The sequence below is a fragment of the Cutibacterium sp. LaCa_89 genome (genome assembly GCF_058177555.1).
The window spans coordinates 1,379,356-1,494,698 of the sequence record NZ_CP190889.1; the positions used below are offsets into that span (position 1 = coordinate 1,379,356).

Genomic DNA, 115,343 nt, shown 5'->3' on the forward strand with positions numbered 1-115,343 from the left:
GCGAAGGCCGCCACCCCGGCGCCGGTGACAATCGTCAGGGCTCCGGCCACCAGACACACCCATGGCCATAGGGTGACCGTCATCTGCGGCGCTCCGGCGTCGACCCCCTTGGCAGCCCACTGATGTGGCGACGCACTGCGGTGGGTGAGGACGACAGCCGCGATCCCGACGCCGACCAAGGCCTGCACGATTCCGGTGACGCGACGACCGACCGTCTTGACGACGAGGAGGAGGGCCACCGTGATGACGAGCATGAGGACGGTCGCCGTGATCAATCCTCCCGTGACGTCAGCACCCGTCAGTCCAATTCCGGCACGCTCCATCCAGGTTCGCCTGGATGCGACGCTGACGAGGATGGCAGCCAGGATCGGGTAGGCGGCAAGAACCACTCGCCACACGACTGGGATCGGAGTCCTCACTGTGCGTCCTCCCGCAGGGGATGCAGGGTTCCCGCATCTTGAATCGCCTGGATGACGGCCGCCGCCTTGTTCTGGCACTCAGCGTTCTCCTTGGCTCCGACCGAGTCCAACACGATTCCGGCTCCGGCCTGCACATGGGCAACCTGATCCTTGAGGACGGCAGTCCGGATGGCAATGGCACAGTCCGAATTGCCGTGCAGATCGAAGTACCCGACGACGCCACCGTAGACGCCACGTCGGGTGGTCTCGAGCTCCTCGATGATCCGCATGGCGGAAATCTTCGGTGCCCCGGACAGGGTGCCAGCCGGGAAACACGACATCGTCACGTCGACGGCGTCCAGGCCGTCAACGATCTGTCCGGTCACCGCCGCCTCCAGGTGCATGACGTGGGAATATCGCCCCACGTGCATGAACTCGGTGACGTTGACAGTTCCGGGCACGCAGACCCGACCCAGGTCGTTGCGTCCCAGATCGACGAGCATGGTGTGCTCGGAGCGCTCCTTGGGGTCGGCCAGCAGCTCGTCCTCCATGGCCCGGTCCTCGACCGCAGTGCGTCCGCGCGGGCGGGTACCGGCAATCGGGTGAGTCGTCGCGACACCGTCTGCCACCGTCACCAGAGCCTCCGGGGAGGATCCGATGACGTCGAATCCAGGTAACCGCAGCAGGTAGAGGTAGGGACTGGGATTGGTGCGACGCAGCTGACGGTAGATGTCGAGGGCATCGGCCTCGGTCTCGACGTCAAAGCGCTGGCTGGGGACGACTTGGAAGATGTCACCGTCGCGAATGCGCTCGATGGCGGTGTCGACCATCTCGCCGAACTTTTTGGGCGTGCGTTGACGATGTACCTGACTCGCGGCGCGGTCCACGGCACGGGCCGTCAGCACCTCCCGCGGCTCGGCCAACCTCGTCACCATCGCCTCGAGGGCGTCAACCGCGTCGTCGTAAGCCTCATCGAGATCGGTTCCGTCCACCACCTGGTTGGAGATGAGCCACAGCTCACCGCGTTGGTGGTCGAGGACCGCCATCTCCCCGGCGAGCATGAGGCATGCCACCGGGAGGTCCAGATCATCGACGAGATCGTCGCCGATATCCTCCAGACGACGAACCATGTCGTATCCGATATATCCAACAAAACCGCTCGTCAAGGGTGGAAGGTCAGACTCTGCCGGGGTGTTCAGGGCGGCCAGGGCCTCCTTGAGGGCGCCGAGTGGGTCATCACTGACCGTCAAACCCGCAGGCGGTTCGCCGATCCACTCCACCGAACGCCCGTCGGACGTCAGGGCGCAGCGAGTAATGACCCCGATGAAGGACCACCGCGACCAGATGCCCGACTCCGCGGACTCCAGCAGGAAGGTCAGTCGTCGGTCCCCGCAGAGATGCTGGTAGAGACCAATCGGGGTGTCGTCATCGCAGATCAGTTTGGTCCGCACCGAGACGACAGTATTCTCCTCCGCCAGGGCAGCGAACTCCTCACGTGATGGGGTGACGTCGATCATCACTCGGCCACCTCGTCCAGGAGCACATCGGCGTCGAAACAGGTGTGGTCACCGGTGTGGCATGCCCCTCCGACCTGGTCGACGCGAAGTAGCAGGGTGTCGCCGTCACAGTCGAGTTGAACCGAACGAACGTGCTGGGTGTGGCCGGAGGTCTCCCCCTTGACCCAGTACTCCTGACGCGACCGGGACCAGTAGGTCGCACGACGGGTGGTCAGGGTGCGGGCCAGGGCAACATCGTCCATCCAAGCCATCATGAGGACGTCCCCGGTCGTGGCGTCCTGGACCACGGCAGGTACCAGACCGGCGTCATTGCGTCGCAGGCGCGCTGCGACGTCGGGGGGGAGAGTGGGTTCTTCGGTCAGCACGGGCCCATTGAACACCGAACCACCGACATCTGGAGTCCGCGCCGCGTTTCGGACCGGTGCTGGCAAGATGGGCTCATAGTTCGAAGGAGGACCTGAATGTCCATTGCACGAGACGAACGAGCCGGACTGGCTGCAGACCTGTCACGACTTGGCCCCGATGCCCCGACTCTGTGCGAGGGATGGACCGCCCGAGATCTGCTGACCCACGTCCTGCTCCGGGAGAATGATCCATTGGCCATCCCCGGCATGGCCGTCAGCGTCTTCGACGCCGTCACACAGGCCCGTGCGGACAAAATGGAGGCATCGGGATCCTTCGAGGATCTGGTGGCACGCTTCGCTCAGGGGCCAGACCGCTTCTCGATCTTCCGCGTTCCGGGGATGGACGCCGCCGCCAACTCGATGGAGTACTTCATCCACCACGAGGATCTGCTTCGAGCCCAGCCCGGCTGGCGACCCCGACAACTGGGCCACCGCGCCGAGCTTCAACTGGCAGGGATCATCCGTAAGTACGGACGTGCTCTGACTCGTCGCTCCCCGGTAGGCGTGCACGCGGAGATGACCGGACTGGGGAACCCCGTCACCCTTCATCCCGGTGACCGCATCGTTACCATCGTCGGCAAGCCCTCGGAAATCCTCCTACTGCTCACCGGACGCACCTCGGTCGCCCAGGTCGACGTCCTCGGTGAGCCGGACACCCTCTCCGAGTTCATGCGCTCCGACCACTCGTTGTGAGAGCCGGGGCGCAGGAACTCAACCGCGTGGGTCAGGAGAGCTTCTCGAGGATGAGCTCCCTGACCCGCTTGGCGTCTGCCTGACCCCTCATGGCCTTCATGACCTGACCAATGAGGGCACCGGCCGCCTGGACCTTGCCACCACGGATCTTCTCGGCAATCTGCGGGTTGGCAGCGATGACGTCGTCAACAGCAGCACCAAGGGCGGCGTCGTCGGAGACGACGGCGAGACCGCGTCCGTCGACCACCTGCTGAGGATCCCCCTCGCCAGCGATGACACCGTCGATGACCTGACGGGCCAGCTTGTCGGTGAGGGTGCCGTCGTCAACGAGCTTCTGCAGTTGGGCGACCTGGGCCGGGGACATACCGACCTCGGACAGGTCCACCCCGGCCTCGTTGGCACGACGAGACAGCTCGGTGAGCCACCACTTGCGCGCGGCAGCGGGTTGGCAGCCAGCGTTGACGGTCTCCTCAAGGAGGTCGAGGGCGCCGGCATTGACGACCGCAGTCATCTCCAGCTCGGAGAACTGCCACTGGGAGGCCAGACGCGCTCTCTTGGCAGCTGGAAGCTCCGGCAGGCCAGCACGCAACTCCTCCACCCATCCCCGGGACGGCGCGATCGGAACCAGGTCCGGCTCGGGGAAGTAGCGGTAGTCCTCGGCGTCGGACTTGTCGCGTCCGGCGATGGTGTATTCGCCGCTCTCCTGCCACATCCGGGTCTGCTGACGAACCTTGCGTCCCTCGGCCAACACGAATCCCTGACGCTGGATCTCGTAGGTCAGGGCTCCTTCGACCGAGCGCAGCGAGTTGACGTTCTTGGTCTCGGTACGGGTGCCCAAGGTGCTGCTACCGCGCGGCATGAGGGAGACGTTGGCATCACAACGCAGGTTGCCTCGTTCCATCTTGGCCTCGGAGACTCCCAGAGCGATCATGATGTCGCGCAGCTGAGCCATGTAGGCCCGTGCCACCTGCGGCGCCTTGGCTCCCAGTCCACGGATCGGCCTGGTGACGATCTCGATGAGCGGGACGCCGGCGCGGTTGTAGTCCATGAGGGAGTGGCTGGCACCGGAAATACGTCCGTCGGATCCGCCGACGTGCAGGGACTTTCCGGCGTCCTCCTCCATGTGGGCACGCTCGATCTCGACACGGAAGACCTCGCCGTCGACCTCGACGTCGAGGCAGCCGTCGTAGCAGATCGGCTCGTCGTACTGCGAGGTCTGGTAATTCTTCGTCATGTCCGGGTAGAAGTAGTTCTTCCGGGCCATGCGGCACCACTCGGCGATCTTGCAGTTGAGGGCCAGACCGATGCGGATGGCCGACTCGACGGCGTGGCCGTTGATGGCCGGCATCGATCCGGGAAGACCCAGGCAGACCGGGCAGACGTTGGTGTTGGGATCCTTCTCGGTGTCCGTGGAACATCCGCAGAACATCTTGGTCGCCGTCGACAGCTCGACGTGGACCTCGAGTCCGATGACCGGCTCGTAGTCAGCCATCACCTCGTCATAGGGCAGCAGCTCGTCCGTCATCATGCCTTTCCCCTCAGCTCGGGAGCCTTCGCAAGCAGCGGGGCACCCCACTTCTCGTTCAGCAGCCGTTCCAGGGCCGCACCGACCCGGTAGACGCGGTCATCCGCCATGATCGGGGCCATCACCTGCATACCGACGGGCATCCCGTCGGTCTCGGACAGGCCGATCGGGAAGGACCCAGCAGGGCTGCCGGCCATGTTGGCCGGAATGGTGCACAGGTCGGAGCGATACATCGCCATCGGGTCGGCCGTGCGCTCCCCCAGTCGGAATGCCGTCGTCGGGGTGGCCGGGGAGACGAGCACGTCACAGGTCTTCCAGGCCTTCTCGAAGTCACGTTGGATGAGGGTGCGGACCTTCTGGGCCGAGCCGTAGTAAGCGTCGTAGTAGCCGGCCGACAAGGCATACGTACCCAGGATGATGCGACGCTTGGCCTCGGCACCGAATCCGGCGCCACGGGTGGCACGCATGACCTGCTCGGCGGAGTGCTCGCCGTCATCATCGACGCGCAGGCCGTAGCGCATGGCGTCGTAGCGGGCCAGGTTGCTGGAGACCTCAGCGGGTTGGATGAGGTAGTAGGCAGGCAGGGCCAGGTCGAATTTGGGGCAGGAGACCTCGACGACCTCGGCTCCCGCACTCGTCAGGATCTCGACGGCCTCGTCGAAGCGTGCCTCGACCTGCGGGTCGTACCCCTCACCGGCGAATTCGGTGACGACACCGATCCGCATTCCGGCGACATCCGGCTGGTTCGCAGCCTCGACGATGGCCGGGGTGGGCTGGTCGATGGTCGTCTGGTCCATCAAGTCATGACCGGCGATCACCTGGTGCAGCAAGGCCGCATCCAGGACGGTACGAGCGCAGGGTCCGGGGGTGTCCAGGGAAGACGCCATCGCGATGACGCCGTACCGGGACGTCGACCCGTAGGTCGGCTTAATGCCGACGGTGCCGGTCACCGCACCGGGCTGACGAATGGACCCTCCGGTGTCGGTACCGAGAGCCAACGGGGACTGGAAAGCAGCCAGGCTGGCGGCAGATCCGCCGCCCGAGCCACCAGGAACTCGGTCGAGGTCCCACGGGTTGTGAGTGGGGCCAAAGGCAGAGGTCTCGGTCGAGGATCCCATGGCGAACTCGTCCAGGTTCGTCTTGCCCAGGATCACCATGCCGGCGTCCTTGCATCGGGTGACGATGGTCGAGTCATAGGGCGGGATCCATCCCTCCAACATCCGGGACGAGGCCGTGGTGGCCAGTCCCTTGGTGCAGAAGAGATCCTTCACGGCCAGCGGCACACCGGCCAGCGGACCAAGCTTCTCACCGTCGGCGATCCGAGAGTCAATCCGTCGGGCAGTTTCCAAGGCGCCGTCGTGATCAACCAGAAGGAAGGCACGCACGTCGCCGTCGACCTCGCCGATCCGGTCCAAGTGTGCCTGGGTGACCTCCTCGCTGGAGACCTCGCGGGACGCAATGCGTGCGCCGAGTTCGGCAGCGGTCAGGGTCACGAGCTCGTTCACTGTGCCTCCTCGTCCAGGATGCGGGGCACACGGAAGCGCTGATCCTCACTGCGGGGGGCCATGGCCAGGGCGTCATCAGCCGACATCGACTCCTTGATGACGTCCTCGCGGAAGACGTTGGACAGCGGCAGAGCGTGCGAGGTAGGTGGCACGTCGTCGGTGGCGACGGCTGACACTGCGGCCACGGCGTCGAGGATCGCGTCAAGCTGAGGAGCCAGATACGCGGTCTCGTCGTCAGTGAGGTCGATGCGTGCCAGGCCGGCCAGGCGGACGACGTCATCCGGCGTGAGGGCCACGATGAATCTCCTGGTTGGCGGCATGGGGGCGGGAATGCCCTCAGACTATCCTAGGACCACTGGCCGACACGACTGCCAGATGAGCACCTCCGTCCTTGATGATGACCCGCCGGAACACGAATTCAGTTTGGGATCGTCGGATCCACCCGCAACAATGAGTGAGTGCTCATGATTCGTATTCAGCTGCCAGACACGCCGGGTTCCCTGGGGTCGGTGGCGACCGCCATGGGCACCGCCGATGCCGACATATCCGCGATTGAGATTGTCGAAAAGGGCGATCACTACGTCGTCGACGACTTCATGCTGACCCTTCCTCCGACCACGATGCCTGACACCTTGGTATCGGCCTGCGACATGCTTGACGGAGTTCATGTGCTGTGGCTGAGCAGGTATCCGGAGAATTGGAGTATTGAGTCCGACATCGCAGCCCTGAATCGGATGTCCGAGGACCCGAAGCATTCCGCCGAGATTCTCTGTGGCGCCGTCCCGGTCGTCTTCCACACTCATTGGTCGGCACTCTTCGATGCCGATGAGCAGGTCATCATCTCGACTGCCCTGTCTCCGGAATTCACTCCTGAGGGCATCGCACGTCTGACACCGATGGATCGCTCCCATGTCGCTGAGCTCGAGGCTGGCTGGATGCCAGGTTGGGGTGACACCGTCATCGCCGCTGTCCCACTATCGAGGGGGCGCTGTCTGGTTGCCGGACGTCAGGGAGGCCCAGGGTTCCTGGCTTCCGAGCTCAATCGTCTGCAGCACATGGCCGCTCTGGCCAACTGAGGCCACATGGAGGTCTACCTCACCTGGCAGTTCTGGTACCAGGTTCTATCAGCCTTCGCCTTCGGCGTGGCTTCCAGTTTGGTGCCGGTGCTCAATTCGGAGTTGTTCATCGTCGGCGCCCTAGGATCAAAACTCCTGGGTCCGCTGGAAGTCGCCCTGGGGCTGGCTCTTGGCCACGGCGTTGGCAAACAGATCATGTTCATCGGTATCCGACGCGGATCGAATTCGCAATGGATCAAGCACAAGGAGCCCAAACCGGTTCCGGAGGGATCCTGGCGGTGGCGTCTACGGAGATGGAATGACAAGGCTGCTCACGTGGTCGAGACCCCGCGATGGGGCATGCCTCTGCTGTTCTTCTCGGCCATTACCGGTGTCCCGCCGGTCTACCTCGTCGTCATCTACGCGGCGACGACCAAGATGCACTTCTGGTGGTTCTCGCTGTGGGTCACCGTCGGATTCTTCATCCGGTGTTACCTCCTGGCCCTGGCGACCCAGTATGGGTTCCACATCATCATCTGACACCAGCGCGATGCCGTGAAGACCCTTGTCACCCGCGCATGACGAGGATGCGGAAGAAGTAGTACCCCACTCCGACCAACACCGCGAGAGCGACGACGAAGGCGATGGGTGCGAGAACTCGTTGCACCTTCTTGCGCTTCGTGGTCGGGACCCCAGTCGGAGCCCACTGTTTCTCACCGACACGCGGCCGAGTGCGCTCCGGAGTCTGGCCGTCAAGGTCGAGATTGGTGAAGAAACCCACGATCGGAACCCTACCTGCTCAGCCTGCCCGGTCCAGCTGCTCATCGACGAGGTCAGCTGCCCGTCTCACCGTCCGGCAGACCTCGGCAGCCGATTGACGGGACCAGCCGGCGAGCCCGCAGGCAGGGCTCAGCACCCCTGCCCTCAGCAGGGTGGGATCCACCTGGGTGCGTCGCGCCAACCACAGCACACGGTCGATGAGGCGATCCACTGGTGGCACCTGATCGACCGTCATGGTGTCGACGACCCCCATGCCCAGCCGTCCACCTGACTCCACCCATTGCGCGGCGGAGTCCAGTGACACCGCGTCTGTGATCTCGCACCACATCGTGGTGAATCCGGCCTTGCCGGCCGGCGCCCACGGGATGGGATGGCCACAACAGTGCAGTCCCGCCGAGACCTCCTCACAGCCACTGACGATCGTCTGCCAGAGCCGCGTCGCCGTGGTGGCCTCCATGGCCGGATGCCGATAGAGCCCCGACTGGGTCGGAATGGATCCCGCGAGAACGGCAGGAGCAGCAGGTTCGTCGATCTGCATCGTCCAGGTCACGCGTGGCATCCGGCGTCGCAGTTCGGTCAGAAGCTGGCTGATCCCTTCCGCCAGGCTGGCTGTGACGTCGTTCAGGGCCGAGGAATCCGCGAGGATCGACTCCCCGGCGCGCATGTGCAGGCCCGTGGCAAGGGTGAGAGGACCGGCCACAGTGATCTTGACGGTGGCCTCCTCGTTGGCCAGCACCTCCTCGAGGTCATCGAGGTCGTTGCGCAGAAGGGATCGTGCCGAGCGAGCGGCATGGTCGGTGGCGTCCGCGAGCCGCCATCCGCCCGGGCCATGATCAACCGGCAGATCGATGAGGAGGGCCGTCGCCCTCCCGACCATTTGACCACTGACTCCGCGGGCCGGTAATTCTGGCAACGGGATGAGCTCGTCGAAGATCTCGGCCATCGCAGCCACGCTGCCGCGCATGTCGGTGCCGGGCAGCGACCCAATACCTGTGGCGATCATGCTGCCTGCTCCACTGTCATTCCGGCTCGATCCGTCCCGCATATGGTTGCTGATCCGACGACGAGGTCCCCGTCGTAGAAGACCGCCGCCTGACCGGGAGCGACTCCGCGCAGGGTCTGCTCGAGGTCCATCATCACCCCACCGGCGACCGTGGTGATCGTGGCGTCAACCGGATCCCCATGGGCTCTCACCTGAACCTGACCATGCCAGGTCGCGGCAGACTCGCCAGAACACCACACCGGCCGGATGGCCTCGACGTGGCGCACGGTCAGCCCTTCGGCTCCTCCGACGACCACGGTGTTGTTGACCGGTTCGATGTCGAGGACGTATCGCGGCTTGCCATCCGGGGCCGGAACTCCGAGCCGAAGACCTCTCCGCTGGCCAATGGTGAAATGGTGATACCCGTCGTGATGACCGACAACAGCCCCGAACTCATCGCGGATCTCTCCGGCGGCCGAACCGATCTTCTCCGAGAGCCAACCTGGCGTGTCCCCGTCAGGGATGAAACAAATGTCGTTGGAATCAGGTTTGTCAGCCACCGACAAACCAAGATCCGCCGCTTCCCGTCGCACATCAGTCTTGAAGGAATTCCCCAGCGGGAACAACGAATGGGACAGCTGATCCTGGTTGAGGACAGCCAGCACGTAGGACTGGTCTTTGCCCGGGTCGACCGAGCGGTACAGCTTCGTCATTCCATCGTCGACCTCAGTCCGGGCGTAATGGCCGGTGGCGACGGCGTCATATCCCAGGTCGAGACCGCGTTCCAGCAGGGCCGCGAACTTGATCCTCTCATTGCATCTCAGGCAGGGATTGGGCGTGCGACCGGCCTGATACTCAGCGATGAAGGGGTCAATGACCTCCTCGGCGAAGCGGTCGGAGAAATCCCACACGTAGAACGGGATCCCCAGCTTGTCCGCGGCCCGCCGGGCGTCGAAGGAATCCTCCAGGGAGCAGCATCCTCGTGACCCTTCCCGATGGGAACGCGGGTTGCGTGACAGCGCCAGATGCACACCGGTGACGTCGTGGCCTGCCGCGACGAGACGGGCAGCGGCGACGGCAGAGTCGACTCCCCCCGACATAGCAGCGAGAACCTTCACAGTGCTTCCTCTCCGTGAACGTGCAGGGATACGGATTAATAGTGGGAACGTGATCCCGGCGGGAATGTCGATGATAGGGGTTGACGCCGACTCATCGCGCCCCGCTGGCCTGAGTGATGACCGCAGGCAGGACGGTAAGCAGACGATTGACCTCGGCCTCGGTGGTGCTGTAGCCCATCGAGATCCTCACTCCCGACGATGCTGCCTCGTCGTCACGACCCATGGCCAGCATCGTCGGTGAGGGACGGGATACCCCGGCATGGCACGCCGATCCGGCCGATAGGTCGACCCCGTCCCGGTCCGCGAGCATGACGACGTCGGTCCCTCGTGCTCCGGCCACGCTGAGGTGGATGATCGTGGGGCTCGTCGTGCCGGCATCATCCACGCTGGCCCCAGGGATCTGTCGGCACGACTCAACGATCCGTTCCCGCCATGCCTGCCATTGAGCCGTCTTCTCGTCGAACTCATTGAGGCAGGCCCGCAGAGCAGCCGCGAAACCTCGAGCCAGCGCGACCGGCTGGGTGCCGGAGCGAATCCCGTACTGCTGCCCACCTCCCGGGGAGACTGGATGCACCTCGACTCCCCTGCGGACCCAGAGTGCCCCGATCCCGACGGGTCCACCGATCTTGTGTGCGGAGAAGGACGCCAGGTCCACTCCCCACTCGTCGAGGTTCACCGGGACATGGCCAAGGGCCTGAACGGCGTCGGTGTGCATGAGGGCTCCGACCCGATGGGCCTGTTCGGTGATCTGGTCAACGGGTTGGCGTGCGCCGGTCTCGTTGTTGACGGCCATCACCGAGACGACGTCGAGGTCGCTGCTCAGTGGGCTCGCAGCAATCGAATCAGGGTCCACGACTCCCGCGTCGTCGACCGGGAGCACCCCCACCCGCTCGCCGAGCAGCCATGGCAACGTCACCGTACCGACGGCGGGATGCTCCACTGCCGAGATCAGTGCGTGGCCATGACGGGCCGCTCCCATAACGCCCAACATGTCGGCCTCTGTTCCTCCGCTGGTGAACACGATCTCCAACGGACCCGCTCCGAGCAGGCTGGCGACCTCCTCTCGCGCATCCTCCAGCAAAGCCCTCGCCGCGCGGCCTGAACCGTGAATGGCACCAGGGTTCCCGGGCACCGGTTCGGCCATCGCGGCCAAGGCTTCCGGGCGCAGCGGGGAGGTCGCCGCGTGGTCGAAATAGGCACGAGCGTGATGTACTGAGTCGGGCTGCGATTGCGACATACCTGTCCTTCCTGGCGACTCCTTGACGCTACTGCCGATCGGCAGGGTATGGAATTGCGCGTTCTCGCTCCTGCGGACGCCGCGGCCGACTCAGACTAAAATGATTCGTCGGTCCGCCGATGTTCCGGCCACCATCCCCGACGAAAGGCCCTTATTGTGACCGACACCAACACGGCGTCATTCGACACCAGTGCGCTTGGCTCCACCCTCATTGACGACGGTTGCCGTTTCGGGTTGTGGGCACCACGCGCAGAGCGTGTCGAGCTGGCACTCGTGGCAGATGACAGGTCACAGGTCAACCACGACATGACCATGGACGAGCATGGTGTCTGGACGATCGAGGTCCCTGACGTCACGGCCGGTCAGCGCTACGGCTACCGAGTTCACGGTCCGTGGGATCCCGATCGCGGTATGAGGTTCAACCCGGCCAAGCTGCTGCTCGACCCATATGCCAAGGCCATCACGGCAGGGGTCGACTACCACGGACCGATCATGGATCACACCCCGGAGTCCAACTACGAGCCGGATCCGACCGACGACGCGACCTCGGTCCCGCTCGCCGTGGTGATCGAGGATTCCGAGCCTCCCAAGCCCATCGAGCACCGCCGAGACATCAGTGAGTCGGTCATCTACGAGACCCACGTCAAGGGCTACACCCGGCTCCATCCCCTCGTCCCCGAGCATCTGCGCGGCACCTATGCCGGTCTGGCCTACCCGGCCGTCATCGAGCACCTCAAGTCCATCGGCGTCACTGCCATTGAGTTGCTGCCCATCCAGCAGTTCGTCTCCGAACCCTTCGTCGTGGGCCGGGGACTGTCGAACTACTGGGGATACAACACCCTGGGGTTCTTCGCTCCTCACGCCGCCTACTGCTCGGTGGGTTCCACGGGTGCCCAGGTGCGTGAGTTCAAGGAGATGGTGACGGCCTTCCACGAGGCCGGCATCGAGGTCATCCTCGACGTCGTCTACAACCACACCGGCGAAGGTGGCCACGAAGGACCGACGCTGTCCTTCCGCGGTATCGACCACGAGTCCTACTACCGACTCACCAATGATCACCGCAACGACTACGACGTCACCGGCTGCGGCAACTCAGTAGACACCTCCCATCCGGAAGTCCTCGGCCTGGTCCTCGACTCGCTGCGGTACTGGGTCACCGAGATGGGTGTTGACGGTTTCCGCTACGACCTGGCGACCACCCTCATCCGTGACAAGTCCCACGGGGTTGACCAGAACCATCCCTTCAAGCAAGCCCTCGTCGATGATCCGGTCCTCAACAAGGTCAAGCACATCGCCGAGCCGTGGGATCTGGGCCCCTACGGTTACCAGGTAGGCGCTTGGGGCCCTCATTGGAGCGAGTGGAACGACCGCTTCCGCAACTACATCCGCGATTTCTGGCGCGGTGCCGTCTGCGGGGTTGAGGAACTCGCCACCCGGCTGTGCGGATCCCCGGACCTCTACGGTCAGCCGATCTCGAGCGTCAACTTCATCACTGCCCATGACGGCTTCACCATGCGTGATCTCGTCACCTATGACATGAAGCACAACCAGGACAACGGTGAGGACAACCACGATGGGTCCAATGACAACCGCTCCTGGAACTGTGGCTGGGAGGGTGAGACGACCGACCAGTCCATCGTCATGCTGCGTCATCGTCAGGTCCGCAACCTCGTTTCCACCTTGCTGCTGGCCACCGGTGTGCCGATGATCACCGCCGGCGACGAGATGGGTCGTACCCAGCAGGGCAACAACAACGCCTACTGCCAGGACTCCCCCATCTCCTGGATGGACTGGGACGAGGCCGAGGGCTGGTCAGACGTCACCGACCTCGTCCGCACCCTCACCGCACTGCGTCGCGAGCATCCCACCCTTCGCCCACCGATCTACCGTCACCATGACCCGGTGGGTCGCTCGACCGATGAGCGACCGCGACGGGCGGACTTGGCCTGGTTCTCCGGTCACGGTGGCGAGATGGTCACCGACGACTGGCACGACGAAGGCCGTCGCACCCTGGGCATGTACACCAGCGACGACAACGAGGCCTTCCTCGTTTGGTTTCACGCCGCAGATCACCCGACCGAGATCATCCTGCCCAGCGCCCGATGGGGCGAGTCCTGGCAGGTGGTTGCCTCGACGACCGTTCCTGGCGAAATCCCTGACGAGACGGTTCCTGCCGGGATGTCAATGACCCTGCCGAGCAGGTGCGTCGTCGTCATGCAGGCCTCACTGGGAGACGACGAGGCCTGATCCCAAGCACCAGTTACGCCCCAAGCGCACAGGCGGCGGATGAGTCGAAAGGCTCATCCGCCGTCTTCGCGAACCCGTCTGGACGCCAGGAACTGGCGCTTTTCGGGGCCAACAACTGAGTTTCAGTGGTCAGTGCGCACTGTGCCGAGCCTCACTCCGACGATTCGGTGTCAAATTGCCGCTGCGGTGCTGGTCCAAATCATGAGGCCCGGGAACCAGCCACGGTAGCCTGTGGTCCGTGTGGAGGATCAACAGGCGAGACCGCCGTCAAGACGAGAATGGCCCCGATGACGAGGACGTGCAGGTGACAGCCCCTGCCCCGGAACCCTCACCCGAGCCGCCGGCCCCCGTCGTCCCCGCTGGCTCACCGACGTCAGCCCCCTCTACCGAGTCATCTCCGTCGCCTGAGTCCCCGGTCAGGCCGGACTCTGCCGACGAGGCCGACCAGACACTCGATGCACCCGACGACTCGCCTTCCGACGCCGAGGATGCCTCGGGCTCCCTACCGATGAGCGCCCTGGTGGGTGACACGCGCCAGCAGGATGCCGACACCACTTCACCGCGTCACGCCGCTGACCACGCCTCCGGCGACGAGGCCCTCGTGGCGGCCACCTCGGACCTTGACGCCCCTGGCCGTCCACCGCTGCGTGGTTTCGGGCGCATCCCTGTCCACAACGTGCATCCCGAGGTCGAGGGAGGTCAGCTGCCGATCTACTCCGTCGTCGACGAGGAGTTCGAGGTCACGGCCAACGTCTTCCGTGAGGGTCATGACGCAGTCGGCGCCAGCGTCGTCCTCACCGATCCACAGGGTAATCGTCACGTCACTGACATGCACCAGGTCGATCCATGGGGTTTGGACATCTGGAAGGCCCGCGTCTCGGCCGACGCTGAGGGCGACTGGACGATGCACGTCGAGGGCTGGTCGGACACCTGGGGCACCTGGCACCACAACGCCGACGCCAAGCTGGCCGCTGCCGTCGACGTCGAGCTGGTCTGCGCCGAAGGTCACGCCCTCATCGAACAGGCCATCGCGCATGCCGAGCAAGCTGGCGACACCGACGCCGTCGCAGTTCTGCGCGAGGCCGATGCCAGTCTCACCCCGGATCGCGCTCCGGGGTCGCTGCGCCAGGTCATCAACACCTTCCTCTTCTCCGATGCGATGCGCGTCCATGCCCCGCGCCCGCTGACTTCTCCCACCACCCCGTCCCCGCTGCGGGTCGAGAGACGTCGCGCCCTCTACGGCTCCTGGTACGAATTCTTTCCGCGCTCCCAGGGAGCCCACATCGACGAGGACGGCCACTGGGTCTCCGGCACCTTCGACTCCTCCTGGGAGCGACTGGACGCCGCTGCTGCGATGGGATTCGACGTCGTCTACCTGCCACCGATCCACCCCATCGGAACTGCTTTCCGCAAGGGCAAGGACAACACCCTGACCCCTGGGCCGGACGATCCCGGTTCGCCATGGGCCATCGGTTCTTCGGCCGGGGGCCATGACGCCATTCACCCGGATCTGGGTACCTTCGAGGACTTCGACCGCTTCGTCGCCCACGCCCACGACCTGGGCATGGAAGTGGCGCTGGACTTCGCCCTGCAAGCCTCCCCGGACCATCCGTGGGTGCAGGAGCACCCGGAGTGGTTCACCACCCGCGTCGACGGAACCATCGCCTACGCCGAGAACCCCCCGAAGAAGTACCAGGACATCTATCCGATCAACTTCGACAACGACCCGGAGGGGATTTACAACGAGTGCCTGCGGCTGCTCGAGCTGTGGATCTCCCATGGGGTGACGATCTTCCGCGTCGACAACCCGCACACCAAGCCGATCAATTTCTGGGCCTGGCTCATGGAGCAGGTGCATCGCCGCCATCCGGAGGTCATCTTCCTGGCCGAGGCGTTCACCCGCCCCGAGATGATGGGTGCCTTGGGCAAGGTCGGCTTCCAGCAGGGATACTCCTATTTCACCTGGCGCACCGCCAAGTGGGAGTTGGAGGAGTACCTCAACGAGGTCTCCCACCAGACCTCGCACTTTTACCGCCCGAATTTCTTCACCAACACCCCGGACATCAACCCGATCTACCTCAATGACGGCAACCCGGCCGGATTCGCCATCCGCGCAATCCTGGCTGCAACCATGAGCCCGTCGTGGGGCATGTACTCGGGCTTCGAGATCTGCGAGCACGAGCCGCTGCCGGGACGCGAGGAGTACGCCCACTCCGAGAAGTATGAGTACCGTCCCCGTGACTTCGGCTCCGAGCCGAACATCAAACTGCTCGTGACTCGTCTCAACGAGATTCGGCGCGCTCATCCGGCCTTGCAGCAGCTGCGTGACACCACCGTTCACCATGCCCCCCATGACAATGTTCTTGCCTTCTCCAAGAAGGCCGGGGACGACGTCGTCATCGTCGTCATCTCGTTGGATCCGGTGTGGGGTGTGGAGTCGCAGGTCATGTTGGACATGGCCGCTCTTGGTCTTGGCAACGACGACACCTTCGAGGTCCACGACGAACTCACCGGTGCTGACTTCACCTGGGGACAGCAGGCCTTCGTCAGGCTCCACCCAGCCCAGCCGGCCCACATCCTGCACGTGCGAAAGACCACCTCATGACCCATTCCTCCTACACGCCTGCCGAGGAGACGCCCGAGACCCTCGCACCCACCGGGGTTCTTGGGCTGACCTCGGCCCAGTTGCAGGCCAAGCTCGACGCGATCCACCCGGTCGGGTCGATCGACCGCACGGAGACCGAATGGTTCCGCACCGCCGTCTTCTACGAGGTCTTGGTGCGCTCCTTCAAGGACTCCAACGGTGACGGCATCGGCGACTTCAAGGGGCTGACCGAGAAGCTCGACTACCTGCAGTGGCTGGGAGTGGACTGTTTGTGGCTTCCCCCCTTCTACGACTCACCGCTGCACGACGGCGGTTACGACATCCGCGACTATCGCTGGATCCGCGAGGAGTTGGGGACGATCGAGGACTTCAAGGTCTTCCTCGACGCCGCTCACGACCGTGGTCTGCGCGTCATCATCGACTTCGTGATGAACCACACCTCTGATTCCCACCCGTGGTTTCAGTCCTCCCGTGCCGATCCTAACGGCCCCTACGGCAACTACTACGTCTGGGCCGACACCGACGAGGCATATTCGGACGCTCGCATCATCTTCTGTGACACCGAGGACTCCAACTGGTCGTGGGACTCCGAGCGCAAGCAATTCTACTGGCACCGCTTCTTCCACCACCAGCCCGACCTCAACTTCGAGGAGCCCCGGGTCATGGAGGAGATGCTCGACGCCGTCCGATTCTGGATGGACCTGGGCATCGACGGTTTCCGTCTCGACGCCGTCCCCTACCTCATCGAGGCCGAGGGGACGAGCTGCGAGAACCTGCCGGGAACCCACAAGATCCTCAAACAGCTGCGCGCGATGGTCGACGAGGAGTACCCGGGACGCATCCTGCTGTGCGAGGCTAATCAGTGGCCTGACGACGTCGTCGAGTACTTCGGTGACGGTGACGAGTGCCAGATGGCCTTCCACTTCCCCGTCATGCCACGCCTGTACATGGGGCTGCGCCGCGGATCACGGGAGTGCATCAGCGAGATCCTCGCCTCCACACCGGACATCCCGGCGGGTTGTCAGTGGGGAACCTTCCTCCGCAACCATGACGAACTCACCCTCGAGATGGTGACCGAGGAAGACCGTCAGTACATGTGGGAGGAATATGCTCCCGAGCCGCGCTGGCGGTGCAACCTGGGCATTCGTCGCCGGTTGAGCCCCCTGGTCGACAACGACGAGGCCAGGGTTCGTCTGCTCAACGCCATGCTGCTGTCCCTGCCCGGCTCCCCGGTTCTCTATTACGGCGACGAGATCGGCATGGGCGACGATCCATGGCTTCCTGACCGCGACGGCGTGCGCACCCCGATGCAGTGGGATGATTCCGAGACGGCCGGATTCTCGACCGCGCTGCCGGAGGACTTCCATCTCCCACTCATCCACACCTTCGGTCACGGTCCGGAACATGTCAACGTCGCACGTCAGATGGATGACCCGTCCTCCCTGTTGGTGTGGACCCGCGCCATGTTGGGCATCCGTCGTCGTCACCCCGTTTTCGGTACCGGAGAGTTCACCGATCTGGGCGCGGAGGACATGGCCGTGATGTCCTTCCTACGCCACGACGAGGACGAGACGATTCTGTGCCTGGCCAATCTGTCGGACACCGACAGGACCGTCACCCTCACCCTGCCGCAATTCGCAGGTGTGACCGGAGCGTCCCTCATTCACGGCCAGGATGCCCAGCCGGTGGAGGCCGACGGAACCCTGACGGTTCCGATGCCGCCCTACGGCTACCGATGGCTGCAGATGACCGGAGAGGAGAAGCCATGACCGATTGGGATGACGCAGACGTCCGGGACCGCATCTGGGACCACATCAGTACCGCTCGGTGGTTCTCCGGCAAGGGCCGAGATGGCACCCTGGCCAGGTTACTGCCGCTGGCTCCAGTCGTTGACGAGCACGATCTCAAGGTGGTGCCCGTCATTGCCCTGGTCTGTTACCCGCAAGCCCCGGAGGAGTACTACCAGCTCCTATTGGCCCTGCGCCCCGGCAGTTCTGCGGGACTGACGCAGATTCACGTCGATGGTGATCCCATCACGGTCAGCGACGCCACCACCGACCAGGAGGCCCTGACAGTGTGGGCCAGGACGATCCTCGAGGCTGATCCTCAGGCCGCGGATGACTCATGGCAGCTCCATCGCCGCTTGGAGGCACCTGAACCGGTTCGGACCGCCGAGCGCTTTGGCGGTGAGCAGTCGAACACCTCGATCATGGTTGGCGACGCCATCATCGTCAAGATGTTCCGCCGCCTCGAACCCGGCGACAATCTCGACATCACCATTCACGGCGCCCTCAATGACGCCGGCGTCTCCTCGGTGGCCAAGCTCTACGGTCACATCTCCGGGCAGATCCCGGCTGACGAGGACATCCAGACCGATCTGGCCATGATCATCGAGCGGCTTCCACATCCCCAGGATGGCTGGGAACTCATCACCGACAAGGCTGCCGATCTGGAGGACGTCGCCGATCTCGTCGCCGACCTGGGCCGATGCCTGCGAACCATCCACTCTGCGTTGGAGCAGACCCTTGGGACGGCCGAGTTGGACGGGGGCCAGATTGCCGACGACATGGTGCGTCGTCTCGACGCTGCAGTGGCGGCAGCCCCGGCGCTGGAACCACACCGCGACCTCCTCGCCGCACGTTTCGAGAAGCTGCGCGGTCGCCGCCTGGCCGCTCAAAGGGTGCACGGTGACTTCCACCTCGGACAAACCCTGCTGACCCCCGACGGCTGGCGGATCATCGACTTCGAGGGCGAACCCCTCAAGACCCTGGCCGAGCGTCGCCTGCCGGACTCCCGCTGGCGTGACGTGGCAGGAATGGTGCGCTCACTGTCCTATGCCACCTCGGCCCATGCCGAACCCACCGCACCGGAGACATTGGCCTGGGCACAACGAGCTCGCGATGCCTTCCTGGACGGCTATGGTCGCCCGAACGACGCCGAACGCGACGTCTTGGCCGCCTACGAGGCCGACAAGGCCGGATACGAAACCGTCTATGAAACCCTCAACCGGCCGGCCTGGGTTGACATCCCGTTGTCGGCCATTCGGGCGATGGTGCAGGATTGATGATGTCCCCGCCCCACGAACCTCCGTCGAGTCACCGACCCGACGGCGACATCCACACCAACGACATGCCAGGAGGACGACATGGCTCACGATGAGTTCGGAGGACTCACCGGTTGGGACCTCGAGGGGTTCCATTCCGGTGGGGACACGGAGGTGTGGAAGCGACTCGGCTCCCACGTCGTCACCATTACCGACGACGAGCGCGGCCCCATCACCGGGACCCGCTTTGCCCTCTGGGCCCCCAACGCCCAGGCCGTCGAGGTGATCGCGGACTTCAACTGGTGGACCGGTGACCCGATGCGTCTCATCCCGGGATCTGGCGTCTGGGGCGCCTTCATCGAAGGGGTGGGCGAAGGTACCCTCTACAAGTTCCGCATCCAGGACCAGTGGGGCAACTGGCACGAGAAGGTTGACCCGATGGCCCGCTACTCCGAGCAGGCCCCGCAGAACGCGTCCATCGTCACCGAGACCCACTACGAGTGGAATGACGACGAGTGGATCGCCCACCGTGAGGCCTCACACGCCCATGCCGAGCCGATGAGCGTCTACGAGGTCCACCTGGGCGGATGGCGTCACGGGCTGAGCTACCGTCAGCTGGCTGACGAACTGGTCGACTACGTGCTGTGGCAGGGCTACACCCACGTGGAGTTCATGCCGCTGGCCGAGCATCCCTTCGCCCCGTCCTGGGGTTACCAGGTCACCGGATACTTCTCACCGACCAGCCGTTACGGCTCTCCCGACGACCTGCGTTACCTCATCGACAAGCTCCACCAGGCCGGCATCGGCGTCATCATGGACTGGGTTCCGGGGCACTTCCCCAAGGACGACTGGGCTCTAGGACGCTTCGACGGCACCGCCCTCTACGAGCACGCCGATCCGCGCCAGGGCGAGCACGTGGACTGGGGCACCTACATCTTCAACTACGGCCGCAACGAGGTGAAGTCCTTCCTCGTCTCCAACGCGCTGTACTGGATCAGCGAGTTCCACGTCGACGGTCTGCGCGTCGACGCCGTCGCCTCGATGCTCTACCTGGACTACTCCCGCGAGGAGGGTCAGTGGGTGCCCAACAAGTACGGCGGACGAGAGAACCTGGAGGCCATCGACTTCCTGCGCTACGTCAACTCACACCTGTACTCGCGCCACCCCGGCATCCTCATGATTGCCGAGGAGTCGACCAGCTTCCCCGGCATCACCAAGCCGGTCGATCACGGCGGCCTGGGATTCGGGTTCAAGTGGAACATGGGTTGGATGAACGACTCCTTGCGCTACATGGAGCTCAATCCGTTCCATCGTCAGTATCACCACGGCGAGATGACCTTCGCCATGGTGTACCAGTACTCGGAGAACTTCATCCTGCCGATCAGCCATGACGAGGTCGTGCACGGCAAGGGATCCATGATCAACAAGATCCCCGGTGACGACTGGCAGCAGTTCGCGTCCCTGCGAGCCTTCTACTCCTACATGTGGTCCTTCCCGGGCAAGCAGCTCATCTTCATGGGTCAGGAGTTCGGCCAGCGTCACGAGTTCGACGAGTCCGCCAGCCTCGAGTGGTTCGTCGCCGATCTGTGGGGTCACGGTGGTCTCAAGCGCCTCTTCCGCGATCTCAACATGATCTACAAGGAGAACCCCGCCCTGTGGCAGCTCGACAGCGATCCGCGCGGATTCGAATGGATCAACGCCGACGACGCCGGCAACAATCTGTTCTCCTGGCTGCGCCGCAGCGAGGACGGCTCGACGATCGCCTGCTTCACGAACTTCTCCCCCAACCCGCAGACCGACTACCGCGTCGGACTACCCGAGGAAGGCGTGTGGACCGAGATCCTCAACACCGATTCCTTGGAGTACGACGGAACGGGAGAGTTCGGAAACCTCGGCCAGGTCGTGGCCACCCCGCTTCCAGTTCCCGATCGCTTCCCGGCCGTCGCCACCGTGTGCGTCCCGCCGATGGGCTCGGTGTGGCTGCGCCACGATCCCTCGGCAACCGCTGCTCTGCCCGGCGATCCGGGAATGCAGTGACTCTGGCAAGGAGGATTGTTCGTGGTCGATGACGAGTCCGATCCCGAGGACTTTCGGATTCAGGTCGAGGTGGTAGGCGACTGTGGTCGCCTGCTGCTCGACGATCCGCCATATCCGGAGGGTCTGACGCGGGCCATCTCATTGGCCTCCGACGACGCCATCCTCGGTCACGAGGTGCGTCGTCTGGAGGCCCGGGTGACCGTCGACGACGGAGACGTCATCCATGCCCTGCACCGGGCCGGATACCGCCGTGAGGGACGGCTACGCCAAGCCGGCAGCCGAGGGGATAGTTGGGTGGACGAATTCGTCTACTCCCGACTGGCCACCGACGAGATCTACACCCGGACCGGTCACACCGGCATGCTCGACTCGGTGCTGCCCACCAAACGGGTCATCTCCCACGTCCTGGTCCACGACGAAGTCGGGCGGGTTCTCATGTGCGAGACGACGTACAAGCCTGACTGGGAACTCCCCGGCGGTGTCGTCGAGCCGGTGGAATCTCCCCATGCCGGAGCAGTTCGGGAGTGCCGGGAGGAATTGGGCGTGACCATCGACATCCCTGCCACCCCCGTCCTCATCGATTGGATGCCACCTGCCCTCGGGTGGTCTGACGCCATCGAGTTCATCTATGCCGCCGGTGTGGTCGAACCGTCCCTCGCCGCCATCATGAATCCTGCTGACGGCGAGATCGGCCATCTGCACTGGGTGGATCCTGCTGACGTCCCTGCACACGTCACCGAGCTGTCGGCCCGACGTATCGCGGCCATACTGGCAGATCCCACCCCGCGTGCCACTGAGAACGGGTTTTCGTTGTAACCCTGGGGTGGTGAACGAACGTTCGGCCCTGGTGGTTATGCTTCTTCGTCGTTGTCCTGGAAGAAGGATGACTGAACACACAGGAGGACCACCTACATGTCATCAACTGCGTCCCAGATCGTGGACGTGGTGGGCGGCCGCGACAACATCGTCGGCCTGACCCACTGCGCAACCCGCCTGCGGTTCCAGCTTCGTGATTCCTCGTCCATCGACAAGGCCGAGGTGGAGAAGATCCCCGGCGTCATGGGCGCTGTGCCCCAGTCGGGCAACCGTTATCAGGTCGTCATCGGTGGCGCTGTCAACAGCGTCTACAACGACATCATGAACCTGCCGGACATGCAGAACCTCGGCTCCGGGGACGGCAAGCAGTCCGATGCGGACGTCAAGGCCGCACATCGTTCCAAGGGCCCGCGCGGCAAGTTCTCGTGGCTTGACAACCTGTTCGAGTACCTGTCGGACTCCTTCCGTCCGATCATGGGCGCCCTGCTCGGCGCCTCGCTGTTCATCACCTTCATGGCCCTCATGGGTTCCATGGGAGTCATCGGCAACTGGGCCGACTCCCGTGTCTCCCTACCTCCGAGCTGGCAGTTCGTGAACCTGGCCTGGCAGTGTGTTTTCTACTTCTTGCCGCTGTTGGTCGCCTACAACGCCACGAAGCGCCTCAACGCCGACCCCTGGGTCGGGTTCTCGGTCATGGCCGTCGTCATGCTTCCGGGATTCACCGAGCTCGGTAAGGCGGCACATCCGCTGTCCCTGGGCGGATTCAAGGTCGACGTCGTTGACATCTTCGGCCTGCCACTGACGATCTTCAACTACGGCTCCCAGGTCTTCCCTCCCCTCATCATGGCGGCCATCCTGGCTCCGTTGTACAAGTGGCTGAAGAAGGTCATCTCCCCCAATGTTCAGATGATCTTCGTGCCCTTCCTGACCATGCTCATCATGATTCCGTTGACGGCCTTCCTCATCGGCCCCATCGGTGTCTACGCCGGCGCCGGCCTGGCCAACGGGCTCAAGGCGGTCAACGACGTCTCCCCGTTCATCTTCGCCGTCCTCATCCCTCTGCTCTACCCGTTCATGGTCCCGCTGGGCCTGCACTGGCCGCTCAACGCCGTCATGCTGCTCAACATCCAGACGCTGGGCTACGACTACATCCAGGGCCCGATGGGTGCCTGGAACTTCGCCTGCTTCGGCGCCACCGCTGGCGTCCTCTTCCTGTCGGTCCGTGACAAGGACGTGACGATGCGTCAGACGGCGACCGGCGCCCTCGCCGCCGGCCTGCTCGGCGGTATCTCCGAGCCGAGCCTCTACGGCATCCACCTGCGCTACAAGAAGATCTACCCGTCCATGCTGGTCGGCTGCCTCGTCGGTGGCGTCATCATCGGTGCCGGCGGCGGCCTGCACACCCCGGCCTTCGTCTTCACCTCCTTGCTGACGATCCCGGCCTTCGACAAGATCGGTCTGTACGCTGTCGCCATCGCGGCCTCCTTCTTCACCGCCATGGCCCTGGTCATCGTGCGCGACTACCGTGACGACGATGAGAAAGCTGCTGCCAAGGCTCGTCGTGATGAAGCTGAGGCCACCAACACCGAGTCGTCGGCTCTCGCCCCCGCCCCAGCTGCCGCTGCGCCCGTTGGGGCTGCCACCGCGGTTGCCACCAAACCCGAGACGGAAACTGCCACGGTTGAGGGAGTCGAAGCCCCCACGGCCGGGGATGTCGCATCCGAGGCCATCACCATCACCTCCCCTCTCAAGGGGCGTGCGGTTCCGATCTCCCAGATTCCCGACCCGGTCTTCTCCACCGGCGTCGTCGGCGATGGTATCGCCATCGAGCCCAGTGACAACACGGTCGTCTGCCCTGCCGACGCCACCGTCGTCACTGCTCCGGATTCCGGTCACGCCTTCGGGCTCAAGCTGGATTCGGGCGTCGAACTGCTCATCCACGTCGGTGTCGACACCGTCGAGCTGGGCGGCAAGGGATTCGACGTCAAGGTCAAGGCCGGCGATCACGTCAGCGCCGGTCAGCCCCTGGTCGTCTTTGATCCCGCCGTCATCGACGAGGCGGGCTACTCGAAGATTACCCCGGTCCTGGTGACCAACGGGTTCGACTACTCCAACGTCACCGGCATTCCGGCCGACGACGTCACCACCAGCACCCCGGTCATCACCGTGGTGAAGTGAGTCGAGGGCGGCCGGGGCATCTCGGCCGCCCCCTACCCCCACGAACAGGAGGCCGGCACCGTGACGGTGCCGGCCTCCTGTTCGTTGTTCTCGTTTGTCAATCCCGCGAGGGCAGTATTGGGGAGGAGACGATCGTCTCGGCGATGCTTCCGGGAACCTCCGCCGTGATGAGGGAACCGTCTGCACGTCGCAATCCCGAGATCGGGTGCGTTCCGCGCAGACTGGGACGCAGCGGGCCCTGGTCGCTCAGCGGGATCCGAACCGGCTCGACGCCGATGTGATGGAGCTCCCCACGTACCGTCACCTCGCGGTCATGACCTGACAAGATCTGGAAGGTGATCGCGTCACGTTCCAGCTTCACCAGCATGTGCGAGTCGCCAATGAGCATGTGGTGCTTGATGGATGTCCACTGGGCCGGCAGCCGAGGATCGAAACGTAGGTTCTCTCGGTCATTGCGCATGCCCACGAATCCATGGACCAGACAACCCCACACACCACCGGTCGAGGCAACATGCACACCATCCGAGGCGTTGTGGTGGGTGTCGGCCAGGTCGCAGTAGAGGGCGTCCAGGAAGTACTCCATGGCCATCTCCTGATGGCCCACCTCGGCTGCCATCACTGACTGCACCACTGCTGAGAGGCTCGAGTCACCGGTCGTGATGGGGTCGTAGTACTCGAAGTCGGCGAGCTTGACCGCCTGGGTGAATTGGTCCCCCTGCAGGAACAGGGCCAGCACGACATCGGCCTGTTTGAGTACCTGGAACCGGTAGATCACCAGCGGGTGGTAATGCAGCAGCAGCGGACGTCTGTCGGCGGGGGTGTTCGTGAGGTCCCACAATTCTCGCGAGAGGAATTGGTCGTCCTGAGGATGGATGCCGAAGGTGTCGTCGAAGGGGATGACCATTCCAGCGGCACATTCCTCCCAACCACCGACCTCGTCCTCGGTGAGGTCCAGTTCGGAGCACAGATGCTCAAACCACAGCGGGTCCTCATCCTTCATCCGCCTCATGACGCTGGCTGCGTCAATGAGGTTCGCCCGCGCCATGACATTGGTGTAGAGGTTGTTGTTGACGACCGTGGTGTACTCGTCGGGCCCGGTCACGCCATGAATGTGGAATTCCCGGCCTCCGTTGATCCGCCAGAAGCCCAGATCTGCCCACATCCGCGCCGTCTCGACGAGGACCGGAGCGGCATCGCGGAAGAGGAAGGTCTTGTCCCCCGTCGCACGAGCGTGGTTCATGATCGCGTGAGCGATGTCAGCATTGATGTGATACTGAGCCGTACCTGCGGCGTAGTAGGCGGAGGCCTCCTCACCGGTGATCGTCCGCCACGGGAAGAGAGCTCCCCGCTCGGACAGTTCTTCGGCTCGTCGTCGGGCTTGTGGAAGAGTGTTGACCCGGAACCGCAGGGCGTTCTCAGCGATTCGCGGATGGGTGTAGGTCAGCATCGGGATGACGTAGACCTCGGTGTCCCAGAAGTAGTGGCCTTCATAGCCAGATCCGGTCACACCCTTGGCAGAGATACCCAGCTGGTCAGCGCGGGCCGAGGCCTGAGCAATCTGGAAGAGGTTCCACCGCACCGCCTGTTGGATGCCGGCCGGCGCGCCTTCAACCTCGATGTCGGCCGTCGCCCAATAGTCGTCGAGCCACTCTCGCTGCTCGTCGTAGTAAACCCGATGGCCCTGCTCGCGGACTCGGTCGAGGCTGCGACGAACACGGTCGAACAGTTCGTGCACCGGCACCCCTCGCGAGGAGTGATAGGCCACGGCCTTGTCCACTCGGATGGGGCGACCCTGGGTGGCCTCGATGCGGTAAACCCGTTTGCCACACCCAGGCTCGGTGTCGATGAGGGAGACGCACTCGTTGTCGGTGGTGATCTCGTGATCAGCGCCCACCGCCAGGGTCATCGCGGACCTGGCCGTGTGGAACCCCAGGATCATCCGCCGGTCCGAGTGCCAGTCCTTCTCCGCGACGAGCACCTCGTCGGCAAACTTGCGGGCCTGACGAGGATCGTCGGCATTCCCCGAGTCCTCAGGACAAACGTGATACTCGTCCATGCCGTCCTCACGATTGAGGATCTGAGAGCTGATGACGATGGGGGCATCCCCCTCGAGCATCGTCACCTCGATGCTCATGAGAGCCATGTGACGGTGGGTGAAGGACACCATCCGTGACGTCGCCACCCGCAACAGCTTGCCCGCCGGGGTCCGCCACACCAATTCGCGACGCAGCACTCCTTCGCGAAAGTCGATCCAGCGCTTGTACGACTGAATCTCGTTGACGCTGAGCAGCAACGGCTCGTCGTCAACATAGAGCTTCATGAGCTTGGCATCGGGGACGTTGACGATCGTCTGACCGGTGCGCGCAAAGCCGTAAGCGTTCTCGGCATGATGGATGTCCCAGATCTCATGGAATCCGTTGATGTAGGTGCCATGACTGAAGGAGTCACGCCCCTCGGACGGGTTACCGCGCATGCCGAGATAACCGTTACCGACCGAGAACAGGGTCTCGGTCGTCCCCAGATCATCGGTACTCGGTGCCGTCTCGACGATCGCCCACGGATCATCAGGAAAACGCCATCGATCCATCGGGTCGGTGCCCGTTCGCGTCATGCCATCTCCTCAGCCATCTCGTCCAGGTCATCGACCACTCGGTCAGCACCCACCTCACGCAGCCGGTCAGCACCCACGCCGCGATTGACGCCGAGGACCATTCCAAATCCACCAGCCGCACCTGCGCGCACTCCCGAGACCGCATCCTCGACGACAACGCATTGCTCCGCAGACACACCAAGCAGATCAGCTCCACGGAGGTAGGTGTCAGGGGCGGGCTTTCCAGGCAGGTTCTCCGCCTTCGACCGGTTGCCATCGACCAGCACCGGGAAATCCTCGCTCATACCGGCTGCCTCGAGCACCACAGCGGCATTGCGCGACGAGGACACCACAGCCATCGCCACACCGCGTTCGTGAAGCAGATCCACCCAACGGCGAGACCCCGGGTAAGGCTGGATGCCGTCTCGGGCCAGCACCGTGTTGAACAGATCATTCTTTCGATTTCCCAACCCGCAGATCGTCTCGGCATCAGGAGCATCGGAGGGATCCCCCTCCGGGAGAGTGATGCCGCGGCTGGCAAGGAAGTCACGTACCCCGTCGTATCGAGGTTTGCCGTCCACGTAGGCGAAGTAGTCCTCGTCGGTGTAAGGATCCTGGCCCTCGCGATGGGCCAACTCCTCGTTGAACATCTCCTCCCAGGCACGCATGTGAATCAGCGCGGTAGGGGTGAGGACCCCGTCAAGGTCGAACAGAACGGCATGGAACTTCTCGTCGAATCGGGTCGAGTCCATGGTCCCCATGCTATTGGTCGACGCCGACACGTCCAGCCGAGACAGATCAGACTCGCACCCGCATGGCCACGGCCCGGGAGCGCATTCCCGGGCCGCCAACACGTCTGGGGCGAAGATCAGAACAATGCCGCTGCCAGCGAACGTCGCGCGGCTGCCACATCAGGATCGGACTGTCCCACCATGGCGAAGAGCTCCAGCAGGCGAGTGCGAGCGGCTTCGCGCTCCTCGTCGTGGGTGGTGCGCACCACCTGGATGATCCGGTTGAACGCGTCAGCGGTCCGTCCTCCCATGAGCTCGACGTCGGCAGCGGCCAGCTGGGCTTCGACGTCGTGAGGATTCTGCTGGGCAGCGGTGAGCAGTGCCGCAGCGTCCTTGCCGTCCAGCCGTGCCAGCAGCGCTGCCCCGTTACGTCCCGCGATGAGGACGGGGTCGTTGGGCTCCTTGGCCAGCAGCGCGTCATAGGCGGCGACCGCATCGTCGAACCTCTTGGCGTCCATGAGCTTCTCGGCCTCGACCGTGCGCGGGTCAGGGCCAACGGCTTCCTCGCTGCTCGCCTGGACCGTCACCGGCTCCGCGCGACCGACCATGCCACCGGCCGTCGCCGCCTGAGTCACCTGGTTGGTGATCTGACGGAACTGCTGCTCGTCGATCGTGCCCTGGGCCAGCGGTGCCAGCTGTCCTCCGATGACGGCGACGAGCATCGGAACGGCCTGAACGCCCAGGCTCTTGGCCAATTGAGGCTGGGCGTCGATGTCGACGTGCACCAGCAGCCACTTGCCGGCAGCCTCGTCGGTAACTCGACTCAGCACCTGCGACATCTGTTGAGCACCATGGGCCTTCGGTGTCGTGAACTCCACCAGCACCGGGTGCTGCACCGACTTCTGGAGCAGCGAGTTGAAATTCTCCTCGGTACCCTCGATCACCCAGGTCCTGGTGGTTCCCGAGCCAGCTGGGGCGGGTCCGGCAGGAGAGTCGGAGGAACCGGCTGCGGCTGCCAGCCCCGACAGATCGACGGCATCATGACGATGAATCGAGTCAGAAGACATGTCGTCCATTCAACCAGACCTCTCGTAATCCGCTCCAGCATCGGTGACGATCGATGGTCCGAACGCCCTGATTCCTCACGGTGCCCTGCCGCAGTGCTCCGCTCGGTGAGAGAATGGCCCCATGGCTCATGAACGTGCTGGGAAACCTGCCCAGGAATCCGATCTCATCGATGTCGATGCCGTCCTGTCGGCCTACCATGACATCACTCCCGATCCCTCCAACCCGGACCAGATGGTTGTCTTCGGCACCTCGGGTCACCGCGGCTCCTCCTTGGACGGCGCCTTCAATGACGCCCACATCGCCGCCACGACCCAGGCAATCGTCGAGTACCGTGCCTCCCAGGGCATCGACGGTCCGTTGTTCATCGGCAAGGACACCCACGCCCTGTCCATGCCCGCGTGGACCACTGCCATCGAGGTACTGCGTGCCAACGACGTCGAGGTCGTTGCCGAGCATGACGACGAGTGGACCCCGACCCCGGCGGTCTCGCGAGCCATCATCGTCCACAATCGCCTGAGCGAGGGACGCCAGGCTGACGGCATCGTCGTCACCCCCTCGCACAACCCGCCGCGCGACGGCGGCTTCAAGTACAACCCGCCGCACGGTGGTCCGGCCGACACCGATGCCACCGGTTGGATCGCCGACCGCGCCAACGAGCTACTCGCCGATCCGTCGGCTATTCGTCGCAAGCCGTACGCGCAGGTGCGCGACGAGGTCTCCCGTTACGATTACCGCAGCGCCTACTGCGACGACCTGCGCAATGTCATCGACCTCGACGCCATTGACGAGGCCGGGGTACACATCGGCGCTGACCCGCTGGGCGGCGCCTCGGTGCAGTACTGGGAGTACATCGCCGATCATCTCGGCATCGATCTGACGGTCGTCAACCCCGAGGTCGATCCGACCTGGCGGTTCATGACCCTCGACACCGACGGCAAGATCCGGATGGACTGCTCCTCCCCGTCCGCGATGGCCTCCCTCATCGCCAACAAGGACGCCTATGACATTGCCACCGGTAACGACGCCGACTCCGACCGCCACGGCATCGTCACCCCTGATGCCGGTCTCATGAATCCCAATGCCTACCTGGCGGTGGCGATCGGTTACCTCTTCGCCCATCGTCCCGGGTGGGGCCTCGGCGCCGGTATCGGCAAGACCCTGGTGAGCTCCTCCCTCATCGACAAGGTGGCCGCTGATCTCGGTCGTCGCCTCGTCGAGGTGCCGGTTGGCTTCAAGTGGTTCGTGCCCGGCCTGACGCGTGGCAATCTTGGATTCGGTGGCGAGGAATCCGCTGGTGCCTCCTTCCTAGACCTCGACGGCCACACCTGGACCACCGACAAGGACGGCATCCTCCTGGCCCTGCTCGCCAGCGAGATCAGAGCCGTCACCGGACGTTCTCCCTCCGAGCACTACGCCGATCTGGAGAACCGCTTCGGCAAGTCCTACTACGCCCGTATCGACGCCGACGCCAACCGTGAGCAGAAGGCCCGCCTCAAGGCCCTCTCCCCCGACGACGTCTCCGCCGACGCCATCGCTGGCGAGAGGATCGAGCAGATTCTCACCACGGCGCCGGGCAATGGTGCTCCCATCGGTGGCATCAAGGTCATCACCGAGAATGCCTGGTTCGCCGCCCGTCCGTCCGGCACCGAGAACAAGTACAAGATCTACGCCGAGTCCCTGCGCGACGCCGCCCACCTGGCTGCCGTGCAGACGGAGGCCCGCGAGATCGTCGACAAGGCCCTGCAAGGCTGACACAGTGCATCATGAGCGCTGCATCGCCCCGACCGCTAGAATGCGGTCGGGGCGATGTCATGTCCATCACGATGTCACGTGCAACATGGTCACTTGGGATGGGCCAGGTTTGTCCGCAAGCCGGCCATCTGAATGACACGCTGGATCGTCAGGTCGCGATCCTCCGGGCGCCCGACGTAGTCGATCTCACGCAGGCCTTGGTCCTGAGCCGCCGACTCGAAGATGAAATGGCCATAACCGAGCAGACGTCCGAGGAAGGGCTGCTCGACCGAGATGTCGAGAATACGAGTCATGGGCATCGTCGCCAGGTGCTGATCGAAGATGCCATGTACGCGGAAAACCCGCATGTTAGTGATGACGAAACGGTCCATGTGATCCAGGTGAAAGCGCAGTGCTCCCCAGGTCGCCAAGGAGATTCCCATCACGAGGGGGAGGCCCCACCACCGCTGCGCAAAAACCATTGAGATGAACAGCAGTGTTGCCAACACCATGGCGATCGTTGGGGCCACCAGGACGATCCAGTGCTTGGAAACCTCGTCAATGACGTACTCCCCCTCGCCGACCAGCAGGTGTCGGTCAACATCGGGGTCTATGAAACGACGGATGACGTCGGGCAAGGTCAGGACTGCCCGCCCAGTGCCCTGATGAACCCGAAGAGGCCACTGAAGAAGCCACGAATCACGCGAGCAGTGCCAGCCGGATCCGTGAAGGCGTAGTACAAGCAGAACACGACGAGGAACACGACGATAATCGTGTGGATGGTCTTCTTCACGTTCACTAAGGCTCCTTGCTCGGCACGTGGCCCGGGGAAGGGCTCGGGGACACTGCAAAGCCATTCTTGACCGAACGATCTCTTCCGCACCACTCGCAACGCCGAGCAGAACGCACATCGTCACAAGGCCCACTGGTGTGGACAGCAGATCGCACCGCATCGCATAGATGCTCCGGACAAGGTCGGTCAATGTCGTGTCGAATACCCACCCCGACTGACTCCGGCTTGGCTGGCAGTGCAAGGATTGACGCATGGAGAACTTCAACAATGATCCCTTTGCGTGCATCGACCACGTTGGTTTCGCCGTCAAGGACATGGACGAGGCCATCAAGTACCACTGCGACGTCCTCGGCTTCCACGTCCTCCTTCGCGAGAAGAACGAGGGCCACGGCGTCGAGGAGGCGATGATCGCCACCGGCAAGCGCGGCGAGGAGAGCACCGTCGTCCAGCTGCTGGCTCCTCTCGGCGAGGACAGCACCATCGGAAAGTACATTTCCAAGAACAAGAACATGATCCAGCAGGTGTGCTACCGCACCTACGACCTGGACAAGACCATCGCCACCCTGAAGGAGCGCGGCGCCGTCTTCATCGGTGAGCCCTCCATCGGAACTGCTGGCTCCCGCGTCATCTTCCTTCACCCGAAGCACACCGGTGGCATTCTCGTCGAGATCACCGAGCCCCCGGCCGGTGGCATGCCCTACAAGGACTGATGTCACACCGTTGAGGTGAGAGGTTTTCGGGCCCCGGGGACAGTGTCCCCGGGGCCCGCCTCGTCCCGGTGAGTTGCGCCGTTGTAATTCGGTACCGATTGGTACCGTTGGAGTCACCTAATGAAAGGGGATCATCGGTGAGCACGAAAGACGTCTCTGACGGCCAGTTCGACGAGGAGACCGGACTCAACCTCTTCGACGACACCGCCAGCGCGGCCGGTAGTTTCACCCATTCGATGTGGGGTTATGACCGCACCAGCGTCGACAACTACGTCCGGGAGATCGAGCAGCAGGTTTCGACCCTGAAGCAACTCACCCGGCACCTACGCGGACAGGTCTCCCAGGCCCAGGCTGAGGCCACCCAGACCGATTTCAAGCGTCTGGGAGTTCACGCCACCGAAATCCTCACCGCCGCGGAGGCCCAGGCCAAGGACATCGTCGCCATGGCTGGCAACGAGGCGGAGCGCATCAAGGAGGAAGGCCGTCGGGTCGTTGCTGACATGCGCGCCGCCGCACAGACCGAGTCCGACGATATCCGCGTCGCCGGGCTGGCGAACCAGCGCGAGCTGCGTGACCAGGCTGCCAAGGATTCCCGTACCGCCGTCGAGCAGGCCCGCGTGCAGGCCCGAACCATCGTCGAGCAGGCCGAAACTCATGCCGAGGCCATCGTCACCGAGGCACGTACCAAGGCGTCGGTCATCGACCAGAACGCCCGAGCTCAGGTCTCACAGATCATCGAGAAGGCTCGTTCCGAGGCCGCCGAGATCACTGAGTCCGCTCGTCACGAAGCTGCCGAGATCACCCAGAAGGCACGAGAGGAGACCGCTGCCGTCACTGCAGAGGCTCGCGCCAGCCACGACCAGGCCATGGCCAAGATCAATGAGTTGCTCGAACAGGCCAAGGCCCATCAGCAGGCCAGCAGCGACACTGTCGCCAAGCGCACAGAAGAGGCCGACACCATCCGTCAGAGCGCACTCGAGGAGGCCGAATCCACGCGTAACCAAGCTGCTCGTGACGCGGAGAACCGTATTGCCACGGCTCACCGTCAAGCAGCCATGATGAAGGAACGCCTCGAGGAGCAATACGCCTGGCGCAAGGAACAGTTGGAACGCGAGACCGCTGCCCTGCTGCAGCGCAAGAAGGCCGTCCTCGCCCAGCTCAGCAACCTCAAGGCTCTGGCAGGGGAAGCCGAGAGCGCCTACCCCGATGCTGATCCGTTCGCCGAGCAGTCGGAGGCTGACAGCTCCGAGGACGCCACCATCGTCATCGACCCGAAGCCCAGGATTGACGGTATGCCGTCTGTGGCAAAGGCTCCCCAGGAAGATCAGGCCACCCAGGTGCTCCCAGCAACCAAGAATGACAAGGCCAGGGATGGCGAGCATGGAGGCGCAACCACCGCTCAGCAGTCAGAGTCCCGGGACTCCGAGGACGATGAGTCGGACAATGAGAAGACCCAGGTCCTCCCTCAGGGCAGAAAGCCCGAGAAGTGAGAACTGGCCCTGAAATGTGACCCTGAAATGTGAGTGGCCCCGACCTGAAGGTCGGGGCCACTCACATTTCAGTAGGGATCCAGGAATGACCTCGGGGTCAGAACAAGCGATCCTCCGGATGATCCATGCCACGTAGGGCGTCATAGTCGACGGTGACGCATTCTATGCCACGGTCCGTGGCCAGGGTGCGCGCCTGTGGCTTGATCTTCTGGGCCGCGAAGACCCCTCTGACCCGATCACCCAACAGGTGGTCACGGTTCATGAGTTCCAGATAGCGGGTGAGCTGCTCCACCCCGTCGATCTCACCGCGTCTCTTGACCTCGACAGCGACATAGACACCCTCGGCATCACGGCACAGCAGGTCCACCGGACCAATCGGCGTCATGTACTCACGGCGGACCAGCGACCAGCCTGCCCCGAAGGTGTCCGGATTCTCGGCGAGCAACTCCTGAAGATGAGCCTCCACCCCGTCCTTCTGCAGACCAGGGTCAGCTCCCAGCTCCTCGGTGACGTCGAGGAGTTTCGGGCCCAGCAGGATTTGCAGATGATCTCCGGTCGGGGCATCAACCTCCCAGACCTCTTCGACCTCGGCGTCCACGGCGGCCGTGGCGGCCGGCTCGTCGGGCAGACAAGGACGGGTCGACAAGGTGCACGGGGAACTCATCCAGTTCAGTGGCTTGTATGCACGGTCGTCGGCATGGACACTCACCGAGTTGTCCGACTTGACGACGATGAGCCGCTTCGCCCATGGCAGATGGGCCGTGAGACGACCTGTGTAGTCAACCTGGCAGGGAGCAATGACGAGACGCACGGAGTCGGACTTTACCTGCACCTCAGCCTCGACCTCGAACGCCATTCTGGTGCGCCGGCATGGGCCCATCCCCTCAGCATTGTCCTCCCCGGTACCAGGTGCGGCACAATGGGCCGCATGGGTCGTCATCATGGTTCGCGCAAGTGGCAGCGTCGAGCCCGCCCTCTCAGTGCGACCAGCCATCCCCATTCTGAGTACAAGAGGGACGGTCAGCACGTCGTACGCATGGTGCCTGCTGACCGAGCGCTCAAGGTCTACACCTGCCCCGGGTGTCTTCATCCCATCCAGCCGGGAACCCCGCACGTCGTCGCCTGGCCGCATGAACCATCGATGTTTTCCACGTCCCCGGTCGAGGAGCGTCGTCACTGGCACACCGGGTGTTGGAGGTCGCGTCCATGAATGAGCTTCACCTGACCACCCTCGGTGACGGTCGTCAGGACGTCTACTGGTGTCACGGGGTCTTCGGGCAGGGAAAGAACTTCACCAGGGTCGCCAAGGACCTCCTCGCCACCGGTCCGGACGACTATCGCTGCATCCTCGTGGACCTGCCGAACCATGGCCGTTCCCCCTGGACACAGGATTTCTCCTACCCAGCCATGGCCAAGGCCCTCTCCGAGACGATCAGGACGACCAGCGGGGACCGCCCGGTTCATCTCCTGGGCCACTCCATGGGCGGCAAGGTCGTCATGCGGACAGTTCTGGACAATTTTGATCTTGCGCGCAGCCTCACCGTCGTCGATATGGCACCGGTGGATTCACGTCTCACCCGCCTGGATCCCCTCGTCCAGGCCATGAAATCAGTGAATCTGTGTGCCTTGACCACGCGACGCGAGGCCGAGGAGCAGATGTCCGATGTGATCCCTTCCGCGACGATCCGTCAGTTCTTGCTGCAGAACCTGCGGCATGACACCGGTGAGAACAACCGCTGGTACTGGCAGATGAATCTTGACCTGCTGGGTAGTGGCTTGTCAGACATTGGTTCGTGGCCGTCGGTCAATACGACCTGGGACGGACCGGTGCTGTGGATCACCGCCGAGGAGTCGGATTACGTCGGCCCAGATCACTCCCAGGCCATGCACGAGCTCTTCCCCCAGGTGCGCCGAATTCGAGTGAAGAACTCGGGTCATTGGGTGCACTCGGACCAGCCCGCAGTTTTCGTGCAGGTTCTGGCAGCTTTCCTGTCGCGCTGTCAGGGAGATCCCTCCTGACGCCGAGGCTCAGCCCATCACCACCGAGCCGATACGGGTGTCGACCTTGGGGGAGCTCCCGTCCTCGGCCAACCCCTTGTCAGCGATTTCGGAGATGCTGTCGACACCTTCCCGATCAATGCTCCCGATGACTACGAATGAGTCTGGCAGCTTGGAGTCCCCGTACACCAAGGCGAATTGCGATCCCAGACGGTGCTGGGAATCTGTCACCAGAGCAAGGGTGCCCGCACCTACTGATCCGCCGGTCTTGGCTCCCTTCTCAACCGGGTACGAGTACCCGGGTCCGCTATTACCAGTGCCGGACGGGTCGCTGCACTGAAGGTACTTCGCGTCTCCGGTCGACAGCTTGTGGCACGACGTGTCGTTGTAAAAACCTTGTTCGGCCAAGGACATGAACGAGTTGACGGCGCACGGAGCCGTGGCACGATCCACCGTCAGCACCACGGGCGCGTCGTTGATCGTCAAGGTGACGGTTGCCGATCCCGTCCTCTCAATCTCGTCGGAACGAGGCATGTCGACAGGACGAGCCGCTTTGCCCGTCACGGCGTAACCGCACGGACCGCTGGCCGCCACTGGCGTCGGTGTCGTCGCTGCCGGGGCATGGGCGGGACTCTGCTGGGCTTCATGGGTGCTGACGGGCTGGCTCGTCGTCGAGGGGGAAGCCGTCCACCAACGATCAGGGGAATCGCTGACCCCGGGCACCTCTCCGCGAGTCTGTGAACATCCGGCGAGCAGGGAGAACCCTGCAACGGCGACCGCGGTTGCTGCTCGGCACGTCATCCTCATGTAGTCCGTCCTTCTGTCATCTGGCAACGCGGTCAGGCTACCCACCGCTCCGACGGAATAGAGTGAGGACTCACGGGGTTGTATCAACCTGGACCTATTCGAAGGAGGACACCCATGGATCAGCAGAGTGACCGCTTCCGCTGGCATCCCGGAATCGTGGGTCCCGATCAGGAGGTGTCCGCCCTCATCACCCTGGTGCAGTCCTTCAACGACACCGGACGGGTACAGGCACGGGTCCGTGACGCGATCTTCACCGAACTCCCCCACCACGAGCTCGGTGAATTCGACATCGACTTCCTGCTGGACCACCGCGATTCCCGTCAGCCCATCATCTTCGACACTGACCATTTCGAGGGCTATGAACGCCCACGTCTGGTCCTTCACGAGGTCACGGATCAACTCGGACAGGCCTTCCTCGTCCTCGACGGCCCTGAACCTGCTCTGGGCTGGGAAACCTTGGTGTCGTCGTTGACAAACCTCGTGGACTCCATGGGTATCCGTCTGACGGTCATCACTGATTCGATTCCCGTACCGACCCCTCATACTCGCCCCGCCATGGTCACCCGATGGGCGTCGCGTCCCGAACTCATCCTGGGATCTACCTCACCGTTTAGCCGCATCCAAGTGCCGGCGTCCTTCCCGGTCGTCCTCGGGCAGCGGTTGGGGGAAACCAACCACGCCGTCATCGGCCTGGCGTCCCACGTGCCGCACTACCTGGCTGACCTGGACTACCCGGAGTCGGCCCGCGCCCTCGTCGAGGCACTGCGCGGCGCAACCGGCCTGGCCCTGCCCATCAACGCTCTGGCAATGGCCGCCAAGACCGTTCGTGCCGAGATCGACACCCAGGTCAATGGCTCTGAGGAGCTCAAGACCATGCTCCATGCCCTCGAGGAGCAGTACGACTCGCGAGTTGCCCAGCGCGAGCTCGGCACCACCGAGGTCACGGTCCCTGACGCCGAGGACATTGGTGCCGAGGTCGAGGACTTCCTGCGTTCCATCGACGACGGGGACGATTCCCGCAGTGACGACAATCCTTCCGGTCCGCGGCGTGGCAACGACGGTGACGCCGACGACGACACCCCTGATTACCGTCCCCGTCGCGGAGGCGATTCGGACGGATAAGGGCATTGTCTGTACCCAGTCATAGACTGCCCAGCATGGATCTGGGAATCGACTTGGGAACCACCTACACCGCGGTTGCTGCTGTTGACAACGGAAACCACCCCCTGCTGCCCTTCCTCGACACGGAAGGAGACTCACACGACCAGCTGCCCAGCGTGAGCGCGGTCGTCGGCGGGTCCCTCGTCCACGGCTTTGAGGCCCGCCAGGCGATGGCCGGTGGAGCCCCTGGCGTCCGCTCGGTGAAGCGCCTCCTGGCGGCCCCCGGAGCCGGCCCGTCGACCCTGGTCCACATCGGGGAGATGGAGATCCCGCTGGTCGATCTGTGGGCCGACTTTCTGCGTGATGTCATCTCGTGCATCGACGTCCCCGGACCTCATCGTGCCGTCCTCGGTGTACCCGCCCACGCTCACACCGGACAGCGCCTCGTGACGATGGATGCTGCACGTCAGGCCGGTATTGAGGTGCTCGGCCTCGTCAACGAGCCGTCTGCGGCCGGGCTGGAATTCGCCCTCCGTCAGGCCCGGAACCTCAATTCCAAGCGCACCAGGGTCATCATCTATGACCTCGGTGGTGGCACCTTCGACGCATCCCTGGTCAACATGTCCGGCCAGAGCCCGGAAGTCCTCGACTCCGTCGGTCTCAATGACCTCGGTGGCGACGACTTCGACGAGGTGCTGGCTGATCTGGCCGCACGTCATCTCAGCGACATCTCTGTCGATCGTGACGAACTCGTCGAGGCGTGCCGAATCGCCAAGGAAGCCCTGCGTCCCCAGTCTCGGTACCTTCTCGTGGACCTCGACTCGACGACTCTTCGCATTCCGGTCGCCGAGGTGGCCGAAGCGTGCCAGCCGCTGGTCGATCGCACCATCGAGACCATGGATCCGTTGTCCTCCCTGCTCAACAGCGCTGACTCCGACGTCGCCGGTATCCATCTCGTCGGTGGCGCCACGTCCCTGCCGATCGTTCCCCGCCGGCTGCGCGAACTCTTCGGGCGACGAGTGCACCGTTCTCCCAACCCGACCTCGGCCACCGCGATCGGTCTGGCCGTCGCCGCTGACGCGGACACCCTGGGAGTCCGTGACCGCCTTTCCCGCGGTTTCGGTGTGTTCCGCGAGACTGAGTCCGGACGAGGCATCGGCTTCGACGTCCTCACCGACCAGAGCACCCGGCTCTCCGGGACGACGACGATCACGCGAACCTACCGTTGCCGTCACAACATCGGCGTCTTTCGCTTCGTGGAGTTCTCGCGGACTGACGCCAACGGCGAACCGGTGGGTGACCTCATTCCCTTTGCCACTGTCGCCTTCCCCTTCGACGAGACTCTGCAGAACACGGGTAACGACCTCGACGCTGACCAGGTCGACGTCCACGAGGTCAACAACGGTCACCTCATCGAGGAGACCTACACCATCCTCGAGACCGGTATGGTCACCGCGACGATCACCGACGTCGACACTGGATGGTCCACCACCGTCACCATGGGACGTCCAACAACGACGAGCACCGGTACGGTGCATCGATGAGCCCGACTGACAAACCATCCTCACTGCGCCACCTGCTGCACAGACTGATCACCATTCGCCCAGCTCCGGGACGCAACAAGCAGGCAGTCATCCTCATCATCCCGATGGCAGTGTCCTTGGTGACGATGGGGCTCATCACCGACCCAAGCCATGCCGCCATGGGAATGATGGGTGCCATGGGCGCACTGGCGGGCAACAGCAATGCCCCGCTGTCGCGCGCTCGAATCCTCATCGGCGTCGGTGTCGCGACGGTCCTTTCCCAGTGTCTCGGCCTGTTGTCCATGCGGGTGGAGTGGATCATGCCGCTCATCCTGGCCGCGTGGAGCCTCGTCATCATCTGGACCTGGCACGCTCTGCAGTTGGGTCCGCCGGGACCTCTCAACATTCTCTTCGCCGGGGCTTTCGGCGCCTACATGGCCAGCCATGGGTGGACGATCGCAACGGTCTTCACCTCGACCGGCCCTTCCTTCCTCATCGCCGCCATGGTGTCGATGGTCATCGGCTTCATCTCGCCGCACCGACCGGTGCGGCTCGCCGTCGAGAAGGCCGAGACAGCGGTCAACAATTATTGTGAGCCCGACGAGGATGCCGACAGCCACGAGGTTGCCCGGCTGCGCTCGGCAGCCCACGCTGCCATCCATCAGGCGTGGTGGGCCTACAACGACGGTCACGCCTCCGGGGCCGACAACCCGTCGGAGATGTCCGAGCTCTCCGAGCTGAGAGCCCGACTCGTCACCGCCCACATGCGCCTGGAGCACGAGCTGAGGCTGGAAGCCTTCCCATCCGCCGACGTGTCCCTTCCAGACCATCTGGACTGGACCCCGCTGGGGCGACCCAAGGCAAGTTATCTGCTCCGGACAGCACTGGAGCGTGGCTCCCGACCGACAATGCTGGCACTTCGAGCAGCCACCGGCGTCTTCTTCGCCGCCTTGCTCATGATCCTGCTGCCCTTCGGCCATCCTTACTGGGCCATCCTCAGCGTGCTGATCCTCATGCACATGGACGCCACCCGCTCCGACATGACCATCCGGGCCATCCACCGCGTGCTCGGGACGGTCATCGGTCTGGGGCTCTACCTGGCCGTGGCAGCCTTCGGACCGTCAGGTTGGGTCCAGATCGGCCTCATCATCGTCTTCCTGTGGATCATGCAGGCCATGGTGACGCGCAATTACGGCATCGCCTGCATCTTCATCACCTGTTTCGCACTGCTCATGACACCACTCACCCAGCCCGGTGAGATGTACCAGCTGGCCCAGGACAGGATCCTTGAGACGGTCGTCGGTCTGGCCGTCGGCATCATCACGATCCACGTCGTCGGTCGGCGGGCTCCCGTGCTTCTGGTGCGCAGTCAGTACCGCCGCACCTTGCGCTCGATGATGCCTGTGCTGCGGTCGCTGGCAGATGGCCACACCAGTACCTCACAGGCCCAGGTGGAACGCAACCAGATGGTCCATGAATTGATCCGCGGATCTGCCCTGCTCTCTGCTACTCGCCCCGACGCTCCACAAGCTCTGCAGGACTGGTCCAAGGTCGATCGCACCGTCACCGAGACCGGCTACGACCTGCTATCGGTGTGTTGGCACACCATCGACAAGCCCGTGCCGTGGGCACGCCGGTTGTTGGCCGACATCGCGGTCTTCATCACCGGTCTGCCTCCGATCTCCAGTCAGAACCTCGATGCCCACATCGTCGTCGATGAGATGGAGAAGATCCGCCTCGACATGGTCACCTCCCTACCGGGGGTCAGGTGAACGAGTACATCGTCCTGACGGACCCGGTCGAGGCTGAACTGGAGATCAAACGCTCGATCTTCCGAACCAAACTGGTCCGCGTCGAGACCGAGGAAGAAGCTCGTGACGTCATCGCCCAAGCGAGACGAGATGGCCACGATGCCCGTCACCACGTCTCCGCCTTCGTCATCGGACCTGATCGCCATGCCCAGCGCTGCAGCGACGACGGCGAGCCTGCTGGAACAGCCGGAATGCCGACCCTGAACGCCCTCACGGCCTCGAATTCTGACGACCAGCCACATCTGTCGGACGTCGTAGCTGTCACGAGCCGGTGGTTCGGTGGCATCAAGCTGGGAGCTGGCGGCCTGACCCGCGCCTATGGCAACGCGACCACCAAGGCCTTGGACTCGGCCTCGCTGCATCGTCGAGTCCTCGTGGACACCTTCACGACCCTACTCGACCTACGACAAGCTGGTCATGAAGAAGGAGTCATCCGAGCTGCCGGACACGAGGTCGTTACTGTCGACTACACCGCAGACGGGGCCCTCCTCACCTTGGCTTGCCGAGCGGGGCAGGCCGACCATCTGGCTGTTGAACTGGCCGAGCTCCTGGGCCGTGACGTCGATCTGACGCCGAGGGCGCAGCGTTGGGTCGACCTCACGCACTGAGACGGAGCGGCCACATAATTGGTCTGATGCCCTAGGCTCACGACGTGCACACATCTCAGCCGCGCACCGTGGCAGTCATCCATAATTCGGTGAAGACTGCCACCAACCCCCAGTGGCGCACTCTCATCGAGGACAAATGCCAGGAGCACTTGGGGGTCAACCCGTCCTTCCTTCCCACCACCGACGATGACTTCGGTCATGGCCTGGCCAGGAGCGCTGTCAATGATGGCGCCGACCTCGTCCTGGCCTTGGGCGGCGACGGAACGATCCGTCAGGTCGCAGCCGGTCTAGCAGGTACCGGAGTCCCGATGGGGATTCTCGGCATGGGGACGGGCAATCTTCTGGCCCGCAATCTCAATCTGCCCCACACTGATCTGGCGGCCTCCCTCGACGCCGTACTGACCCGCCCAGTGCGAGCCATCGATCTTGGTTACGTCCGTTTCGACGAGTCCGAGGAGATCTGCTTCACCGTCATCATTGGCATGGGCATGGATGCTCAGATGATGGCCGGCACCCAGGACCGTCTCAAGGACAGACTCGGATGGCTGGCCTATGTGGCATCAGGTGCCCAGACCCTCATCCAACCCGGGTTCCAGGCCCGCACCAGCGTCGATGGTCGCAAACCGGTCGTCACGCGGGCTCGGACGGTGCTGGTGTGCAACTGCTCCGTCCTGCCTGGTGGGGTCGATCTCGTCCCGGACGGCCGTATTGACGACGGAACCCTGGACGTCCTGACCCTGTCTCCCCACGGGATCGTCGGCTGGGTCGCCGTCCTCAACCATTTCGTCACCCGGCATCGTCACGGACACCGACTGGTGCGTCACGCCTCCTCACGAACAGCGCTCGTGAGGTCTGGTTCCGGGCCGATCCTCGCCGAGGTTGATGGTGATCTGGTGGGCAAGGTGACGACGATGAGAACACGGGTGGCCCCCGGAGCCCTGCTGGTGCGGGCCTGAGGGCCCCGGATGGATTCGGACCTGACCTCTCAGGCCTGAGCCAAGGCGTGGGCCAGGTCACGTCCGCGACGGGCGGCGTCGTTGAGGAAGGCGGGGAAATCGGAGGTGGCGTCACCATCGGCGGAGTCCGACAGGATTCGCACGACGGCGAAGGGCACCCCGAGGTGGCTGGCAGCCTGTGCCAGAGCCGCACCCTCCATTTCGACCGCACTGGCGTCAAAGGTGGTGCGCAACCACGCGACCTTCTCGGCCTGAGCGATGAACTGGTCGCCACTGACGATGGTTCCGGCGACGACGTGGTGACCGCGCGGCCCCTCGAGAGCCCGCAGCGCCCCCAGTACCCTGGTGGAAAGATCCGGATCCGGCTCCCAGAATGCTGGCTCCCCGGGGATGATGCCGATGGGGTTGCCAAAGGCAGTGTCGTCAGCGTCGTGCTGTCGGAACTTGTCCCCGACGACGACGTCACCGATACCCAGACCGGGGGCTACGGCACCAGCGACACCGGTGAAGACGATGCTCGTAGCGCCGGCCTGAACCATGGCTGAGGCCGCCAGGGCCGCATTCACCTTGCCGATGCCACACTTCGCCAGCACCACCGGTGTTCCGTCCAACCGGCCGCGCAGCAATTCGCACGGACCGTCCAACTCCACGACCTCGTCAAGGTCCTCGCGGATGAGACGGACCTCATCCTCCATTGCACCCATCAGGCCAAGCACGTCGTCAACATCCTTCGTCAGTCGCCGTCACGATTCGAGGGACAGATGATCTCACTCGAAGGGGGACGGATCACCGGCACCGCGGCGTGTGATCACTGCTTCCCCAGAGGTGAAGTCAACCACCGTCGTCGGTTCGATGCCACAGTCTCCAGAATCGATGACGGCGTCCAGATGATCACCGATCTCGTCCTGGACCTGCCAACCGTCGACCATCGGGGTATCATGCCCGGGCATGATGAGGGTCGAGGAGACGATCGGCTCGTCGAGGGTCTCCAGCAGAGACAGAGCTGTCACGTGCTGAGGCACCCTGACACCCACGGTCTTCTTGCGCGGATGGAGCATGACCTTCGGTACGTCACGAGTCGCCTTGAGGATGAACGTGTATCGCCCGGGGACGGCCGCCTTGACCGCCCGGAAGACCCAGTTGTCCATCTGGACGTACTGTCCGACCTGGGCGAACTCGCTCATCACCAAGGTGAAGTGATGCTTGTCGGACAGCTCACGGAACTTGCGAATCCGATCCAGGGCGTCCTTGTTCCCCAGCCGTGCCCCGAACGCGTAACCTGAATCGGTCGGGTAGCCGATCAGGCCACCGTCGCGCAGGATGTCGACGACCTGGTTGAGGGAACGCTGCTGCGGGTTCTCCGGGTGCACCGGGAAGTACTTGGACACCCTGTCATCGTATCGCCGCAGCGGACTCCCATGGCGGTCAGCGAGCCATCAACGTGCACATTTCGCGCGCCTGACCATGGACCTCCAGCACGCCGATGAGCGAGAGCAGATGAGTTGGTCTGGTGACCTGCACAGCGACGCTGACGGCGTCTCCCTCGACGTCAATGGCCAGCTGACTCATTCCCTTGATCTCGGCTCCACGAGCCGACTTCTCCGCGGCCTTGCGAGCTGATCCGGAGCCGTCCTGTCCTACCAGCTGAGCAGCTGATCCCTCCTCGCATCCAGCCCGAACAGCCTCCGCAGCGACGGTGTGGGCAAGTCGAGCAGCCCTCGCCTGTTCTGCCCCATCCACGGCCACCCCAGCGGCAAGGAGAAGGACCGGAAGCAACACTGTGACGACGACGGAAAGACTGACGCCACGATCGCCATGGCGCTGGGATGGATCCATCCTCCTCGCACTGGCCACACGTCGGTGCATTATCGCATTACTCGTCATACCATCACACCAACACGAACCCCAGTGCCCTGGAAAGGGTTGACATTTGCTCCCCCGGTGTGACGTTTCGACTCGTGCCATAGGCTTAATAGCGTCATCGCACGACGAACGAAAGGTTTCCCATGGCCGTCAAGAAGGTCGCTCTCCTCACCGCCGGTGGATTCGCGCCCTGCCTGTCCACGGCGATCAGTGGTCTGATCCAGCGCTACACCGAGGTTGCCCCCGAGGTCGAGATCATCGCCTACAAACACGGCTACGAGGGCCTGCTCAAGGGAGACTTCATCGAGGTCACCGACACTGTGCGCAAGAACGCCGAGGTCCTCAAGCGTTTCGGTGGTTCCCCGATCGGCAACTCCCGCGTCAAGCTCACCAATGCCGCCGACCTCGTCAAGCGTGGTCTGGTCGCCGAGGGCGACGATCCCCTCAAGGTTGCTGCTGACCGTCTGGTCTCCGACGGGGTCGACGTCCTGCACACCATCGGTGGCGACGACACCAACACCACCGCCGCTGACCTCGCCGCGTACCTGGCAGAGCACGACTACGGCCTCACCGTCGTCGGTCTGCCCAAGACCATCGACAACGACGTCATCCCGATCCGTCAGTCACTGGGCGCCTGGACCGCTGCTGAGCAGGGTTCCCGCTTCGCCCAGAACATCGTCGGTGAGCACAACTCCGGATCCCGCATGCTCATCGTCCACGAGGTCATGGGACGTAACTGTGGCTGGCTGACCGCAGCCACCGCCGCCAAGTACCGCGAGTGGCTGGACACCCAGGAGTGGGTCCCCGAGATCGGTCTGTCCAAGGAGGCCTGGGACGTCCACGCCGTGTACGTCCCGGAGGCTCACCTCGACCTCGAGGCCGAGGCCGAGCGCCTCAACAAGGTCATGGACGAGATCGGCAACGTCACCATCTTCCTGTCCGAGGGCGCTGGCCTCGACGCCATCATCGAGGAGATGGAGAAGGCCGGACAGGAGGTCCCGCGCGACCCCTTCGGCCACGTCAAGCTCGACAAGGTCAACCCTGGCGCCTGGTTCGGCAAGCAGTTCGCCGAGAAGCTGGGAGCCGAGAAGGTCATGGTCCAGAAGTCGGGTTACTTCTCCCGTTCGGCTGCCTCCAACGAGGCCGATCTCGAGCTCATCGGCCGCTGCACCGATCTGGCCGTCGACTGCGCCCTCGCCGGCAGGGCTGGCGTCATCGGTCAGGACGAGGAGAACGGCGACGAGCTGACCAACATCGCCTTCGACCGCATCAAGGGTGGCAAGCCCTTCGATGTCACGCAGCCGTGGTTCACCGACATGCTCAGCGAGATCGGGCAGGCCTGACAGTTCTGACTCGCCAATGGCCCTTCCGCACGAATCGGTCCCGGTGGACTGATTGAGAGCGGAAGGGCCATTGTGGTACGTGGAACCCTGTTAAACCCAATGCGCTGTCATTCGCCGTCTTGAGGGATTGACGGCGAGTACAGACAAGAAAGCCCAGACCATCAACACGGCAAGATAGATGAATACCAGGGCATATCCCAGTTGCTGAGCCAGATATGAGCTAAGCATAGGGCCAGCAAAAGCACCAAAAACACCGTAGGCAGTGAAGGCCAGCCCAAAGATGGGCCCAAAGTGTTTGAGACCGAAGAGGGGTGTCAGTAACAAGGGCGAGATCGTGAAGATTGTCCCCAAAGCGACTCCTGCCAGGAAGGCCACCACGATGAGTGCCCAACCACTGGTGACGAAACCCAACAACACGTACCCCATGGCAAGGGTCAAGGAAGTCACGGCTCCGATGACCGTCGGTCCGACACGATCGAGCACCATCGCGTTGATCACTCGTGTCAGCCCATTTCCGGAGACGAACGCGGTAACCGCCGCCACCGCGCTGACTCGCACCCCAATATCATTGAGATGCGCGGAATAAGTGGCAGCGAAAGTCATCATCGTGATGGCTGCCCCACCACCAGCGAACCAGATCGCCCAAACCTGCCAGAACGCGGGCGTCCGCACGGCTTGCGCGGTGGTTGCAGACGGTGCTGAAATTTCTTCCCGCGATGCCGCTAACCCTGCCCTACGCTCCTTCTCGAGCCAGTGCGGGGTGGAAAGAAAAATCACCAGGACCTGTGTGACGGCAACGCCGATCATCAGCGTCACGACCGTGTCTGTGAACCCCCCAATGTTTCAGCATTGCCGCGACGACAGGGGCAGCCGCGGCAGCGGGAAGGGCGAAACTGGCGTTGACCAATCCGGTAACCAGCCCCAACTGTCGCGGAAACCATTCTTGGACCGCAGTCAATGAGGGGGAATACGTGAAGGCCGAGGATGCTCCGGACAACAGCGCCCACATGTAAGCAACCGGTAGCGACCGTGAGTCCACCACGACGACCGCCAGAGACACCATCATGAGGACCGTCGCCACGACATACATCCAGCGAGTGCCCAACTGTTGACGAACGATCCCGGCGACGTATGTCAACAGCCCCGACGCAAGAGCCGCACACGTCGTCACCCAGCCCAGTGATGCATCTGAAGCTCTGGTAGAGCTCCTCCACCATGAGGTGAACAGCGGAGGCAACGTGAACATGACGACTCCGGGGAACAACGTGCCCAGAAGACTGGCAGCCAAAGCACAATGAGCAGCTGTCCGCGACGACGACCCTTGCAAAATTGCGATTCCCTTTCTGGGTCCGCCAGGGCCCAACGACCTCGGGGTCAATCACATATGGGGCAAACGCCAGCCCGCAGCTGAATCACGCCATAACGAACTGACCTGTCACCACGCACGCAGCATCATCAGTGGGTCATTGGTCTTCGCGACGTCGACCGAGTATGGCGCCAACTGCCATGCCCCCGACAGCACTGACGATACTCGCTCCGACAACCGACCAACGACGAGGCTCGGCGTGCGCGGGAGGCAAGGCACGAGAAGCAGCAGGTGCGTCGGCCGATGCGTCTTCCGTCTCCTGCTGGCTGGCGTCTTCCTCTCCCCCATTGGCCTGTGAGGCGACACCGACGACTTCCGCTCCATCCTCGTCCGAGTGCTTGCGGGCGCGATCCGCTAACGCGGCCTCCCAGTGCCCGTCAACGGTACGGCAGTCGTCACGACCAAGCAGGGGCTCGTCGCAGTCGTTCCACTCCTTGTCGACAGCCGGCTGGTTCGCCGTCGCGATCCACGAGGCGATAAAGAGACTCAATCGAGCGATGAGATCGAAGACCAGCATGATGATGATGACAGATCCAAAGGCCTGCACAGCTTTGTTAGAGCTGAAGGCCTGCACAAGATAGCCAGCACCCACCTGTAGGAGGGCCAGGGCAAAACCTGCGGCCAGCGATCCCTTGAGGATCGGACGCCACACTGGCTTGCCACGCGGCATGACGGTGTACAAGAAGATGAAGAGCAACCAACCGGCAATCGCCGAGGCCAGCAGGCCGGCCAGGGCCAGCAGCAGGCCATGGCCAGGAACGGTCTCGAGGCCAGTCCACCTGGCCAACAGCCCGGCCATCGAGGAGCCGACCTGGGAGGTGACGATCGTCAGCAGGCTCACCAGCAGCAATCCCAGGAATGCCAACATGTCGGAAAGCTTGGCGCGCACGAATCCGCGGTCGTCGGCCACCATGTCAAAGTCCGGGGCCCATTCCGCCTGGATTCCCTTGCGGATGTTTCCGACCCAGCCGATTCCGGCCCAAAAAGCGGTGAGGATGGAGACGATGAACGCCCAGACCGATCCGCCGACCTTCATCGCATTCTCGATAATGCCGCGAATTTGTTCCTTGTCATCCTGCTGAGTGGCCAGACTCACGACCGAATCCACCACCTGATTGAGCAGGTACGGGCTCAACCGACTCAGAATCAATCCCAGCACGGCAAAGGCGAATGCGATGACCGGGACGATCGCCAGCACCGTGAAATAGGTGATGGATGCGGCGAAATGATTGCCGAGACGTCGGGTGAATCGGGTGTGGGCTCGCAGCAGATGGGCGATACCGGGCCGCTTCATGATGGCGGCAATCGTGTCCTTCACAGGGGCCTCCTCATCCTGAATCATTGCATGGAGAACACCCCAGGCGCACGCTCAACGAGCATACGCATCAGGAATGACGGGGACGATTTCCCGTCAATTCACCGCCAGTTCAGGAGGCGTGCTTGGCAATTCTTCTGGCAGTGAACTCGTCGAGCTCTTCCTCGTCAATCGGATTGAGACGCTCACTCGGCAGTTCCGCAAGGCTTCCCTGGACGTCTCGCCACACTCCTCCCAAAGCGATGGCAAACATTCCCTGACCACCGCGCAGCAGGTCGATGACCTCGTTGTCGTTGGTGCACTCGTAGACGGAGACCCCGTCACTCATGAGGGTGACCCGGGAAAGATCCTCGACGCCATTGCTGCGCAAGTGGTCGATGGCAACCCGGATCTGCTGCAGGGAGACGCCAGCGTTGAGCAGGCGCTTGACGACCTTGAGCATGAGGATGTCGCGGAAGGAGTAAAGACGCTGGCTACCTGAGCCGCGAGCAGCTCGGATCTCCGGACGGACCAACCCGGTTCGCGCCCAGTAGTCGAGCTGGCGGTAGGTGATACCGGCTGCGCCGGACGCGACAGGCCCCCGGAATCCAATGTCCTCGGGCATCGGAGCGAAGTCACCCTCGAAGAGGGCATCCTGGCCACGACGCGCGGGGCCGTCGAGGGGAGTTTCAACACTCGGCTGCTCACCGGTCGTTGCCATCTCGTCACCCTTCACCAGTTCTGTTCATCGTCTCAACGGCGGAGCACGGTTACCCCGTCGAACGCCCTCGACGCTACGGCGCCAGTCCAGATCACCGTCGAAGCCACGCCGATGGCTTCACACCGTCCTCACATCCCAGTTGCGAATTTAGGTTTGACAAGGTGTTTTGCTGTTGACTCAAGGTCAACCAGAGGTCGAGGGTCCAGGTCCGAAGTCGTCCGGACTGACCTGGTCCAGAAACTGCCGGAACTCTTCCACCGCGTCCTCCGGTCCGGCATCGAGGAGTATCCCGGCCGAGGAGATGACCTCCTCGGTACACCAGATCGGTACCGGAAGACGCAGTGCCAGGGCGACCAGGTCCGAGGGCCGAGCATCGATCCTCATGGCCCCCAGGACCAACTCGCCGAACCAGACGCCGTCCTCAACCTTGGTGATGACGCATTGCGGCTCCTCCTCGCACAGCACCGCGACGACGCGTGCGAGCAGGTCATGAGTGTAAGGCCGGATCGGCTCCTCCTCATTGATGGCGTCGGTGATGGCCAATCTCTCCGGCTCTGCGATCCACAAAGCAAGATGGCGACGACCATCAACCTCGCGCAACAGCAGCACCGCTGCCCCGGACACCGGCTCGGTCCGAATCTCGGCAACCTCGAGCAAGACCATGCTGCCAGCCTAGCGCGGCCTTGGAGTCGATCCTTCGGCGTGACAGCGTTCACCTGGCAAGGCAGGCCTAGTTGGCCGAACTCAGTTGGCCGACCAGTGTTCCAGCATGTCGTAGACCATCGCCGTATGGGCGTGCATCATCACCTTGGTCGTCTCGGCGGCAATCTTGGACGCCTGCTCGGGATGACGAGCGTGCGGAATGAGAGTCTGCTCAATAAGGCCGGCCTCGTGCTCAGCAGCCTGACGGATGGCGCGCATGTGACGCGAGTCCATCCCGTAGGCAGAGAGCCGTCGAGCCGCGACGCAGATGACGAGAGCCTCCTGCCCGAAGTAGGAAACTCCTCTCTTGGGACGCACCAGCTGGTGACGCTCGAGTTCCATGAGCAGAGCCTCAGTGATACCCGAGGCCCTGATGAGCTCACGCCGATTCATCCTGATGGGACCACGGGTCTGGACGATTCCCTGACCTGCCGAATCCTTCGGGGCCGGAGTCCCCTCACTCTCGGACGGCAGCGGCGGTGCCTCAGCCACCGGAGGCTCTTCGCCCCGGTCCATCATCTCCAGATGATCTCGGATGACACGCAGCGGCTGAAAGTGATCACGCTGGCACGTCAGAATGTACCGCAATCTCTCGACGTCGGAGTCGGAGTACTTGCGGTATCCCGATGGTGCCCTCTCAGGGGACAGCAGGCCCTCAGACTCTAGAAATCGGATCTTGGAAATACTCAGATCGGGGAAATCCGGTTTGAGAGTCTTCATCACCTGCCCGATGGTGCGGACAGATCCTGGCATCAGACGCGACCAGCCCCGCTGGCACCAGATGCCGTCCCACCGGTGTGATAGGTCATCCGGAACTTGCCGATCTGCACCTCATCACCATCCCGCAGCACGGCTGAACCGTCAACCAGGGTGCGGTTGACGTAGGTGCCGTTGAGGCTGCCCTGGTCCTCGATGATCATGCGACCGTCGGGCTGACGGATGAACTTCACATGGTGACGAGAGACCGTGATGTCGTCGAGGAAGATGTCAGATCGGGTGGAACGTCCAGCCGTCGTCTCATCCTGATCGAGCAGGAACTGCGCACCGAGGTTCGGTCCGCGTCGCACCACCAGCATGGCGTTCTCGGCAGGCAAGTCGGCGATGTCCTGCAACACGTCGGCGGGAAGGTCAAGATTGGGCGAGGTCTCCTCGGCCACCGTCGGTTCGACGATGGTCGGGATGACGCCGGTGTTGTCCCCGGGAGTGTCGATGGGCACACCGAGACGGGTCCCGCATCGGGAGCAGAAGTTTGCGCCATCTTCATTGACGTGGCCGCACATGGTGCACTTGTTCATGTTCGCGTCCTCGCTCTCGGGGGTCTCCGAAACAGTCATCTTAGGGGTCACTCCCCCATGCTCGCGAGGTATTCGTCCGGGTCGAGCAGTTCGTTGAGCTCTTCGGGGTCAGACAGTCTCACGTCAAAGAGCCATCCGTCACCCCATGGGTCTGCCTCGAGCAGGTCAGTGTCAACCGACTGGTTGACCGAGACGACTTCCCCGGCAACCGGGGAAACGAACTCCCAGCTGCGAGACGAGAACTCTAGATCGCCGCAGGTGTCTCCCGCAACGATCTCCTCCCCGTCATCAGCAAGGGACAACGACTCCACCGGCCCGAACTGGTGAAGGAGGGCCGGCGTGACTCCGACGCGCACCCTGTCACCATTACCGGGCCTGATCCACAGGTGATCCGAGGTGCACAACACATCATCGGGAATCTCGGTCATCGCCACCTCCATGACACGGCCGACGGAAAAATCCTCGTACCCGCAGACTACCGCGCTCAGCGCCTCGATGCCCGCGTCATCTCACCGGTGTGGCGTGAGTCATCGGACGCGGATGGGCAACCGCGGAAATGATGAGGTCCTGAGAAGTCGTGATCTCGACGGAGGCCCCCACCTTGTCGGACTCCATCTGGGAGACCAGGCCGCCACGGAACCGTGCCCCCTCCCGGAGGGCATGGGGGTCACCAATGACAGCCAGGGTGTAGGGACGGCTGATCGTCGATCCGCTGACCTCGAGGCCATCAGGGCTGGCGGCAAACCAGGTGTCGGCAACGATTCGGACCTTGTTGTTGAGAACCATGGCCTCAGCCCCGGCATCACGCATCTCCTCGACGGCGTCGAGCATCATGTCGGAGGTCACCTTTTCGTCCGGGTCGTCGATAGTGATCTTGATTCCCGGTCCATGGACCGGAACGGTGCCGGCCAACACCTTCATCCGGGTCAGTCGGTCCTCGGCCTCCTGCTGAGCGACCTTGCGCGAATTGGCCCCCGATTGCAGCTCCCTCGTCGTAGCACGCAGGTCAGCGATCTCGGAATCCAGCTGACGGGAGGATTCCGAGAGAGTGTCCAGCATCGTCACCAAATCTGCCCTGCTCATCGTCGAATAGGCGTCCTGATTGTGCTGGGAATGCACCTGAGTCACGATCATGAAGGAGCACAGGCACAAGATGATGGCGACGAGGATCTGCCCGGTCGACACTGAGGTCAGGTCCTTGCCGATCTTGCGCCAGTGGTTTCCGGCCCACTCCCGCGGATCGTGATGCTCAGGCATGCAGCACCTCTCGCCGAATGGCGGCAGCGTTGGTGAAGATTCGGATGCCGAGCACGACGACGACGGCAGTCGACAACTGCGAACCCACACCGATCTGATCACCCACCCAGACGATAAGGGCGGCGATGGCGACGTTGGAGAGGAAGGAGACGACGAAGACGCGGTCGGAGAAGGTGTGCGCCAGATAAGCACGCACCGCTCCGAAAATGGCGTCAAGGGCAGCGACAATCATGATCGGCAGGTAGGGCTGAAGGCCAGGTGGCAGCGTTGGGTTGACCACGATGCCGATGATGATCCCGACCACCAGGCCGATGAGCGCAATCATGGGTGTCCTTCCTGTGCTCCGATGCCGTTCATCGTCTCATTGTCATCGGTGAGGACTCGCGTGACTCACCGACGCCCTCGATCCTGGCACCGAGACCCGGTCCCTCGTCGCCACCGTATAGGTGATCGATGAATTGTCGCTCAGATAGGTCATCCAGCGACCTCCAGGTGTGTCAGTCAGTTTCGCCGGGATCGTCTGCGGGGAGCCGATCGCCTCGATGACATAGGGTCGAGACAGCGAGACGTAGTCAACGGTGATCGCCGATCCGGCCGAGCGGATCGCCGTACGGGGCCCGATTCGATGACCATTGACGGCCACGGCCTCCGCTCCGGACTGCCACAGGGCGTTGACGAGTTTGCGCAGGTCGGCGTCACCAAGTTCATCGTCCGGCGCCGCATTGGCGTCATCGAGGAAGATCCGCACCCCTGGGCCCGTCAATGGGATCACTGCTGAGTCCTGCCCTGCCTCGTCACCAATGGGTGATGCGGAGGCACCTTTCATGGCATCCATGGAAGCGCGCAACCTGGCCAATTCTGCATGCTGAGCTGATTCATGAGCTTGGGCCGACTGCACGTGGGCGACCAGGTTCCTGCGTTCTCGTGCGTCCAGCGGCGCGCGTGCAGCCGTTGAGCGCCACGCGATACCGATGAGCACCCCGGTGACGAGCAGGATGACAACGGCAGCAACCCCAACGGGACGTCGCTTCGTGCTGCCGGGGCTGCGGTCGTGGTACTCCTGGTACCCCTGGTCCAAGGCCTGCGAGCGAACCTCCCGAAGCAGGTCCATCGATGCATCAGGGCGCTGCTTCACGACTGCTCACCCCGGGGATCGACCCGCGGCAGGGTGTGAACGATCTGAACGGTCTGGACGAGGTAGAGGAAGTAGGCCCACCAGTACAGCGCCGTTCCCCAGATGGCGAAGGACCACCCGAGGACCCGGCAGACCGTCCAGCCCCCTGTTCCGAGATGCCCCAGCAGGACCAACGGGAAGGAGTACAGCAGGCAGAAGGTGGCCGCCTTGCCGACGAAGTGCACCGGCAACGAGGTGAACCCGCGAGTTCTCAGAGCCGGAACCAGACATGCCATGCAAACGTCTCGGGCAATGAGCAGAATGACCAGCCACAGTGGTATGACGTCGCGCAGGGTCAACGCGATGACCGTGGCGAAGATGTAGAGACGATCGGCGATGGGGTCAAGCATCTGGCCGATGCGCGAGATCTGGTGCCAGCGACGGGCAATTTTGCCGTCGAGCCAGTCGGTGATACCGGCAACAGCAAGCACCGCAACGGCCCAGCCATCCTCATGCGGGCCCAGAGCGAGCCACAGGAAGACAGGTACGCCGATGAGACGGATCACTGACAGGATGTTGGGAACCGTCCAGAATCGATCGGTGTCCCACGGATTAGCCTCGGGCACTTCCTCAGGCGGCAGGGTGCGCGTCACAACCTCCACCCTAACCATTCATCCCGTTCAGCCGAGAGCCTGCCCACGCCGTGCCCCGACCCGTCACGACTGACATGCCCGACGCACTGCCACCATCCGCTGCACCACGGTGATGGCTCCGGCCACCGTCAGGTAACACAGCGCAATCGGTAGGACGGCCAGGCACCAGTAGGGGAAGACCCCGGCCTTGGCCAGACCCGTGATCTCGACGGCCAGCAAGCTGACGAGCAGACGATCCGCACGGGTGGCGATGCCGACCTTGGCCTCCAGTCCCAAGGACTCAGCCTTGGCACGTACATAGGAGGTGGCCATCCCGAAGACCAGCGCTGCGAGGGACATCGAGGTCCACAGCAGGTTGTTTCCCGGGCCGGCGTAGTACAACGCCACCCCCGCGAAGATGGCGGCGTCACCAAATCGATCCAAGGTGGAGTCGAGGAAGGATCCCCACTGGGAGTGACGCCCGATCTTGCGGGCCATGTTGCCGTCGAGCGAATCGGAGAAGATGAACAGGGCGACCAGCCACGGCCCCTGCCACAGCCACCCTTGTGGGAAGCAGATGAGTGCCATGGCGACGGCACCGACGGTGCCGACCCAGGTGACCATGTCGGGGGTGACGTGCGCCCGCAACAGGGCGTCGGCGATGGGGTTCATGACCTTGGCCCAGGCGGCCCGGAAATGCTCAAGCATGAGCCACCCACGCATCGGCCAACATCTGACGGCCATCTCCCAGCAGCTGTGGAACAGCACGGACACCTGCCACGATGGGAAGGAAATTCGTGTCTCCCGTCCAGCGTGGAATGACGTGCTGGTGCAGATGGGCGGCCACTCCGGCTCCGCCAGAGGCTCCCTGGTTCATCCCGACGTTGAATCCCTGCGGGTGGGACACCTCCTGAAGGGTCCGGATCGCGGCCTGGGTGAGGTGGGCCATCTCGACGACCTCCACCTCGGTGGCGTCGACGTAGCCGGCAACGTGACGGTAGGGGCACACCAGCATGTGCCCCGGTCCGTAGGGATAGAGGTTCATGATGACGTAGCAGGTCTCGCCACGGTGGACGATGAGGGCATCCTCGTCGCTGCGCTGCGGAGCGACACAGAACGGGCACCCGTCTTCCGGGCGGTCGCCCCGGGGCTTGTTCTCACCGCCGATGTACGCCATCCGGTGCGGGGTCCAGAACCTTCGGAAGGGATCCGGGACCCCGACCAAATCCTCGGCGAACTCGAGGTGGTAGTCCTCAGTCATCGACAGCTCCACGCAAGGTCTCAGCAGTCGGGTCGTCGTTGCAACGGGCCCTGTTCCAGCCTGCGATGATGCGCGCGGCCTCGTCCTGGGCGATGCCGTTGACCTGGGAACCATCACGCAGTCGGAAGGAGATCGCACCGGCCTCGGCGTCCTCCCCACCCGCAATGAGGGTGAAGGGAACCTTCTCCTTGGAGGCATTGCGGATCTTCTTGCCGAAGCGGTCGGACGACAGGTCGATCTCGACCCGGATGCCCTGGGAACGCAGCACCTCGGCAAAGGTCGTGACGTACTCGTCAAAGGCCTCAGCAACCGGGACCAGGCGCACCTGAACGGGGGCCAACCAGACCGGGAAGGCACCGGCATAGTGCTCGGTGAGCACGCCGATGAACCTCTCGACACTGCCCAGCTTGGCCGAGTGCAGCATGATCGGGCGCTGGTGGGTGCCGTCAGCAGCCGCATATTCGAGGTCGAAGCGCTCAGGCTGGTTGAAGTCATACTGAATCGTCGACATCTGCCAGGTACGACCAATGGCGTCCTTGACCTGGACCGAGACCTTCGGACCGTAGAAGGCGGCGCCGCCCGGATCGGGGACCAACTGCAGACCAGTGCTGCGGCACACCTGGTCGAGGGTATCGGTGGCAGCCTGCCAGTCCTCGTCAGAGCCGATGAACTTCTCCTTCTTCGCACCGTCCTCCTCGCGGGTGGACAGCTCGAGGTAGAAGTCGTTCAGACCGAAGTCGGCCAGGATCGACAGGAAGAACTCGATCTGCTTCTCGATCTCGCCAGGGGCCTGCTCGCGGGTGCAGTAGGTGTGCGAGTCATCCTGGGCGAACCCGCGCATACGAGTCAGCCCGTGCACGACGCCCGACTTCTCGTAGCGGTAGTCATGGCCCATCTCGAAGAACCGCAACGGCAGTTCGCGGTAGGACCGACCACGCGAGCGGAAGATGAGGTTGTGCATCGGGCAGTTCATGGCCTTGAGGTAGTACTCCTGGCCGGCCCGGGTGACGTTGCCCTCCTCGTCACGCTCCTCGTCGACGAGCATCGGCGGGAACATGGTGTCGGCGTAGTAGGGCAGGTGACCCGAGGTGTGGAACAGCCCACCCTTGGTGATCTCCGGGGTATGCACGAAGGAGAATCCCGCCTCCATGTGGCGCGCGATGACGTGTTCCTCGATGAGGTGACGCAGCATCGCACCCCTGGGATGGAAGACCACCAGGCCCGGACCGATCTCCTCGGGGAAGGAGAACAGATCGAGCTCAGCTCCCAACTTGCGATGGTCCCGACGCTCGGCCTCCTTGATCCGCTCCCGGTAGGCAACGAGATCCTCACGGCTGGCCCACGCGGTGCCGTAGATGCGCTGCAACTGGTCGTTGGCCTGGTCACCCTTCCAGTAGGCAGCCGAGAACTTCGTCAGAGCGAAGGCATTGGCCAGATACTTGGTTGACGGCACGTGCGGGCCACGGCAGAGGTCCTTCCAGGCAACCTCGCCATTGCGGCGCACATTGTCGTAGATCGTCAACTCGGCGCCACCGATCTCGACCGAAGCCCCATCGGCGCCCTTGCCCTTGGTGCCGATGAGTTCCAGCTTGTACGGCTGGTCAGCCAGCTCCTCACGGGCGGATTCCTCGCTGGTGACCCGACGCACGAAGCGTTGGTTCTCTTTGACGATCCGCTTCATCCGCTTCTCGAGCTCGGTGAGCACCTCGGGGGTGACGGGCTCGATGTTGCCGAAGTCGTAGTAGAAACCGTCGGTGATGAACGGGCCGATACCCAGGTTCACCTCGGGGTACAGCTGCTGGACGGCCTGTGCCATGACGTGGGTGCACGAGTGCCGAATGATGTTGAGCCCGTCCTCGCTCGTCGCCTCGACGGGCTCCACCTCGGCGCCGTCGTGGAGTTCGCGCTGCAGATCGACGAGGTTGCCGTCGACCCGCATGGCGACGACGTCACGCTCGGAGCCGAAGAGATCCAGACCGGTCGTGGTGGTGTCCACCTGCTCGGTCCTGGAGGTACCGGAACGGTGCAGGATGATGCTGATGGACACGATTGACTTCCTCACTCGATTGCAACCCGGCGGATGCCGGACATGGTCCAATAATGCCGTACCGGGTCGGGTCGCTTCGAGTTGCGGGTCAGCGAATGAGACCAATGTCTCGGGCGCGAGCCACTGCCGCGCTGCGAGAGGTCACTCCGAGCTTGGTGTAGATGTGCGACAGATGGGTCTTGACGGTGGCCTCGGAGACGTACAGGGAATCCGCGATCTGTGTGTTGGAGAGCCCCTCCGCCGAGGCTTCCAGGACGTCGAGTTCCCGGGCCGTCAAGGAGGTCTGTGGGGAGCGCATCCGAGCCATGAGACGAGTGGCGACGGCCGGCGCCAGGGCTCCCTCACCGCGAGCGGCACGATGGATCGCCGACAGCAGTTCCTCGGCGGGAGCGTCCTTGAGGAGGTAACCGGTGGCACCCGCCTCGACCGCTGCCAGGATGTCGGCGTCGGTGTCGTAGTTGGTGAGGATGAGGACTTCCGGGGGATTCGGTTGTGACCGGACCTTGCGGGTGACGTCCACCCCGGACGGTGCATTGGCATCGCTGCTGAACTGCAGGTCGAGCAGCATGAGATCGAGGTCCGTCGTCGCTGCGGCGGCGAGGGCCTGGGCGGGGGTCGATGCGGTGGCGACGATCTCGATGTCCGGATCGGTACCGAGCAGGGCCGTCACTCCGGCTCGAACCACCGGATGATCGTCGGCGATGAGGACGCGCACAGTCATGACGGTTCTCCTTGGTGAACGAGGCGTGGTTGCTCGGCGGTGGAATGCACCGGGAGATCGACGTCGATGATCGTCCCCTCCCCCGGCTCTGAGGTCAGCGAGACCTCCCCGGACAGCTCGTCGACCCGCTGTCTGATGGCGTGCAGCCCGAAAGCTCCCTCTCGCACTGGCGCGTCGAGGTCCATCCCGACGCCGTCATCGGTCACCCTCAGATGGACGTGGGATTCATCGGTACGCGAGATCCGGATCGTTGCGTGCCGGGCACGGGCATGACGGACCACGTTGGACATGGCTCCCTGGCACAGTCTGAGCAGGACTGTCTGGATCTCCATCGACAGGTCTGAGGTGTCAGGACAGTCGACGTCGACGTCGAGTCCGCCGAGTGACCACGTCGTCGCACCCAGTCGCTTGAGAACTGCCGGCAAACCCTGATCGGCCACGGTGGGAGGAGCCAGTTCCGCGATGAGGACGCGGGTCTCGCACAACGCCTCGGACGAGGTGCGGTGGGCCAGCTGGATCTGCTCGATCGCCGGATGGTCAGGGGCCGTGCGCTCAACCGCCGACAGCAGCAGACCGATGCTCGACAAGGATTGCGCGACGGTGTCGTGGATCTCCCGTGCTAACCTGGCACGTTCCTCCAGCACCCCAGCTTCCCGCTGGGAGGCTGCCAACCTCTCCTGCACGGCGAGCAGGTCGACATTGAGGCGTTCCAACTCGGCCGCCTGAGCCTGCATCGCCTTGAGGGACAGACCGGCGACGACGGCCACTGCGGCACCGGCTACCGGCCCGACGACTCCCCCGACGCTCCAGCCACTCGTCAGTCCGACGCCGAGGACGATGGCCACGGCCCCGACGACGACGGAGATGCAGGCATGGAGAGGGGCCAGGTGATCCAGGTAGACGAAGGAGAGCGGGATCGTCAGGTAGGCGGCATAGGGGAAGTCGACGGCCAACAAGATCGAGATGGCGACCATCACTGTCACCAGGATGGGCCGCCACCTGTCACGCCGAGTGCGATCCATGACGTGGGTCGTCATGAGGGCGGTGTGGACGAGGATGAGCAGGATCTCCCAGGTGAGGATTCGCCACAAGTGGGGTGGGGACAGCACCAGGGCCATCACGACGGTGAAGATGACCAGACCGGCAAAGAGCACCTGGATGCCGATCTGCATGCCCACCTCAATGACCACCGCGCGTCCGCGGTGACCGGCGTCCATGTCGCGCCACCGGTGCAACCCATCACGAGCAAGTGCGGTCGTTCTCATCGGCCCCAAGTGTAGGTGCGCAACCCACAGGTCCGTGCCACCAGGCACCCTCCCCCGCGTCATCCAAAAGGTTGATGTCCGCCTCCGCCTGGAGTCGCCCCACAACCACACCACGCGCTGATTCCGACAAGGGTTTTCACCAGGAAGGTGGTTACGACGACAACGACAAGGAGTTCCCATGTTCCTCGCCCGGCGTGATCTGGCCTTCGCCAAGGGCCGGTTTGCCCTTATGACCGTGGTAGTGGCTCTCATCTGCGTACTGGTCGGTTTCCTCACCGGTCTGGCAGGCGGCCTCGCCCAGCGCAGCGTCGCCGCGGTGGTACAGGTACCGGCTGATCGGGTCGTGCTGGCCAAGACGGGATCGACGACGACGTGGACCGATTCCAGGGTGCATGAGAACCAGCTCAAGACCTGGCAGTCAGCTGACGGGGTCTCAGGGGTCACTCCCCTGGGCGTCACCCAGACCCGCGCCAGCAAGGACGGCACCGGATCCGCAGTGGCCATCTTCGGGTCCGACGTCGCGGCGACCTCCCTCGGCGCCCCGGCGAGGGGGAAGGTCATCATCTCCCGGACCATCGCCGATGACCTCGGACTAGCAGCCGGGGACACGATGGAAATCGGGTCCCAGAAGTTCGCCGTCGGGTCCGTCAGTGACGACACCTGGTATTGCCATTCGGCCGTCGTCGCCATGGGCTACGCGGACTGGCAGGCGACCGTGGCGCGCATGGGCCAGCCCAAGGCCGAGCCAACCGCCCTGCTGGTGCATGGCGAGCCCGATTGGAAAGCGGTCGACAAGGCCGCCGGAACCGAGTCGGCTTCTCCTTGGAAGTCAGTGCGGATGCTGCCGACCTTCGGACCTGAGATTGGCTCCCTGGCTCTCATCATCGGCCTCCTTCTGGGCATCTCGGCCCTCGTCGTCGGAGCATTCTTCACCGTCTGGACAATCCAGCGTCAGCACGACATCGGTGTGCTGCGTGCGCTGGGAGCGACGACCCAGGCCTTGCGTCGTGACGCCCTGGGACAGGCAGGTGTGGTGCTGGCCATCGGTATCGGTGCCGGCCTGGTCCTCGTGACGATCACCGGATTCGCCATCCGCTCGACCATGCCCTTCGCCATGACGTGGTGGACGGTACTCGGTCCAGGAACCCTGCTCGGTCTACTGGGCCTTGCCGGAGCTGCTGTGGCCATCCGCTCCCTGTCGAGGGCAGAACCCGAGCAGGCCCTCGGCTCGACCCGCTGACCTGTCCGTCCCCACAGTTTTCAGGAGCTTCGCATGATCACCCTCGACAACGTCACCTTCACCCGTCCAGACGGCAACCGTCGCGTCACCGCCTTGCAGGACGTCAGCATGCACGTCGACAACGGGCACGTCGCCGTCATCACCGGACCGTCCGGGTCGGGAAAATCGAGCCTCTTGGCCGTCGCTTCCACCTTGGCCCGGCCCGACACCGGCACCATCCTCATTGACGGCATCGACGTCACCGGACTCGACGACGCCGGCACCACCGAACTACGCCGGGAGAAGATCGGCATCGTCTTTCAGCAGTCGAACCTCATCCCCAGCCTCGACGCCGTCGACCAGCTCGTCATGATGGGAGAACTCGACGGTGCGCATCGCTCCACCCGTGACGAGCGCCGCGAGCAGGCCAAGGAACTCCTCGACGCCGTCGACCTGGCCAACCACATGCACAAGAGGCCGGCGCAGATGTCAGGTGGACAGCGCCAGCGAGTCAACATCGCCCGGGCCCTCATGAACGACCCCAGCGTACTGGTCGTCGACGAGCCGACCAGTGCCCTGGATTCCCAGGCTGGCACCCGCATCATCGAACTCGTGGCCAAACTGACCCATGAGCATGACACCGCCACGATGCTCGTGACCCACGACGAGGAGCTCATCGATCACGGCTCCCAGCATCTGGAGATGCTCGATGGACATCTCGCCCAGGCGCGTGGAGTCCGCGACGAGAAGTCGTCGCGGAACGACTCGGACTCAGCTCGTGGTCGTATCGGCGCGTGGCTCATTCGGCTGGGGCTGCATCCTCAAAGGTCGCTGTGTCGATGACGAAGCGGAACCTCACGTCTCCGGCGACGACACGGTCATAGGCCGCATCGACCTCGTCAACGCCGATCTTCTCCACCCAGGCGCCGAGATGATGCTCCGCACAGAAATCGAGCATCTCCTGGGTCTGCGGGATACCGCCGATGTTGGATCCGGCGAGCACCTTGGAACCGTTGATGAGGGAACCAATCGGCAGGCCCAGCTCCTCCGGGGGCAGTCCGACACAGGCCATCACGCCGCGCGGCTTGAGCAACTTGAGATAGGACTTCAGGTCGATCGGGGCGCTGATGGTGTTGAGGATGAAGTCGTACTCACCGCGATGGTCACGGAAGAAATTCTCGTCGCTGGTCGCCAGGGTACGCGTGGCTCCGAGCTTCTCGGCAAGGTCAGCCTTACGCAGGCTGCGAGACAGAACGGTGACCTCAGCCCCCTTCGCCGCCGCGATCTGAACGCCCATGTGTCCCAGGCCACCAAGACCCAGAACGGCGACCTCGTCACCAGGGCCCACGTTCCAAGTGGCAATGGGCGAATAGGTGGTGATCCCGGCGCACAACAGCGGAGCTGCCGCCATGAAGCCCAAGGAGTCGGGGATGCGACAGACGAACCTCTCGTTGACGACGACCTTCTGGCTGTACCCGCCCTGGGTGATGGTGCCGTCGACGTCACGGGTGTCATATGTTCCCACGGACCCGTTGAGACAGGCCTGCTCCTCTCCTGCCGCGCACTGCTCACAGTGGCCGCAGGAATTGACCAAACACCCGACACCCACCCGGTCGCCGGGCTGGTACTTCGTCACCTCGGAACCGACGGCCTCGACGACACCGGCGATCTCGTGACCGACGGTGAGCGGGAAATGCGCGTGACCCCACTCGTTGCGGATCGTGTGGATGTCGGAGTGACAGATACCTGCAGCCTTGATGGCAATGACGACGTCGTCCGGGCGAGGATCTCGCCTCTCGATCTCTACGACCTTGAACGGCTTGTCCGGGCCTTCCTTCTGAAGGGCCTTGACGGTGATGGGCATGAGTGTGCCTCCTCGGTGATCCCCAGTGCCGATCCCTGGCACTGACGTTGTCAGAGTATTGCAAATCAGCCTGTGAGGCGGCCCCAGAAGCACAATCAGATGCTTCAGCAAAGGAGACGACAATGGCTGCACAGTCTTCTGTGGACTCCTGTGCAGCCATGCCTGGTGGTGGGCGATGCGGGGTTCGAACCCGCGACCCCTTCGGTGTGAACGAAGTGCGCTACCACTGCGCCAACCGCCCGCGCTGGAGAAACTATGCCAGAAGCGGGGGTGCTTGTCCAAGTCGACGGGCCACTATCCGCAGACACCAATGCCGGGGATCGCGAAGACCATCCAACCACCTGATGACGTCTGACACGCCCGTGTGTGGTGACCGCGGTCCTGACACCTCATCGTGCAACGCACGGTGGCAGCGAACCCGATCAGCAACCCGGTCACCGCCATACCCATCAACCGCTTTCCCCCGGTCGCACGCCCCTCCCAGCCTGATTCCCCCGCACCGTGACCTGGATCAGCATCCATCCGGGCTCGATGTGGAGCACGCCCAACCGATCCCGAATCGCGACACACCAATGGACCACATCAATGAAACTCCACTCTGACTAGGGGAATCACAAGTTTTGGTGCGAGCATCCCGCCCCGATTTGCATCGTCACCGAAACATCCTCTAAAGTTCTTTCTCGTCGCCCGGCAGGAACGACAAGGAGCGAAAGCCCCTCAGAGAACTGCTGGAAAACATGCGGACGTGGCTCAGTTGGTAGAGCATCACCTTGCCAAGGTGAGGGTCGCGGGTTCGAGTCCCGTCGTCCGCTCGGAGAGGTCTTTCGGACCTATCCACATGGTGGAGTGGCCGAGAGGCGAGGCAACGGACTGCAAATCCGTGTACACGGGTTCAAATCCCGTCTCCACCTCGGGCGGTTGGCGCAGTGGTAGCGCGCTTCCCTGACACGGAAGAGGTCGCCAGTTCAAACCTGGCATCGCCCACCAAAAAGGTCGGTCGACATGAGTCGGTCGACCTTTTGCTACACCGACCGTTTCTCCCTTTCCTCAAAGATTCTGTCCTGTTGAATCCGTAACGCTCACAGTCGCCGCTCATTCGCCCCACATCTTGACGGACTGCATGCACACCGGTTCACAGAGACAATTCCGCCAATTCGACGGACCTACTTCGATAGGGTGAACGCGACGTGTCGGACTTGTTGTCCTGATGGCTGGGGAAGGGAGTGCTCAGATGGCTGCGCCGATACTCGACCTCGTCCTCCCTGCGATGTCCGAAGCCTCCGCGAATCTCATCGGCCAGAGATTGCGGCAGCGAATGTCTCACCTCCACCCGCACATCGAGTCAACGGTCAGCTTCGTGCCGGAGAAAGGCCGTTGCAAAGCTCCTCGCATCAAACCGTCGTGGAGTGAGCTGGTCCTGGTCCCCATCAATGCCACTCACCTTCATTCCAGCCCGCCGCAGCTGACTCGCCATGCCGAGGACATCCGTCGGAATCATCCGGACCTGGCCATCCGCGTAGCCCGGCCCACCGGCCCGGCCCCGGCTCTACTCAACCTCGTCGATGCACGTCTGCGACTGGCAGCCCATCGCGTGCACGCCCAGGAATTGGATGCACTCATCCTCTCGACCCCCGACAGCGGAGACCAGCGGGGCGCGGCCATGCTCTCCAAAATGACGCGCCTGTGGTCCCAGCACCACCACCTACCGGTTCACATTGCCACCAACAGCGGCGGCACCACCAACGTCGAGGAGGTCGTCACCCACCTACGTCGAGAGGGTCGTCGTCACATTGCGGTGGGAAGCCTGTGGATCTGCGACGACGAGACCTTCCGCGCCCACACTCATATGGCGCTTCACGCTGGCGCCGAGGTTGTCTCCGCGCCTTTGGGGGACGATCCGGTCCTCGCAGCCCTCACCTTTCAGCGGTACTGCTCGGCCGCCATGGGTTTGGTCTCCGGGCGGACCGACGACGAGGTCGTCCCCGAGTAGTACCCCCATCAACTCAGCACCGGCCCGGACAAGGGTCCGGGCCGGTCTCTCATTCGTCACGCGTTGCCGAGGCGTTCCTTCTCCTTCTCCACGTCGAAATCGGCGGGAGGCCAGGTGAGCTTCATCGAGCGCATCGTCTCCAGCAAGATGCGTCCCACCGCCCAGTTGCGGTACCACTTGCGATCCGAGGGGATGATGTACCAGGGAGCCACGTCCGGATTGCACTTGCTGAGCAGGTCGCGGTAGGCGTCCATGTAATCAGGCCACTTCGAACGGGTGTCGAGATCCCCGGGGTTGTACTTCCAGTACTTGGCGGGGTCATCAAGACGAGCCTGCAGCCTCTCCTTCTGGGCGTCCGGGGAAATGTGCAGGAAGCACTTGATGACCTTGCAGCCGTCAGCCGCTAGTCCGAGCTCGAACTCGTTGATGAGGTCGTAACGCTCCTTCCATACCTTCTCCTCGACGAGGTTGTCGACCCTGGCCACGAGGACGTCCTCATAGTGGGAGCGATCGAAGACGCCCAGCATTCCGGGCTCGGGCAAGGCCTTCCTCACTCGCCACAGGAAGTCGTGCTTAAGCTCCTCGTCGGTCGGAGCCTTGAAGCTGTGGTGGTGAATCCCCTGCGGGTCAACCAGTCCGAAGACGTGGCGGACCACTCCACCCTTACCAGCGGTGTCGAGCCCCTGGAGAACGACGAGCACGCGTCGAGCCTCGTCAGGGTTACTGCGACCGCGGGCGAACAGCGTCTCCTGCAACTCCGAGAGCTCCTCGGCCATCGGCTCGAGCTCCTTGAGGGTCCTTTCCTTGTCCCCAGGTGCCTCCGGAGTCGCGCCGGTATCAATCTTGCTGATGTCAACCGGGGGCTGCGGGCAGCGCAGCACATCGGACAGCTGAAGGGAGTCTTTGGCCATGTGAGTTCGTCCTTCCTCGGTTCTTGCTCCTCCATCCTGCCGCGACCCGGCAGACTCGGCGCGGGAATGACAACATCCGAATTACCGTTTCACTCAACATGGAACCGGCGAGATGCGCCGGGCTGGAGGAGATCATGACCAACGAGAACACCACCCCACCAGACCTGCAACCGGGTCTCGTGCTGACACCCGATCAGTGGCGTCAGCGTCTCAGCGACGAGGAATACCACGTGCTGCGGGAGGCAGGCACCGAGGCTCCCTTCGTGGGGAAATACACCGACGCCACTACCGAGGGCGTCTATCGCTGTCGCGCCTGCGGGGCGGAGCTGTTTCGCTCCACCCAAAAATTCCAGTCCAGCTGCGGTTGGCCTTCCTTTTACGCGCCACTGGCCGAGGACCGGGTTCGTTACCTCACTGATGAGTCCCTTCCGGGGCGCCCACGGACGGAGGTCAGATGTGCCCGATGTGACTCCCACCTCGGACACGTTTTCGCCGGTGAAGGCTTCGACACCCCGACCGACCTGAGGTACTGCATCAATTCGATCTGCCTCGATCTCGATCCGGCAGAAACCGACAAGTGACGACCTCCTCACGGTGAAAACCCTCAACCTGAACCATGAGGACCGCATCTATCCGCGGTGCGCGGCGCGTCGGAGAGCACCAGGGCATGGCAATCCCCATAGCCTGAAGGGGTGATTCGGCAGATGTATCCGGTGGATTTCGAGGAGTTGCGTTCCCGAATCCTCAAGTATTCGTGGTCAAGCAAGCTCGAGGTTCGCGAGATACCCGCTCCTACCCGCATCTCGCCGTTCTCGGTGGCGATCGAAGGATCCGTCATCATCAAGGGTGACGAACTCGGAAGCGGACGTCTCATCCTGCTCCACAACCCCTCGGGATCCGAGGCCTGGCAGGGAACGAGCCGATTCGTTGCCATGATCCGTGCCGAGGTCGATCCGTCGATGGCTTCTGACCCCCTGGTCGGCAACGTCGCATGGTCCTGGTTGACCGATTCTCTCGACACCCATCACGCGCTCCGTCACGCAGAGGCCGGCACCGTCACCTCAGTCGTCAGCCGGCCATTCGGGCAGCTCGCTGCCGACCCAGAGTCGAATCACATCGAGGTGCGCGCTTCATGGACGCCGACCTTCTCGACTGCCGAGGACGTCGATTCACACGCGGAATCATGGAGCGACCTCTGCCTGCTCTCGTGCGGGGTCTCCCCGATTCCTGACGAGATCACCGCGATCTCACCACGACGGGCCAAACTCGCGTGAGCGATTTCCCCGTCCTTGCAGAGCCTCGGGAAGGAGTGCCGCCAGTCGTCGCTTCTCCCGAGGCTCTTCGCCGCACGTGCCAGGCACTTCAGAACGGCTACGGTCCCGTCGCGATTGACACCGAGCGGGCCCATGGTTTCCGTTACAACCCGCGCGCCTACCTCATCCAGTTGCGCCGTGAGGGGGCTGGCACTCACCTCGTCGATCCCGTCGCTCTCGGCGAGACGGAGGGTTTGAAGCCGCTTGCCGATGCCCTCGCCGGGACACAGTGGATCCTCCATGCCGCCGCCCAGGACATGCCATGCCTGGCGATGGACGGTCTTCGTCCTGACGACCTGTTCGACACCGAGTTGGCTGGACGCCTTCTCAGCCTTCCTCGCGTCGGCCTGGGATCGATGGTCGAGCACTACTGCGGGGTGACCCTTCTCAAGGAGCACTCCGCCTCGGACTGGTCTCGACGTCCCCTCCCCCATGACTGGCTCGTCTACGCAGCTCTGGATGTCGAGCTCCTCAACGACGTGCGAGAAAAGGTCATCGCCGACCTCCGAGAGGCTGGAAAGGACGAATGGGCTCGTCAGGAGTTCGCCCACCTCGTCACGGTGGCCGCTGGACTCCCCAGCGAAGAACCGGGTGTCGACGCATCCCGTTGGCGCCGGATCAGCCACATCGGTGACATTCGCAGCAGAGCTGGGCTGCAACTGGCGCATGACCTGTGGCTGGCGCGCGAGAACCTCGCCCACGACCTCGACATTGCTCCGGGCAGGCTGTTGCGTGACGAGGCCCTCGTCGCAGCCGCAAAGCACTGCGACCGCACCGTCAACGTCGATGTCGAGAAAATCCTGTCCGTCAAGGGGTTCCATCGCGGCCAGGCCATGAAATATCACCAGACTTGGGTCGACGCCATCGACCACGCCCGTGGCGTCTCGCCGAAGAAGTACCCGCCATTTCGCGAATACTCCTCAGCGATCCCCCACCCCCGCTCCTGGGAGCGTCACCATCCGGAGGAGGCTGCCCGCTGGGCGGCCGTCAGACCGGCCGTCAATGAGATGGCTGCTGACCATGACGTCCCACCGGAAAACCTCTGTACCCCGGCATGGTTGCGGCAATTCGCATGGCAGCCACCGCACGACCTCTCCGTCGCGGGGGTCGATGCGTTCTTCGCAGATTTGGGCGCCCGTCCGTGGCAGCGAGGGATCCTCGCGAGTCTGCTCAGCGAGGTCATGGCCCAGCTGTGATCGCGACCTCAGGCTCTCCGGTCGGGGAGTCAGCTCACTGGGTGTCGAGCTGGGAGGCCAGCTGAGCGACTGCTTCAGCGATCCCCTCGGCATTCAGGCCCAGCTCAGCCATGATGGCCGACCGCGAGTCATGGTCGAGGTAGCGCTGCGGGATGCCGAGGTTGCGGGTCGGACGCCAGACACCTCGTTCTGACAAGGCGTCAGCCAGATGGGATCCGAGTCCGGAGACGACCAACCCGTCCTCCACACTGATGATGGCATGAGCCCTTGAGGCCTCCTCGAGAAGACCCTCGCAGACCGGGAGGGACCAGCGGGGGCTGACCACTCGCACCGGGACGTCGAGACTGTCTGCTGCCTTCAAGGCATCAGTGCACAACTGCCCATGGGCAACGACGAGGATGCCGTCCTCCGGTCCTTCGCGCAGGACGTCCAGGCCCTCGTGGGAGGACACCACTGGGATGTCGTCAGGCATGGGAGCCTTCGAGTACCGGATGACGGTGGGGCGGTCATCAGTGTCGACGGCCTCGTCAAGTAGCGAGATCAGATGCTGACGATCACGAGGTGCCGAGAGCATGAGGCCGGGCACGATCCCACAGATCGCCATGTCCCACATGCCGTTGTGAGAGGCGCCGTCGGAGCCGGTGATTCCAGCCCGATCCAGCACGATCGTCACGCCGGCATGGTGCAGACCAGCATCCATGAGGAGCTGGTCGAAGGCCCGGTTGAGGAAGGTCGAGTACAAGGCGACGACCGGATGAAGACCGGCAGCGGCCATGCCAGCCGCCGCGGTGACCGCATGCTGCTCGGCAATTCCGACGTCGAGAACCCGCTCCGGGTGACGGGCGGCAAACGGGGCCAGTCCGACTGGGTGGAGCATGGCAGCAGTCACGCCGACGACGTCGGGACGCCTCTCCCCCAGCTCGACCATGGCACCGGCAAAGGCATGGGTCCACGAGGCACCACCGGCAACCTTGAGGGACTTTCCCGTCTTGGGGTCGATCTGACCGACGGCGTGGAAGTGGTCCTCCTCGTTGGCCTCAGCGGCAGCGAATCCCTTGCCCTTCGTCGTCATGACGTGGACGATGACGGGATGCTCGTAGCGCTTGGCCAGTTCGAGGGCGCGCTCGACGGACGAGACGTCATGACCGTCAACCGGACCGAGGTACTTGATTCCCAGGTCCGAGAAGATCCCGTTGCCGATGAGGGCGTCCTTGACGCCGGCCTTCGCCGCGTGCATGAGACCGAAGACCTGTTTGCCCAGCGGCTTCTCGGTGACATGCCGCTTCATACGATCAAGGGCTTCCTCATAGTGAGGATCGGTGCGAATGATGGCGAGCTGGTTGGCCAGACCTCCCACCGTCGGGGTGTAGGAGCGTCCGTTGTCATTGACGACGATGACCAGACGCAGATCCTGCTGATCCGCGATCGAGTCCAGGGCTTCCCAGGCCATACCACCGGTGAGTGCACCATCACCGATGACGGCGACGACCGTGCGGTCCTCGCCACGCGAGAGAAATCCCTCGGCAAGGCCCTCGGCCCAGGACAAGGAGGTGGAGGCGTGCGAGTTCTCCACCCAGTCATGAGCCGACTCGGACCGGCTCGGGTATCCGGACAAACCGCCGCGCTGACGCAGCTTGTCGAAGCCAGCGGCACGTCCGGTCAGGATCTTGTGGACATAGCTCTGGTGACCGGTGTCAAAGATGATGGGGTCATGAGGTGAGTCGAAGACCCGGTGGAGCGCGATCGTCAGCTCGACGACGCCGAGGTTCGGACCCAAATGGCCACCAGTACGCGAAACATTGTCGATGAGAAAGGTACGAATCTCTTCGGCGAGGTCGTCGGCCTGCTGAGTGGTGAGTTTCCTCACGTCGTCGGGGCAGCCGATGTCGTCGAGAAGAGCCATACGTGCCATCTTAGGACCTGCCACCAGAGTGCCGGGTCCACTTTGCGTCCCGTTTCGCCTCACGCTCACAATCCGGCTACCTTCTTCACAACTGGTAAGCCCCGGAAGAAAAGGATGGGCCCGGCAGATCATGGGGGGAGTCAGGCACGCACGGCCTTGAGGATGAGGGGCAGGTCCTGGCTCAGATCAGCGTTCCAGCAGCCCCAGTCGTGGCCGCCATCACACTTGAAACCGCCGTAAGTGCGGGTCGTGTAACGGATGTAGGTATGGGGAACCTGGCGAGCAGCGAGCCGCACGTGCAGAGCGGTCGTATTGGCTCCAACAGCCGTTTCGATGGCCATGGCACCTGGATTGCCGCTACCCAGCCCAGTGCCCGCGTACAAAGCCAGACGGGTGCCGTCGCGCTGAATGCTGGCGAGGTTGTCGGCTCCCTCTCCACTGGACGGGTTCGCCTCGACGAGTGTCCTGTTGGTTCGCACCATCGGGCCCCAGACCGAGTCAGGCTGATATCCACTCTTGACGAGCTGTTCGGCCACGGTGGCCCGCACCGAGGCGCTCTCGATGTCGACGGCACCAGAGTAGGCCGAGACCGAGGAGAACATCCCCGGATGTTCCATCGCGTAGTGATAGGCCCCGTAGCCGCCCATGGAGAGACCGGCAATGGCGCGATGCTTGCCTGACGCCACAGTGCGGAAGTTGGAGTCGACGAAGGGAATTACCTCGTCGAGGTGGTGGTGCGACCAGTCGGCGTCACCGCGAGACTGGTTCGCCCAGTCGGAGTACCAGCTGACCTTGCCACCCTCCAATGTCACCGTGATGAGATCGGCATCGGCGGTGATCTGTTCTGCCTTGCCCTGCTTGCCCGACTCGTCGGTCCAGTCACGGACCCGACCGCTTCCACCGCCGGGAAGCAGGTAGAGGACCGGGTAATGCTTGTCGGGATGGGAGGCGTACCCAGCTGGCAGAGTGACGCGGATGGCCATCTGACCATCAAAGGTCTGTGCGGGATCGATCGACGGGGTCGAGTAATTGATCTGCCAAGTGCGCTGCTGCCCCGAGACCTTCGTCACGGAGGTGACGGTGATGCCCTTGGTGTCATGGATCTGCGTGTCATGGATCTGTCCGAGGATTCCCGGAACGGCCGCCGTGACGTCACTGGTCGGGGCATCGGAGGTGGCCGGTGCGGCGTGGGCTGCCATGGGCGTCAGTGTCAAGGCTCCGCCTGCCAGTGCGGTGACCACGATTCGGGTGAGTCGTCCCATCGGTGTTTCCCCTCGTCTACGATTCTCAGTGCTGTGTGTCGTCACTGTAGTGACCAGAGGGTCACGGGATGTGAGGGTTGTCACACGGATTTCAGGACTTCTCGAGGGCACCCACCATTTCGTCGTCGCCACTGCCCTGGTGCGATTTCTCAGAAGACGATGACCGGGGGCGGGAACCACGTGGTTTCCGCCCCCGGTTGAACGCATGCGTCAGTTACGAGCCATGTTCCTCAACACGTACTGAAGGATGCCTCCGTTGAGGTAGTAGGAGCGCTCTCCTGGGGTGTCGATGCGGACGACGGCGTCGAACTCAACGACCTTGTCACCGTTGACGGCCTTGACGTGGACCGTCTCCGGGATCGTCTCGTTGATCTTGTCGACGCCAGTGATCTCGAAGGTCTCCTCGCCGGTCAGGCCGAGGGAATCAGCCGACTCACCCTCCGGGAACTGCAACGGCAGGACACCCATGCCGATGAGGTTGGATCGGTGGATACGCTCGTAACTCTCGGTGATGACGGCCTTGACCCCCAGCAACTGGGTACCCTTGGCGGCCCAGTCACGGGAAGATCCGGAACCGTACTCCTTGCCACCCAGGACAACCAGCGGGATGCCCTGCTCGCGGTAGCTCACCGAGGCGTCGTAGACCGTGGTGACGGGGCCGTCGACCTTGGTGAAGTCGCGGGTGAAGCCACCCTCGGTTCCCGGGGCGAGCTGGTTGCGCAGGCGGATGTTGGCGAAGGTGCCACGCATCATGACCTCGTGGTTTCCACGGCGGGAGCCGTAGGAGTTGAAGTCGCGACGCTCGACGCCGTTGCCAGCAAGCCACTGGCCCGCCGGGGAGTCGGTCTTGATATTGCCGGCCGGGGAGATGTGATCGGTGGTGACCGAGTCGCCGAGCTTGAGCAGGACGCGGGCGTCGGTGATGTCACCGACTGGGTCGGGTTCAGCTTTCATGCCGTCGAAGATCGGCAGCTTGCGGACATAGGTGGAGGCAGGATCCCAGGAGAAGGTTTCACCCTCGGGGGTCTCCAGCTCCTTCCAACGCGGGCCACCGTCGAAGACGTCGGCGTAGCGCTCGGAGTACATCTCGGCGGAGATGGACGATCCGACGATCTCCTCGATCTCCTGGGTGGAGGGCCACAGATCGGCCAGACGAACCTCGCGGCCGTCCGGGGTGGTGGCCAGCACATCGTTGTTGAGATCGATGTCCATGGTGCCAGCGATCGAGCAGATCACCACCAGCGGCGGGCTGGCCAGGTAGTTCATCTTGACGTCGGGGCTGATGCGACCCTCGAAGTTACGGTTGCCGGAGAGTACTGCCGTGACGGCCAGATCGTTCTCGTTGATGGCGGCCGAGACCTCGGGTATGAGCGGGCCAGTGTTACCGATACAGGTGGTGCATCCGTAGCCGACCAGGTCGAATCCCATGGCAACAAGGTGCTCGGAGAGTCCGGCCCGCTCGAAGTAGTCGGTGACGACCTGCGATCCCGGGGCCAACGAGGTCTTGACCCACGGCTTCGGCGACAGACCCAGTTCGTGGGCCTTCTTGGCCACCAGTCCGGCGGCAATCATGACGCTCGGGTTCGAGGTGTTGGTGCAGGAGGTGATAGCGGCAACCGTCACGGCACCGTTGCGCAGCTCGAAGGAGCGTCCATCGGCCAGGGTGACCGGAATGGCAGCACCTGGGTTGGTGGTGTAGTCGGGAACAGTCTTCTCGAAGGTCTCCTTCGCCTCGGAGACGAGGATACGGTCCTGCGGACGCTTCGGGCCGGCAATGGACGGCTTGACCGTCGAGAGGTCGAGCTCCATGTACTCGGAGTAGCGGGGCTTGCGATCCGGGTCGTGCCACATGCCCTGGGCCCTGGCGTAGGCCTCGACGAGTTTGACCTGGGACTCGTCACGACCGGTGAGGCGCAGGTAGTCCAGGGTGACGTCGTCGATCGGGAAGACGGCGATGGTCGAGCCGTACTCAGGGCTCATGTTGCCCAGGGTGGCGCGGTTGGCAAGCGGCACGGCGGCGACGCCGGGGCCGTAGAACTCGACGAACTTGCCGACGACCTTGTGCTCACGAAGCATCTGGGTAATCGTCAGGACGAGGTCGGTGGCGGTGACGCCGTCAGGCAGCTCACCGGAGAGCTTGAAGCCCACGACACGCGGGACCAGCATGGAAACCGGCTGACCGAGCATGGCGGCCTCGGCCTCGATGCCACCCACACCCCAGCCGACGACGCCAAGACCGTTGACCATGGTGGTGTGGGAGTCAGTGCCGACGCAGGTGTCCGGGTAGGCGACCTTCTTGCCGTCCTCGTCATGAACGAAGGTCACGCGGGCGAGGTGCTCGATGTTGACCTGGTGGACGATGCCGGTGCCCGGCGGGACGACACGGAAGTTCTCGAACGCGGTCTGACCCCACCGCAGGAACTGGTAGCGCTCACGGTTGCGCTGGTACTCAATGTCCTTATTCTGCTCGAAGGCCTCTGGAGTGCCGAAGCGCTCGACGATGACAGAGTGGTCGATGACCATCTCGGCGGGCGACAACGGGTTGACCTTGCTTGGGTCACCACCAAGATCGGTGACTGCCTCACGCATGGTGGCCAGGTCGACGATGCAGGGCACGCCAGTGAAGTCCTGCATGATGACGCGAGCCGGGGTGAACTGAATCTCCTTGGACGGCTGGGCGTCGGCGTCCCAATGTCCCAGGTCGGTGATCTGCTCAGCGGTGATGTTAGCACCATCCTCGGTGCGCAGCAGGTTCTCGAGCAGAACCTTGAGGCTGTACGGCAGGCTGTCGGAACCGTCGACCTTGGTGACGTCGTAGATCTCGTAGGACTGGCCGTCGACGTCGAGGGTTCGTCTCGCGTCGAAGCTGTTGACACTCATGTGGACTCCTGACTAGTCGATGCGGATCTCATCATCTCGCGTCGAGCTCCACCATCGTGGCGGAACAAGATATCTTGACATCAAGATATCTTGTTGTGAAACGGCCCCAAAGTTAGGCTTGGCTAAGAAGTAGAATGAGCCCACAGGATCATCAGGCCCCGTCGACATGCTCAAGGTGAACACCTCCATCCGACTTGTTCATGGCACCAGAGCCCCGCGCTGCACCCTATTTTGGGACGGTGCGGCGGGATACAGTCATGGTGGTCATGGTGACGCCCCTGTCAGCACCGCAACACGGCGTCACCAACCCAGCCTGCATCACATCGTGGTTCCGGACAGGTTTCATCGTATGGATCAGTCAAGTCCCTCAGATCGGGGATCGGGCCCCAGCTCGTCGTCATCTGTCACTTCGACCGCATGCGGCGGGGCGCTCTGCTTCTCCTTCTCTCGCGCCACCTTCCTGGACTTCGCGAGCTCGCTGCGCAGGGCGTCATCACCCATGACGAGGTATACCAGACCGCAGTCCTGAGGGCCGGTGACGTAGAGCTGGCACAGACTACAAGGATCCCCCGGGCGCAGCGGACACATCGGAACTGGACCTGCCATCTCAGATCTTCGGCTCCAGGATCGCCACGGCCTCGACATGATGAGTCATCGGGAAGACGTCGAACGCACGGATCGAACGCGGCGCATATCCGCCGACGTCGAACAGGTGCAGATCGCGGGCCAGCGCAGCCGGATCACATGCGACATGTGCGATCGCTCGCGGTGACGTTCGCGTCACGGCCTGGACGACAGCCTTGCCCGCCCCCTTGCGCGGGGGATCCAGCACGACGAGATTCGACTTGGCCTTCATACGCGGCAGGACTCGTTCCACCCGCCCGGCAGTGAAACGCCCACCGGGGACATTTCGTCGTGCCAATGCCACCGCCTGGCGCGACACCTCAATGCCACGAACGCGAACGCCATGATCGGCGAGCAGACCTGCAAAGAGTCCGACCCCGCAGTACAGATCCAGGGCCTCGTCACCCTGATGAGGATCCAGACCACCCACCACGGCGTCGGCCAATGCCTCGGCTGCCCCGGGGTGGACCTGCCAGAAGCCGCCGGCACCAACCTTCCAACGACGCTGACCCACCTGAGCCGTCATCGTCTCGCCGCCGGCGATGAGCTGCCCATCCGCGATGACACTCACCTCCGGGTCCTGTGTGAGGCAGCTAGTCACCATGACAATCGCCTGGTCGGCCGCGCGGCACGCTGACTCGGCAGCCGGGCGCCCAGCGGGATGCGCGATGGGGCAACCACCTTCAGGCACTTTCACCACATCATGACTGCGGTGGCGTCGCAGAGCCGGCCGGCCATCGAGGCTGCAATATTGCATACGGGTCCGCCAACCCAGGCCGTCGGAGGAACCGTCGACAGTCTCCACGGATCCAGTCCACTTGATGCCGGCGATGCGACTGAGCTGTTCGGCAACGACCCGTCGCTTGAGCTCGCGCTGGAACTCGACGTCGACATGCTGGAAGTCGCAGCCACCGCACACCCCCGCGACGGGGCACGGCGGGACAACCCGGTGCGGGTCAGGCGAAATGACCTTGACGGCTTGCCCGAACCAGTGCGAGGCCTTGGAGGTATCGGTCAATCGGACCCGAACCTTCTCCCCTGGCAATGAACCGCGGACGAAGACGACCCTGCCGTCCAGATGCCCCACGCAGTAACCACCGTGGGCGACCTTGCCCATGACGAGGTCGAATTCCTCAGCCGGGGACGCATCAACAGACTCCTGCATCAGGCCAAGTCTAGGCCCCCAGTGGTGTCACTTCCGTGCAGCTGAGGCCTTGATGGGCCTCGAACCCCGCAATATCAGGGGGTGGGCGAGGCCACGTTCGCGAAAAGCTGACGTTGTGGCACTACCCGTGACGGCTTCGTGGTGATCATCACCACGAAGCCGTCACAAGGAAAGCATCCCGTCAGTGCCGTGGCGTGATCGTCGCGCTGGGATCCCGCCACGATCGCGGATCGTTGCGCTTCCAGCGCTTCTCCAGAATCGCCGAGCTGCACAACTGGTACGGCACCGAGGAGATGAGAACTCCGGGCATGAAGTGCAAGCGCGCCCGCACCACGAGAGCCGTCTGGTTGTGCAGGAGATGCTCCCACCAGTGACCGACGACGTACTCAGGAATGAACACCTCGACCATGTCTCGCGGATTCTCACTGCGGATATGACGGATGTGGTCGATGAAGGGGTTGGTGATCTCGCGATACGGGGAAGCGATGACCTTGAGGGGGATGTCGATGTCCTCCTCGTCCCAACGCTCCAGCAGGCGGTCCGTGACGTCGGGATCGACGTCGACGATGACGGCTTCCAGGAAAGTTGGCACGGTGGCCTTCGCGAACTGAATGGCCCTCATCGTTGGCTTGTTGAGGTCCGAGATCATGATGACCGCGTGGACCCGCGACGGCAGGGCACGGTCGGACGGGCTGTTCAGCTCCAACTCCTGGGCCACCGAGTCGTAGTGCTTCTTGATCCCCGTCATGAGGACGTAGACCAAGGCCATGGCAATGAGTGCGAGGTAGGCACCGTGGATGAACTTCGACGCCAGGATGATGATCAGGACGACACCAGTTCCCACCAGGCCGATGCCGTTGATGATCCGCGAGTGCTTCCACCTGCGGCGCTCCTTGACCGAGGCCGAGGCGTCGGTGCGCAGCAGCCGCGTCCAGTGGCGCATCATTCCGGTCTGGCTCACCGTGAAGGAGATGAAGACGCCAACCACGTACAACTGGATCAGCGCAGTCACCGAGGCGTTGAAGACCAGCACGAGGATGATGGCGCCGGTGGCCAGCGTCAGGATGCCGTTGGAGTAGGCCAGACGATCGCCACGGGTGTGCAGACGACGGGGTAGGAAGCCGTCACGGGCGAGGATCGAACCCAACACCGGGAAGCCGTTGAAGGCAGTGTTGGCAGCCAAGAACAGGATGATCATCGTGCAGACGATCATGATGTAGAAGCCCGGTTTGAAGGAGTCGTAGAAGACGGTTCGGGCGAGCTGGCCGACGACCGTCACCTGGTCCTTGACGACATTTCCGTGAGTGTCGACGAGGTGGGACTCCCCCGTCGGGTCGAACATCTTGACGCCCGTGACATTGGCCAGGACGAGGATGCCCATGAGCATGGAGACGGCGATTCCACCGAGCATTGCCAAGGTCGTGGCTGCGTTTCTCGACTTCGGCTCGCGGAAGGATGGGACACCGTTGGAGATCGCCTCGACGCCGGTCAGCGCGGCACAGCCTGAGGAGAAGGTACGCGCCATGAGGATGACGAAGGCGATACCGACGAGACCGGTGTACTTCGGTGCTCCGACGACCGTGTAGTCGGCGGTGGGAGCGCGCAGGCTGTCTCCCAGGACGAAAACCCTTGTCAAACCCCAAATCACCATGCAGATCACTGAGATCATGAAGGCGTACGTGGGCACGGCGAAGAAGGTTCCGGACTCCTTGACACCACGCAGGTTCATGGCTGTCAGGATCGCGATGACGACAGCCGCCGCGACGCCTTCGTGCCCGGCAAGGCCGGGGATCATCGCCTCGGCGTTCTGAATGCCCGACGACACCGACACAGCCACTGTCAGGACGTAGTCGACGAGCAGGGCGGAGGCCACGACGAGCCCGAACTGCGGGCTGAGATTGGCTGTCGCGACCTCGTAGTCACCACCACCGGACGGGTACGCATGCACCGTCTGGCGGTAGCTCATCACGACGATGAGCATGACGAGGGCAACGGCAATGCCGATCTTCCACGAGAATGCGAATCCGGCAGCGCCTGCCAGAGACAGGGTGATGAGGATCTCGTCAGGGGCGTACGCCACACTCGAGAGGGCGTCGGAAGCGAACACTGGCAGTGCGATCCGCTTCGGCAGGAGGGTCTCGCCCAGAGCACTGCTCTCGAGTTTGCGCCCGATGAGCACCCTCTTGACGGCTTGGAAAACCTTCACGACGGGCCACTCTACTTGCGTGGAACATCATCGGCACATTGCCGGTACCCTCATGACCGTGAGGTCAGCAACCGCCCTCGGACGAGACAGGCAGACCGGGACGCGGCAGAATGGCCCCGACAACCACGACACGGATGGGTGCCACCGCAACCCAGGAAAGGGGTCCCGTGCACATCGTCATCATGGGATGTGGCCGAGTCGGTTCGAGCTTGGCCATCCTGTTGGAGAAACGTGGCCACGACGTGTCGGTCATCGACATTGACGACAACGCCTTCCGCCGGCTTGGGCCCGACTTCAAGGGACGGACGGTCAAGGGGGTCGGATTCGACCGCTCGGTACTGGAGAAGGCCGGCGTCCGCGAGGCTGACGGATTCGCTGCCGTCTCCAGTGGGGACAATTCCAACGTCTTGGCCGCCCGCGTGGTCCGCGAAGAGTTCGGAATCGACAACGTCGTGGCGCGCATTTACGACCAGGGACGTGCTGAGGTGTACGAGCGGCTCGGGATCCCGACAGTCGCGACCGTGCGCTGGGCTGCCGACCAGGTGCTGCGAAGCCTCATGCCGGAGGGTTCTGAGCCGGCCTGGCGTGATCCTTCCGGTCAGGTCCGTCTCATCCGCGTCAACACCCACACTGACTGGGTCGGGATGAAGATCTCCGCCATCCAGGACCGCATCCACACCCCGCTGCCCTTCCTATTGCGGTTCGGTCAGGGCATGGTTCCTGACGACGCCACCCTGCTGCAGGATGGAGACGTCGTCTACGCAGCCGTCGAGGTCGAGCGCATCACCGAGATCGAGGGCCTGCTGGCTAAGCCGCCGGTCAAGCGTTGAGTGCTAGACGCAACGCTCTGATCACCCGAGGCAAGGAGAATCGTGAGAATCGTCATCGTTGGAGCCGGTAACGTCGGTCGATCCATTGCCCGTGAGCTCACGGCTCATGGGCATCAGATCCTGCTCATCGACAAGAGCCCCAAGGCCATGAAGCCGGACACCGTGCCGGAAGCCGAGTGGCTGTGCGCGGACGCCTGCGAGTTGGCTGCCCTCGAAGAGGCCCGCATCGACAACTGTGACATCGCCATCTCGGCCACCGGCGACGACAAGGTCAACCTGGTCCATTCGCTGCTCGCCAAGACTGAATTCGGCGTGCCGAGGACCGTCGCCCGTGTCAACCATCCCGGCAACGAGTGGATGTTCGACCAGGTGTGGGGAGTCGATGTTGCTGTGTCAACCCCGCGGCTCATGGCGGCACTGGTGGAGGAGGCTGTGACCGTCGGAGAGTTGGTCCGCCTGTTCACCTTCCAGAAGGGCCGCGCGAACCTTGTCGAGCTCACCCTGCCTGACAACTCTCCGCGTGTGGGTGACCGCATCCGCGACATCTCGATGCCCGGAGATGCAGTTCTCGTCGCCATCATCCGTGATGGTCAGGGGCGTGCGCCGGAGCGTGAGACCGCACTGGAGGCCGGCGATGAGCTGCTCTTCATGGTCTCACCGAACTACGAGCCCGATCTGGTCGACCTGCTGGCGCCTCACTGATCAGCTGATTCGGACTCACAGCCCTGAGGCTTCTTGTGGGGTGCCCCGCAGCTGTGAGGCAGCACCTACCGTGCTGTCCCGCGCTCCTCTTCGTGTTCCCTCCTTCCCCCCTCATGCCCGGTTCCCCCTCCGTCGTGGTAATCCCGGTTCTGGATAAGGCTGCTGTCAGCTGTGGTTGCAGCAGGGCCGGTTGCCACCCAGATCTCCACCAGGGTTGAACGCCTCGACAATCTATGGCTGGCCTGGAGAGCATCAATACCCCACGCGCCCCGCGCCTCGCCCTGCCCAAGTGGTGGCAATAACGGTTACGACGGTTCCTGCTGCCAACCCACATGACAACAGGAGCCATCAGGACCTACATCACCACACCAGGGCGGAGTGAACGCGCGAGGTGAGCGGGAGACCAACACGGGTCGGAAGGAAGACGGTAAACGGAGGCACGAGGTCAGGAATGGGGAAGCCATGTCAAGGAAACAGGCACCGAGCGGTGAAGAAGCGCCAGCGAAGGGGGCTAGGGCCACCCGGTCTGAAGACGAGTCCCGGGGCCCGGCGAAGGCCCGGAAACCCCAAGATCCTTCGCCGAAGCTGTCACCTAGTCGAGGACTGCCACTCAGTCGGGAAGAACGGTGTACCTGGGGTTGTAGATCACTCGGCGCCCATCCGCCTCGGTGATCATCCCCTCGACGCTGATCCTTCGTCCAGCGCGTAGCCCCGGGATGCGACGCCGACCCATCCATATCAACGTCACAGCACCAGTGCCGTCGCGCAGCTCGGCCTCGAGCCAGCGATTCGTTCCGCGAGGGTTGAGGGTCAGCACCTCGATCCTCCCCTGGAGGGACGCACGGGAACGCATCCTGGCCTCGGCAATGGTCGAGACCCCGGCATTAATGCTGGAGCGCTGCAAGTCGTCATCGGCAAGATCCTCGTTGGACGCCGTGACCCGGTGCAGGACCCGCCGAAGCATCGACTCGCGGGGGGCGCGAGCATCGGTGCCTTCGGCCATGATCAGGACTCCTCCGGGTGCAGACCCTCAGGAACCTTCAGTGGGATGACGTCGCCGGGGACACGCGGGCTGTCGTCACGACGCACCACGAGGTTGCAGAAGAACTCCAACAGTAGCTGGCCGGTGGCGTCGAGCTTCTCGCCAAGAGCCGACTCGCCCATCAGCACACCGCGCAGCAGCCAGCGCGGCCCTTGGGCCAGCCAGGTGCGGGACACGTGGTACCCATCCTCACCGTCCGGCCCCTTCATCGGGACGATACGACGAAGCTCGGCACCCATCGGTCCGGGGCCGACATTGGCCTCGCCGCCCTGAGCAGCGGTGCCGCGGACCATCTCCTCATGGACCTCGTCAATCATGACGGTCGAGGCAGGAGCAGCGAAGAGGGCCACCTCGATGGCGGAGTTCCCCTGAACGACGAGCAGGCTCTGCACGGCACCAGAGGCCTGGTCCAACTGGATCTGCATCTGCATGTTCTCGAACGGGGTAACGATGAGGGAACCGAAGTCGATGCGCTCGACATCGTCGGCGTCGAGGTCGACCTCGTCGATGTCGAAGGGGCCATCCTCGCGGTCGAGGTTGATCCGGTAGGTGGAGGCGTCCTTCTCCTCGCCGGGCTCGTCCTCGTCAGTGGTCTCCTCGACGTCGGGATCGTCGGGAGCCTCCTCGGTGGTTTCGAGCTCCTCGTCGATGCCCTCATCCGTCTCGACGTCGTCGTTGCGCTTCTTGCGACCGAACATTGTGTCCTTCCTCGACCGACACTGTGGTGTCAACAAATGCAGTCTAACCATCAGCGGGACGCACACCAGAAACGCCGGTCGACCCGTATCCGCCTTGGCCGCGTTCGGTCTCGTCCAGGTCGCCGACCGGCTGGAAGACTGCCTGCACCACCGGGACGATGACGAGCTGAGCTATTCGCGACCCGGCATCAAGGTGCACGGACTCCCTGGGATCAGTGTTGATGAGCAGCACCTTGATCTGTCCTCGGTACCCGGAGTCGATGGTCCCGGGAGCGTTGACAATCGACAGTCCGCACCGCGCGGCCAGGCCTGACCGCGGGTTGACCAGCCCGACGTAACCCTCCGGCAGGGCAATACGCACACCGGTCTCGACCATGGCCCGCTCCCCCGGACCCAGGTCCACGTCATGGCGGCAGGTGAGATCGGCCCCGGCGTCACCGGGCATCGCATAGCGGGGCATGGCTTCCGAATCTGCCACGGTCGGGACGATGACGTCAGTCACGGCTGTCCTCCTCATCACGAGAGTCACTGAAAGGATCCTTGGAAACAGGTGGGGAGGACACAGCGGCAGAATCCGGCGCCACCACGTACTCGGACACGATCGCCGCCAACTTGTCGGGGTGGCGGGTACTGACGATCCATGCCTGATGCGGGTCTGCAGGATCAGCGAGCCTCAACACGAGCCCAGACTTTATCCAGGGCCGTGTCACGAGGAACGACCCGACCTGATGGCTGGAGTGCATCACGGACGTCATCGTCCCTGCGTCCACGCCCCGAACCCGATCGACCCATCTCCACTCGATCCAGGACCGTCCTGCACCAAATCCGTCCTCAGTGACGACGATGCGTACCCGTCCGGCCTCGACGAAGGCAGCAACGACGAGCACGACGATGATGACGGCGACGATCATCCCAGTGGTCGGGCTCGTCCAGGCACCGATCGCCACGATGAGCGAGATCGCGACGGCAGCTCCGATGAGCCACCATGCAGGCGGGGCGCAGAGTCTCTCGGAGTAGACGACTGGTCCAGAAGGATGGGGGGAATTCACCGTCACAGCCTAGTCGACGGGCCATGACGCAATATGATGACGCCATGATCCCAGAAAAGATCCTGTGGAAGGTCTACGCCGGTGCCCTCGGCGCCGTCACCACCATCGTTAGCCAGAAGGTCGTCGAAGGCGTGTGGAAGTACGTCACCGGCGACGACGAGACTCCCCAGCCTGATGACCCCGAGGTCTCGACCACGAAAGCACTCTCATGGGCGCTGGCCAGCGGCATCGGGATCGCCGGATCCCAGCTGCTGATGCACCGCTTCGTCAACAAGCGCTGGATGAAGTTCAGCTCGGTCAACCCCATCACCGGCAAGGACTTCAAGGACAAGAACGACGACTGAGCCCCTACCCCACGAAACGACAACGGGCCCCCGCCACGTGGCGGGGGCCCGTTCATGTCAAGGGAGGATCAGACGCAATCGACGCAGTAGAACTGACCGTCACGCTCCTCAGCCAGCTGGGAGCGTCCCTTCACGAGGAAGCAAGACGCGCAGGTGAACTCGCCGGACTGGCGAGGCAACACCCGGACGGTCAACTCCTCATGGGACAGGTCAGCGCCGGGAAGCTCAAAAGCCTCAGCAGCCTCGACCTCGTCCTCGTCGACCTTTCCGGAGTTCTTGTCGTTGCGCTGGTTCTTGAGCTCCTCGATGGAGTCCTCACTGACCTCCTCATCAGTCTTGCGGGGAGCGTCGTAATCGGTAGCCATAGTCACCTTCCAGTAAGGACTCGAGACGTCGCCAACTCGCTCATTGCGAGCTGCGACCGCACAACATTCGCACCCTTGTGTATCACACCTGTCAAGTCGACAGACAGCGCGCCAGGGCATCCAGGCGGTACCATCACGCCCGGAGGCAGTAAGTTGGTGGCTCACACAGCCAAACCCCGACCACAAGGGGTCGGGAGGGAAGGTGGACGATGGACAGCGCTCTGAGCCCCCGCGAGATTCAGTCGCGGATCCGTTCCGGGGCCACTGTCGAGGAGGTGGCCGCAGAGGCGGGCGTCGGCGTCGACCAGGTGGAGCCCTTCGCCGTACCGGTCCTCGCCGAGTTGGACCACATCATTGAGGTTGCCATGACGTGCCCGGTTCGCCGCGCCGGCGCGGCCGGGTCCCACCGCACCCTGGGTACCGTCATCTCCCGCGTCGCCAAGGCCAATTCAATCCCCGATGAGAAGATCTCCTGGCGGTCGTGGCGCCACGAGGACCTTACCTGGGCCCTTGAGGCCACCTGGCCCGAGACCGAGGATGGAGCTCCGAGCGCAGCGATGTTCCGCTTCGATCTCAAGGGACGCCACACCTCCCCTGAGGACGCCGGTGCACGTTGGCTCGTCAACGACCGGTCCCCTGCTCCCGCTGAGCCGTTGCCAGATGGTGCTCCTGATCCCGATCAGGAGCCGACGCTGGATCTCAACGACGAGTTGGCCATCGTTCGCGCAGTGAGCAATCATCCGCAGCAGCCGGACGACCCCAATGCCGTCGCCGGGATGACCAAACACGACGGGGTCTATGACTTCGTCCCCTCATCCCCAGCCGACATGGACATGCTCTACGAGATGCTGGCGGGCTTCCAGGAGGACTCGGTCAACATTTATGAGGGCTTGGAGACGCCGGTGGTCGACGCCGATTCCGCCCCCGGAACCCAGACGTCGGAAACATCACAGGCCGCAACGCAGGAGTCCCAGACCAACGACTTCCAGGACGAGAACACCCCCTCGGACGCGACCGAAGAGTCCTCCACCGCTCCTGAGCCGGAAAGGCGTGAGCCCGGAAAGGACGCTCCTGCCAGGAAGCCGACGACCAGGGCGACGTCTCGCAGGTCGAAGTCCACCAAGGACAGCCAGCCTGCCGACAAGGACGAGCCCCGACAGGATGCCCTCGTCGAGGGTGGCGAGCAGCCGCGCAAGAAGCGCAAGCCTCGCAAGTCCAAGAGGGCGTCGATCCCGTCGTGGGACGAAATCATGTTCGGAGGACCCACCCCCCACGCGTGAGAGGTCATGACCGCCGGAGACGTTCACAACCACACGAGCCCCGCCGTCCAGCCGGGCTCGGGGCATTCGGGGCTCTCAGCCGTCGAAGGGTAAGGTCTGCTCCGAAAGGGTCGCCCTGGACATTTCTCCGGTAATCCCCTGACGGTGGTGACGACGACACAACACCTCGTAGTGGATCTCGGATCCGCCGCCGATGTCGCCGACGCCCACCTGATCCCCCTCACGCGCCATGACGCCGCCGACGATACGGGCGTTGTGGGTCGCAGGACGTCCGCACCAGCACAGTGGCGAGACGGGAGGCTGGACGACACGGTCGGCGAGCTCGACGAGCCGTTTGGAGCCAGGAAAGAGCGCGGTCCGGAAATCGGCGAGGATGCCGAAACAGTACACGTCAACCCCCAGGTCGTCGACGACCCGCGCGAGCTGATCAATCTGTTCGGGACGGTAGAACTGAGCTTCGTCGCAGATGAGGTAGTCGATGCGCCCACCGCGACTCAACCGCGCCACGACGTCTTGGTAGAGGTCCAGGGAGTCCGTCACCTCGACGGCCTCGACGCTCAGACCGATTCGGGAGGTGATGCGGGCACCGCCAGACCGATCGTGCATGGCATACCTGACACCCTGACGGTCATGGGCCGACTGAGCGTGGTCCATCTGCAGCGCGAGTGTGGACTTTCCGGAGTCCATCGGCCCGGTGTGGAAGACGAGTTCAGCCATCCTCATCCCTCGCAAACCTGCGCCAGCAACGGAATCCTCATCTCTTGCGGGGTCAGGGAACCATGCATGCCGACCAGGGAGAGTTCCTTGGGGATGGCACGGCTCATGATCGCCCAGTCGTCACGGGTGATCGCCAGCACATCACCGAACCGGGATCGAGTGGATTCATCGACAGGCCCGAAAAGTTCCGCGTCGACGGCGTCATCACCCACCACGACCTGGGCGCGATCTCCGAGCACCCGTCGCCAACGCTGTGCGACCTCGTCGGGACGTCGGGTGTAGATGTGGCGGAATCTCGGCTCCCCTGCCAGCAGATCGACGTCTGCGAGCAGTCCTCCCTCGTCCTCCACCATGACGCGGTGGTCGTGCGGCACGTCGATCATGCCGTGATCTGCCGTGACCACCAGTGCAGTGCCGGAATCCAGCTCGTCGAGGAGAGCCCCGACGAGATCGTCAACCCACATCAGACGCGACCTCCACGCAGCCGTCTGCCATCCCTCACCGTGGCCGACATGGTCCAGGGAACGCTCATAGACGTAGGTCAGAGAGACCTCCCCGTCCTGAGACGCGGCGAGGGTCTTGCGGACCCGCTCGTCGACGTCGTCCTCGTCACGAATGGCCACGAATCTCGGACCGCGCAAGCTCGCTCGCGTCAGCCCAGACCTCTCGAACCGTGCCGGGCCGACGCTGCTGACCGTCACTCCCGCTGCCACCAGGTCTTCGAAGGCCGTCGGGTGGGGCTGGACCACCTCGGGGTCATCGCCGTTGGCCCAGCTCAACGCGTTCATGGCCTGTCCGGAGGGAGCACGGAAGGTGTACCCGGCGACGCCGTGGCGTCCGGGAACGGCACCTGTACCGATACAGCTCAACGAGGTGGCCGTCGTCGACGGAACCTGGCAGGTCAGGTCATGGCACACCTGCATGTCCGACAGGGTGGGAGCCAGGTGACGGGACCGCTCGAGGTTCTCCCGCCCCATCCCGTCGACGAGTAGGAACACATAACGCCTCGCCTCGGGCAGGCCGAGCCCAGCCGACCTCTGACCCGTCAACACCCTTCCCATGGCGGGCACCAGGTCGGAAAGGGTCTGCGGACCCGGCGCCATGAGATCAGGGCCAAGCAATGAACTCATCGTGCTGCTCCAGTGGCGACCTGCATTCGAGTGGCAAACCCCATCATCCGCTCGACCTGGTCGGGGCCATCAGCAGCAGGACTCATCCGGATGACGATGTCATCCCCGCTGAAGGTGCCGGTGTAGCCATGATCGGCGGTACACATCGGGTCACCGCAAGTGGCAGGCTCGAGCTCGATGCGCGACACCGCGCCCCACGTCATTTGCAGCCAGGTCTCCACGGTCGCCGCGGAGGGGTCCTTGCCGAATTTGTCGGGGTGCTGGACGACACGCGTCAGCACCACCGAGCTCACCTCCGACAGCGGGATCGATTCACTTGAGGTCACGGCCTGGAGCCGTCCTCCCTCGGTCCGCTCGTCGGTGTGACCGATGAGCATTCGCGTCGCAGTACGCAGAATGACGGTGAGATGCCGGTGAACCTCGTCATTGTCGAATGCTGCCTCGAGGTGAAGCAGATGGTCGAGGATCTCCTCTCCTGCCAAGGAGGTTTCGGCGACGTCGCTGACCAGTTCAGGGAAGAACCCACAGGACTGGATTTCGGCAGCTAGGGCAGCCGGAAGAGGAGTTCGGGCTTGATCGACAGACTGGCTCACCGGCCCATCGTCCCACGACGAAGCCCGATCCAGTAATCTCCAAGACATGTCGAACCGGCCGTTCATCGGAGCCCGAGTCGAGGATGCCCTTCACAGGCGCCTCAACACCACGCTGCGTCGACGCGGTTGGGTGCCGCGCGTGATCGGATATCGCAGTTACGGATCGGCCACCCATGTGCGCGTTCTGGGCCGAGTCGTCCTCACCAGTCCTCCCGGTGCCAATCCGGAAGAGGAGCGTCATCCTGACCGTTCTCCGCTCACCCGGCGCAACATGTTGTCCATCGACCTGCTGTCCCAGCGGGGATGGCGCAACTTCCTCGGTCTTCCAGCACCGGGTACCGAGGTCGTCGTCGACGTCAACGGAGAGAAGATCACCGTCCTGGCAGACCGTGGCGGATACGTAGACGTGCGCGTCAAGAACAATGGACTGCAACCGGGATGGCACGAGGTCACCCTCTCGACCTCCGGGGACACGACGAAGGCGAAGGTCCTCGTCGTCTCACGCAACACCCGTTTCGGCATCGTGTCCGACATCGACGACACCGTCATCGCGACCTCCCTGCCACGATCCCTCATCGCCGCCTGGAACTCCTTCGTGCTCACCGAGCAGGCCCGCAAATCCATTCCCGGTATGGCCCGCATGTACCAGAAGCTGTTGGAACGCCATCCCGACGCACCCGTGGTCTACGTGTCCACCGGCGCCTGGAACACCTATCCCTTCCTGGTGAGGTTCCTGGCCCGTCACGGCTATCCGCAAGGACCGTTGCTGCTGACTGACTGGGGGCCGACGAACACCGGTTGGTTCCGCTCCGGCGTCGACCACAAACGGACAGCCCTGCGCGAATTGGCGCGCGATTTTTCTGATATCGAGTGGGTCCTGGTCGGCGATGACGGGCAGCACGACATCCGGATCTACTCCGAGTTCGACGAGCTGCAACCCGGCCACACCCGCGCGATCGCCATTCGGGAGCTCTCGACGACCCAGCAGGTGCTGGCCCACGGCACGACGACAGTGATGGAGGACCGCCACCGTGTGCAGTGGACCCCCGAATCAGCCCCTTTGGTACGCGCCCCTGACGGCGACCAGTTGGCTCCACTCCTGGACAAGGTGCTCAACCACGAGGACTCACCAGAGCGGCCCTGACATGCGGATTTCGCGCCGATCGACCAATATAGGTCGTTAGCGTGTGCTGCTAGGGAGGTATCACGATGGCCAAGAAGACGGTGGATGACGACTTCACCGAGAACATCATCGACGTCGATGTCTCCCGCGAGATGGAGAACAGCTTCCTCGAGTACGCCTACTCCGTCATCTACTCTCGTGCCCTGCCCGATGCCCGTGACGGCCTCAAACCCGTTCAGCGTCGCATCCTCTTCACCATGGGTGACATGGGGGTCCGCCCTGATCGCGCCCATGTGAAATCGGCCCGTGTCGTCGGTCAGGTCATGGGTCAGCTCCACCCTCACGGTGACGCCGCCATTTACGACGCGCTCGTCCGCACCGCCCAGCCCTGGGCCATGCGCCTCCCTCTGGTCGACGGGCACGGCAACTTCGGATCCCTGGATGCCGGCCCGGCCGCCATGCGTTACACCGAGTGCCGGATGGCTCCCCCGGCCCTGGCCATGATTGACGGGCTCGCCGAGGACACCGTCGACTTCGAGCCCAACTACGACGGTAAGGAGACCGAGCCGTCGGTTCTGCCGGCCGCCTTCCCGAACCTGCTCGTCAACGGAGCGTCGGGCATCGCGGTGGGGATGGCCACCAACATTCCGCCACACAACCTCGTCGAGGTCGTTGCGGCCCTGCGTCACATGCTCGACCACCCGGACACTGATCTCGAGGAGATCATGCGCTTCGTGCCGGGACCGGATCTGCCCACCGGCGGGCGGATCGTCGGCCTTGACGGCATCGCTGGCGCCTACCGAACCGGCAAGGGCTCCTTCAAGATCCGCGCCACCGCCCGCATCGAGAAGGTCTCCCCGCGACGCCGCGGCATCGTCGTCACCGAGCTGCCGTACATGGTCGGCCCGGAGCGCATCATCGACCAGATCAAGACCTTGGTGCAGTCCAAGAAGATCACCGGCATCTCCGACGTCAAGGACCTCACCGACCTGGCCAACGGCACCCGTCTGGTGATAGAGGTCAAGAACGGCATCAACCCGGAGGCCCTGCTGGAGCGGTTGTACAAGCTCACCAAGCTCGAGGACTCCTTCGCGATCAACGCCGTCAGCCTGGTCGAGGGACAGCCGCGAACCCTCGGTCTGAAGGAGATGTTGCAGGTCTACCTCGACCATCGCCTCGAGGTCACGCTGCGGCGCACCAACTTCCAGCTCAACAAGGCCAAGGACCGGCTGCACCTCGTCGAGGGACTGTTGCTGGCCATCGTCGACATCGACGACGTCATTGCCATCATCCGGTCCTCCGAGGACGCGGCAACGGCCCGCACCCGACTCATGGCAGCCTTCAACCTCGACGAGGTGCAAGCCAACTACATCCTCGACATGCAGCTTCGTCGACTCACCAAGTTCTCCACGATCGAGTTGGAGTCCGAGCGTGACGAGCTGCGCGAGCGCATCGAGGGGCTTGCTCTCATCGTCAATGACGAGTCCGAACTGCGTCGAGTCGTCTCGGAAGACCTGGCCGAGGTGTCCACCAAGTACGGCACGCCTCGTCGCACCGTGCTGTTGGGAGCGGCTCCCGCCGTCGCTGCAGCCTCCGCCCCGCTGGAGGTCCCCGACGATCCCTGCTGGGTGCTGCTGTCGGCCACCGGTCTGCTGGCCCGCATCGACACCGAGGATGACCTGCCCAGTGGCGGGGACAGAGCCAGCCATGACGTCATCATCTCCCGTGCCCGCACCACCGCCCGTGGTGATTTCGGCATCATCACCAGTGCTGGTCGTCTCATCAGGGCACATGCGATCGAGCTGGCCAGTCTGCCCATGACTGCCACCGCACCGTCGGTGGCCGGTGGCACCCCACTGGCGGACCTCGTGGGGCTGGAGAAGGATGAGAAGGCCCTCGCGGTGACGAGTTTGTCCGGGGAAGGCCCATCCCTGGCCCTGGGAACCCGAAACGGCATCGTCAAACGCGTCAATCCGGAACTGCTCGGCAAGGATTTCTGGGAGGTCATCAGCCTCAAGGACGGTGACGAGGTCGTCGGAGCCGTCGAGCTGGACGACGAGGACCTCGAACTGTGCTTCGTCACCGAAGGCGCCTCCCTGCTTCACTTCCCGGCCTCGGCGGTGCGCCCGCAAGGACGTTCCGGTGGTGGTGTGGCCGGTATCAAGGCCAAGGACCCAGTCGTCTTCTTCGGCGCGGCTCCCAGCCATAGCTCGTCGGTCGTGACGATTGCGGCCTCCTCCCCCGCTGCCGCTGGCAAGGAGGCCGGTTCGGTCAAGGTAACCCCCTTCGACCAGTTTCCGCCCAAGGGCCGTGCGACCGGCGGCATGAGATGTCAGCGCTTCCTCAAGGGTGAAACGGCCTTGGTGCTCGCCTGGATCGGCCCTGACCCTGCCGTGGCATGTGCGGCATCCGGTGTTCCTGTCGAGCTGCCGGAGCCGAGCCTGCGTCGTGACGGTTCCGGGGATCAGGGACGCCAGCCTATCCTGGCCGTCAGTACCCGTAATCATGGCGGTGACGACGTGGCCAATCCCGCCGACCGGCTCGATCCGGACACCTCGGACGACGGTCTCGAACCCACCGCCGTCAAGGACGGGACGACTCCAGACGCGGGCGGAGCTCTCATCCCCGCCCCGGAGTCGACCCTCGCGAAGGACTCGGAGGAGTCCAAGCCGCACCGCCGTCGTCGCCGTACCAACACTGAGCACGACGACGAATCAGAACCGGATCTCTTCAGCTGATCAGGAGACTGTGACCATGTTCGACGACCTGATGGATGGCAATGCCCGCTATGCCGAGTCCTTCGACCTGGCAGACGTGCCGGGGCAGGCAGCTCGAGGGGTCGGGATCGTCTGTTGCATGGATTCCCGGCTGGATCCTCCGGCGATCTTCGATCTCAAGATCGGGGACGCGAAGGTGCTGCGTACTCCTGGTGGCCGGTTGACCCCCGATGCTCGCATCGGGCTCGTCGTGGGCTCTCACGTCCTCGGGATTGATCGAATCGTCATGCTGGCCCACACCAAGTGCGCGATGGCCAGCGGGGACGACACCTCGGTCATCGAGAAGGTGCGACAGACCGACGGCACTGACCTGTCAGGCATGCGTATCGGGTCAACCCCCGATCAGATGGCTGGCCTGCGTCACGATGTCGCGACCCTACGCCGGGACCCGCTGGTGGCCGCCGACGTGTGCGGCATGGTCTACGACGTCACGACCGGACGGGTCGAGCGGGTCTGCTGATCCCAGTCGTCCGCGAACAGTTGCCTGTCCAGGTGTCCTGGTTCAGGTGAGCCGGGATGCCTGAACCAATCACTTGTTCTGGGGCTCGGCGGTGCTGACCGGGATCATCGCCACCAGACCGACCACGAGCATCAGGACGATACCGATGATTCCCCAGTACTGGTTGTTGTCGCCACCCGTGACGGCGTGTCCCATCGTGACGAGGAGACCGAAGAGGGCTGGTGCCAGGAAGGACACCGCCTTACCCGTCGTGGCGTAGAGGCCGAAGACCTCGCCTTGGCATCCCGGCGGACAGATCCGGGCGAGGAGACTTCGCGAGGCCGACTGGGCCGGGCCGACGAAGCCGCACATGATGAGGCCGAGCACCCAGAACACCATGGCCGAACCGTTGTGGCCGATGAAGACACCGATGCCACAGGCAGACAGCACGACCAAAGAGACGATGATGAGGTGTTTGGGACCGATCCGGTCGTCCAGGCGTCCCAGCAGGATGGTCGAGATACCGGCGACCAGATTGGCCACGATGCCGAAGATGAGGACATCGGCAGCGCTGAATCCAAAGGTCTGACGGGCCAACGGGCCACCGAACTGGAAGACGCCGTTGAGGCCGTCACGGAACAGCGCCGAGGCGACGAGGAAGATGATGGTGTTGCGGCTGATGTGCCAAATCCTCACCACGCTGCGCCACAGTTCGGCGTAGGCATGTCCCAGCGCGCGGAATCCTCGTAACTGGGGCTCGGACTGGTCCACCGGGCGTGGGTCGTCACGCAGGATGAGGAAGGTGGGCAGGGTCAGCGCCAGGATCCAGATGGCGCAGAACAGCATCGCCACACGGATGTTCATGCCTTCGTGGCTCGTGACCCCGAACCAACCGACCTTCGGCTTGATCCAGGCGATGTAGATGACGAGCAGAGCGATGATGCCGCCCAGGTAACCCATGCCCCATCCCAGACCGGAAATGCGACCGATCTTGCCGGGCTCCGCGACGTCGTCGAGCATGCCGTTGTACAGCGAGCTGCCGACATCCGAGATGACCGTGCCGACTCCCAACAACACCAGCCCAAGGAGGAGGTAGGACGGATGGGGCTTGACGAAGAACAGCAGCCCGGACATCACGGTCAGGGTCCAGGTGAGCCATTTCAGGGCAGTCACCTGGCGTCCTCGTCTATCTGCCCACTGGCCGACGATCGGCGCCAGCAAGGCGATCGCCAGACCGGCCAGACTCATCGTCCATGACAGGGCTGTGACGGTGGTGTCCTTCGGCCCGAAGGCGTCACCGACAAGGTAAACGGCAAAGACGAAGGTGGTGATGACCGATGCGAAAGGCTGAGTGCCCGGATCCCACATGGCCCAGGCGAAGACGCGTTTGCGTTGGTCCGCCGGCACGACGACGTGGCTCATGGTTGTGGAGTTTAGCGGTGCCCAGCCACTTATGGTCACTGCTCATCGCAGCATCAACCCAGCACGACGGGAACCCAAAAAGCTCCCACCAGGATCGTCACGACGATCGAGACGGTCCCCGGAATGACGAAGGGATGGTTGAAGACGATGCGTCCAACTCGCGTCGAGCCGGTGTCGTCCATCTCCATAGCGGCAACCGTCGTAGGGTAGTTCGGCAGCAGATAGTAATTAGCCACTGCCGGGTAGCAAGCCAGCATCACCGCGGGTGACACACCGACCTTGGCCACCACCGGCATGAAGGCAACGGTGGTCGCAGCGTGAGAGAACATCAGTGGCGCAGCCAGATACAGGATCACCGACAGGAACCACGGGGCGGAGTGCAGGATCGAAGCGCCAGCATGGGTCAGGACGTCCATGTAGCTATTGACAAACATGTTGCCAAGCCATGCCAGCCCCAGAATACAGATTGCTGCTGACATTCCGGCCCTAAATGTCGCCTGGGTAGTGAGCTGCTTGACGTCCTCATGCGAGATCATGCAGATGATCATCGCTGTCGCCAACATGATGAGCATGATCGCCGCCGACGACGTCATAGGTGGCTTGGACAGCACACCGACTTCCTCTGACGAAATGGTGGCGTAACCGACCACCACGACAAGGGCGATCAGGAAGGCGACAAGGCTGGGTACAGCCGATCGCTTTGGCTTCCAGCCGGTGTCGCCGACAGCCGCATTGTGGCTCACCAAGCCCTTGGCCTCGCGTTCCTGATAGACCGGGTCATCCTCGAGATCTTTGCCCTGGTGCGATGCCACAACCGCACCAACAGCGCACCCGATAAAGGTGGTAGGAATCGTCACCGCAAGAATCTTGAGGTATCCCACCCCCAACGGCTCCAGAACTCCGACCAACGCCAATGTCGATGCCGAAATCGGTGAGGATGCAACCGCGACCTGGGACGCAACAACAGCTATGGACAACGGTCTCGACGGTCTGATCTTGTGCTCCTTCGCCACTTCGACGATGATAGGCAACACAGAATATGCGGTATGTCCAGTGCCACACAGCAAGGAGAGGAGGAACGTTGATAACGGCGCAAGATAATTGATGTGGTCGGGTTCTTGCGCAGCATGACCTCAGTCAGGTGCACCAAGTAGTCCATACCACCTGCAAGTTGGAGGGCTGCGATGGCGCAGATGACGGTCATGATGATTCCGATGACCGTCCAGGGAATGTCCTCAGCTACTTTCGTGTGGAGACCAGTGGCGGCGAGGACAATACATCCCGCGCCTCCCGCGAGCCCGACACCAACCCCACCGAGGCGCGACCCGATGATGATGAAGATGATGGCCACAGCAAGGTGGAACCAGATCATTGCTGCAGCCTCCCCGCAGCGGATTCTCCATCAATCTTGTCGTTGTATCCGCCACCGGACTGTCGTATGTGATCCAGCATGGCCTACTCCTATCCGCCCAGGGCCGTGGCATCGCTTAAGACCAGTCACCTAGGCAGCACACCGATTGCACCTCACAGCGTCACCGCGAGGCAGCATTCACGAGCCGTGAGCAAGCCCTCTCAGGCGTCGATCTGTTCAGCGTCGAGACGATAGGCCCCCTCGACGATGAACTGCTTACGCGGGGCCACGTCGTTGCCCATGAGGATCTCGAAGGTGCTCTCGGCCTCGGCGGCATCGTCGACGGTGATGCGACGCAAGGTGCGATGTCGCGGGTCCATCGTCGTCTCCTTGAGCTGGGAGGCGTCCATCTCACCCAGACCCTTGTACCGCTGCGGTTCCTTGAACCGCACCCCCTTCTTGGTCAACTGGGCGGCGGTGCGCTGGTACTCGGCGTCGGTGTACGTATACAGGTACTTGTCCATCCCCCGTTTGGGGTTGATGAGCTCGAACCGGTGCAATGGCGGCACGGCTGAGAAAACCCGTCCAGCCTCCACCATCGGGCGCATGTACCGGAAGAAAAGGGTGGCCAACAAACATCGAATATGGGCACCATCGGAGTCGGCGTCCGCCATGAAGATGACCTTGCCGTAGCGGGCCTGGTCGAGGTCGAAGGTCTTGCCCGACCCGGCCCCGACCACCTGGATGATCGACGCACACTCCAGATTCTTGAGCATGGCGCCCAGGTCAGCCTTCTGGACATTGAGGATCTTGCCTCGGATCGGCAGCAGGGCCTGGTGCTCGGAGTTGCGGGCCACATTGGCAGTACCCAGGGCCGAATCACCCTCGACGATGAACAGCTCGGTGATGTCGGGATCTGAGGAGCGGCAGTCCTTGAGCTTGGGTGGCAGGTGGGAGGACTCCAAAGCGTTTTTGCGACGCTGGTTCTCCTTGTGGGCGCGGGCCGCGACGCGAGTCCGGGAGGCATTGACGACCTTCTCCATGAGGGTGCGTGCCACCGGTTTGTCAGCAGCCTTGGACGAGGTCAGGAAGGCCGTCATCCTCTGCTCGACGATGCGAGCCACCAGACGACGCACTGGCGGAGTGCCCAGTACCTCCTTGGTCTGGCCCTCGAACTGAGGCTCGGCCAGGTTCACCGTCACCACAGCGGTCAGACCCTCCAGGACGTCGTCCTTGACGATCTCCTCGGAGGACTTGAGGATGCGGGTACCCTCCAAACCAGCGTTGAAGGCCCGCAGCAGACCCTGCTCAAATCCCTGAACATGGGTGCCGCCCTTGGGAGTGGCGATGATGTTGACGAAGGAGCGCACCGTGGTGTCGTACCCAGTCCCCCATCGCACGGCGATGTCCACCTCGAGGTCACGGTCGACGTCGGTCGGCGTCATGCCGCCATTCTGGTCTAGCATCGGGACGGTCTCGGTGAAGGAGGCCTCCCCCTGCAATCTCGTGACGTCATTGATCGGCTGGTCATTGGCAAGGTACTCGGCAAACTCTGAGATGCCGCCGTCGAAGCGCATCGTCTCGGAGACGGTCTCGAGAACACCGCCGGTCTGCGGATCAGCCTGGATGCCGCGCTCGTCGGTGATGACGATCTCCAGCCCAGGAACGAGGAAAGCGGTCTGACGAGCGCGATCGGCAAGCTTGGACCACGACAACTTGGCATCGGGCAGAAAGATCTGAGGATCCGGCCAGTAACGCACCCGGGTACCGGTGGCTCCCCGCTTGGCCTTGCCAATCTTGCGCACCCCGGACTCGGGGGTGAAGGGGGCATCGGGGTCGTCCCCGTCAAAGACGCCGGGGACACCGCGTCGGAAACTCATTCCCCACACGGTGGACTTACGGTCCACCTCCACGTCCAGGCGGGAGGAGACGGCGTTGACCACCGATGCGCCCACGCCGTGAAGGCCACCTGAGACGTCGTAGGCGCCGCCACCGAACTTTCCGCCGGCATGGAGCTTGGTGTAGACCACCTCGACACCACTCAGCCCAGTCCTCGGCTCGACGTCGACCGGAATACCGCGTCCCTCGTCGGTGACGAGGATCGACCCGCCCTTCTCCAAGGTGACGGTGATACGGCGCCCGAATCCGGCCAGGGCCTCGTCCACACCGTTGTCGAAGATCTCCCACAGACAGTGCATGAGGCCGCGGGTGTCCGTCGACCCGATGTACATGGCGGGACGTTTTCGGACAGCCTCAAGACCTTCGAGCACCAAGAGGTTCTTCGCGCCGTACTCGCGGCTCGTCGACGCCGTGCGCACGGTGTTTCCGATACTGACTGAGGCGTCAGCAGCACCGGATGATGAGGTCGAGGTCTTGTCCATCGTCACGCAGATAGCCTATCGGCAGGCTCGGACAGGGCTCTGCGGAGAATGTCCGCCCCCCGTGGGGTCCATTCCGCGATACTTCTGGGAACATTCCGCCGATGACGTACGTTGTTCAGTACGGTGACCGAACGCGTGAACCGGAGGAGGTTGTCATGAGCACCACGATGATCGAGCACCACGCCCTCACCACTGCGGACCGTTGTGATCGTTGCGGCGCACAGGCCTATGTGCGCATCACACTGCGCAATGGTGGCGAGCTCCTCTTCTGTGCCCACCATGCCAGGGCTCACGAGGACAAGCTGAAGCAGGTGGCCCTGCACATCCAGGACGACACCACGAAACTCTCCTCCCATACCTGAGGAACCCGCGATCGTCGGCGTGTCGGGGTCTACCGCCCCGGACGGCGGTGCAGCGCCGAATTCGCCCCCCTGACTGCCCACGCCGTTGCACTGTCTGGTGCCACCGGCGACCCCCAGAGTTGGGTGTCTGGCAACGACCTACAGCAACCAGGTGGACCGTCATTCGGCTTCGATCACGTCCTCGCGGATGAGCCGTTGGAGCTCCACCCCACCGAGCGAATCGTCGACCGCACCATCGGTGTCGTCGACGTGGAACCCGTGACGCTCGTAGAACGTGATCGCGCGGGCGTTGTCGGCGAAGACCCACACGTAGGCTGAGCGATGCCCGATGCAGGCGTTGAGGAGGTCGTCCGAGGCACCGCAGTTACGAGCTTCGGGAAGGACGTGAAGGGTCGCAACCTCCCACGGGGTGGGAGCATCCGGGCTGGTGGAGATACGTGCCATCGCCACTCCGACGGTCCTCATGTCGAGGCGATCGACAAGGATCTTGAAGACCGCGCCGTCGTCCATGAACTGCTTCCACTGCTCAATCGTGGTGTGGACGATACCGGGGCCAGTAACCTCGGTGAGGATGTCATTGGGGATCACCCCCTGACCGATTTCCCGGAAGCACACTGCCTGAACAGCCGCAGCCTCAGGAAGGTCCTCGCGATGAGCGTCCCTGACGACGAAACGACCGGGAGCGGTGGCCGGGTCGTGCGCCGGTCTTGACGACGTGTCAACATTGACTGACGTATCCATGGCCTGATCCTACCGGTCCGGGGCCTCACCGAGGCCCGGTTCGCAACGGTCGAATTGTCGAACCAGTCCAGACACCATGGCGAACAGTTGAGGAAGGACTCCTCCAACATCTCCTCATGCACGCCGCAATGGCCTGCCCGTCGCCGGCGGCCGCCTGTCTGATCCGAATAACCATCGCTCCCTCCCGCACCATGATCCCACCGACCACAGCCCTTGAGTACGGTGGACGCGTGGCAGACACGAAAGGCTCTCGTCATTCCTGGCTACGCACCGCTTCTGGTCTCGTGGGTCTGGTACTAGCCGTTCCAGTGCTGGCGTGGTCAGTGGCTGCGATCCTGCCGTCCCACCATGCCCTGACCTTCGTCTCCTCCGTTCTGGCGGGTTCGTTGGCCGTACCGGCATTGGTCATTGCCGCCATTGCCCTCATCCTCGCCCTTCTGGGACGAGGTGGCCTGCGAATGACGGCGGTCGTCATCTCGGTGATGGCCCTCATCATTCCGACATCCGTCACAGCGTCGACGATGTGGGTGACCGATCGGGCCGGTGGATGGATCAACGTCTTCTCAGCCGCTGCGGTGTCATCGATGGCAGATCATCCTGACGAGACGGTCCGGTATGGATCGGGACCCGACGAGACGGCCCAGATCTATCGTCCGCGAAACCACGATACCCCGGTTCTGGTCGACATTCACGGCGGAGGATGGAACACCAATGCCACCATGCCTGCCACCTTGAGGTGGTTTTCCGACCATGGCTGGTTGGTCATCCGTCCCTCGTACACCCTGGCGTCCAAAAGTCACCCCACCTGGGACATCGCACCGAAGCAGGTGGCGTGTGCCTGGGCCTGGAGCCTGTCTCACGCCAAGGAGCTCGGTGGCGACCCGACCCGAGTGTCGATCATGGGGGATTCCGCTGGCGGTGGGATGGCCATCAACCTGGCCTACGGCGCCGCGAGTGGGAAGCTGACCAGTTCCTGCGGACCGGTGCGAGCCCCGAAATCAGTTCTCGCCCTGTACCCGACGGTGGATGTCGCAGCCGTCCAGTCAGTCACCACCCTGGGGGCGGGAAATGCCGCGACGAAGTACACCGGTGGCACCCCAGAACAATTCCCTGATCGCTACCGCGCCGTCAACAGTTCCACCTGGATCACAGCCAAGGCTCCTCCGACGATGGTGATCCAGGGTAATCACGACACCTTCGTTCCGCCCTCGAGTGTGCGAGACTTCGTTGCTCGCGCTCGCCAGGCCGGGGTGGACATTACGCACGTGCAATTGCCAATGCTCAACCATGCCTTCGACGCCCAGGCGCGAGACTCATTGGGATTCCAGGCCGTCACCAGTCTCGGGCAGACCTTCCTCAGCGAGCACCAGTGATCCGCTGGTGAGCACCCGGGCCAAGGCCTCGAGATCCCCGGCGATGTCGGTGTCCTTGTTCTGGATCCACCTCATCTGCAAGCCCTCGGCCGCCGCCACCGCCAGCCGCACGGCCTGCTCGTCATCGATCCTCAGTGCCATCCTGACAACTTCGTGGACTCGTTGGCGGTGCCTTTCCATGAAGGCATGTGCGGGATGGTTGGGGTCGGCGGCTGCCACACTCATGTCGACGAAGAGCTTCGTCAACCCCGGTGTGCGGGTCGTCCCAGCCATGTATGCCCAGACATGATCGGGGTCGGTGAGCGCGCCGGCGTCGACGGCGTGAGCGTCGCGAGCCTCCAGGATGGCGACGAAGAGCTCGTCCATCGTCCCGAAATAATGCAACACGCCAGCCTCCGTGAGACCGACCTCAGCGGCAATGGCAGCCAGGGTGGGTCGTTCGCCGGAACTTGCGCCGTAGAGCCGCAGGGCGACGTCAAGGATCTCGGCTCTGCGAGCAACCCCCTTGGCGTATGGTCCACGTCGAGCCGAGGTTTTCGTCGTCACTGCCATGGGCCCAACGATAGAGGGAAAACGCGGACTGCCTGCCCCCGGGCCCACCAATGAATACTGAGCCGTTCTAGGTTTTAGATGTGCCCCGGGCCGACAAAGGAGTTCTCATGAGTGCCCTCTTCCAGCTCACCTCAAGCAACCCGCGTGTCGTCGATCCAGTCGAGTTGGCCGCCGAAGATTGCGAGTGGATCGACGCGGTGGTACCAGGTGGTGTCCACGAAAGCCTCATTTCTGCCGGGGTGATTGATCACCCCTACCTGAGGAACCACGAGAAGGACTGTCGCTGGGTCGAGGACGCGCCTGGTGGTATCGCGGGACCCTGCCTGTGCCGAGTGGGGAGGATCCCCTCGTCCTGTCCTTGACAGGAGTCGACACGGTCGCGGACATCTGGGTCGACGGAGAGCACGTCGGACGCCATGCGAGCCAGTACCGTCCCTTCTCGACCATCCTTCCACCCATTGACGGGGACCAGGCCGAAGTCCTCATTCGTTTCGCTCCCCCGTTGGACGGTCTCCCCGAGCCGCCTGCCACGCGGGCCATGGTCAATGCCGTGAGCGACTTCCTCAATGCGGCGGCTCCACAGGAGCTCGACACCGACCCCGGAGCCGGGATCCTCACCCTCGATCTGGCTGCGACTCGACGCCGCAAGGGGATGTTCTCGTGGGGATGGGGCTTTGCCCCGCGCGTTCCCTCCATCGGACTGACGGGGACGGTAGAACTGTACCGACGGGCGCCTGTCGAGCTCACTCATCGCGTCGAGACCGTCTCCATCTCCGGGGACTCCGCCTCGGTCAAGGTCATCGTGGCCGTCACCCATCATGACGGCCCTCGGCCTCTCGGCGTCGACGTCTCCTTGACCTCGCCCGCCGGAGAGCGCACCGGTGGCCATGCCCGCATCCGCGACGGGGTGGCCACGGTCGAGCTGCACATCGAGCATCCGCAACTGTGGTGGACCCACGATCTCGGCGAGCCGTCGTTGTATCGTCTCGAGGTCAATGCCCATGACAAGGACGCCAACATCATCGCCACGGAGTCCGGGACGGCCGGTATCCGGACGATCGAGGTCGACCACTCCCCCGATCCCGATGATCCCGAGTGCGACGGGCCCGCTCGTCACTTCCGCTTCATCCTCAACGGTGTGCCGGTCTTCGCCCGGGGCGCCAACCTCGTTCCGCAGTCAATGTTGGTGGGCTCGGTGACCCCGGAACAGGATCGCGATCTCGTACGCGCCTGCCGCAACGGCGGAATGACGATGGTGCGTGTCTGGGGTGGCGGGATCTACGCCTCCGATGCCTTCATGGACGCCTGCGACGAGAATGGCATCCTCGTCTGGCACGACTTCATGTTCGCCTGCATCGACTACCCCGGTGACGACCAGGAATTCATGTCTGATGTGCGTACCGAGGCCGATTACCACACCCGTCGTCTGGCCAGTCACCCGAGCCTTGCGCTGTGGGCTGGCGGCAACGAGGTGCAGGCCATGCACCAGGCTGTCTGGAGCAACCTGGACCCCGGCCAGTGGGGATCGGAGATCTTTGACGAGATCTTGCCCGAGGCCGTTCGTCGCAACAGTCCCACCGTGGATTACTGGGCCAACAGCCCTGCCACTGACTCCGGCACGGACCCGCGTGTCAGTGGCACCGGTGCCGGCGATCGTCATGCCTGGGAGGTTCGGCACGGAGCCGACGTCGGAGCCGGAACCCACGAGGACTATGCCAGCCCGGCCGAGGCCATGCACTTCCACCGCTATCGCCATGACACCGGGCGTTTCATCAGCGAGTTCGGCATCCACGCCAGCGCCGATCTACCCACCCTCGAGAGGTGGCTCGGCAGGGACCATCTGAAGCTCGACGATCCGGTGCTCATCGCACGCAACAAGGACACTCCGAAGGCCAAGGGGATGGCCCTCCTCAAGTACGAGGTCGGGAGACCCACCTCGCTCCAGTCCTACGTCACCTCTACCCAGGTGGTGCAGGCTGAGGGGCTCAAGTACGGCATCGAGCACTATCGACGTCGTTGGCCCCACTGCGCCGGCACCTTGGTCTGGCAGCTCAATGAACCTTGGCCAGGGATGACGTGGTCCCTTCTCGATCATGATCTCGGGGCCAAGCCGGGCTATTACGCCGCGGCTCGAGCATTCGCTCCGGCCCTACCATCCTGCGACTGACTGACGAAGCCCTGGAACTGTGGGTCAGCAACGTCCAGCCAAATCGCGTCATCGACACGGTGACCGCCAGCATCGAGGGATTTGACGGCACTGTTGAGCAGACGCACGAGGTCAAGGTGTCCGTTCCGGCATCCACGTCAGAGAGGGTGTGGTCGGTACCGCGTGCCCAGGTGCCGGTGAACGGCGGCCATTACGTGTGGGTTGAAGGGGCAATGCTGCCGAGCAACCGGCTCTTCCTGACGCACATAGCTGACCTCGCCCTGCCCGACCCCGAACTCGATGTCGAGGTGACGCCGACGGGAATCACGACGGCGAAGGTCCGGGTGAGGGCCTCGAAGTTCGCCTATTTCGTCCGCGTTCTGACGCCGTGGCCCGGCGCCCGAGCTGACGTCTCGGCCCTCGACATGCGGCCGGGGAAGACTGTCGTCATGAACCTCGAAGGGCTACCCGACGGGTTCAATCCTGACGAGATCACCGTCCGTCACTTCCTTGACGATGTCAAACGATGATGTCTTGATCACTCGGACATGACGAAGGGGCGCCCGATCGGGCGCCCCTTCATTCGTCGTGATGATTCCTCATTCGAGGTAATCGCGCAGCACCTGGGAGCGGCTCGGGTGGCGCAGTTTCGACATCGTCTTGGACTCGATCTGGCGAATGCGCTCACGGGTGACGCCGTACACCTTGCCGATCTCGTCGAGGGTCTTCGGCTGGCCGTCGGTCAGGCCGAATCGCATCGAGACGACGCCGGCCTCGCGCTCGGACAGGGTGTCGAGGACGTCGTGGAGCTGCTCCTGCAGGAGGGTGAAGTTGACGGCGTCGGCCGGCACGATGGCCTCGGAATCCTCAATGAGATCGCCGAACTCGGAGTCGCCGTCCTCACCCAGTGGGGTGTGCAGGGAAATCGGCTCACGGCCGTACTTCTGCACCTCGACGACCTTCTCAGCGGTCATGTCAAGTTCCTTGGCCAGCTCCTCCGGGGTGGGTTCGCGTCCCAGGTCCTGGAGCATCTGACGCTGCACTCGGGCCAGCTTGTTGATGACCTCGACCATGTGCACCGGAATACGGATGGTGCGGGCCTGGTCAGCCATGGCTCGGGTGATGGCCTGCTTGATCCACCACGTCGCGTAGGTCGAGAACTTGTAGCCCTTGGTGTAGTCGAACTTCTCGACGGCGCGAATGAGGCCGAGGTTTCCTTCCTGAATGAGGTCGAGGAAGAGCATGCCGCGGCCGGTGTAGCGCTTGGCCAGTGACACCACCAGTCGGAGGTTGGCTTCCAGCAGGTGGTTCTTGGCGGCCTTGCCGTCCTCGGCGATCCACTCGTAGTCCTCGCGATCCTTCTCGGGGATCTTGGTGTCCGAGGCGGCCAGCTGCTCGCCGGCGAACAGGCCAGCCTCAATACGCTTGGCGAGGTCAACCTCCTCGACAGCGTTCAGCAGGGCCACTTTGCCGATCTGCTTGAGGTAATCCTTGACGGGGTCGGCGGTGGCACCCGCGACCATGACGGTCTGCTCGGGTTCGTCGGCATCATCATTGTCGGACAGGGAGAACCCCTCGGTCTCCTTGTTGATCTGCTGCTCGTCCTTGGCGGCCTCGTCCGGATTGTAGTCCCGGTCGTCGACGTCATCGAGGGAACGCTTCTTGCCGCCAACGGTCAGTACAACGTCGTCGCCATCGCGCTCCACCGTCACGTCGACCGCTCCGGAAGCAGCCTCGGCGATGGTGGTTTCCTTCTTGGCCTTCGCCCTGGTGGTCGACTTCTTGGCCGTGGACTTCCTAGTACCAGTGGACTTGGTTCCGGACGGCTTCGTCGTCGACTTGGTTCCGGAAGCCTTCGAACCGGAGGTCTTCATCGTCCCGCCTGCGGTCGTCTTGGTGGACTTCGCACCAGTCTTGGCTCCCGCAGCCTTCTTGGCTGCGGGAGCCTTGGCCTCATCGGCAGACTTCTTGGCCGATGATTTGGTGGTCGATGAAGCGCTCGTCTTCGTCGTGGTCTTCCTGGCTCGGCCGGTGGTACCGGTCTTGGCAGAGGTGGAACGTGTGCTCTTCCTCGTGGTGGCTGTCTTCGCCTCCTCGTCTGCAGCGGTGTTTGCAGTGCTGGACGTGGTGGTCGACACGGGTATCCTCTCCAAGGACTGACCAGTCCTTCAGTGCTGTCCCCTCCAAAATGAGTCCGGGAGAATCGGCGAACACACGCCTGACGGACCCAAGGGCATACGACGCCCGGCAGGCGTCAAGACCTTGTGCCAAGTGTGGCACCCCGTAACCGATGACACAAACTGGGACACCCTCTCCCACCCTCCTGCCATGGAATGGCTGCACTGCGCAACCGTGTACGACCACAGTCTGATCCTCCGCCTTCGCCCACGACTGCAGGCACTCTTCCGCTGATGAGGGATGACATTCGATCCCTTCGGGCGTTGATATAGGTGTCAACCAGTCAGACGGAGAAAGGCGAAACACATGGACACCAAGTCCCGGGTTCGTACCACCGATGGCATTGATGGAAAGGACGCGGTCGGCCTCTACCTGGACGGAATCGCCCGCACCCCACTGCTCAATGCCGCAGAGGAGGTTGCGTTGGCCCGCCGGATCGAAGCGGGTGTGTTTGCAAGCGCCGTTCTCGAGGGTCAGGCCGAGACCAAGTTGGATGCCACTGAGGAGGAGCTTCATCTCATCGCGGCTGACGGTGACGAGGCAATGGCCCACTTCGTGCGCGCCAACCTGCGTCTGGTCGTGTCGGTGGCCAGAAAGTACGGTCGCTCCCAGATGCCGCTTCTTGACCTAGTGCAGGAAGGCAATACCGGCCTCATTCGCGCCGTCGAGAAGTTCGACTACGCCAAGGGCTTCAAGTTCTCGACCTACGCCACCTGGTGGGTTCGTCAGGCCATCAGCCGTGGTATTGCTCAACAGGGCCGCATCGTCCGCCTCCCGGTGCACGTCGCCGAACAGGTGAACCAGGTCTCAGCCGCTCGCCGCAACCTCGAGCGCCAGCTGGGCCGCGAGCCCGAGACCGATGAGATCGCTGATGAGCTGGAGATCACCGAGGAGCGCGTCATCGAGCTCATCCGCTTCGGACGCGACCACGTCTCCCTCGACGCCCCGGTCGAGGACGACGGAGACACCAGCCTGGGTGACCTCATTGCCCGTGAGACCTCCCCCGGTCCCGACGACATCGTCCTGGACGCCGAGGACCGTGGTCGTCTCGAAGGTCTGCTCGACGATCTTGACGAGCGTTCCGCCGACGTCGTCCGTCGTCGCTACGGACTCGTTGACGGCCGCCAGGCCAAGCTCGCTGACATCGGCAAGGTGTGGGGAATCACCGCTGAGCGCGTCCGTCAGATCGAGCGTGCCGCCCTGGCCACCATGCGTCAGCGCAACCTGGCCACCATGGCTGCCTGATCCCTACAACGACATCACCAACGACAACGATGGCCTCGGAGAAATCCGGGGCCATCGTTGTCGTCATGACGTGGCCGTTGGTCGGGGCCCAACGGGGAAGGTCACCGAGGCATCCACGTCGTTGGCGTCCACCAGCTTCATGACTCCCTCCTGGCAACACGACGCGATGAGCTTTCCATCTTGCATCAAGCGGCCCATGGAGAATCCGAGTAGACCCGAGGCGCTTGGGGAAACCTGGTCGTAGAGCATCCACTCATCTGCGTTGGCAGTGCGGTGGAACCACATCGCGTGGTCCAAGGAGGCCGGATTGACGATCATGCCCGGTGGGATCGACCCCAGATGGGGCATGACGGCACCGGCCATCAAGCTGATGTCGGAGATGTAGGCGAGGATGGCCCGCTGCACCACCCGATCGTCAGGAAGGCTCGCGGTGGTGCGAACCCACAAGCTCAGATGGGTGACGTGGTTGGGGTCGACGAGGTTGGACCCGTCACTGGCCAGCCGGACGTCGAGGGCGTCCCATTCCTTGACGGTCGGCATCGACCGTCCGAACATCTGTTCCAAGGCCTGGGCCAGGGTCGGACACTTCTCCGGACCAGGCAGGTAGTCCGGCATCGGATCGGAGTGCTCCGGTCCGTTCTCACGGTTCTTGAAGGACAGCTCCGCGGTGAAGATCGTCCGGCCGTGCTGGCGAGCATTGACCCGACGAGTGCTGAATGTCCGTCCGTCACGAATCCGCTCGACGTCGAAAATCATCGGTAGGTCAGTGCGACCGGCATGTAGGAAGAGGGCATGCATGGAGTGGGCAGTACGCTCGGGGACCGTGCGAGCACCGGCCACCAGAGCCTGGGCAAGCACCTGACCACCGAAGGTTCGCTGCCACGTCGTGCGAGGTTGTTTACCTCGGAACAGGTCGAGGTCCAAGTCCTCGAGATCGAGCAGGTCAAGCAGTTCAGCAGTCGTCGATGGCACCCAGCCACTGTGCCAGATCGACAGGTCCGGCACAGCGAATTCGGGTTCTCATCGTCAAGCGGAGATGTCGATCCAGGCAGACCCGGCCGGGGCAAGAGTCACCTCGTCGTCCAGACCACTGATGGTCGTCGTCACCTTGTCGAAACTGAGGTTGGTCACCAGCAGCAGGCCAGCCTCGTCATAGCAGGCCGTCTCGACGCGAGGATCATCCGCGATGAACTGGTCTGCGAACTCGTCGTCGCGACCAGCGACCCACCAGATCGCCCGGTGTAGTAGTCGCGAGTTGTCCACGGTGTACGGCAGACCGGCGAGATAGACCGCCCGCCCCTTGCCGAGGGTGTGGACGGCAGCATGTATCGAGCCGTCATGGAGCTCCAGAACCTCGGTGTCGTCACAGACCGGGACGATCTCGGGAGCGACTGGTCCGACATCCAGGGCCAGACCGTCAGTGATGAAATGAGAGTCGACGACATTCGGGTAGCGGTCGGTCGACAGGCTCCAGCCGATCTCACGATCGACGCCGAGGACGTCAGAGAGCCGGAAACACGCTCCGTCGCCAGGCCAGTAGGTGGGATCGCCCACCCCGATGAAACCGCCACCACGAGCCACGAAGGTGCGCACTGCTGCCTGCACCGTGACGTCGGACCACTCCTGGGCCCCCGAGAAGGCTGTCCCGGCAGAGCCGGTGTTGACGAGTACCCCGATTCCCTCGGGAACGCCGTCACGAATGTCGTCGAAATCGAGCCAGTCGATGTTGAAGGGCAGGCCCGCCAGCGCTTCCACGACGCCCAGGTACGGTGCCGCCTGCTTGTAGTACAGGGCATGGGCGACCATGTGGGACATCCAGGTACGACGGGCTCCCCAACAGTTGAGGATGCCAACCCGGAACGGAGCGGTGCGCGGGGTCTTTCCGCCGCTGCGCTCCCAGATGTCGCGGAACTCCTGGCAGATCTGCGCAATTCGCTCCATGAACTCCGGGTACTGATTGGCCAGGGAGAGGTATCCGCCGTAGCCAATACGGTCCAGGGGCTTGCGGACGATAGCGCGACGGGCCTGCACCCAGGAGGTATTCGCCTCCCCCACCGGGTCCCCCTCGTCATTGAAGACGTCGGGGAAGAAGTAGGGAAGGAATCGTCCCTCGGTGTAGTGGACACCAGGGATGTCGGAGATCATCCGGCAGGTGGCGGACGATCCCACCGAGCCGACCACGGCGTCCAGACCGGTGGTGGCGAAGAGCTCACCATAGGGCTCGGTGCCAATCCAGTTGTCCCCGAGGAACATCATCGCCTCGCGGCCCTTGTCATGGCAGATCTCGACGAGTCGACGCACTCGGTCAGTCACGAAGCGGTTGACGAAGTCGATCCACGCCAGGAAAAACTGGGAGGGCGGGCGGAAGGACGAGTTGTGATAGCCGGCGTCGACGAAGTCCTCCGGGTTGATCTGCCAGCCGGTCTCGGCCTCGAAGGCTTCCATGAGAGGTACCGAAACGCTCGCGGAGTAGCCGAACCAGTCGACGAACTTCTCCTTGGCCTGCTCATTGAAGTAGAGGGTGAAATGGTAGAAGAAGGTCGTGAAACGGACGACGTCGACCTCTGGGTGGGCGTCGAGCCACTCGGACAAGGACTCCTGGACGTGATTCCAGGTGGCAGGGTGCACGACGTCGAAGGGATGCTCCTTGCTGCGAGTGGGATCGTTCTCCCAGTGATTCGTCGTGTAGTTGTACATCTGGGTGGTGTCCCACAGCTGGGCTGCCAGGAATGCGACGGTGTAGACGTGTCCGGCCGTCGCGGGCACCGCCACGACGCAGTCGGCACCCTCGCCACTCACAGTCCAGTCGTCGACGACCTCGCCGGTGGTGCGGTCCCGTACCTGCCACCATCGCTTGACGTCGACATCTGTGTCGGGGCGAACCTGCTCAGCGAAGAACCCACGCATGATGTGGATCTCGAGCGGACCGTCCTCCAGGGCCGGGACTCGATCGGAACACAGGTACAGGCTGACGTGCTCGTCGAGATGGTCCAGGGCCCAGGCCTCGTCCCCACGGGCACAGAAACGGGTTGAGTAGACCTTCGTCCCCAGGTTGGAGACAATCTTCGGCAACCAGGTGCCGTCACTGTTACGCACCGCGTCGGCACCGAGACAATCGATGATCGCAGCCAACTCGTCGTCCATCCCCTCCTCAACTGGCAGGGTGACTCGACCCGAGAAGCGGGGATCAGACGGGGGCATGGGGCATTCCTCCTTGAGTGCGGCCGGGCCACGATCCTACCGGCGGCGAGGCGATGGATCCGGCCTCTCGCTCACTCCATGTGAACGTGTTCATGGCTGTGGTCAGGACACCTTGTTCATCGCGGAGCGAATCCGTTTCGGGGAGACGGTGACCCTGGTTCCGAGGCGCTGGGCAAAGTACTGGACGCGAAGCTCCTCCAACATGAACCCGATCTCCTCGATCTCGGCGGGAAGCTTGCCAGCCGGCTGTTCCTCGCACAGGGCGTCGTACTCGACCAGAAGCGGCTCCAACTCAGCCATCTGGCGGAGATCGCGCGTCGGATTCGTCATGAGGGACTCGATGCGCACGCTCACCCCCTGGATCCAGCGCGGCATGTCGTCGTACCAGGGATCCGGGGTGGCCGAGATGAAGTTCTCGAAGACGAGGTCATCAATCTGAGTGGTGATGTCGGCGCGAATTGCCGGATCCGAAACCATTGCCAGGGCCTGACGGGCGTCGACGAGTCGGGCGAGGATCCGCCCGGCGGTGCGCACCACTCGGGCCATCCGGTCGGCCTGGTCCTGACGGACGGCCAGGGAAAGGTCGTCGAAAGCCTCCTTCGTCCGAATCCCCGACAGATCGCCCGCCTTCTCATGAGCAACCGAGGCAACCGCCTTGTGACGCGCATCTGCCAGCAATGCCGGCACGGTGGGATATGGCGAGGTCGCCAACGCCAACTTCGTGCCATTGTCCATGTGCGAGACGACCCACTTCGTCGGATCGGGCAGGGTGAGGACGAACAGCCTGACGACTCCTGCGGCGTGGCTGGCGCGTTGAGCCCTCGGAGTGTCGAGAACGGTGCTACCGACCGCAGTTCCCTCATCAACCAGACATGGGTAGCCGACGGCGTCAGCCCCCTTGCGCGACAGGTCAACCCGTTCCGGGATCGGATCGAAGGTCCACTGCGTCGCCCCATGGACCTGAGGTCGTCCGGCGGCCTTGGTCAAGGATTGCGAGACCTTGGTGGCCAGATCGGTCTGAAGGGATTCCAGGTCCTCGGACCTGGCGACGTGCTTGGGTTGGGAGAAGGTCGACTTGTTCCTACCCTTCTTCCCGGGCTCCTTGCCGACGGTGCGCCCCTCGGCGTCAACGATGTCGAACCCGACCCGCAAGTGCGCTGGGAGCGCTGCGGTGTTCCAGCCATCGGCGTCGACGATGACCCCGGTGAGAGCCCGCAATGCTCGCCCGAGTTCCTCGGTGAAAGGGGCTTGACGGTCAGCGTCGTTGCCCTCGAGCCAGGTCAGCGCAGCTCGGGCACGGTCAGGAGCGGGGACAAGTTGGGTCCGGATCCGTTTCGGGAGGGCCCGGATGAGCTCGGTGGCCAACTCGGTGCGCAGACCCGGAACCTGCCAGCTGAAAGGAGCGGTCGGAACCTGGTTGAGCAGGGCCAGCGGAATAGTGACGGTGACACCGTCATGGCCGGATCCAGGTTCGAAGACGTAACGCACCGGAAGATCGAGATTGCCAACCTTCCAATGGTCGGGGAAGGCGTCGGCGTCGACCGAGTCGGAGTCGACGAGGTCATCAAGGGACAGGTCGAGTTGGTGACGATCCTGGACTCGTCTCCACCAGGCGTCGAAATGGGATCCCGAGACAATGCCTTCCGGAACACGACGGTCGTAGAAGGCGAAGATGGCGTCATCGTCGGCGACCAATCCGCGCTGACGGCTACGTTCCTCGAGGTCGGCTGCCTCATCCCGGACCCGGTCATTGTGCTTGAGGAAGCCGTGGTTGGATCGCCAGTCCCGCTCCACCAGAGCGGAACGGATGAAGATCTGCCGGGAGACGACCGGGTCTATGCGCCCGTAGTTGACGCGATGATCTGCCCACAGCGGTACCCCGAAGAGGGCCGCCCGCTCGGTGGCGACCACGGAGGCCGTCGAGGCTGCCCAGTGCGGAGCGGCCCAGGAACGCTTGATGAGCGGTCCGGCGACCTCCTCCACCCACTCCGGCTGGACGGCGGCCACCGTCCGGGCCCACAGCCGGGAGGTCTCCACCAGTTCGACGGCGACAACAAGTTCCGGGGACTTGCGCGCCAGCAGGGATCCGGGATTGATGGCGAACTTGGTGCCGCGAGCACCGATGTACTCCTGAGGTCCAGGACGTTGGCCGCGACGTTTCGAGGACTCCCGAACCTGGGCCAGACCGATGTGGGAGAGCAGGCCGGACAACAATGCGACGAGAACACGGTCGGTGGGAGCCGAGGTGCGGTTGACCTCCAGGTGCAGCTCCTTGGCGATCTGGCGCAGTTGGCCGTGCAGGTCGTCCCATTCGCGCACGCGCAGGTAATTGATGTACTCAGCCCGGCACATACGACGAAACGCCGAGGATCCCATCTGCCGACGCTGATGACGCAGGTAGCGCCACAGTCGGTGGATGGCCAGGATGTCCCCGCCCTCGTCGATCCCACCAGGCTGGGGCTGAGGGGCAGGCTTGCCCGGACGGGAATTGGTGTGAGGGGTGTGGCGCGCCGGTGTCCCCGGTGTCGGGGCGTTGGCGGGCTGCCGGTGTACCTGCTGACGAACCTGGGACCAGTCCCCCACCCGGTTGTTGTCGGCGTCGTCGACGGCCTGGAGGGTCTGCAGCAGGTTCGCCTCGGTGGCGAAACGTCGGTGGAAGTTGTCGGCCTCCTCCCGCTTCTCGGCGGGGCGCTCCCTGACATCGCGGATGGACAGTGCCGCGACGATGACGAGGACCTCAGCGAGACTGCCCTGTTTCGACCCCTCAAGCAGCATGCGCCCCAGACGTGGATCCAGCGGGACACGGGCAAGCTGATGGCCAATCTTGGTCAGTCTGGGAGCGTCCCGATGGCCAGGTTTGAGGGCTCCCAGCTCGTCGAGCAGGCGGATTCCGTCATTGATCCGGGAGCGATCGGGAGGCTCGACGAAGGGGAAGTCAGTGATGGCACCGAGTCGAGCCTGGGCCATCTGGAGGATGACGGCGGCCAGGTTGGTGCGCAGGATCTCGGGTTCGGTGAACTCTGGACGGGACTCGAAGTCGGCCTCCGAGTAGAGACGAATGCAGATACCGGGAGCGACGCGGCCGCATCGTCCGGCCCGCTGGTTCGCACTAGCCTGGGAGACCGGCTCGATGGGAAGACGTTGCACCTTGGTACGCACTGAGTACCGCGAGATACGAGCAGTTCCAGGATCGATGACGTAACGGATGCCCGGCACCGTCAGGGAGGTCTCGGCGACATTTGTGGCCAGCACGATGCGCCGGCCGCTGTGCGGGGTGAAGACCCGATGCTGTTCGGCAGCCGACAGCCGAGCGAACAGCGGCAGAATCTCGGTGTTGGCCAGTCCGAGGTCGGCGAGAGCCTCGGTGGTCTCCCGGATCTCCTGCTCGCCCGCCAGGAAGACGAGGATGTCGCCCTCTCCTTCCCGGGTGAGCTCCTCGACAGCTCTGCAGATACCGGTGACCTGGTCAATGACCTCGTCCTTCGTATCGACCGGGGCAGGAGTCGAGGGACGCTCCGAGGGCTCTTTGTCCTCATCCTCGTCATCGGCGCGGACCTGTTCCGAGGGATCCAGGGGGCGGTATCGCACCTCGACGGGATAGGTCCGTCCGGAGACCTCGATGACGGGAGCGTCGTCGAAGTGGGCCGCGAACCTCGCGGTGTCGATGGTGGCCGAGGTGATGATGACCTTGAGGTCGCGACGTCGTGGCAGTAGCTGCTTGAGGTAGCCGAGCAGGAAGTCGATGTTGAGGCTACGCTCATGAGCCTCGTCGATGATGATGGTGTCGTGAGCGCGCAGGTCGCGATCATGGGAGATCTCGGCCAGCAGCACACCGTCGGTCATGACCGTCAGCGCAGTGTCAGAGGTGGCGCGACGGGTGAACCGCACCTGATAGCCAACCTGTTCCCCCAGATCGACCCCCATCTCCTCCGCGACGCGTTCGGCGACGCTGCGCGCGGCAATCCGGCGAGGCTGGGTGTGGGCGATGTGTCGACGCCCCAGTGCCAGGCAGATCTTGGGAAGCTGGGTGGTCTTTCCCGAACCTGTCTCACCGGCGACCACCACGACTTGATGGTCCTGGATGAGGTCTGCGATCTCGTCGGCATGCGCCGCGATGGGAAGCTCGGTGTCGAAGGCGACGACTCCCCCACCGGGCAGCTCACCTTCCAGTCGTGAATCAGGCATGGCCTATTCAGTTTATGTGAGAGGTCTGACACTCAGCGACGGGCTCGTGCTGGCCACCGTCTCGTCGGTCAAGCCGTGAAGATCTCCATCCGCTGGATCTGGTCGAGTGCCTCGGTGATCTGGTCAATCCCCACGCGCATCGCCAGCCGCAGAGCGTGAAAGGCTGCGCAGTCACGACGTTGTTCTCGTTGATGTCCTTGCTGAAGGATCTGATGGTGATGCGATCGACCACACCGGGAAGGGGCTCATCGGGATGAAGGGCGCCGAGTAGGAGTACACGGTGCAGATGTCATCGGTGATGAGCTCCTCGAGGACCAACCGCATGGCGGGACAACCACTGGTAGTCCTTCAAGCCGACAGGTCAGTGGCAAATGGCCAACGGAGACTGGGCGTGAGCCATGATGCCACGGCTGACTCCGCCAGCGGTCCATCCCAGGATCGGGTGCTTCTTCATGCCGATGACGAGGAGGTCGATATCGCCGGACAGGTCGACCAGGGCGTCCACTGGCTCACCGGAGAGCACCCGAGTCTCAACCTCGACGTCGGGATGCTCGTCAGCGACGGGCTTGACGACCTCGTTGAGTCGCTTGAGTGCCTCGGCGTGGACCTTCTGGGAATCCTGGCCGGGAACGGTCACGGCCAATAGCTTGCAGCCACGGTGGTCCGCCTCGGCGAATCCGAATCCGAGAGCGGCAGTTCCTGCGCTCTGAGGGCCGACGGCGACGGCCACACACTTCTTGCCACCGGTCGGGTCCGGGTTCGACGCACGGGAGATGACGACAACAGGTGCGGCGGACATGCCAGCCACGGCCACAGAGGTCGATCCGACGAACATCCGCTCCAGTCCGGAGCTGGCGCGACGACCGACGACGACGAGCTGGGCGTCTGCGCTGCGGTCGGCAAGGATGGCCGCCGGGTTACCCAGAACCACCTCACCCGAGATGCGATCGGGATCTATGCCGCGGCCCTTGGCGACGTTGATGGCGTCATCGACGACGACCTGGCCGGCGTCCTGCAGAGCGGTCGGGTCATAGACGACGCCCCAGGCACCGGCGACAGCAGCATCGTCAACAGCGTGAAGGACAATGAGATCGGCATCTCTCCTGATCGCGGATCCTGCGGCGTACCGGGCGGCGCGCAGGCCGTCCTCCGAGCCGTCGACTCCAACGATGACGGTAGTACGGCGAGTCCTTGACGAGGTTCGATCGTCGGCCATGGTGGTCCTCCTCAGTGAGACGTCAGGGGCGTCAACCCCTTGTCACATTGTCCCACCACTTGCCTTGTGACAAAGGGATCGGGTCCGGATCATTCTTCAAAAGTGGTTCTGCCGTGCAGCTTGCGAGCCAGTTCGTTGTCCAATCCGTCAGCCAGCCTGGACATGATGGAGACTGCCTGGTGCAAGTGTGCCGCAACGAACGGACGAGCCATCACTGACATCGTGACGAAGACCCGGTCCTGATGCAGGGCGAAGCGTCCGTAGCGGGACTGGACGTTGAGGTCGTTGAGCACCTCGACGGCTCGAGACCGTCCCTCGATGTTATGGACGAGAGCTGCGAAGAGCAGTAGTTCAGAGGCGTCAGGAGTGGTTCGCACGAACACCATGCAGGTGCCCACCCGGATGGCGAAATCTCCCTCGCTGTCGCGAATGGCGGGGTGTCCGAAGATCTGGGACAGCTCGTCGGCCACAAGGCGGTCGAGGTGATCCTTGTCGACCGGCATGATGGCGGGGACGCTGGCCGCCTCGGTGGGAGACAGCGGAGGTTCGGGCTGCAGAATCTCTGCGAGCTGGTCGGGGGCCAGGAAGACCGGGTGGGGGACACCGAAGATGTCACGCAGGGTCGTCACCGCCAGCTCAGCAAGCTGTTCACTGTCATCCTGGCTTCGGTAGACCCAGTAGTTGTCAGTCTTGTGAGAGGTGCAGGTTCCGGGGTCCTGCCATCCCAGGGAGCTCAGTCCGTCGAGCTGGCCGGGGGTGAGCTGAGAGCTGTCCGGCAGACAGCTGTTGCTCGACGCCTCGGCCAGAATCATCGCGGTGTCATCACTGTGATCGGGGTCATCCTGCACGAACCGGATGAAGGGCGTGGGGTCATTGCGCGCTGACATGGTCGAGATCGTCAACTCACCATCGTCGTCAATGACGGAGACGACCTCGGCCAGACGCTCGGTGAACTGGTCCCAGGCCTGTGCCGTGCTGCGATCCAGGTCGAACGCGAAGTCTGGTGGCTCGTCCATGCCTCCAACCTAGTAGGTCCGGAGGCAGATGTGCAGCCTGTGCTCGTCTTCCGGTGCCATCTGGTGAACGTGCATGGTTGAACGCACGCATGGGCCTCGGCATTCGGAAGCCGACGGGTGCGATGACGCGCACACGCCAGGGGCCGGGGCACAACCTCTGCTGTACCCCGGCCACCTGGTCAGATCATGACGTCATCAGCTGCAACCGCTGGTGGATCCACAGCCTTCGCAGACATAGCAGGATCCCGACGGACGCATCTTCGTTCCGCAGGTCATGCACAGCGGGGCATCGACCTCACGGCCCAGCTGCTCCTCGAGCAGCTCGGCGCTGGTGTGGGCACCAGCGCCTCGCTCAACAGCCTCCTGAGCAGCGAAGAGCCCGGGCTGGTTGGCACCGTCCTCGTGCACCCGGACGCGGTCGGCCGGGGTGTCCTTGAGGGTCTCGGAGTCGATGAGCCCGTCCTCCTCGTCTGACGCGTAGGAGCCGGTCTCGACGTATCGGGCACGCTCAGCGGCGGTGTAGATACCCAGCTCGGCGCGCTCGTCGAAGTCCAGGTAGTCCAAGGCCAGACGACGGAACACGTAGTCGATAATCGACGAGGCGATCCGGATGTCCGGGTCGTCAGTCATACCAGCAGGCTCGAACTTGAGGTTGGAGAACTTCTGGACGAAGGACTCCAACGGCACGCCGTACTGCAGACCGATGGACACCGCGATGGAGAAGGCATCCATGACGCCGGCCAAGGTCGAACCCTGCTTGCCGAGCTTGAGGAAGATCTCGCCCAAGCGGCCGGAATCGTAGGCGCCAGTCGTGAGGTAACCGCCAGCTCCAGCGACCTGGAAGCTCGTCGTGCGGCCCATGCGCGACTTCGGCAGACGCTGACGACGCGGACGGTACTCGATGCGAACCTCCGGCTCGGTCTTCTCCTCCTCCTTCTTGACCTCGGAGAGAGGCTGGCCCACCTTGCAGTTGTCGCGGTAGACGGCCAGAGCCTTGAGGCCGAGCTTCCAGCCCTCCATGTAGACGTTGGCGATGTCCTCGACGGTGGAGGACTCCGGCAGGTTGACGGTCTTGGAGATGGCACCAGACAGGAAGGGCTGGACGGCAGCCATCATCCGCACGTGGCCCATCGGCGCGATGAAGCGGGTGCCCATGGCGCAGTCGAAGACCTCGTAGTGGGCCTCGTCGAGGCCGGGAGCCCCGACGACCGACCCGTTGTCGGCGATGTGGGCCACGATCTTCTCGGACTGCTCAGAGGTGTAGCCGAGGTTCTTGAGGGCACGCGGCACCGTCTGGTTGACGATCTGCATCGAGCCACCACCGACCATCTTCTTGAACTTCACCAGCGAGAAGTCCGGCTCGATGCCCGTGGTGTCGCAGTCCATCATGAAGCCGATGGTGCCGGTCGGAGCC

99 protein-coding genes, 4 tRNA genes and 3 pseudogenes (2 of these 106 only partly in view) are annotated in these 115,343 nt (G+C 63.5%); 41 read left to right on the top strand and 65 right to left on the bottom strand.

Annotation, left to right across the window (positions count from 1 at the left end; all coding sequences use genetic code 11):
* The 3 genes in view from ACP8LP_RS06375 to hisI are tightly spaced (at most 47 nt apart) and all read right to left on the bottom strand, a layout consistent with a single transcriptional unit that may run on beyond the window.
* Positions 1-368 carry the 5' portion of a Trp biosynthesis-associated membrane protein gene (locus ACP8LP_RS06375; RefSeq protein ID WP_036910365.1) on the bottom strand. 214 nt of this gene lie to the left of the window's left edge, so only the first 368 of its 582 coding nucleotides appear in the window; its start codon is at positions 366-368; its stop codon lies off the left edge, out of view.
* A gap of 47 nt (positions 369-415) precedes the next feature.
* Complete coding sequence (locus tag ACP8LP_RS06380) at positions 416-1,915, bottom strand: anthranilate synthase component I (RefSeq protein ID WP_016667608.1); 1,500 nt, start codon at positions 1,913-1,915, stop codon at positions 416-418.
* A complete protein-coding gene (hisI, locus tag ACP8LP_RS06385) occupies positions 1,915-2,280 on the bottom strand; it encodes a phosphoribosyl-AMP cyclohydrolase (RefSeq protein ID WP_187117034.1) in 366 nt (121 codons plus the stop codon). Before hisI ends, ACP8LP_RS06380 begins: the two co-directional genes overlap by 1 nt.
* 96 nt (positions 2,281-2,376) lie before the next feature.
* Here hisI and ACP8LP_RS06390 point away from each other — a divergent pair, with 96 nt between their 5' ends.
* On the top strand, positions 2,377-3,012 hold the full coding sequence (locus ACP8LP_RS06390) for a TIGR03085 family metal-binding protein (RefSeq protein WP_016667606.1): 636 nt from the start codon (positions 2,377-2,379) through the stop codon (positions 3,010-3,012).
* Between the two features lie 31 nt (positions 3,013-3,043).
* Here ACP8LP_RS06390 and gatB read toward each other — a convergent pair whose 3' ends face one another.
* From gatB to gatC, 3 genes are read right to left on the bottom strand one after another with little or no spacing between them, the layout of a single operon-like run.
* Positions 3,044-4,537, bottom strand: coding sequence for an Asp-tRNA(Asn)/Glu-tRNA(Gln) amidotransferase subunit GatB (gatB, locus tag ACP8LP_RS06395; RefSeq protein WP_036976595.1), 1,494 nt, complete (start codon positions 4,535-4,537; stop codon positions 3,044-3,046).
* The gene (gene gatA / locus ACP8LP_RS06400; RefSeq protein WP_063279938.1) at positions 4,537-6,042 is read right to left on the bottom strand and encodes an Asp-tRNA(Asn)/Glu-tRNA(Gln) amidotransferase subunit GatA; all 1,506 of its coding nucleotides are present in this window, start codon (positions 6,040-6,042) and stop codon (positions 4,537-4,539) included. Before gatA ends, gatB begins: the two co-directional genes overlap by 1 nt.
* Complete coding sequence (gene gatC / locus ACP8LP_RS06405) at positions 6,039-6,362, bottom strand: Asp-tRNA(Asn)/Glu-tRNA(Gln) amidotransferase subunit GatC (protein WP_036910368.1); 324 nt, start codon at positions 6,360-6,362, stop codon at positions 6,039-6,041. Before gatC ends, gatA begins: the two co-directional genes overlap by 4 nt.
* 144 nt (positions 6,363-6,506) lie before the next feature.
* Here gatC and ACP8LP_RS06410 point away from each other — a divergent pair, with 144 nt between their 5' ends.
* Together ACP8LP_RS06410 and ACP8LP_RS06415 are read left to right on the top strand one after the other, a co-directional pair.
* Entirely contained in the window at positions 6,507-7,118 is a 612-nt protein-coding gene (locus ACP8LP_RS06410; protein WP_016667602.1) for an ACT domain-containing protein, read from the top strand.
* Between the two features lie 6 nt (positions 7,119-7,124).
* Positions 7,125-7,637 carry an SNARE-associated domain-containing protein gene (locus ACP8LP_RS06415; protein ID WP_004811374.1) on the top strand — a complete coding sequence of 171 codons (513 nt, stop codon included), beginning with the start codon at positions 7,125-7,127 and terminating at the stop codon, positions 7,635-7,637.
* Between the two features lie 28 nt (positions 7,638-7,665).
* Here ACP8LP_RS06415 and ACP8LP_RS06420 read toward each other — a convergent pair whose 3' ends face one another.
* From ACP8LP_RS06420 to ACP8LP_RS06435, 4 genes are all read right to left on the bottom strand, one after another.
* Entirely contained in the window at positions 7,666-7,878 is a 213-nt protein-coding gene (locus ACP8LP_RS06420) for a hypothetical protein (protein WP_016667601.1), read from the bottom strand.
* A gap of 18 nt (positions 7,879-7,896) precedes the next feature.
* Positions 7,897-8,880, bottom strand: a complete 984-nt coding sequence (locus ACP8LP_RS06425) for a methionine synthase (protein ID WP_484483048.1) — start codon at positions 8,878-8,880, stop codon at positions 7,897-7,899.
* Positions 8,877-9,977, bottom strand: coding sequence for a tRNA 2-thiouridine(34) synthase MnmA (mnmA, locus tag ACP8LP_RS06430; protein ID WP_016667599.1), 1,101 nt, complete (start codon positions 9,975-9,977; stop codon positions 8,877-8,879). The genes ACP8LP_RS06425 and mnmA overlap by 4 nt, the downstream gene beginning before the upstream one ends.
* Positions 9,978-10,068: 91 nt before the next feature.
* Positions 10,069-11,214 carry a cysteine desulfurase family protein gene (locus tag ACP8LP_RS06435; RefSeq protein WP_016667598.1) on the bottom strand — a complete coding sequence of 382 codons (1,146 nt, stop codon included), beginning with the start codon at positions 11,212-11,214 and terminating at the stop codon, positions 10,069-10,071.
* 156 nt (positions 11,215-11,370) lie between these two features.
* Between ACP8LP_RS06435 and glgX the strand changes: the two genes are divergently transcribed.
* From glgX to ACP8LP_RS06470, 7 genes are all read left to right on the top strand, one after another.
* The gene (gene glgX / locus ACP8LP_RS06440; RefSeq protein WP_016667597.1) at positions 11,371-13,461 is read left to right on the top strand and encodes a glycogen debranching protein GlgX; all 2,091 of its coding nucleotides are present in this window, start codon (positions 11,371-11,373) and stop codon (positions 13,459-13,461) included.
* Between the two features lie 508 nt (positions 13,462-13,969).
* The gene (locus ACP8LP_RS06445) at positions 13,970-16,066 is read left to right on the top strand and encodes an alpha-1,4-glucan--maltose-1-phosphate maltosyltransferase (RefSeq protein ID WP_235044083.1); all 2,097 of its coding nucleotides are present in this window, start codon (positions 13,970-13,972) and stop codon (positions 16,064-16,066) included.
* Positions 16,063-17,835, top strand: a complete 1,773-nt coding sequence (gene treS / locus ACP8LP_RS06450; protein WP_016667595.1) for a maltose alpha-D-glucosyltransferase — start codon at positions 16,063-16,065, stop codon at positions 17,833-17,835. The genes ACP8LP_RS06445 and treS overlap by 4 nt, the downstream gene beginning before the upstream one ends.
* Positions 17,832-19,130 carry a phosphotransferase gene (locus tag ACP8LP_RS06455; protein ID WP_016667594.1) on the top strand — a complete coding sequence of 433 codons (1,299 nt, stop codon included), beginning with the start codon at positions 17,832-17,834 and terminating at the stop codon, positions 19,128-19,130. Before treS ends, ACP8LP_RS06455 begins: the two co-directional genes overlap by 4 nt.
* 81 nt (positions 19,131-19,211) lie before the next feature.
* Positions 19,212-21,146: a 1,4-alpha-glucan branching protein GlgB gene (gene glgB, locus ACP8LP_RS06460; RefSeq protein WP_016667593.1), complete on the top strand. Its 1,935-nt coding sequence runs from the start codon at positions 19,212-19,214 to the stop codon at positions 21,144-21,146.
* Positions 21,147-21,167: 21 nt separating this feature from the next.
* Positions 21,168-21,962 (top strand): NUDIX hydrolase, encoded by a 795-nt coding sequence (locus ACP8LP_RS06465; protein WP_016667592.1) that lies wholly within the window; start codon positions 21,168-21,170, stop codon positions 21,960-21,962.
* A gap of 96 nt (positions 21,963-22,058) precedes the next feature.
* A complete protein-coding gene (locus ACP8LP_RS06470) occupies positions 22,059-24,140 on the top strand; it encodes a glucose PTS transporter subunit IIA (protein ID WP_016667591.1) in 2,082 nt (693 codons plus the stop codon).
* A gap of 97 nt (positions 24,141-24,237) precedes the next feature.
* Here ACP8LP_RS06470 and ACP8LP_RS06475 read toward each other — a convergent pair whose 3' ends face one another.
* The 3 genes from ACP8LP_RS06475 to ACP8LP_RS06485 form a co-directional block, all read right to left on the bottom strand.
* Positions 24,238-26,751: a glycoside hydrolase family 65 protein gene (locus ACP8LP_RS06475; protein WP_016667590.1), complete on the bottom strand. Its 2,514-nt coding sequence runs from the start codon at positions 26,749-26,751 to the stop codon at positions 24,238-24,240.
* On the bottom strand, positions 26,748-27,491 hold the full coding sequence (locus tag ACP8LP_RS06480) for an HAD family hydrolase (RefSeq protein WP_016667589.1): 744 nt from the start codon (positions 27,489-27,491) through the stop codon (positions 26,748-26,750). The genes ACP8LP_RS06475 and ACP8LP_RS06480 overlap by 4 nt, the downstream gene beginning before the upstream one ends.
* Positions 27,492-27,598: 107 nt before the next feature.
* The gene (locus tag ACP8LP_RS06485) at positions 27,599-28,537 is read right to left on the bottom strand and encodes a tetratricopeptide repeat protein (RefSeq protein WP_016667588.1); all 939 of its coding nucleotides are present in this window, start codon (positions 28,535-28,537) and stop codon (positions 27,599-27,601) included.
* A gap of 112 nt (positions 28,538-28,649) precedes the next feature.
* Here ACP8LP_RS06485 and pgm point away from each other — a divergent pair, with 112 nt between their 5' ends.
* Positions 28,650-30,281, top strand: a complete 1,632-nt coding sequence (pgm, locus tag ACP8LP_RS06490) for a phosphoglucomutase (alpha-D-glucose-1,6-bisphosphate-dependent) (RefSeq protein WP_016667587.1) — start codon at positions 28,650-28,652, stop codon at positions 30,279-30,281.
* Between the two features lie 89 nt (positions 30,282-30,370).
* Here the strand turns inward: pgm and ACP8LP_RS06495 are convergent, their stop codons facing one another.
* On the bottom strand, positions 30,371-30,898 hold the full coding sequence (locus ACP8LP_RS06495; protein WP_015582741.1) for a PH domain-containing protein: 528 nt from the start codon (positions 30,896-30,898) through the stop codon (positions 30,371-30,373).
* A gap of 2 nt (positions 30,899-30,900) precedes the next feature.
* Entirely contained in the window at positions 30,901-31,059 is a 159-nt protein-coding gene (locus tag ACP8LP_RS06500) for a hypothetical protein (protein ID WP_016667586.1), read from the bottom strand.
* 245 nt (positions 31,060-31,304) lie between these two features.
* Between ACP8LP_RS06500 and mce the strand changes: the two genes are divergently transcribed.
* Positions 31,305-31,763 (top strand): methylmalonyl-CoA epimerase, encoded by a 459-nt coding sequence (gene mce / locus ACP8LP_RS06505; RefSeq protein ID WP_015582742.1) that lies wholly within the window; start codon positions 31,305-31,307, stop codon positions 31,761-31,763.
* Positions 31,764-31,900: 137 nt separating this feature from the next.
* Positions 31,901-33,253 (top strand): DivIVA domain-containing protein, encoded by a 1,353-nt coding sequence (locus tag ACP8LP_RS06510; protein ID WP_016667585.1) that lies wholly within the window; start codon positions 31,901-31,903, stop codon positions 33,251-33,253.
* A gap of 97 nt (positions 33,254-33,350) precedes the next feature.
* Here the strand turns inward: ACP8LP_RS06510 and nucS are convergent, their stop codons facing one another.
* Positions 33,351-34,109: an endonuclease NucS gene (gene nucS / locus ACP8LP_RS06515; RefSeq protein WP_187117033.1), complete on the bottom strand. Its 759-nt coding sequence runs from the start codon at positions 34,107-34,109 to the stop codon at positions 33,351-33,353.
* A gap of 72 nt (positions 34,110-34,181) precedes the next feature.
* Between nucS and ACP8LP_RS06520 the strand changes: the two genes are divergently transcribed.
* Both ACP8LP_RS06520 and ACP8LP_RS06525 read left to right on the top strand, forming a co-directional pair.
* The gene (locus tag ACP8LP_RS06520; RefSeq protein ID WP_036901816.1) at positions 34,182-34,463 is read left to right on the top strand and encodes an Rv1322 family protein; all 282 of its coding nucleotides are present in this window, start codon (positions 34,182-34,184) and stop codon (positions 34,461-34,463) included.
* Complete coding sequence (locus ACP8LP_RS06525) at positions 34,460-35,272, top strand: alpha/beta fold hydrolase (protein WP_016667583.1); 813 nt, start codon at positions 34,460-34,462, stop codon at positions 35,270-35,272. Before ACP8LP_RS06520 ends, ACP8LP_RS06525 begins: the two co-directional genes overlap by 4 nt.
* A 9-nt stretch (positions 35,273-35,281) precedes the next feature.
* Here ACP8LP_RS06525 and ACP8LP_RS06530 read toward each other — a convergent pair whose 3' ends face one another.
* The gene (locus ACP8LP_RS06530; RefSeq protein ID WP_036910374.1) at positions 35,282-35,785 is read right to left on the bottom strand and encodes a peptidylprolyl isomerase; all 504 of its coding nucleotides are present in this window, start codon (positions 35,783-35,785) and stop codon (positions 35,282-35,284) included.
* Between the two features lie 387 nt (positions 35,786-36,172).
* Here ACP8LP_RS06530 and ACP8LP_RS06535 point away from each other — a divergent pair, with 387 nt between their 5' ends.
* Genes ACP8LP_RS06535 through ACP8LP_RS06555 form a run of 5 tightly spaced genes read left to right on the top strand, consistent with a single transcriptional unit; the run spans position 36,173 to position 42,057 of the window.
* Complete coding sequence (locus ACP8LP_RS06535) at positions 36,173-37,180, top strand: PAC2 family protein (RefSeq protein WP_016667581.1); 1,008 nt, start codon at positions 36,173-36,175, stop codon at positions 37,178-37,180.
* 35 nt (positions 37,181-37,215) lie between these two features.
* Positions 37,216-38,703 (top strand): Hsp70 family protein, encoded by a 1,488-nt coding sequence (locus tag ACP8LP_RS06540; RefSeq protein ID WP_016667580.1) that lies wholly within the window; start codon positions 37,216-37,218, stop codon positions 38,701-38,703.
* A complete protein-coding gene (locus tag ACP8LP_RS06545; protein WP_016667579.1) occupies positions 38,700-40,454 on the top strand; it encodes an FUSC family protein in 1,755 nt (584 codons plus the stop codon). The genes ACP8LP_RS06540 and ACP8LP_RS06545 overlap by 4 nt, the downstream gene beginning before the upstream one ends.
* The gene (locus ACP8LP_RS06550; protein ID WP_016667578.1) at positions 40,451-41,101 is read left to right on the top strand and encodes an IMPACT family protein; all 651 of its coding nucleotides are present in this window, start codon (positions 40,451-40,453) and stop codon (positions 41,099-41,101) included. Before ACP8LP_RS06545 ends, ACP8LP_RS06550 begins: the two co-directional genes overlap by 4 nt.
* Positions 41,102-41,145: 44 nt before the next feature.
* Positions 41,146-42,057: a diacylglycerol/lipid kinase family protein gene (locus ACP8LP_RS06555; protein WP_016667577.1), complete on the top strand. Its 912-nt coding sequence runs from the start codon at positions 41,146-41,148 to the stop codon at positions 42,055-42,057.
* A gap of 29 nt (positions 42,058-42,086) precedes the next feature.
* On the opposite strand, the gene ACP8LP_RS06560 is transcribed toward ACP8LP_RS06555, so the two are convergent.
* From ACP8LP_RS06560 to ACP8LP_RS06570, 3 genes are read right to left on the bottom strand one after another with little or no spacing between them, the layout of a single operon-like run.
* Positions 42,087-42,773 carry a 5'-methylthioadenosine/adenosylhomocysteine nucleosidase gene (locus ACP8LP_RS06560; RefSeq protein ID WP_016667576.1) on the bottom strand — a complete coding sequence of 229 codons (687 nt, stop codon included), beginning with the start codon at positions 42,771-42,773 and terminating at the stop codon, positions 42,087-42,089.
* A gap of 51 nt (positions 42,774-42,824) precedes the next feature.
* Positions 42,825-43,445: an L-threonylcarbamoyladenylate synthase gene (locus ACP8LP_RS06565; RefSeq protein WP_016667575.1), complete on the bottom strand. Its 621-nt coding sequence runs from the start codon at positions 43,443-43,445 to the stop codon at positions 42,825-42,827.
* A gap of 37 nt (positions 43,446-43,482) precedes the next feature.
* On the bottom strand, positions 43,483-43,803 hold the full coding sequence (locus tag ACP8LP_RS06570) for a hypothetical protein (protein WP_069102812.1): 321 nt from the start codon (positions 43,801-43,803) through the stop codon (positions 43,483-43,485).
* Between the two features lie 260 nt (positions 43,804-44,063).
* On the opposite strand from ACP8LP_RS06570, the gene ACP8LP_RS06575 reads away from it, so the two are divergent.
* Entirely contained in the window at positions 44,064-45,263 is a 1,200-nt protein-coding gene (locus tag ACP8LP_RS06575) for a pyrophosphate--fructose-6-phosphate 1-phosphotransferase (protein WP_016667573.1), read from the top strand.
* A 90-nt stretch (positions 45,264-45,353) separates the two neighbouring features.
* On the opposite strand, the pseudogene ACP8LP_RS06580 reads toward ACP8LP_RS06575, so the two are convergent.
* The 16 genes and pseudogenes from ACP8LP_RS06580 to ACP8LP_RS06655 all read right to left on the bottom strand — a co-directional run bounded on the left by ACP8LP_RS06580 (position 45,354) and on the right by ACP8LP_RS06655 (position 58,890).
* Positions 45,354-46,509: pseudogene (locus ACP8LP_RS06580) on the bottom strand (MFS transporter).
* Positions 46,510-46,726: 217 nt separating this feature from the next.
* Complete coding sequence (locus ACP8LP_RS06585; RefSeq protein WP_016667571.1) at positions 46,727-47,947, bottom strand: YhjD/YihY/BrkB family envelope integrity protein; 1,221 nt, start codon at positions 47,945-47,947, stop codon at positions 46,727-46,729.
* Positions 47,948-48,056: 109 nt separating this feature from the next.
* Complete coding sequence (locus ACP8LP_RS06590; RefSeq protein WP_016667570.1) at positions 48,057-48,644, bottom strand: MerR family transcriptional regulator; 588 nt, start codon at positions 48,642-48,644, stop codon at positions 48,057-48,059.
* Between the two features lie 183 nt (positions 48,645-48,827).
* Entirely contained in the window at positions 48,828-49,307 is a 480-nt protein-coding gene (locus ACP8LP_RS06595; RefSeq protein WP_016667569.1) for a bifunctional nuclease family protein, read from the bottom strand.
* Between the two features lie 81 nt (positions 49,308-49,388).
* Positions 49,389-50,099 carry a transcriptional regulator FtsR gene (ftsR, locus tag ACP8LP_RS06600; protein WP_016667568.1) on the bottom strand — a complete coding sequence of 237 codons (711 nt, stop codon included), beginning with the start codon at positions 50,097-50,099 and terminating at the stop codon, positions 49,389-49,391.
* Entirely contained in the window at positions 50,099-50,680 is a 582-nt protein-coding gene (locus ACP8LP_RS06605) for a zinc-ribbon and FHA domain-containing protein (protein WP_016667567.1), read from the bottom strand. The genes ftsR and ACP8LP_RS06605 overlap by 1 nt, the downstream gene beginning before the upstream one ends.
* Before the next feature lie 8 nt (positions 50,681-50,688).
* Complete coding sequence (locus tag ACP8LP_RS06610) at positions 50,689-51,081, bottom strand: glycine cleavage system protein H (protein ID WP_036975963.1); 393 nt, start codon at positions 51,079-51,081, stop codon at positions 50,689-50,691.
* A 64-nt stretch (positions 51,082-51,145) separates the two neighbouring features.
* Positions 51,146-51,898 carry a DUF881 domain-containing protein gene (locus ACP8LP_RS06615; protein ID WP_016667565.1) on the bottom strand — a complete coding sequence of 251 codons (753 nt, stop codon included), beginning with the start codon at positions 51,896-51,898 and terminating at the stop codon, positions 51,146-51,148.
* Positions 51,891-52,223 carry a small basic family protein gene (locus tag ACP8LP_RS06620; protein ID WP_002513635.1) on the bottom strand — a complete coding sequence of 111 codons (333 nt, stop codon included), beginning with the start codon at positions 52,221-52,223 and terminating at the stop codon, positions 51,891-51,893. The genes ACP8LP_RS06615 and ACP8LP_RS06620 overlap by 8 nt, the downstream gene beginning before the upstream one ends.
* Positions 52,224-52,265: 42 nt before the next feature.
* The gene (locus ACP8LP_RS06625) at positions 52,266-53,009 is read right to left on the bottom strand and encodes a DUF881 domain-containing protein (RefSeq protein ID WP_036976588.1); all 744 of its coding nucleotides are present in this window, start codon (positions 53,007-53,009) and stop codon (positions 52,266-52,268) included.
* A 20-nt stretch (positions 53,010-53,029) separates the two neighbouring features.
* The gene (clsA, locus tag ACP8LP_RS06630; RefSeq protein WP_016667563.1) at positions 53,030-53,683 is read right to left on the bottom strand and encodes a cardiolipin synthase ClsA; all 654 of its coding nucleotides are present in this window, start codon (positions 53,681-53,683) and stop codon (positions 53,030-53,032) included.
* A gap of 45 nt (positions 53,684-53,728) precedes the next feature.
* A complete protein-coding gene (pgsA, locus tag ACP8LP_RS06635) occupies positions 53,729-54,352 on the bottom strand; it encodes a phosphatidylinositol phosphate synthase (RefSeq protein ID WP_036976586.1) in 624 nt (207 codons plus the stop codon).
* The gene (locus ACP8LP_RS06640) at positions 54,345-54,905 is read right to left on the bottom strand and encodes an HIT family protein (RefSeq protein WP_016667561.1); all 561 of its coding nucleotides are present in this window, start codon (positions 54,903-54,905) and stop codon (positions 54,345-54,347) included. The genes pgsA and ACP8LP_RS06640 overlap by 8 nt, the downstream gene beginning before the upstream one ends.
* Positions 54,898-56,967, bottom strand: coding sequence for a threonine--tRNA ligase (gene thrS, locus ACP8LP_RS06645; RefSeq protein ID WP_036975960.1), 2,070 nt, complete (start codon positions 56,965-56,967; stop codon positions 54,898-54,900). The genes ACP8LP_RS06640 and thrS overlap by 8 nt, the downstream gene beginning before the upstream one ends.
* A 73-nt stretch (positions 56,968-57,040) precedes the next feature.
* Positions 57,041-57,673, bottom strand: a complete 633-nt coding sequence (locus ACP8LP_RS06650) for a response regulator (protein ID WP_016667559.1) — start codon at positions 57,671-57,673, stop codon at positions 57,041-57,043.
* Positions 57,670-58,890 (bottom strand): sensor histidine kinase, encoded by a 1,221-nt coding sequence (locus tag ACP8LP_RS06655; RefSeq protein WP_016667558.1) that lies wholly within the window; start codon positions 58,888-58,890, stop codon positions 57,670-57,672. Before ACP8LP_RS06655 ends, ACP8LP_RS06650 begins: the two co-directional genes overlap by 4 nt.
* A 226-nt stretch (positions 58,891-59,116) precedes the next feature.
* On the opposite strand from ACP8LP_RS06655, the gene ACP8LP_RS06660 reads away from it, so the two are divergent.
* On the top strand, positions 59,117-60,178 hold the full coding sequence (locus ACP8LP_RS06660; RefSeq protein ID WP_016667557.1) for an FtsX-like permease family protein: 1,062 nt from the start codon (positions 59,117-59,119) through the stop codon (positions 60,176-60,178).
* Positions 60,179-60,211: 33 nt separating this feature from the next.
* The gene (locus ACP8LP_RS06665) at positions 60,212-61,000 is read left to right on the top strand and encodes an ABC transporter ATP-binding protein (protein WP_484483049.1); all 789 of its coding nucleotides are present in this window, start codon (positions 60,212-60,214) and stop codon (positions 60,998-61,000) included.
* Here ACP8LP_RS06665 and ACP8LP_RS06670 read toward each other — a convergent pair.
* Both ACP8LP_RS06670 and ACP8LP_RS06675 read right to left on the bottom strand, forming a co-directional pair.
* The gene (locus ACP8LP_RS06670) at positions 60,957-62,021 is read right to left on the bottom strand and encodes an NAD(P)-dependent alcohol dehydrogenase (RefSeq protein ID WP_016667555.1); all 1,065 of its coding nucleotides are present in this window, start codon (positions 62,019-62,021) and stop codon (positions 60,957-60,959) included. The genes ACP8LP_RS06665 and ACP8LP_RS06670 overlap by 44 nt on opposite strands.
* A gap of 166 nt (positions 62,022-62,187) precedes the next feature.
* Positions 62,188-62,262 (bottom strand) — tRNA-Val (locus tag ACP8LP_RS06675).
* A 498-nt stretch (positions 62,263-62,760) separates the two neighbouring features.
* Between ACP8LP_RS06675 and ACP8LP_RS06680 the strand changes: the two genes are divergently transcribed.
* The 4 genes from ACP8LP_RS06680 to ACP8LP_RS06695 all read left to right on the top strand — a co-directional run bounded on the left by ACP8LP_RS06680 (position 62,761) and on the right by ACP8LP_RS06695 (position 64,011).
* Positions 62,761-62,833 (top strand) — tRNA-Gly (locus tag ACP8LP_RS06680).
* 28 nt (positions 62,834-62,861) lie between these two features.
* Positions 62,862-62,932, top strand: a tRNA-Cys gene (locus tag ACP8LP_RS06685).
* Between the two features lies 1 nt (position 62,933).
* Positions 62,934-63,008 (top strand) — tRNA-Val (locus ACP8LP_RS06690).
* A gap of 244 nt (positions 63,009-63,252) precedes the next feature.
* Positions 63,253-64,011 (top strand): sirohydrochlorin chelatase, encoded by a 759-nt coding sequence (locus ACP8LP_RS06695; protein WP_016667554.1) that lies wholly within the window; start codon positions 63,253-63,255, stop codon positions 64,009-64,011.
* Positions 64,012-64,067: 56 nt separating this feature from the next.
* On the opposite strand, the gene ACP8LP_RS06700 is transcribed toward ACP8LP_RS06695, so the two are convergent.
* Positions 64,068-64,922 (bottom strand): PPK2 family polyphosphate kinase, encoded by an 855-nt coding sequence (locus ACP8LP_RS06700; RefSeq protein ID WP_016667553.1) that lies wholly within the window; start codon positions 64,920-64,922, stop codon positions 64,068-64,070.
* Between the two features lie 134 nt (positions 64,923-65,056).
* On the opposite strand from ACP8LP_RS06700, the gene msrB reads away from it, so the two are divergent.
* The 3 genes from msrB (at position 65,057) to ACP8LP_RS06715 (ending at position 67,431) form a co-directional block, all read left to right on the top strand.
* The gene (gene msrB, locus ACP8LP_RS06705; protein ID WP_016667552.1) at positions 65,057-65,503 is read left to right on the top strand and encodes a peptide-methionine (R)-S-oxide reductase MsrB; all 447 of its coding nucleotides are present in this window, start codon (positions 65,057-65,059) and stop codon (positions 65,501-65,503) included.
* 123 nt (positions 65,504-65,626) lie between these two features.
* Complete coding sequence (locus tag ACP8LP_RS06710) at positions 65,627-66,196, top strand: DUF3000 domain-containing protein (RefSeq protein WP_016667551.1); 570 nt, start codon at positions 65,627-65,629, stop codon at positions 66,194-66,196.
* The gene (locus ACP8LP_RS06715; protein WP_016667550.1) at positions 66,193-67,431 is read left to right on the top strand and encodes an HRDC domain-containing protein; all 1,239 of its coding nucleotides are present in this window, start codon (positions 66,193-66,195) and stop codon (positions 67,429-67,431) included. The genes ACP8LP_RS06710 and ACP8LP_RS06715 overlap by 4 nt, the downstream gene beginning before the upstream one ends.
* A gap of 34 nt (positions 67,432-67,465) precedes the next feature.
* Here ACP8LP_RS06715 and dxs read toward each other — a convergent pair whose 3' ends face one another.
* The 6 genes from dxs to ACP8LP_RS06745 form a co-directional block, all read right to left on the bottom strand.
* Positions 67,466-69,334, bottom strand: a complete 1,869-nt coding sequence (gene dxs / locus ACP8LP_RS06720) for a 1-deoxy-D-xylulose-5-phosphate synthase (RefSeq protein WP_036975957.1) — start codon at positions 69,332-69,334, stop codon at positions 67,466-67,468.
* A 140-nt stretch (positions 69,335-69,474) separates the two neighbouring features.
* Positions 69,475-70,596 carry an alpha/beta hydrolase gene (locus ACP8LP_RS06725; RefSeq protein ID WP_484483050.1) on the bottom strand — a complete coding sequence of 374 codons (1,122 nt, stop codon included), beginning with the start codon at positions 70,594-70,596 and terminating at the stop codon, positions 69,475-69,477.
* A gap of 210 nt (positions 70,597-70,806) precedes the next feature.
* Positions 70,807-73,476: an aconitate hydratase AcnA gene (acnA, locus tag ACP8LP_RS06730; protein WP_484483051.1), complete on the bottom strand. Its 2,670-nt coding sequence runs from the start codon at positions 73,474-73,476 to the stop codon at positions 70,807-70,809.
* 354 nt (positions 73,477-73,830) lie between these two features.
* Positions 73,831-74,121: a DUF6767 domain-containing protein gene (locus tag ACP8LP_RS06735; protein WP_306425491.1), complete on the bottom strand. Its 291-nt coding sequence runs from the start codon at positions 74,119-74,121 to the stop codon at positions 73,831-73,833.
* The gene (locus ACP8LP_RS06740; protein ID WP_016667546.1) at positions 74,084-75,265 is read right to left on the bottom strand and encodes a class I SAM-dependent RNA methyltransferase; all 1,182 of its coding nucleotides are present in this window, start codon (positions 75,263-75,265) and stop codon (positions 74,084-74,086) included. The genes ACP8LP_RS06735 and ACP8LP_RS06740 overlap by 38 nt, the downstream gene beginning before the upstream one ends.
* A gap of 181 nt (positions 75,266-75,446) precedes the next feature.
* On the bottom strand, positions 75,447-77,471 hold the full coding sequence (locus ACP8LP_RS06745) for an APC family permease (RefSeq protein ID WP_016667545.1): 2,025 nt from the start codon (positions 77,469-77,471) through the stop codon (positions 75,447-75,449).
* A 134-nt stretch (positions 77,472-77,605) separates the two neighbouring features.
* Between ACP8LP_RS06745 and ACP8LP_RS06750 the strand changes: the two genes are divergently transcribed.
* Both ACP8LP_RS06750 and ACP8LP_RS06755 read left to right on the top strand, forming a co-directional pair.
* A complete protein-coding gene (locus ACP8LP_RS06750) occupies positions 77,606-78,301 on the top strand; it encodes a potassium channel family protein (RefSeq protein ID WP_081302568.1) in 696 nt (231 codons plus the stop codon).
* Between the two features lie 42 nt (positions 78,302-78,343).
* Positions 78,344-79,003, top strand: a complete 660-nt coding sequence (locus ACP8LP_RS06755) for a potassium channel family protein (RefSeq protein WP_016667543.1) — start codon at positions 78,344-78,346, stop codon at positions 79,001-79,003.
* A gap of 610 nt (positions 79,004-79,613) precedes the next feature.
* On the opposite strand, the gene ACP8LP_RS06760 is transcribed toward ACP8LP_RS06755, so the two are convergent.
* The 4 genes from ACP8LP_RS06760 to ACP8LP_RS06775 are packed head-to-tail and all read right to left on the bottom strand — an operon-like array spanning position 79,614 to position 81,798.
* A complete protein-coding gene (locus ACP8LP_RS06760; protein ID WP_016667542.1) occupies positions 79,614-80,006 on the bottom strand; it encodes an OB-fold nucleic acid binding domain-containing protein in 393 nt (130 codons plus the stop codon).
* A 2-nt stretch (positions 80,007-80,008) separates the two neighbouring features.
* Entirely contained in the window at positions 80,009-80,743 is a 735-nt protein-coding gene (locus tag ACP8LP_RS06765; protein ID WP_016667541.1) for a DUF3710 domain-containing protein, read from the bottom strand.
* A gap of 43 nt (positions 80,744-80,786) precedes the next feature.
* Complete coding sequence (gene dut / locus ACP8LP_RS06770; protein ID WP_016667540.1) at positions 80,787-81,245, bottom strand: dUTP diphosphatase; 459 nt, start codon at positions 81,243-81,245, stop codon at positions 80,787-80,789.
* Entirely contained in the window at positions 81,238-81,798 is a 561-nt protein-coding gene (locus tag ACP8LP_RS06775) for a DUF3093 domain-containing protein (RefSeq protein WP_036975951.1), read from the bottom strand. The genes dut and ACP8LP_RS06775 overlap by 8 nt, the downstream gene beginning before the upstream one ends.
* Positions 81,799-81,836: 38 nt before the next feature.
* Between ACP8LP_RS06775 and ACP8LP_RS06780 the strand changes: the two genes are divergently transcribed.
* Positions 81,837-82,136 carry a DUF4235 domain-containing protein gene (locus ACP8LP_RS06780; protein ID WP_015582794.1) on the top strand — a complete coding sequence of 100 codons (300 nt, stop codon included), beginning with the start codon at positions 81,837-81,839 and terminating at the stop codon, positions 82,134-82,136.
* Between the two features lie 68 nt (positions 82,137-82,204).
* Here the strand turns inward: ACP8LP_RS06780 and ACP8LP_RS06785 are convergent, their stop codons facing one another.
* Positions 82,205-82,501: a DUF4193 domain-containing protein gene (locus ACP8LP_RS06785; protein ID WP_002513666.1), complete on the bottom strand. Its 297-nt coding sequence runs from the start codon at positions 82,499-82,501 to the stop codon at positions 82,205-82,207.
* Positions 82,502-82,710: 209 nt separating this feature from the next.
* Between ACP8LP_RS06785 and sepH the strand changes: the two genes are divergently transcribed.
* A complete protein-coding gene (gene sepH, locus ACP8LP_RS06790; RefSeq protein WP_016667538.1) occupies positions 82,711-83,781 on the top strand; it encodes a septation protein SepH in 1,071 nt (356 codons plus the stop codon).
* A 75-nt stretch (positions 83,782-83,856) separates the two neighbouring features.
* Here the strand turns inward: sepH and ACP8LP_RS06795 are convergent, their stop codons facing one another.
* Genes ACP8LP_RS06795 through ACP8LP_RS06805 form a run of 3 tightly spaced genes read right to left on the bottom strand, consistent with a single transcriptional unit; the run spans position 83,857 to position 86,287 of the window.
* Positions 83,857-84,504: a thymidine kinase gene (locus ACP8LP_RS06795; protein WP_036975948.1), complete on the bottom strand. Its 648-nt coding sequence runs from the start codon at positions 84,502-84,504 to the stop codon at positions 83,857-83,859.
* Positions 84,501-85,628: an alkaline phosphatase family protein gene (locus tag ACP8LP_RS06800; protein WP_016667536.1), complete on the bottom strand. Its 1,128-nt coding sequence runs from the start codon at positions 85,626-85,628 to the stop codon at positions 84,501-84,503. Before ACP8LP_RS06800 ends, ACP8LP_RS06795 begins: the two co-directional genes overlap by 4 nt.
* Positions 85,625-86,287, bottom strand: coding sequence for a DUF5998 family protein (locus ACP8LP_RS06805; RefSeq protein WP_036975946.1), 663 nt, complete (start codon positions 86,285-86,287; stop codon positions 85,625-85,627). Before ACP8LP_RS06805 ends, ACP8LP_RS06800 begins: the two co-directional genes overlap by 4 nt.
* On the opposite strand from ACP8LP_RS06805, the gene ACP8LP_RS06810 reads away from it, so the two are divergent.
* The 3 genes from ACP8LP_RS06810 to ACP8LP_RS06820 all read left to right on the top strand — a co-directional run bounded on the left by ACP8LP_RS06810 (position 86,268) and on the right by ACP8LP_RS06820 (position 90,581).
* Positions 86,268-87,365 (top strand): App1 family protein phosphatidate phosphatase, encoded by a 1,098-nt coding sequence (locus ACP8LP_RS06810; RefSeq protein ID WP_016667534.1) that lies wholly within the window; start codon positions 86,268-86,270, stop codon positions 87,363-87,365. The genes ACP8LP_RS06805 and ACP8LP_RS06810 overlap by 20 nt on opposite strands.
* A gap of 65 nt (positions 87,366-87,430) precedes the next feature.
* Positions 87,431-90,082: a DNA gyrase/topoisomerase IV subunit A gene (locus tag ACP8LP_RS06815; protein ID WP_016667533.1), complete on the top strand. Its 2,652-nt coding sequence runs from the start codon at positions 87,431-87,433 to the stop codon at positions 90,080-90,082.
* 16 nt (positions 90,083-90,098) lie between these two features.
* Positions 90,099-90,581, top strand: coding sequence for a carbonic anhydrase (locus tag ACP8LP_RS06820; RefSeq protein WP_016667532.1), 483 nt, complete (start codon positions 90,099-90,101; stop codon positions 90,579-90,581).
* Positions 90,582-90,650: 69 nt separating this feature from the next.
* Here ACP8LP_RS06820 and ACP8LP_RS06825 read toward each other — a convergent pair whose 3' ends face one another.
* The 3 genes and pseudogenes from ACP8LP_RS06825 to ACP8LP_RS06835 all read right to left on the bottom strand — a co-directional run bounded on the left by ACP8LP_RS06825 (position 90,651) and on the right by ACP8LP_RS06835 (position 95,714).
* Complete coding sequence (locus ACP8LP_RS06825) at positions 90,651-91,982, bottom strand: MFS transporter (RefSeq protein ID WP_036975944.1); 1,332 nt, start codon at positions 91,980-91,982, stop codon at positions 90,651-90,653.
* A gap of 53 nt (positions 91,983-92,035) precedes the next feature.
* Positions 92,036-93,354, bottom strand: a pseudogene (locus ACP8LP_RS06830) (anaerobic C4-dicarboxylate transporter family protein).
* A gap of 200 nt (positions 93,355-93,554) precedes the next feature.
* The gene (locus ACP8LP_RS06835; RefSeq protein WP_484483365.1) at positions 93,555-95,714 is read right to left on the bottom strand and encodes a DNA gyrase/topoisomerase IV subunit B; all 2,160 of its coding nucleotides are present in this window, start codon (positions 95,712-95,714) and stop codon (positions 93,555-93,557) included.
* Between the two features lie 155 nt (positions 95,715-95,869).
* On the opposite strand from ACP8LP_RS06835, the gene ACP8LP_RS06840 reads away from it, so the two are divergent.
* The gene (locus ACP8LP_RS06840) at positions 95,870-96,076 is read left to right on the top strand and encodes a DUF7455 domain-containing protein (RefSeq protein WP_016667527.1); all 207 of its coding nucleotides are present in this window, start codon (positions 95,870-95,872) and stop codon (positions 96,074-96,076) included.
* Positions 96,077-96,235: 159 nt separating this feature from the next.
* On the opposite strand, the gene ACP8LP_RS06845 is transcribed toward ACP8LP_RS06840, so the two are convergent.
* Positions 96,236-96,817, bottom strand: coding sequence for a GNAT family N-acetyltransferase (locus ACP8LP_RS06845; protein WP_063279706.1), 582 nt, complete (start codon positions 96,815-96,817; stop codon positions 96,236-96,238).
* Positions 96,818-97,008: 191 nt separating this feature from the next.
* Between ACP8LP_RS06845 and ACP8LP_RS06850 the strand changes: the two genes are divergently transcribed.
* On the top strand, positions 97,009-98,190 hold the full coding sequence (locus tag ACP8LP_RS06850; RefSeq protein WP_036976581.1) for an alpha/beta hydrolase: 1,182 nt from the start codon (positions 97,009-97,011) through the stop codon (positions 98,188-98,190).
* Here the strand turns inward: ACP8LP_RS06850 and ACP8LP_RS06855 are convergent.
* Positions 98,131-98,742, bottom strand: a complete 612-nt coding sequence (locus ACP8LP_RS06855) for a TetR/AcrR family transcriptional regulator (RefSeq protein ID WP_016667524.1) — start codon at positions 98,740-98,742, stop codon at positions 98,131-98,133. The two genes, ACP8LP_RS06850 and ACP8LP_RS06855, sit on opposite strands and share 60 nt — an antisense overlap.
* A 107-nt stretch (positions 98,743-98,849) precedes the next feature.
* Between ACP8LP_RS06855 and ACP8LP_RS06860 the strand changes: the two are divergent.
* A pseudogene (locus tag ACP8LP_RS06860) lies at positions 98,850-101,418 on the top strand (glycoside hydrolase family 2 protein).
* A 69-nt stretch (positions 101,419-101,487) separates the two neighbouring features.
* On the opposite strand, the gene ACP8LP_RS06865 reads toward ACP8LP_RS06860, so the two are convergent.
* On the bottom strand, positions 101,488-103,041 hold the full coding sequence (locus ACP8LP_RS06865; RefSeq protein ID WP_484483052.1) for an RNA polymerase sigma factor: 1,554 nt from the start codon (positions 103,039-103,041) through the stop codon (positions 101,488-101,490).
* Positions 103,042-103,372: 331 nt separating this feature from the next.
* On the opposite strand from ACP8LP_RS06865, the gene ACP8LP_RS06870 reads away from it, so the two are divergent.
* Entirely contained in the window at positions 103,373-104,311 is a 939-nt protein-coding gene (locus ACP8LP_RS06870) for a sigma-70 family RNA polymerase sigma factor (protein WP_484483053.1), read from the top strand.
* A 63-nt stretch (positions 104,312-104,374) separates the two neighbouring features.
* On the opposite strand, the gene ACP8LP_RS06875 is transcribed toward ACP8LP_RS06870, so the two are convergent.
* The 6 genes from ACP8LP_RS06875 to ACP8LP_RS06900 form a co-directional block, all read right to left on the bottom strand.
* Positions 104,375-105,283: an acyl-CoA thioesterase gene (locus ACP8LP_RS06875; protein ID WP_484483054.1), complete on the bottom strand. Its 909-nt coding sequence runs from the start codon at positions 105,281-105,283 to the stop codon at positions 104,375-104,377.
* Positions 105,284-105,337: 54 nt separating this feature from the next.
* Positions 105,338-107,512 carry a 1,3-beta-galactosyl-N-acetylhexosamine phosphorylase gene (gene gnpA, locus ACP8LP_RS06880; protein ID WP_484483055.1) on the bottom strand — a complete coding sequence of 725 codons (2,175 nt, stop codon included), beginning with the start codon at positions 107,510-107,512 and terminating at the stop codon, positions 105,338-105,340.
* 102 nt (positions 107,513-107,614) lie between these two features.
* Positions 107,615-111,697: an ATP-dependent RNA helicase HrpA gene (gene hrpA, locus ACP8LP_RS06885; RefSeq protein WP_484483056.1), complete on the bottom strand. Its 4,083-nt coding sequence runs from the start codon at positions 111,695-111,697 to the stop codon at positions 107,615-107,617.
* A 361-nt stretch (positions 111,698-112,058) separates the two neighbouring features.
* Positions 112,059-112,913, bottom strand: coding sequence for a universal stress protein (locus ACP8LP_RS06890; RefSeq protein ID WP_016667515.1), 855 nt, complete (start codon positions 112,911-112,913; stop codon positions 112,059-112,061).
* 89 nt (positions 112,914-113,002) lie between these two features.
* Positions 113,003-113,929, bottom strand: coding sequence for a T3SS (YopN, CesT) and YbjN peptide-binding chaperone 1 (locus tag ACP8LP_RS06895; RefSeq protein WP_279186917.1), 927 nt, complete (start codon positions 113,927-113,929; stop codon positions 113,003-113,005).
* Positions 113,930-114,124: 195 nt separating this feature from the next.
* Positions 114,125-115,343, bottom strand: partial view of a vitamin B12-dependent ribonucleotide reductase gene (locus ACP8LP_RS06900; protein WP_279186915.1) — the final stretch only. The gene runs 1,628 nt beyond the window's last position; the window shows 1,219 of its 2,847 coding nt (coding positions 1,629-2,847); its start codon lies beyond the right edge, outside the window; it ends in the stop codon at positions 114,125-114,127.

Bases quoted from the DNA above. Each gene is read 5' to 3' on its own strand.
- ACP8LP_RS06605 (WP_016667567.1), bottom strand. From the start codon at position 50,680: ATGACTGTTTCGGAGACCCCCGAGAGCGAGGACGCGAACATGAACAAG.
- ACP8LP_RS06820 (WP_016667532.1), top strand. From the start codon at position 90,099: ATGTTCGACGACCTGATGGATGGCAATGCCCGCTATGCCGAGTCCTTC.
- ACP8LP_RS06890 (WP_016667515.1), bottom strand. From the start codon at position 112,913: ATGGCCGACGATCGAACCTCGTCAAGGACTCGCCGTACTACCGTCATC.
- acnA (WP_484483051.1), bottom strand. From the start codon at position 73,476: ATGAGTGTCAACAGCTTCGACGCGAGACGAACCCTCGACGTCGACGGC.
- ACP8LP_RS06650 (WP_016667559.1), bottom strand. From the start codon at position 57,673: ATGACTGTGCGCGTCCTCATCGCCGACGATCATCCGGTGGTTCGAGCC.
- ACP8LP_RS06870 (WP_484483053.1), top strand. From the start codon at position 103,373: ATGGACACCAAGTCCCGGGTTCGTACCACCGATGGCATTGATGGAAAG.
- ACP8LP_RS06840 (WP_016667527.1), top strand. From the start codon at position 95,870: ATGAGCACCACGATGATCGAGCACCACGCCCTCACCACTGCGGACCGT.
- ACP8LP_RS06625 (WP_036976588.1), bottom strand. From the start codon at position 53,009: ATGGACCTGCTTCGGGAGGTTCGCTCGCAGGCCTTGGACCAGGGGTAC.
- ACP8LP_RS06710 (WP_016667551.1), top strand. From the start codon at position 65,627: ATGTATCCGGTGGATTTCGAGGAGTTGCGTTCCCGAATCCTCAAGTAT.
- msrB (WP_016667552.1), top strand. From the start codon at position 65,057: ATGACCAACGAGAACACCACCCCACCAGACCTGCAACCGGGTCTCGTG.
- ACP8LP_RS06410 (WP_016667602.1), top strand. From the start codon at position 6,507: ATGATTCGTATTCAGCTGCCAGACACGCCGGGTTCCCTGGGGTCGGTG.
- ACP8LP_RS06795 (WP_036975948.1), bottom strand. From the start codon at position 84,504: ATGAGGATGGCTGAACTCGTCTTCCACACCGGGCCGATGGACTCCGGA.
- nucS (WP_187117033.1), bottom strand. From the start codon at position 34,109: ATGGCGTTCGAGGTCGAGGCTGAGGTGCAGGTAAAGTCCGACTCCGTG.
- ACP8LP_RS06810 (WP_016667534.1), top strand. From the start codon at position 86,268: ATGTCGAACCGGCCGTTCATCGGAGCCCGAGTCGAGGATGCCCTTCAC.
- ACP8LP_RS06540 (WP_016667580.1), top strand. From the start codon at position 37,216: ATGGATCTGGGAATCGACTTGGGAACCACCTACACCGCGGTTGCTGCT.
- ACP8LP_RS06800 (WP_016667536.1), bottom strand. From the start codon at position 85,628: ATGAGTTCATTGCTTGGCCCTGATCTCATGGCGCCGGGTCCGCAGACC.
- mce (WP_015582742.1), top strand. From the start codon at position 31,305: ATGGAGAACTTCAACAATGATCCCTTTGCGTGCATCGACCACGTTGGT.
- ACP8LP_RS06415 (WP_004811374.1), top strand. From the start codon at position 7,125: ATGGAGGTCTACCTCACCTGGCAGTTCTGGTACCAGGTTCTATCAGCC.
- treS (WP_016667595.1), top strand. From the start codon at position 16,063: ATGACCCATTCCTCCTACACGCCTGCCGAGGAGACGCCCGAGACCCTC.
- pgm (WP_016667587.1), top strand. From the start codon at position 28,650: ATGGCTCATGAACGTGCTGGGAAACCTGCCCAGGAATCCGATCTCATC.
- ACP8LP_RS06575 (WP_016667573.1), top strand. From the start codon at position 44,064: ATGGCCGTCAAGAAGGTCGCTCTCCTCACCGCCGGTGGATTCGCGCCC.
- ACP8LP_RS06740 (WP_016667546.1), bottom strand. From the start codon at position 75,265: ATGCAGGAGTCTGTTGATGCGTCCCCGGCTGAGGAATTCGACCTCGTC.
- ACP8LP_RS06525 (WP_016667583.1), top strand. From the start codon at position 34,460: ATGAATGAGCTTCACCTGACCACCCTCGGTGACGGTCGTCAGGACGTC.
- sepH (WP_016667538.1), top strand. From the start codon at position 82,711: ATGGACAGCGCTCTGAGCCCCCGCGAGATTCAGTCGCGGATCCGTTCC.
- ACP8LP_RS06660 (WP_016667557.1), top strand. From the start codon at position 59,117: ATGTTCCTCGCCCGGCGTGATCTGGCCTTCGCCAAGGGCCGGTTTGCC.
- ACP8LP_RS06655 (WP_016667558.1), bottom strand. From the start codon at position 58,890: ATGGACGCCGGTCACCGCGGACGCGCGGTGGTCATTGAGGTGGGCATG.
- ACP8LP_RS06545 (WP_016667579.1), top strand. From the start codon at position 38,700: ATGAGCCCGACTGACAAACCATCCTCACTGCGCCACCTGCTGCACAGA.
- ACP8LP_RS06855 (WP_016667524.1), bottom strand. From the start codon at position 98,742: ATGGCAGTGACGACGAAAACCTCGGCTCGACGTGGACCATACGCCAAG.
- ACP8LP_RS06750 (WP_081302568.1), top strand. From the start codon at position 77,606: ATGGGTGCCACCGCAACCCAGGAAAGGGGTCCCGTGCACATCGTCATC.
- ACP8LP_RS06470 (WP_016667591.1), top strand. From the start codon at position 22,059: ATGTCATCAACTGCGTCCCAGATCGTGGACGTGGTGGGCGGCCGCGAC.
- ACP8LP_RS06620 (WP_002513635.1), bottom strand. From the start codon at position 52,223: ATGATTGCGCTCATCGGCCTGGTGGTCGGGATCATCATCGGCATCGTG.
- gatC (WP_036910368.1), bottom strand. From the start codon at position 6,362: ATGCCGCCAACCAGGAGATTCATCGTGGCCCTCACGCCGGATGACGTC.
- ACP8LP_RS06475 (WP_016667590.1), bottom strand. From the start codon at position 26,751: ATGACGCGAACGGGCACCGACCCGATGGATCGATGGCGTTTTCCTGAT.
- glgB (WP_016667593.1), top strand. From the start codon at position 19,212: ATGGCTCACGATGAGTTCGGAGGACTCACCGGTTGGGACCTCGAGGGG.
- ACP8LP_RS06530 (WP_036910374.1), bottom strand. From the start codon at position 35,785: ATGCCTCGTTCCGACGAGATTGAGAGGACGGGATCGGCAACCGTCACC.
- ftsR (WP_016667568.1), bottom strand. From the start codon at position 50,099: ATGCCAGGATCTGTCCGCACCATCGGGCAGGTGATGAAGACTCTCAAA.
- ACP8LP_RS06825 (WP_036975944.1), bottom strand. From the start codon at position 91,982: ATGAGCCACGTCGTCGTGCCGGCGGACCAACGCAAACGCGTCTTCGCC.
- ACP8LP_RS06850 (WP_036976581.1), top strand. From the start codon at position 97,009: ATGATCCCACCGACCACAGCCCTTGAGTACGGTGGACGCGTGGCAGAC.
- ACP8LP_RS06615 (WP_016667565.1), bottom strand. From the start codon at position 51,898: ATGCCTGAGCATCACGATCCGCGGGAGTGGGCCGGAAACCACTGGCGC.
- hrpA (WP_484483056.1), bottom strand. From the start codon at position 111,697: ATGCCTGATTCACGACTGGAAGGTGAGCTGCCCGGTGGGGGAGTCGTC.
- ACP8LP_RS06845 (WP_063279706.1), bottom strand. From the start codon at position 96,817: ATGGATACGTCAGTCAATGTTGACACGTCGTCAAGACCGGCGCACGAC.
- ACP8LP_RS06610 (WP_036975963.1), bottom strand. From the start codon at position 51,081: ATGGAGGTGGCGATGACCGAGATTCCCGATGATGTGTTGTGCACCTCG.
- ACP8LP_RS06595 (WP_016667569.1), bottom strand. From the start codon at position 49,307: ATGGTCTTGCTCGAGGTTGCCGAGATTCGGACCGAGCCGGTGTCCGGG.
- ACP8LP_RS06835 (WP_484483365.1), bottom strand. From the start codon at position 95,714: ATGGACAAGACCTCGACCTCATCATCCGGTGCTGCTGACGCCTCAGTC.
- ACP8LP_RS06780 (WP_015582794.1), top strand. From the start codon at position 81,837: ATGATCCCAGAAAAGATCCTGTGGAAGGTCTACGCCGGTGCCCTCGGC.
- ACP8LP_RS06520 (WP_036901816.1), top strand. From the start codon at position 34,182: ATGGGTCGTCATCATGGTTCGCGCAAGTGGCAGCGTCGAGCCCGCCCT.
- ACP8LP_RS06480 (WP_016667589.1), bottom strand. From the start codon at position 27,491: ATGGGGACCATGGACTCGACCCGATTCGACGAGAAGTTCCATGCCGTT.
- ACP8LP_RS06895 (WP_279186917.1), bottom strand. From the start codon at position 113,929: ATGGACGAGCCACCAGACTTCGCGTTCGACCTGGATCGCAGCACGGCA.
- ACP8LP_RS06665 (WP_484483049.1), top strand. From the start codon at position 60,212: ATGATCACCCTCGACAACGTCACCTTCACCCGTCCAGACGGCAACCGT.
- ACP8LP_RS06640 (WP_016667561.1), bottom strand. From the start codon at position 54,905: ATGACTGAGGACTACCACCTCGAGTTCGCCGAGGATTTGGTCGGGGTC.
- ACP8LP_RS06785 (WP_002513666.1), bottom strand. From the start codon at position 82,501: ATGGCTACCGATTACGACGCTCCCCGCAAGACTGATGAGGAGGTCAGT.
- ACP8LP_RS06695 (WP_016667554.1), top strand. From the start codon at position 63,253: ATGGCTGCGCCGATACTCGACCTCGTCCTCCCTGCGATGTCCGAAGCC.
- pgsA (WP_036976586.1), bottom strand. From the start codon at position 54,352: ATGCTTGAGCATTTCCGGGCCGCCTGGGCCAAGGTCATGAACCCCATC.
- ACP8LP_RS06760 (WP_016667542.1), bottom strand. From the start codon at position 80,006: ATGGCCGAAGGCACCGATGCTCGCGCCCCCCGCGAGTCGATGCTTCGG.
- ACP8LP_RS06815 (WP_016667533.1), top strand. From the start codon at position 87,431: ATGGCCAAGAAGACGGTGGATGACGACTTCACCGAGAACATCATCGAC.
- ACP8LP_RS06725 (WP_484483050.1), bottom strand. From the start codon at position 70,596: ATGGGACGACTCACCCGAATCGTGGTCACCGCACTGGCAGGCGGAGCC.
- ACP8LP_RS06435 (WP_016667598.1), bottom strand. From the start codon at position 11,214: ATGTCGCAATCGCAGCCCGACTCAGTACATCACGCTCGTGCCTATTTC.
- gatB (WP_036976595.1), bottom strand. From the start codon at position 4,537: ATGACGGACGAGCTGCTGCCCTATGACGAGGTGATGGCTGACTACGAG.
- ACP8LP_RS06425 (WP_484483048.1), bottom strand. From the start codon at position 8,880: ATGATCGCCACAGGTATTGGGTCGCTGCCCGGCACCGACATGCGCGGC.
- ACP8LP_RS06445 (WP_235044083.1), top strand. From the start codon at position 13,970: ATGAGCGCCCTGGTGGGTGACACGCGCCAGCAGGATGCCGACACCACT.
- ACP8LP_RS06805 (WP_036975946.1), bottom strand. From the start codon at position 86,287: ATGAACGGCCGGTTCGACATGTCTTGGAGATTACTGGATCGGGCTTCG.
- ACP8LP_RS06670 (WP_016667555.1), bottom strand. From the start codon at position 62,021: ATGCCCATCACCGTCAAGGCCCTTCAGAAGGAAGGCCCGGACAAGCCG.
- dxs (WP_036975957.1), bottom strand. From the start codon at position 69,334: ATGGCTCTTCTCGACGACATCGGCTGCCCCGACGACGTGAGGAAACTC.
- ACP8LP_RS06485 (WP_016667588.1), bottom strand. From the start codon at position 28,537: ATGGACGACATGTCTTCTGACTCGATTCATCGTCATGATGCCGTCGAT.
- ACP8LP_RS06590 (WP_016667570.1), bottom strand. From the start codon at position 48,644: ATGGCAACGACCGGTGAGCAGCCGAGTGTTGAAACTCCCCTCGACGGC.
- ACP8LP_RS06455 (WP_016667594.1), top strand. From the start codon at position 17,832: ATGACCGATTGGGATGACGCAGACGTCCGGGACCGCATCTGGGACCAC.
- ACP8LP_RS06765 (WP_016667541.1), bottom strand. From the start codon at position 80,743: ATGTTCGGTCGCAAGAAGCGCAACGACGACGTCGAGACGGATGAGGGC.
- ACP8LP_RS06380 (WP_016667608.1), bottom strand. From the start codon at position 1,915: ATGATCGACGTCACCCCATCACGTGAGGAGTTCGCTGCCCTGGCGGAG.
- ACP8LP_RS06535 (WP_016667581.1), top strand. From the start codon at position 36,173: ATGGATCAGCAGAGTGACCGCTTCCGCTGGCATCCCGGAATCGTGGGT.
- ACP8LP_RS06390 (WP_016667606.1), top strand. From the start codon at position 2,377: ATGTCCATTGCACGAGACGAACGAGCCGGACTGGCTGCAGACCTGTCA.
- clsA (WP_016667563.1), bottom strand. From the start codon at position 53,683: ATGGTTAGGGTGGAGGTTGTGACGCGCACCCTGCCGCCTGAGGAAGTG.
- gnpA (WP_484483055.1), bottom strand. From the start codon at position 107,512: ATGCCCCCGTCTGATCCCCGCTTCTCGGGTCGAGTCACCCTGCCAGTT.
- ACP8LP_RS06700 (WP_016667553.1), bottom strand. From the start codon at position 64,922: ATGGCCAAAGACTCCCTTCAGCTGTCCGATGTGCTGCGCTGCCCGCAG.
- ACP8LP_RS06735 (WP_306425491.1), bottom strand. From the start codon at position 74,121: ATGTCGAGGCCGTGGCGATCCTGGAGCCGAAGATCTGAGATGGCAGGT.